General features: G+C 46.7%; 103 protein-coding genes, 2 tRNA genes and 2 rRNA genes (1 of these 107 running past the window's edge). 60 read left to right on the top strand and 47 right to left on the bottom strand.

The genetic code is table 11. The annotated features are described in order from the left end of the window. The 5 genes from Q7V32_RS11475 to tyrS all read right to left on the bottom strand — a co-directional run. Positions 1-2,001, bottom strand: a 23S ribosomal RNA gene (locus Q7V32_RS11475); the annotation flags it as partial. Positions 2,002-2,354: 353 nt separating this feature from the next. Next, positions 2,355-2,430, bottom strand: a tRNA-Ala gene (locus Q7V32_RS11480). Between the two features lie 48 nt (positions 2,431-2,478). Next, positions 2,479-2,555 (bottom strand) — tRNA-Ile (locus Q7V32_RS11485). A 68-nt stretch (positions 2,556-2,623) separates the two neighbouring features. Continuing rightward, positions 2,624-4,158, bottom strand: a 16S ribosomal RNA gene (locus Q7V32_RS11490). Between the two features lie 345 nt (positions 4,159-4,503). Then, on the bottom strand, positions 4,504-5,703 hold the full coding sequence (tyrS, locus tag Q7V32_RS11495; RefSeq protein ID WP_304897120.1) for a tyrosine--tRNA ligase: 1,200 nt from the start codon (positions 5,701-5,703) through the stop codon (positions 4,504-4,506). Positions 5,704-6,065: 362 nt separating this feature from the next. Here tyrS and Q7V32_RS11500 point away from each other — a divergent pair, with 362 nt between their 5' ends. Beyond that, positions 6,066-7,175, top strand: a complete 1,110-nt coding sequence (locus tag Q7V32_RS11500; protein ID WP_304897121.1) for an anhydro-N-acetylmuramic acid kinase — start codon at positions 6,066-6,068, stop codon at positions 7,173-7,175. A gap of 41 nt (positions 7,176-7,216) precedes the next feature. On the opposite strand, the gene erpA is transcribed toward Q7V32_RS11500, so the two are convergent. Then, on the bottom strand, positions 7,217-7,549 hold the full coding sequence (gene erpA / locus Q7V32_RS11505) for an iron-sulfur cluster insertion protein ErpA (protein ID WP_159654773.1): 333 nt from the start codon (positions 7,547-7,549) through the stop codon (positions 7,217-7,219). A 65-nt stretch (positions 7,550-7,614) separates the two neighbouring features. Beyond that, positions 7,615-8,646, bottom strand: a complete 1,032-nt coding sequence (gene argC, locus Q7V32_RS11510; RefSeq protein ID WP_304897122.1) for an N-acetyl-gamma-glutamyl-phosphate reductase — start codon at positions 8,644-8,646, stop codon at positions 7,615-7,617. A 107-nt stretch (positions 8,647-8,753) separates the two neighbouring features. Here argC and Q7V32_RS11515 point away from each other — a divergent pair, with 107 nt between their 5' ends. The 14 genes from Q7V32_RS11515 to Q7V32_RS11580 all read left to right on the top strand — a co-directional run bounded on the left by Q7V32_RS11515 (position 8,754) and on the right by Q7V32_RS11580 (position 24,053). After that, positions 8,754-9,731 (top strand): NAD(P)H-quinone oxidoreductase, encoded by a 978-nt coding sequence (locus Q7V32_RS11515; protein ID WP_304897123.1) that lies wholly within the window; start codon positions 8,754-8,756, stop codon positions 9,729-9,731. A gap of 4 nt (positions 9,732-9,735) precedes the next feature. Next, positions 9,736-10,587, top strand: coding sequence for a sulfurtransferase (locus Q7V32_RS11520; protein WP_304897124.1), 852 nt, complete (start codon positions 9,736-9,738; stop codon positions 10,585-10,587). A 226-nt stretch (positions 10,588-10,813) separates the two neighbouring features. Then, on the top strand, positions 10,814-11,371 hold the full coding sequence (hslV, locus tag Q7V32_RS11525) for an ATP-dependent protease subunit HslV (protein ID WP_159654781.1): 558 nt from the start codon (positions 10,814-10,816) through the stop codon (positions 11,369-11,371). Next, a complete protein-coding gene (gene hslU, locus Q7V32_RS11530) occupies positions 11,368-12,693 on the top strand; it encodes an ATP-dependent protease ATPase subunit HslU (protein ID WP_304897125.1) in 1,326 nt (441 codons plus the stop codon). The genes hslV and hslU overlap by 4 nt, the downstream gene beginning before the upstream one ends. Positions 12,694-12,697: 4 nt before the next feature. Then, positions 12,698-13,081 (top strand): DUF971 domain-containing protein, encoded by a 384-nt coding sequence (locus tag Q7V32_RS11535; RefSeq protein WP_304897126.1) that lies wholly within the window; start codon positions 12,698-12,700, stop codon positions 13,079-13,081. A 131-nt stretch (positions 13,082-13,212) separates the two neighbouring features. Beyond that, on the top strand, positions 13,213-13,962 hold the full coding sequence (ubiE, locus tag Q7V32_RS11540; protein ID WP_304897127.1) for a bifunctional demethylmenaquinone methyltransferase/2-methoxy-6-polyprenyl-1,4-benzoquinol methylase UbiE: 750 nt from the start codon (positions 13,213-13,215) through the stop codon (positions 13,960-13,962). Positions 13,963-14,086: 124 nt separating this feature from the next. Next, the gene (locus tag Q7V32_RS11545) at positions 14,087-14,710 is read left to right on the top strand and encodes an SCP2 domain-containing protein (RefSeq protein WP_304897128.1); all 624 of its coding nucleotides are present in this window, start codon (positions 14,087-14,089) and stop codon (positions 14,708-14,710) included. A gap of 101 nt (positions 14,711-14,811) precedes the next feature. After that, positions 14,812-16,362, top strand: a complete 1,551-nt coding sequence (ubiB, locus tag Q7V32_RS11550; RefSeq protein ID WP_304897129.1) for a ubiquinone biosynthesis regulatory protein kinase UbiB — start codon at positions 14,812-14,814, stop codon at positions 16,360-16,362. A 340-nt stretch (positions 16,363-16,702) separates the two neighbouring features. Next, positions 16,703-17,875: a phosphoglycerate kinase gene (locus tag Q7V32_RS11555; protein WP_304897130.1), complete on the top strand. Its 1,173-nt coding sequence runs from the start codon at positions 16,703-16,705 to the stop codon at positions 17,873-17,875. 613 nt (positions 17,876-18,488) lie between these two features. After that, the gene (gene rpoZ, locus Q7V32_RS11560) at positions 18,489-18,728 is read left to right on the top strand and encodes a DNA-directed RNA polymerase subunit omega (RefSeq protein ID WP_304897131.1); all 240 of its coding nucleotides are present in this window, start codon (positions 18,489-18,491) and stop codon (positions 18,726-18,728) included. 9 nt (positions 18,729-18,737) lie between these two features. Further along, a complete protein-coding gene (gene spoT / locus Q7V32_RS11565) occupies positions 18,738-20,906 on the top strand; it encodes a bifunctional GTP diphosphokinase/guanosine-3',5'-bis pyrophosphate 3'-pyrophosphohydrolase (RefSeq protein ID WP_304897132.1) in 2,169 nt (722 codons plus the stop codon). A gap of 63 nt (positions 20,907-20,969) precedes the next feature. Beyond that, positions 20,970-21,374, top strand: a complete 405-nt coding sequence (locus Q7V32_RS11570) for a RidA family protein (RefSeq protein ID WP_304897133.1) — start codon at positions 20,970-20,972, stop codon at positions 21,372-21,374. Between the two features lie 21 nt (positions 21,375-21,395). After that, on the top strand, positions 21,396-23,486 hold the full coding sequence (recG, locus tag Q7V32_RS11575) for an ATP-dependent DNA helicase RecG (RefSeq protein ID WP_304897134.1): 2,091 nt from the start codon (positions 21,396-21,398) through the stop codon (positions 23,484-23,486). Between the two features lie 3 nt (positions 23,487-23,489). Continuing rightward, a complete protein-coding gene (locus Q7V32_RS11580) occupies positions 23,490-24,053 on the top strand; it encodes a chorismate lyase (RefSeq protein ID WP_304897135.1) in 564 nt (187 codons plus the stop codon). A gap of 25 nt (positions 24,054-24,078) precedes the next feature. On the opposite strand, the gene Q7V32_RS11585 is transcribed toward Q7V32_RS11580, so the two are convergent. Further along, on the bottom strand, positions 24,079-24,954 hold the full coding sequence (locus Q7V32_RS11585; RefSeq protein WP_304897136.1) for a thermonuclease family protein: 876 nt from the start codon (positions 24,952-24,954) through the stop codon (positions 24,079-24,081). Positions 24,955-24,972: 18 nt separating this feature from the next. Here Q7V32_RS11585 and dtd point away from each other — a divergent pair, with 18 nt between their 5' ends. After that, a complete protein-coding gene (gene dtd, locus Q7V32_RS11590; protein WP_304897137.1) occupies positions 24,973-25,419 on the top strand; it encodes a D-aminoacyl-tRNA deacylase in 447 nt (148 codons plus the stop codon). Here the strand turns inward: dtd and Q7V32_RS11595 are convergent. Beyond that, complete coding sequence (locus Q7V32_RS11595) at positions 25,410-25,553, bottom strand: hypothetical protein (RefSeq protein WP_304897138.1); 144 nt, start codon at positions 25,551-25,553, stop codon at positions 25,410-25,412. The genes dtd and Q7V32_RS11595 overlap by 10 nt on opposite strands. Before the next feature lie 118 nt (positions 25,554-25,671). Here Q7V32_RS11595 and yegQ point away from each other — a divergent pair, with 118 nt between their 5' ends. Next, positions 25,672-27,012 (top strand): tRNA 5-hydroxyuridine modification protein YegQ, encoded by a 1,341-nt coding sequence (yegQ, locus tag Q7V32_RS11600; RefSeq protein WP_304897139.1) that lies wholly within the window; start codon positions 25,672-25,674, stop codon positions 27,010-27,012. Between the two features lie 97 nt (positions 27,013-27,109). On the opposite strand, the gene Q7V32_RS11605 is transcribed toward yegQ, so the two are convergent. Both Q7V32_RS11605 and Q7V32_RS11610 read right to left on the bottom strand, forming a co-directional pair. Next, entirely contained in the window at positions 27,110-28,540 is a 1,431-nt protein-coding gene (locus tag Q7V32_RS11605; RefSeq protein ID WP_304897140.1) for a vanadium-dependent haloperoxidase, read from the bottom strand. Positions 28,541-29,160: 620 nt separating this feature from the next. Continuing rightward, positions 29,161-29,550 carry a hypothetical protein gene (locus Q7V32_RS11610; protein ID WP_304897141.1) on the bottom strand — a complete coding sequence of 130 codons (390 nt, stop codon included), beginning with the start codon at positions 29,548-29,550 and terminating at the stop codon, positions 29,161-29,163. 488 nt (positions 29,551-30,038) lie between these two features. Here Q7V32_RS11610 and rraA point away from each other — a divergent pair, with 488 nt between their 5' ends. Together rraA and ispH are read left to right on the top strand one after the other, a co-directional pair. Beyond that, a complete protein-coding gene (rraA, locus tag Q7V32_RS11615) occupies positions 30,039-30,524 on the top strand; it encodes a ribonuclease E activity regulator RraA (RefSeq protein WP_304897241.1) in 486 nt (161 codons plus the stop codon). Between the two features lie 36 nt (positions 30,525-30,560). Continuing rightward, complete coding sequence (gene ispH, locus Q7V32_RS11620) at positions 30,561-31,526, top strand: 4-hydroxy-3-methylbut-2-enyl diphosphate reductase (RefSeq protein WP_304897142.1); 966 nt, start codon at positions 30,561-30,563, stop codon at positions 31,524-31,526. A gap of 126 nt (positions 31,527-31,652) precedes the next feature. On the opposite strand, the gene Q7V32_RS11625 is transcribed toward ispH, so the two are convergent. After that, positions 31,653-33,101, bottom strand: coding sequence for an HDOD domain-containing protein (locus Q7V32_RS11625; RefSeq protein WP_304897143.1), 1,449 nt, complete (start codon positions 33,099-33,101; stop codon positions 31,653-31,655). A gap of 103 nt (positions 33,102-33,204) precedes the next feature. On the opposite strand from Q7V32_RS11625, the gene Q7V32_RS11630 reads away from it, so the two are divergent. Then, on the top strand, positions 33,205-34,692 hold the full coding sequence (locus Q7V32_RS11630; protein WP_304897144.1) for a lipopolysaccharide biosynthesis protein: 1,488 nt from the start codon (positions 33,205-33,207) through the stop codon (positions 34,690-34,692). Positions 34,693-34,901: 209 nt separating this feature from the next. Here Q7V32_RS11630 and Q7V32_RS11635 read toward each other — a convergent pair whose 3' ends face one another. Beyond that, positions 34,902-35,834: a malate dehydrogenase gene (locus tag Q7V32_RS11635; protein WP_304897145.1), complete on the bottom strand. Its 933-nt coding sequence runs from the start codon at positions 35,832-35,834 to the stop codon at positions 34,902-34,904. A 104-nt stretch (positions 35,835-35,938) separates the two neighbouring features. Beyond that, complete coding sequence (locus Q7V32_RS11640) at positions 35,939-36,349, bottom strand: hypothetical protein (protein WP_304897146.1); 411 nt, start codon at positions 36,347-36,349, stop codon at positions 35,939-35,941. 276 nt (positions 36,350-36,625) lie between these two features. Here Q7V32_RS11640 and Q7V32_RS11645 point away from each other — a divergent pair, with 276 nt between their 5' ends. Genes Q7V32_RS11645 through Q7V32_RS11660 form a run of 4 tightly spaced genes read left to right on the top strand, consistent with a single transcriptional unit; the run spans position 36,626 to position 40,384 of the window. Further along, a complete protein-coding gene (locus Q7V32_RS11645; RefSeq protein WP_304897147.1) occupies positions 36,626-37,642 on the top strand; it encodes a MoxR family ATPase in 1,017 nt (338 codons plus the stop codon). A gap of 9 nt (positions 37,643-37,651) precedes the next feature. Continuing rightward, positions 37,652-38,485: a DUF58 domain-containing protein gene (locus Q7V32_RS11650; protein ID WP_304897148.1), complete on the top strand. Its 834-nt coding sequence runs from the start codon at positions 37,652-37,654 to the stop codon at positions 38,483-38,485. After that, complete coding sequence (locus tag Q7V32_RS11655) at positions 38,475-39,392, top strand: hypothetical protein (protein WP_304897149.1); 918 nt, start codon at positions 38,475-38,477, stop codon at positions 39,390-39,392. The genes Q7V32_RS11650 and Q7V32_RS11655 overlap by 11 nt, the downstream gene beginning before the upstream one ends. Then, positions 39,347-40,384 carry a vWA domain-containing protein gene (locus Q7V32_RS11660; RefSeq protein WP_304897150.1) on the top strand — a complete coding sequence of 346 codons (1,038 nt, stop codon included), beginning with the start codon at positions 39,347-39,349 and terminating at the stop codon, positions 40,382-40,384. The genes Q7V32_RS11655 and Q7V32_RS11660 overlap by 46 nt, the downstream gene beginning before the upstream one ends. Positions 40,385-40,477: 93 nt before the next feature. Here the strand turns inward: Q7V32_RS11660 and Q7V32_RS11665 are convergent, their stop codons facing one another. The 3 genes from Q7V32_RS11665 to crp all read right to left on the bottom strand — a co-directional run bounded on the left by Q7V32_RS11665 (position 40,478) and on the right by crp (position 43,218). Next, positions 40,478-41,857 (bottom strand): GGDEF domain-containing protein, encoded by a 1,380-nt coding sequence (locus Q7V32_RS11665; RefSeq protein WP_304897151.1) that lies wholly within the window; start codon positions 41,855-41,857, stop codon positions 40,478-40,480. Positions 41,858-42,037: 180 nt separating this feature from the next. Continuing rightward, positions 42,038-42,517, bottom strand: a complete 480-nt coding sequence (locus tag Q7V32_RS11670; RefSeq protein ID WP_304897152.1) for a YchJ family protein — start codon at positions 42,515-42,517, stop codon at positions 42,038-42,040. A 47-nt stretch (positions 42,518-42,564) separates the two neighbouring features. Further along, positions 42,565-43,218, bottom strand: a complete 654-nt coding sequence (gene crp / locus Q7V32_RS11675; RefSeq protein WP_159657480.1) for a cAMP-activated global transcriptional regulator CRP — start codon at positions 43,216-43,218, stop codon at positions 42,565-42,567. A gap of 143 nt (positions 43,219-43,361) precedes the next feature. Between crp and Q7V32_RS11680 the strand changes: the two genes are divergently transcribed. Further along, complete coding sequence (locus Q7V32_RS11680) at positions 43,362-43,778, top strand: OsmC family protein (RefSeq protein ID WP_304897153.1); 417 nt, start codon at positions 43,362-43,364, stop codon at positions 43,776-43,778. Positions 43,779-43,782: 4 nt separating this feature from the next. Continuing rightward, positions 43,783-44,568, top strand: a complete 786-nt coding sequence (gene speD, locus Q7V32_RS11685; protein ID WP_304897154.1) for an adenosylmethionine decarboxylase — start codon at positions 43,783-43,785, stop codon at positions 44,566-44,568. 81 nt (positions 44,569-44,649) lie between these two features. Here speD and Q7V32_RS11690 read toward each other — a convergent pair whose 3' ends face one another. Continuing rightward, positions 44,650-45,129 carry a hypothetical protein gene (locus Q7V32_RS11690; RefSeq protein WP_304897155.1) on the bottom strand — a complete coding sequence of 160 codons (480 nt, stop codon included), beginning with the start codon at positions 45,127-45,129 and terminating at the stop codon, positions 44,650-44,652. Positions 45,130-45,170: 41 nt separating this feature from the next. Continuing rightward, positions 45,171-45,758 carry a CPBP family intramembrane glutamic endopeptidase gene (locus Q7V32_RS11695; RefSeq protein ID WP_304897156.1) on the bottom strand — a complete coding sequence of 196 codons (588 nt, stop codon included), beginning with the start codon at positions 45,756-45,758 and terminating at the stop codon, positions 45,171-45,173. Between the two features lie 283 nt (positions 45,759-46,041). Between Q7V32_RS11695 and Q7V32_RS11700 the strand changes: the two genes are divergently transcribed. Continuing rightward, the gene (locus Q7V32_RS11700) at positions 46,042-46,299 is read left to right on the top strand and encodes a YcgL domain-containing protein (protein WP_304897157.1); all 258 of its coding nucleotides are present in this window, start codon (positions 46,042-46,044) and stop codon (positions 46,297-46,299) included. Positions 46,300-46,349: 50 nt separating this feature from the next. On the opposite strand, the gene dcd is transcribed toward Q7V32_RS11700, so the two are convergent. Then, positions 46,350-46,916: a dCTP deaminase gene (dcd, locus tag Q7V32_RS11705; protein WP_159657468.1), complete on the bottom strand. Its 567-nt coding sequence runs from the start codon at positions 46,914-46,916 to the stop codon at positions 46,350-46,352. 177 nt (positions 46,917-47,093) lie between these two features. Between dcd and Q7V32_RS11710 the strand changes: the two genes are divergently transcribed. Then, complete coding sequence (locus Q7V32_RS11710) at positions 47,094-47,228, top strand: hypothetical protein (protein WP_304897158.1); 135 nt, start codon at positions 47,094-47,096, stop codon at positions 47,226-47,228. 25 nt (positions 47,229-47,253) lie between these two features. Here Q7V32_RS11710 and Q7V32_RS11715 read toward each other — a convergent pair whose 3' ends face one another. Continuing rightward, positions 47,254-48,420 carry a PilT/PilU family type 4a pilus ATPase gene (locus Q7V32_RS11715; RefSeq protein WP_304897159.1) on the bottom strand — a complete coding sequence of 389 codons (1,167 nt, stop codon included), beginning with the start codon at positions 48,418-48,420 and terminating at the stop codon, positions 47,254-47,256. 165 nt (positions 48,421-48,585) lie between these two features. On the opposite strand from Q7V32_RS11715, the gene Q7V32_RS11720 reads away from it, so the two are divergent. The 3 genes from Q7V32_RS11720 to Q7V32_RS11730 are packed head-to-tail and all read left to right on the top strand — an operon-like array spanning position 48,586 to position 51,003. Next, positions 48,586-49,635: a tRNA (5-methylaminomethyl-2-thiouridylate)-methyltransferase gene (locus Q7V32_RS11720; RefSeq protein ID WP_304897160.1), complete on the top strand. Its 1,050-nt coding sequence runs from the start codon at positions 48,586-48,588 to the stop codon at positions 49,633-49,635. After that, positions 49,632-49,865, top strand: a complete 234-nt coding sequence (locus tag Q7V32_RS11725; RefSeq protein WP_304897161.1) for a sulfurtransferase TusA family protein — start codon at positions 49,632-49,634, stop codon at positions 49,863-49,865. Before Q7V32_RS11720 ends, Q7V32_RS11725 begins: the two co-directional genes overlap by 4 nt. Beyond that, entirely contained in the window at positions 49,858-51,003 is a 1,146-nt protein-coding gene (locus tag Q7V32_RS11730) for a cation diffusion facilitator family transporter (RefSeq protein WP_304897162.1), read from the top strand. Before Q7V32_RS11725 ends, Q7V32_RS11730 begins: the two co-directional genes overlap by 8 nt. A 208-nt stretch (positions 51,004-51,211) precedes the next feature. On the opposite strand, the gene Q7V32_RS11735 is transcribed toward Q7V32_RS11730, so the two are convergent. The 6 genes from Q7V32_RS11735 to Q7V32_RS11760 form a co-directional block, all read right to left on the bottom strand. Next, a complete protein-coding gene (locus Q7V32_RS11735; protein ID WP_304897163.1) occupies positions 51,212-51,928 on the bottom strand; it encodes a hypothetical protein in 717 nt (238 codons plus the stop codon). A gap of 410 nt (positions 51,929-52,338) precedes the next feature. Beyond that, positions 52,339-52,851, bottom strand: coding sequence for a hypothetical protein (locus Q7V32_RS11740; protein ID WP_304897164.1), 513 nt, complete (start codon positions 52,849-52,851; stop codon positions 52,339-52,341). A 369-nt stretch (positions 52,852-53,220) separates the two neighbouring features. Next, positions 53,221-54,258, bottom strand: coding sequence for an agmatine/peptidylarginine deiminase (locus tag Q7V32_RS11745; protein WP_304897165.1), 1,038 nt, complete (start codon positions 54,256-54,258; stop codon positions 53,221-53,223). A 122-nt stretch (positions 54,259-54,380) separates the two neighbouring features. Beyond that, positions 54,381-54,956 (bottom strand): UbiX family flavin prenyltransferase, encoded by a 576-nt coding sequence (locus Q7V32_RS11750; protein WP_304897166.1) that lies wholly within the window; start codon positions 54,954-54,956, stop codon positions 54,381-54,383. A 316-nt stretch (positions 54,957-55,272) separates the two neighbouring features. Then, complete coding sequence (gene pip / locus Q7V32_RS11755) at positions 55,273-56,223, bottom strand: prolyl aminopeptidase (RefSeq protein ID WP_304897167.1); 951 nt, start codon at positions 56,221-56,223, stop codon at positions 55,273-55,275. 401 nt (positions 56,224-56,624) lie between these two features. After that, positions 56,625-57,488, bottom strand: a complete 864-nt coding sequence (locus Q7V32_RS11760) for a hypothetical protein (RefSeq protein ID WP_304897168.1) — start codon at positions 57,486-57,488, stop codon at positions 56,625-56,627. A gap of 415 nt (positions 57,489-57,903) precedes the next feature. Here Q7V32_RS11760 and thiO point away from each other — a divergent pair, with 415 nt between their 5' ends. Next, positions 57,904-59,121 (top strand): glycine oxidase ThiO, encoded by a 1,218-nt coding sequence (gene thiO / locus Q7V32_RS11765; protein ID WP_370691460.1) that lies wholly within the window; start codon positions 57,904-57,906, stop codon positions 59,119-59,121. Positions 59,122-59,167: 46 nt separating this feature from the next. After that, positions 59,168-60,181 (top strand): quinone-dependent dihydroorotate dehydrogenase, encoded by a 1,014-nt coding sequence (locus tag Q7V32_RS11770; protein ID WP_304897169.1) that lies wholly within the window; start codon positions 59,168-59,170, stop codon positions 60,179-60,181. Positions 60,182-60,366: 185 nt separating this feature from the next. Here Q7V32_RS11770 and Q7V32_RS11775 read toward each other — a convergent pair whose 3' ends face one another. The 9 genes from Q7V32_RS11775 to rlmH form a co-directional block, all read right to left on the bottom strand. After that, on the bottom strand, positions 60,367-60,996 hold the full coding sequence (locus Q7V32_RS11775; RefSeq protein WP_304897170.1) for a Uma2 family endonuclease: 630 nt from the start codon (positions 60,994-60,996) through the stop codon (positions 60,367-60,369). 243 nt (positions 60,997-61,239) lie between these two features. Then, positions 61,240-62,571, bottom strand: a complete 1,332-nt coding sequence (pmbA, locus tag Q7V32_RS11780; protein ID WP_304897171.1) for a metalloprotease PmbA — start codon at positions 62,569-62,571, stop codon at positions 61,240-61,242. A gap of 41 nt (positions 62,572-62,612) precedes the next feature. Then, complete coding sequence (gene tldD, locus Q7V32_RS11785) at positions 62,613-64,052, bottom strand: metalloprotease TldD (RefSeq protein ID WP_304897172.1); 1,440 nt, start codon at positions 64,050-64,052, stop codon at positions 62,613-62,615. Positions 64,053-64,183: 131 nt separating this feature from the next. Next, positions 64,184-64,858 (bottom strand): outer membrane protein assembly factor BamC, encoded by a 675-nt coding sequence (bamC, locus tag Q7V32_RS11790; RefSeq protein WP_304897173.1) that lies wholly within the window; start codon positions 64,856-64,858, stop codon positions 64,184-64,186. 36 nt (positions 64,859-64,894) lie between these two features. Then, entirely contained in the window at positions 64,895-65,707 is an 813-nt protein-coding gene (locus tag Q7V32_RS11795) for a carbon-nitrogen hydrolase family protein (RefSeq protein ID WP_304897174.1), read from the bottom strand. A gap of 479 nt (positions 65,708-66,186) precedes the next feature. After that, positions 66,187-70,005 carry a YhdP family protein gene (locus Q7V32_RS11800; RefSeq protein WP_304897175.1) on the bottom strand — a complete coding sequence of 1,273 codons (3,819 nt, stop codon included), beginning with the start codon at positions 70,003-70,005 and terminating at the stop codon, positions 66,187-66,189. Between the two features lie 227 nt (positions 70,006-70,232). Then, a complete protein-coding gene (rng, locus tag Q7V32_RS11805) occupies positions 70,233-71,687 on the bottom strand; it encodes a ribonuclease G (protein ID WP_304897176.1) in 1,455 nt (484 codons plus the stop codon). Next, positions 71,684-72,259 (bottom strand): nucleoside triphosphate pyrophosphatase, encoded by a 576-nt coding sequence (locus tag Q7V32_RS11810; protein ID WP_304897177.1) that lies wholly within the window; start codon positions 72,257-72,259, stop codon positions 71,684-71,686. The genes rng and Q7V32_RS11810 overlap by 4 nt, the downstream gene beginning before the upstream one ends. Further along, the gene (gene rlmH / locus Q7V32_RS11815) at positions 72,256-72,726 is read right to left on the bottom strand and encodes a 23S rRNA (pseudouridine(1915)-N(3))-methyltransferase RlmH (protein WP_304897243.1); all 471 of its coding nucleotides are present in this window, start codon (positions 72,724-72,726) and stop codon (positions 72,256-72,258) included. Before rlmH ends, Q7V32_RS11810 begins: the two co-directional genes overlap by 4 nt. 208 nt (positions 72,727-72,934) lie before the next feature. Between rlmH and Q7V32_RS11820 the strand changes: the two genes are divergently transcribed. From Q7V32_RS11820 to opgC, 7 genes are all read left to right on the top strand, one after another. Then, the gene (locus tag Q7V32_RS11820; RefSeq protein ID WP_304897178.1) at positions 72,935-73,708 is read left to right on the top strand and encodes a hypothetical protein; all 774 of its coding nucleotides are present in this window, start codon (positions 72,935-72,937) and stop codon (positions 73,706-73,708) included. Between the two features lie 121 nt (positions 73,709-73,829). Further along, complete coding sequence (locus tag Q7V32_RS11825) at positions 73,830-74,549, top strand: PEP-CTERM sorting domain-containing protein (RefSeq protein WP_304897179.1); 720 nt, start codon at positions 73,830-73,832, stop codon at positions 74,547-74,549. A gap of 45 nt (positions 74,550-74,594) precedes the next feature. Further along, positions 74,595-75,266, top strand: a complete 672-nt coding sequence (locus tag Q7V32_RS11830) for a hypothetical protein (RefSeq protein WP_304897180.1) — start codon at positions 74,595-74,597, stop codon at positions 75,264-75,266. A gap of 473 nt (positions 75,267-75,739) precedes the next feature. Next, positions 75,740-77,017, top strand: coding sequence for a hypothetical protein (locus tag Q7V32_RS11835; RefSeq protein ID WP_304897181.1), 1,278 nt, complete (start codon positions 75,740-75,742; stop codon positions 77,015-77,017). Continuing rightward, positions 77,010-78,311, top strand: coding sequence for a hypothetical protein (locus Q7V32_RS11840; RefSeq protein WP_304897182.1), 1,302 nt, complete (start codon positions 77,010-77,012; stop codon positions 78,309-78,311). The genes Q7V32_RS11835 and Q7V32_RS11840 overlap by 8 nt, the downstream gene beginning before the upstream one ends. A gap of 247 nt (positions 78,312-78,558) precedes the next feature. Next, positions 78,559-81,144 (top strand): glycosyltransferase, encoded by a 2,586-nt coding sequence (locus Q7V32_RS11845; RefSeq protein WP_304897183.1) that lies wholly within the window; start codon positions 78,559-78,561, stop codon positions 81,142-81,144. 300 nt (positions 81,145-81,444) lie between these two features. After that, positions 81,445-82,626 (top strand): OpgC domain-containing protein, encoded by a 1,182-nt coding sequence (opgC, locus tag Q7V32_RS11850; RefSeq protein WP_304897184.1) that lies wholly within the window; start codon positions 81,445-81,447, stop codon positions 82,624-82,626. A 58-nt stretch (positions 82,627-82,684) separates the two neighbouring features. Here opgC and Q7V32_RS11855 read toward each other — a convergent pair whose 3' ends face one another. Next, positions 82,685-83,443 (bottom strand): rhomboid family intramembrane serine protease, encoded by a 759-nt coding sequence (locus Q7V32_RS11855; protein WP_304897185.1) that lies wholly within the window; start codon positions 83,441-83,443, stop codon positions 82,685-82,687. A gap of 528 nt (positions 83,444-83,971) precedes the next feature. Between Q7V32_RS11855 and ftsH the strand changes: the two genes are divergently transcribed. Then, the gene (ftsH, locus tag Q7V32_RS11860; protein WP_304897186.1) at positions 83,972-85,939 is read left to right on the top strand and encodes an ATP-dependent zinc metalloprotease FtsH; all 1,968 of its coding nucleotides are present in this window, start codon (positions 83,972-83,974) and stop codon (positions 85,937-85,939) included. Positions 85,940-86,160: 221 nt separating this feature from the next. Here the strand turns inward: ftsH and Q7V32_RS11865 are convergent, their stop codons facing one another. Next, a complete protein-coding gene (locus Q7V32_RS11865) occupies positions 86,161-87,027 on the bottom strand; it encodes a serine hydrolase (RefSeq protein WP_304897187.1) in 867 nt (288 codons plus the stop codon). Positions 87,028-87,767: 740 nt separating this feature from the next. On the opposite strand from Q7V32_RS11865, the gene lpxD reads away from it, so the two are divergent. From lpxD to Q7V32_RS11885, 4 genes are all read left to right on the top strand, one after another. Beyond that, complete coding sequence (lpxD, locus tag Q7V32_RS11870; protein ID WP_304897188.1) at positions 87,768-88,805, top strand: UDP-3-O-(3-hydroxymyristoyl)glucosamine N-acyltransferase; 1,038 nt, start codon at positions 87,768-87,770, stop codon at positions 88,803-88,805. A gap of 27 nt (positions 88,806-88,832) precedes the next feature. After that, positions 88,833-89,270 (top strand): NUDIX hydrolase, encoded by a 438-nt coding sequence (locus Q7V32_RS11875; protein WP_304897189.1) that lies wholly within the window; start codon positions 88,833-88,835, stop codon positions 89,268-89,270. A gap of 278 nt (positions 89,271-89,548) precedes the next feature. Beyond that, entirely contained in the window at positions 89,549-89,962 is a 414-nt protein-coding gene (locus tag Q7V32_RS11880) for an exosortase system-associated protein, TIGR04073 family (RefSeq protein WP_304897190.1), read from the top strand. A gap of 72 nt (positions 89,963-90,034) precedes the next feature. Continuing rightward, positions 90,035-90,730 carry an OmpA family protein gene (locus Q7V32_RS11885; RefSeq protein ID WP_304897191.1) on the top strand — a complete coding sequence of 232 codons (696 nt, stop codon included), beginning with the start codon at positions 90,035-90,037 and terminating at the stop codon, positions 90,728-90,730. Positions 90,731-90,784: 54 nt separating this feature from the next. On the opposite strand, the gene Q7V32_RS11890 is transcribed toward Q7V32_RS11885, so the two are convergent. Then, the gene (locus Q7V32_RS11890) at positions 90,785-91,651 is read right to left on the bottom strand and encodes a DUF1722 domain-containing protein (protein WP_304897192.1); all 867 of its coding nucleotides are present in this window, start codon (positions 91,649-91,651) and stop codon (positions 90,785-90,787) included. A 418-nt stretch (positions 91,652-92,069) separates the two neighbouring features. On the opposite strand from Q7V32_RS11890, the gene Q7V32_RS11895 reads away from it, so the two are divergent. The 7 genes from Q7V32_RS11895 to Q7V32_RS11925 all read left to right on the top strand — a co-directional run bounded on the left by Q7V32_RS11895 (position 92,070) and on the right by Q7V32_RS11925 (position 98,519). Further along, a complete protein-coding gene (locus tag Q7V32_RS11895) occupies positions 92,070-92,684 on the top strand; it encodes a DUF1264 domain-containing protein (protein ID WP_304897193.1) in 615 nt (204 codons plus the stop codon). Positions 92,685-92,781: 97 nt separating this feature from the next. Then, positions 92,782-93,849 (top strand): cytochrome-c peroxidase, encoded by a 1,068-nt coding sequence (locus Q7V32_RS11900; RefSeq protein ID WP_304897194.1) that lies wholly within the window; start codon positions 92,782-92,784, stop codon positions 93,847-93,849. Between the two features lie 28 nt (positions 93,850-93,877). Beyond that, complete coding sequence (locus Q7V32_RS11905) at positions 93,878-94,750, top strand: hypothetical protein (protein ID WP_304897195.1); 873 nt, start codon at positions 93,878-93,880, stop codon at positions 94,748-94,750. Positions 94,751-94,776: 26 nt separating this feature from the next. Next, positions 94,777-95,547, top strand: coding sequence for a carbonic anhydrase family protein (locus Q7V32_RS11910; RefSeq protein ID WP_304897196.1), 771 nt, complete (start codon positions 94,777-94,779; stop codon positions 95,545-95,547). Positions 95,548-95,659: 112 nt separating this feature from the next. Further along, entirely contained in the window at positions 95,660-96,355 is a 696-nt protein-coding gene (locus Q7V32_RS11915) for a DUF2490 domain-containing protein (RefSeq protein WP_304897197.1), read from the top strand. 254 nt (positions 96,356-96,609) lie between these two features. After that, a complete protein-coding gene (locus tag Q7V32_RS11920; protein WP_304897198.1) occupies positions 96,610-98,088 on the top strand; it encodes an ATP-binding protein in 1,479 nt (492 codons plus the stop codon). Beyond that, complete coding sequence (locus tag Q7V32_RS11925) at positions 98,085-98,519, top strand: response regulator (RefSeq protein ID WP_304897199.1); 435 nt, start codon at positions 98,085-98,087, stop codon at positions 98,517-98,519. Before Q7V32_RS11920 ends, Q7V32_RS11925 begins: the two co-directional genes overlap by 4 nt. A 157-nt stretch (positions 98,520-98,676) precedes the next feature. On the opposite strand, the gene Q7V32_RS11930 is transcribed toward Q7V32_RS11925, so the two are convergent. From Q7V32_RS11930 to trpD, 6 genes are all read right to left on the bottom strand, one after another. Further along, positions 98,677-98,922, bottom strand: a complete 246-nt coding sequence (locus Q7V32_RS11930; RefSeq protein WP_304897200.1) for a hypothetical protein — start codon at positions 98,920-98,922, stop codon at positions 98,677-98,679. Positions 98,923-99,034: 112 nt separating this feature from the next. Continuing rightward, on the bottom strand, positions 99,035-99,697 hold the full coding sequence (locus Q7V32_RS11935; protein ID WP_304897201.1) for an ABC transporter ATP-binding protein: 663 nt from the start codon (positions 99,695-99,697) through the stop codon (positions 99,035-99,037). Next, complete coding sequence (locus Q7V32_RS11940) at positions 99,694-100,830, bottom strand: efflux RND transporter periplasmic adaptor subunit (protein ID WP_304897202.1); 1,137 nt, start codon at positions 100,828-100,830, stop codon at positions 99,694-99,696. Before Q7V32_RS11940 ends, Q7V32_RS11935 begins: the two co-directional genes overlap by 4 nt. Beyond that, positions 100,830-102,056: an isocitrate dehydrogenase (NADP(+)) gene (locus Q7V32_RS11945; RefSeq protein ID WP_304897203.1), complete on the bottom strand. Its 1,227-nt coding sequence runs from the start codon at positions 102,054-102,056 to the stop codon at positions 100,830-100,832. The genes Q7V32_RS11940 and Q7V32_RS11945 overlap by 1 nt, the downstream gene beginning before the upstream one ends. Before the next feature lie 125 nt (positions 102,057-102,181). Continuing rightward, positions 102,182-102,982 carry an indole-3-glycerol phosphate synthase TrpC gene (gene trpC / locus Q7V32_RS11950; RefSeq protein WP_304897204.1) on the bottom strand — a complete coding sequence of 267 codons (801 nt, stop codon included), beginning with the start codon at positions 102,980-102,982 and terminating at the stop codon, positions 102,182-102,184. After that, entirely contained in the window at positions 102,979-104,010 is a 1,032-nt protein-coding gene (gene trpD, locus Q7V32_RS11955) for an anthranilate phosphoribosyltransferase (RefSeq protein WP_304897205.1), read from the bottom strand. The genes trpC and trpD overlap by 4 nt, the downstream gene beginning before the upstream one ends. A gap of 605 nt (positions 104,011-104,615) precedes the next feature. On the opposite strand from trpD, the gene Q7V32_RS11960 reads away from it, so the two are divergent. Genes Q7V32_RS11960 through Q7V32_RS11970 form a run of 3 tightly spaced genes read left to right on the top strand, consistent with a single transcriptional unit; the run spans position 104,616 to position 107,988 of the window. Continuing rightward, on the top strand, positions 104,616-105,845 hold the full coding sequence (locus tag Q7V32_RS11960) for a hypothetical protein (RefSeq protein ID WP_304897206.1): 1,230 nt from the start codon (positions 104,616-104,618) through the stop codon (positions 105,843-105,845). Between the two features lie 47 nt (positions 105,846-105,892). Next, the gene (locus tag Q7V32_RS11965) at positions 105,893-106,555 is read left to right on the top strand and encodes a response regulator (RefSeq protein ID WP_304897207.1); all 663 of its coding nucleotides are present in this window, start codon (positions 105,893-105,895) and stop codon (positions 106,553-106,555) included. After that, a complete protein-coding gene (locus Q7V32_RS11970; protein ID WP_304897208.1) occupies positions 106,552-107,988 on the top strand; it encodes an ATP-binding protein in 1,437 nt (478 codons plus the stop codon). The genes Q7V32_RS11965 and Q7V32_RS11970 overlap by 4 nt, the downstream gene beginning before the upstream one ends. Positions 107,989-108,019: 31 nt before the next feature. Here the strand turns inward: Q7V32_RS11970 and Q7V32_RS11975 are convergent, their stop codons facing one another. After that, a complete protein-coding gene (locus Q7V32_RS11975; protein WP_304897209.1) occupies positions 108,020-108,895 on the bottom strand; it encodes a fumarylacetoacetate hydrolase family protein in 876 nt (291 codons plus the stop codon). 224 nt (positions 108,896-109,119) lie between these two features. Between Q7V32_RS11975 and trpE the strand changes: the two genes are divergently transcribed. Further along, positions 109,120-110,607: an anthranilate synthase component I gene (trpE, locus tag Q7V32_RS11980; RefSeq protein WP_304897210.1), complete on the top strand. Its 1,488-nt coding sequence runs from the start codon at positions 109,120-109,122 to the stop codon at positions 110,605-110,607. Continuing rightward, on the top strand, positions 110,604-111,191 hold the full coding sequence (locus tag Q7V32_RS11985; protein WP_304897211.1) for an aminodeoxychorismate/anthranilate synthase component II: 588 nt from the start codon (positions 110,604-110,606) through the stop codon (positions 111,189-111,191). The genes trpE and Q7V32_RS11985 overlap by 4 nt, the downstream gene beginning before the upstream one ends. Before the next feature lie 98 nt (positions 111,192-111,289). Here Q7V32_RS11985 and Q7V32_RS11990 read toward each other — a convergent pair whose 3' ends face one another. Beyond that, entirely contained in the window at positions 111,290-111,988 is a 699-nt protein-coding gene (locus Q7V32_RS11990) for a hypothetical protein (protein ID WP_304897212.1), read from the bottom strand. A 575-nt stretch (positions 111,989-112,563) separates the two neighbouring features. On the opposite strand from Q7V32_RS11990, the gene msrA reads away from it, so the two are divergent. The 3 genes from msrA to Q7V32_RS12005 form a co-directional block, all read left to right on the top strand. After that, positions 112,564-113,202 (top strand): peptide-methionine (S)-S-oxide reductase MsrA, encoded by a 639-nt coding sequence (gene msrA / locus Q7V32_RS11995; protein WP_304897213.1) that lies wholly within the window; start codon positions 112,564-112,566, stop codon positions 113,200-113,202. Between the two features lie 399 nt (positions 113,203-113,601). Beyond that, positions 113,602-115,041, top strand: coding sequence for an ATP-binding protein (locus tag Q7V32_RS12000; protein ID WP_304897214.1), 1,440 nt, complete (start codon positions 113,602-113,604; stop codon positions 115,039-115,041). Beyond that, a protein-coding gene (locus tag Q7V32_RS12005; protein ID WP_304897215.1) for a response regulator transcription factor crosses the window boundary here: on the top strand, positions 115,001-115,343 show its 5' portion. It continues 203 nt past the right edge of the window; 343 of the gene's 546 nt are visible here — the first part of the coding sequence; the start codon lies at positions 115,001-115,003; the stop codon falls past the right edge of the window. Before Q7V32_RS12000 ends, Q7V32_RS12005 begins: the two co-directional genes overlap by 41 nt.

The raw sequence follows: 115,343 nt of genomic DNA on the forward strand, positions 1-115,343 counted from the left end.
TTTCACTGAGTCTCGGGTGGAGACAGTGTGGCCATCGTTACGCCATTCGTGCAGGTCGGAACTTACCCGACAAGGAATTTCGCTACCTTAGGACCGTTATAGTTACGGCCGCCGTTTACCGGGGCTTCGATCAAGAGCTTCTCCGAAGATAACCCCATCAATTAACCTTCCGGCACCGGGCAGGCGTCACACCCTATACGTCCACTTTCGTGTTTGCAGAGTGCTATGTTTTTGCTAAACAGTCGCAGCCACCAGTTTAATGCTACCTCTTTCAGCTCCAACCGCGAGGGCTTTCACTTACTCAAGGCGTACCTTCTCCCGAAGTTACGGTACCATTTTGCCTAGTTCCTTCACCCGAGTTCTCTCAAGCGCCTTAGAATTCTCATCCCACCCACCTGTGTCGGTTTAGGGTACGGCCACTCGTAACCTGAAGCTTAGAGGTTTTTCTTGGAAGCATGGCATCAGTTACTTCGTCTCTAAAGAGACTCGTCATCACGCCTCAGGATTGCCAAACCGGATTTGCCTAGTCTGACTCCCTACACGCTTAAACTACCTATTCCAACAGGTAGCTAACCTAGCCTTCTCCGTCACCCCATCGCAGTTACGACCGGTACAGGAATATTAACCTGTTTGCCATCGACTACGCCTTTCGGCCTCGCCTTAGGTACCGACTAACCCTGCGTCGATTAGCGTTGCGCAGGAAACCTTGGGTTTTCGGCGTGGGGGTTTTTCACCCCCATTATCGTTACTTATGTCAGCATTCGCACTTCTGATACCTCCAGCCACCTTCTCAAGTGACCTTCACAGGCGTACAGAACGCTCCTCTACCGATTACACTTACGTGCAATCCCGTAGCTTCGGTACTATGCTTAGCCCCGGTAAATCTTCCGCGCGAGCCGACTCGACCAGTGAGCTATTACGCTTTCTTTAAAGGATGGCTGCTTCTAAGCCAACCTCCTGGCTGTCTGGGCCTTCTCACATCGTTTCCCACTGAGCATAGATTTGGGGACCTTAGCTGACGGTCTGGGCTGTTTCCCTTTTCACGACGGACCTTATCACCCGCCGTGTGTCTCCCGTGCTGAAACTTGTTGGTATTCGGAGTTTGCATCGGGTTGGTAAGTCGAGATGACCCCCTAGCCGAAACAGTGCTCTACCCCCAACAGTTATACACGAGGCGCTACCTAAATAGCTTTCGAGGAGAACCAGCTATCTCCGAGCTTGATTAGCCTTTCACTCCGATCCACAACTCATCCGAATCTTTTTCAACAGATCCCGGTTCGGCCCTCCAGTAAGTATTACCTCACCTTCAGCCTGGTCATGGATAGATCGCCCGGTTTCGGGTCTAATCCCAGCGACTGAACGCCCTGTTCAGACTCGCTTTCGCTACGCCTCCCCTATTCGGTTAAGCTTGCCACTGAGATTAAGTCGCTGACCCATTATACAAAAGGTACGCAGTCACGGAACAAGTCCGCTCCTACTGCTTGTACGCATACGGTTTCAGGATCTATTTCACTCCCCTCTCCGGGGTTCTTTTCGCCTTTCCCTCACGGTACTGGTTCACTATCGGTCGATAAGGAGTATTTAGCCTTGGAGGATGGTCCCCCCATATTCAGACAAGGTTTCACGTGCCCCGTCCTACTCGTTTTCACAACTGAGGCATTTTCGTGTACGGGGCTATCACCCTGTATCGCCAGACTTTCCAGTCTGTTCCACTAATGCCTTAATTGCTTAAGGGCTGGTCCCCGTTCGCTCGCCACTACTAAGGGAATCTCGGTTGATTTCTTTTCCTCCGGGTACTTAGATGTTTCAGTTCTCCGGGTTTGCTTCCTACACCTATGTATTCAGTGCAGGATAGTCAGGTTATCCTGACTGGGTTTCCCCATTCGGAAATCCGCGGATCAAAGTTTGTTTGCAAACTCCCCGCGGCTTATCGCATGCTACAACGTCCTTCATCGCCTCTTATCGCCTAGGCATCCACCGTATGCGCTTATTCACTTGACCATATAACCCCAATCAGTCTGGCGTTCAGTTGATTTTCCTTTTCAGGGATCGACTGCGCTCCAGGCCGGCTGTGGTTTGATCAGCTGACATGTTCGCTTTTTTTCTGCTTGAGAACTCATTCAGTTCACCTTCGCTTGCGCTTTGGTGTTCTTGAACTCGTTATTGTATCTTCTTTACCTTTATGCTTACGCATATTGGCTCTGAATTTACAGTGTACAGATTTCCAAATTGTTAAAGAGCCTTGATGCTGTTACTTATCAAGTCTATAAAACCTCGTACCACTCAGTCGCCTTCGCGGCTGGGCAGGGTAAAGTCTTATAGAGTTGAGGTGTTTCGACAGCCTGTTTCTTTCTTGGTGGAGCCAAGGAGGATCGAACTCCTGACCTCCTGCGTGCAAGGCAGGCGCTCTCCCAGCTGAGCTATGGCCCCATTAAGTAGGTTCCCTCGCCCGTCTACCGGCCTTGGCGCTTTGCAAGGTGGTGGGCCTGGGAGGACTTGAACCTCCGACCTCACCCTTATCAGGGGTGCGCTCTAACCAACTGAGCTACAGGCCCAGGCTCGTGTCGTGCTTGATCAAAATAATTTGTTGTGAATACTCATGACACGGGTCGGCGCGTCTTTGTAAGGAGGTGATCCAGCCCCAGGTTCCCCTAGGGCTACCTTGTTACGACTTCACCCCAGTCATGAATCACAAAGTGGTAAGCGCCCTCCCGAAGGTTAAACTACCTACTTCTTTTGCAACCCACTCCCATGGTGTGACGGGCGGTGTGTACAAGGCCCGGGAACGTATTCACCGCGACATTCTGATTCGCGATTACTAGCGATTCCGACTTCATGCAGTCGAGTTGCAGACTGCAATCCGGACTAGGACCGGCTTTCTGGGATTTGCTTACTCTCGCGAGTTCGCGGCCCTCTGTACCGGCCATTGTAGCACGTGTGTAGCCCTACCCATAAGGGCCATGATGACTTGACGTCGTCCCCACCTTCCTCCGGTTTATCACCGGCAGTCTCCCTAGAGTTCCCAGCTTGACCTGTTGGCAACTAAGGATAAGGGTTGCGCTCGTTACGGGACTTAACCCAACATCTCACGACACGAGCTGACGACAGCCATGCAGCACCTGTCTCAGAGTTCCCGAAGGCACTCCGCTATCTCTAACAGATTCTCTGGATGTCAAGGGTAGGTAAGGTTCTTCGCGTTGCTTCGTATTAAACCACATGCTCCACCGCTTGTGCGGTCCCCCGTCAATTGTTTTGAGTTTTAACCTTGCGGCCGTACTCCCCAGGCGGTCAACTTAATGCGTTAGCTGCACCACTAAGTCTTTTAAAAGACCCAACGGCTAGTTGACATCGTTTACGGCGTGGACTACCAGGGTATCTAATCCTGTTTGCTACCCACGCTTTCGTACCTCAGCGTCAGTTTTAATCCAGAGAGCCGCCTTCGCCACTGGTGTTCCTTCAGATCTCTACGCATTTCACCGCTACACCTGAAATTCCACTCTCCTCTATTAAACTCTAGTTACCCAGTATCAAATGCAGTTCCCAGGTTAAGCCCAGGGCTTTCACATCTGACTTAAATAACCGCCTACGCACGCTTTACGCCCAGTAATTCCGATTAACGCTTGCACCCTCCGTATTACCGCGGCTGCTGGCACGGAGTTAGCCGGTGCTTCTTCTAAAGGTAATGTCAAGAGCAAGGGTATTGGCCTTACTTTTTTCCTCCCAATTGAAAGTGCTTTACAACCCTCAGGCCTTCTTCACACACGCGGTATTGCTGGATCAGGCTTTCGCCCATTGTCCAATATTCCCCACTGCTGCCTCCCGTAGGAGTCTGGGCCGTGTCTCAGTCCCAGTGTGGCTGATCGTCCTCTCAGACCAGCTATAGATCGTCGCCTTGGTAGGCCTTTACCCCACCAACTAGCTAATCTAACGCAGGCTCATCTGATAGCGCGAGGTCCGAAGAGCCCCCGCTTTCCCCCGTAGGGCGTATGCGGTATTAGCGTGAGTTTCCCCACGTTGTCCCCCACTACCAGGCAGATTCCTACGCGTTACTCACCCGTCCGCCACTCGTCAGCGCCCGAAGGCCTGTTACCGTTCGACTTGCATGTGTTAAGCATACCGCCAGCGTTCAATCTGAGCCATGATCAAACTCTTCAGTTTAATATGGTTTGCCACTCAGTAAGATGAGTGACCAATCTTGGCTCGACTTCAGAATTAAACGTCATTACTTGAATTAACGTGTAATACTTGTGTCGATTATCTTTTTAACTGCCAGACATCGCGCCACAAGCACCCACACAAATTATTTTGATCGACTTGTTAAAGAGCCAGAACTTTCGCCCTGTTTAGCCTGACTATTATACAGACTCGTTTTTCGTTGTCAACACCTTGTTTGGCTTTTCTTCCCTCCCTGACCCCTCACCGTCGTCCTGACCGCTGAAGAGCTGCATATTCTACAATGTTTATTTACTCTGTCAAGCTTTTGTTTGGGTTGTTTGAAGAGAGCTAATCTTGTCTCGTTAGCTTGATTCTCGCGAACTTCCTTTTGCCTACCTGATAAACATGCTCACTCCCTGCGGGAACAGGTATCTTGGTGTCGGAAACTCGTTCTCCATCTATCTTTACCGCGCCCTGCTTAATCATTCGAAGAGACTCAGAAGTGCTATCGGTTAGACCAGCATCCTTGAGCAGATTTGCAATGGCATAACCCTCGTCAGGCGCAATAAACTCTAATTCATCCATTTCATCCGGAATAGCCCCCCGCTGAAACCTCGCTTCGAAATTCTCTTTTGCTTTAATCGCAGCTAATTCATCATGAAATCTCGCTATGATTTCAAGCGCCAGTTTGACTTTATAATCTCTGGGATTTGCGCCTGCATCACACGCACTGCGCCAACTCGCAATTTCATTTTCGGACCGAAAACTCAAGAGCTCGAAATATCGCCACATCAGCTCATCCGAAATAGACATGAGTTTGCCAAACATATCATCGGGCGAATCGGCAATCCCTACATAGTTATTGAGCGATTTGGACATTTTTTGCACGCCATCCAATCCCTCCAATATAGGCATCGTGATGACGACCTGAGGCTTCTGCCCATAAGTTTCCTGTAAGTGACGCCCCATCAATAAATTAAACTTTTGGTCAGTACCCCCTAACTCAACATCAGCCCTCATAACCACAGAATCATATCCTTGAATCAAGGGATATAGAAACTCATGGATAGCAATCGGCTGGCCGCCTTTATAACGCTTATGGAAATCATCTCGTTCCAGCATTCTTGCCACGGTATGCTTGGCCGCTAATTGGATTAATTCAGCCGGACTCATGGCATTCATCCACGTTGAATTAAATACAACCTGGGTTTTAGCAGGATCCAAAATCTTGAAAACCTGTTCCTGGTAAGTTTTTGCATTCTCCAATACTTCTTCTCGGGTCAACGGCTTGCGCGTTACATTTTTTCCAGTTGGATCACCTATCATTCCGGTGAAATCACCTATCAAAAAAAGTACTTCATGCCCAAAATCCTGGAATTGTTTGAGCTTGTTTATTAAAACGGTATGCCCCAAATGGAGATCAGGAGCAGTAGGATCAAATCCGGCCTTAATTCTTAACGGCCTAGCCTCTTCCAGTTTTTTTTGCAGTTCCGCCTGAACAAGCACCTCATCCGCTCCTCTGTTGAGGATTTTTAGTTGATCTTGCAATTTACCCCCTCTAAAGTTATTAATAATCGCCATCTACACGATTAATAGGCGACGAATAATATCATTTATTCAGCTTCATTTTTCCAAAAATCCCTTTTTATCAGCAATTCTCAGTTTTATCTTTTCGGCGTCATTTTGGGCTGGGAAAAGCCTTTCGAGGAACGCCGTAAACCCTTCCATGGAGGCTTGACAGCACCATCCCTGCTGCAGACATCCTCAAAAAGCTTCCCCCAGCCCTTTTTTCCCTTCAAATTGAGAATTATTGCTGCCTTTTTATAACGCTTTTGAAAAATACCGTCATTTGATAACATTGATGCTTAATCATTTAAGCTTCACGCTCTTTTCACCTATATATAAAGCTAATGTCTGAATTTTACATAGGCCTAATGTCTGGAACCAGTCTGGACGGCATTGACGCCGCACTTATCGACTTTAGCGAGCTAAAGCCTAAGTTTGTAGCTTTTGACTATTGCCCTTATGAACCAGCGTTTAAATCCCGACTAGCCAGACTTACCTCGACTCAAGAGCCCATCCGACTGGAAGACTATGGAACAGTTGACACCCAATTAGGTCGGCAATTTGCTCAATCCGTCTTAAAGCTCTTATCTAAAGCGAATATTCCATCACAAACAATAAAAGCCATCGGCAGTCACGGACATACTATTTACCACGCACCCGACCTGAATTCCGCATTTTCGCTACAAATTGGCGACCCCAATATCATCGCCGAAACAACCGGCATTACCACGGTAGCCGATTTTCGACGCAGAGATATCGCTGCTAAAGGACAAGGCGCTCCATTAGTACCTGCATTTCATCATGCTTTTTTCGGAAAGCACCAAGAAAACCGTGTGGTTGTGAATATTGGCGGGATCGCCAATATCACTGTGTTACCAGGAACCTCTATTGATAAAGTGATAGGCTTCGATACCGGCCCGGGCAACGGCCTAATGGACCAATGGATCAAACACCATAAAGATCTGGATTTCGATGCAAATGGCGATTGGGCGAGTTCCGGTCAATTACTGACGAATGTAATGACTCAGCTATTAAGCGATGATTATTTTAATCATCCAGCACCCAAAAGTACCGGCAAGGAATATTTTTCTTTGGACTGGCTACACAAAAAAGTCAAAGGCTTAGCAGATTACAATCCGAACGACATTCAATGCTGCTTATGCCATTTGACCGCCCAAAGCCTTGCCGATGCAATCAATCGCTATGCGCATAAAACAGATTTGATTCTAATTTGCGGTGGAGGCGTCCACAACGCGTTTCTTATGGACTTGTTGAAGCAAAAATCCAGCTGCAAGGTACTATCTACAGAGCACTTTAATTTACATCCGGATCATGTTGAAGCAACCGCTTTTGCTTGGCTTGCCCGCCAAACAATGAACCATCAACCTGGAAATCTGAAATCCGTTACCGGCGCAAATAAAGCTGTTGTATTAGGGGCAATTTACCAAGGATAAATAGGGCTTTTTTCAAAAAAGCCCTATTAAAATTCATTCTCTTACGCGGAGAAGGAAGAACCGCAACCACATGTTGTTTTGGCATTGGGGTTACGAATAACAAATTGAGCACCTGAAATATCTTCCTTATAGTCGATTTCAGCACCATTTAGGTACTGAATGCTCATGGAATCAATCAGGACTGTGACACCACCATTTTCAACCTGGGTATCATCTTCGTTAACCTCCTCATCGAAGGTAAATCCATACTGAAAGCCAGAGCAGCCGCCACCCGATACATAAACCCTAAGCTTAAGATTATCGTTGCCTTCCTCAGCAATCAACTCACCGACTTTTGTTGCGGCACTGTCAGAAAAAATAATTGGATTGGTCATAAGAATTTACTTGAATGATTAGCATTAAATTAAATTATGTCTTTACCTAGTGTTTTAGTCAAGAATTATGGATACAAAGCAATCGTCTGCAATCCTTCACATTCTTCTATACCGAACATCAGATTCATATTCTGAACGGCTTGCCCGGATGCGCCTTTAACTAAATTATCAATCACGGATAACACAACAATTGTATTACCGCCCTGGGGTTGATGGATAGCAATTTGGCACCGGTTACTACCGCGCACATTTCGGGTATCGGGATGCGAACCTTCGGGCAACACATCGACAAATACTTCGTCCTGATAACGTTGCTCATAAAGTGCCTGAACTGACTCAAAATCCCCACTAAACCCGGCATACAAGGTTGCATGGATGCCGCGAATCATTGGCGTTAAATGAGGCACAAAGGTTAAACCAACAGTCTCCCCTGCCACCAGCGAAAGTCCCTGGATGATCTCAGGCAAATGTCTATGCCCGGCAACTGAATATGCTTTAAAACTTTCGCCCGTCTCACTCATCAATGTCGCCAGCTCCGCCTTTCGACCCGCGCCGCTAACACCGGATTTAACATCGGCAATCAGATGACGGTTATCGATTAAACCGTTTTCAATTAGCGGAAGAAAACCCAATTGCACCGAAGTCGGGTAACAACCCGGGCAAGCTACCAAACGGGCATTTTTGATCACATCACGATTAATTTCCGGCAAACCATAAACCGCTTCCTCAACCAAAGCCGGGGCTGTATGGGTCATGCCATACCATTTTTCCCACTCTGCAATTTCTTTTATGCGAAAATCAGCTGATAGATCGATTACTTTAATATCAAGTGCCAGCAAGTCACCGGCCATCAACATTGCCGTGCCATTTGGAGTCGCAAAAAACACCACCTCACACTGAGCCAATGCATCAACCGAAGGCTCACAAAATTCGGCATCACAAAGTCCTCTTAAACTCGGATATACGCTATCAATTCGCTTACCCGCATCGGCTCTCGAAGTTACAGTAACCACATCCACAGCAGGATGCAAGGCCAAAATCCTTAATAACTCAACACCCGTATAACCGGTCCCACCCACGATTCCCGCTTTAATCATTCGCTTGTTACCTTATTACTGTTGTCAAATAGTTGGGCCGCTTATAATCACGCTCACTCCAACCATGCCAATCACTATTGTAAATGCTCGCTTCAATACCACAAAACATGATCGCTATAGGCATAAGTGAATTCGGCTCATTTGATGCCCTAAAGCCGGTCAACAGACCGGTGCCGACGCCTGCCCCAAATGAAGTTTTAATAAAAGTGGCCGCCGCCGGAGTCAACCGGCCGGACATTATGCAGCGTCAAGGCGCCTATCCTCCGCCACCCGGTGCCTCTGACATTCCCGGATTGGAAATTGCAGGCACAGTGGTCCGAATAGGTTCGGCAGTTAACCAACCGGGCATAGGATCAGAAGTTTGTGCTTTAGTGCCCGGCGGGGGTTACGCTGAATACTGCCTTGCCCCGGCCGAATTATGTTTACCCATTCCGGTGGGATTCAACATGATTCAAGCCGCCGCGCTACCGGAGACTTTTTTTACTGTCTGGAGTAATGTGTTTGACAGAGCCCAGCTTAATTCTGGTGAAACTTTGCTGGTTCACGGCGGCACCAGCGGCATCGGCACCACTGCGATTCAATTAGCCAATGCTTTCGGCGCCAAAATCATTGTGACGGCAGGATCCGACGATAAATGCGCATTTTGCGTCGAACTCGGCGCCGATTCAGCCATCAATTACCGCACCCGGGATTTTGTCGAGGATGTTTTATTGCTGACCGACGACCAAGGTGTCGATGTCGTTTTGGATATGATAGGCGGCGATTATTTTGCTCGAAATCTTAAATGTTTAACTGAAGAAGGCCGTTTAGTGCAAATCGCCATTCAAAATGGCGCCAAAGTCGAACTCAATTTGTGGCATCTGATGGCCAAACGGCTCACATTGACTGGCTCAACTTTACGCTCCCGAGATATTCCGTTCAAAGCGGCAATAGCCAGCAAGCTGAAACAACAGGTTTGGTCTTTGCTGGAAACGGGTAAAATCCGCCCTGTTATCCACGCTCATTTTCCGCTCACTAAAGCATATAAAGCCCATGAGCTGATGGAAAGCAGCCAACACATCGGTAAAATAATACTCACGGTATAAAGTCATGAACTACACAACACTCATTTCTCCTGAACAATTAGCCACTTCCATCAACCTGCCGAACTGGATCATTTTCGATTGCCGGTTTTCCTTAGCTGACACTGAAGCCGGCGCCCGTGCGTATCGACGAGGACACCTCCCCAATGCCCGCTATGCGCATTTAGATAAGGATTTATCATCAGCCATCACCGATTTCACCGGTCGCCATCCCTTGCCTCATTTTGGATTGTTGAGCAAAAAACTCGGTCAATGGGGCGTTGATAATCAATCACAAATCGTAGTGTACGATGACGCAGGCGGGGCTTTTGCCGGACGCATGTGGTGGTTATTAAAGACATTGGGGCACGACACTGTCGCAGTTCTCGACGGCGGCATCCCGTTCTGGCAAAAACACCAGCACCCCATCACGACCACCTTGCCAATAATATCGACTAAAGAGTTCAGGCCTTACCTGGACGACACACGCTGGGTGAATGCATTACAGGTTCAAAACGATCTGGCCGGAAAAAAAAGTTGCGTCATCGATGCACGAACTCTTGAACGATTTAAGGGACTTCAAGAACCTTTAGATCCAGTTGCAGGTCATGTGCCTGGCGCTATTAATCGGCCTTTTCAATTAAATCTGAATCCGGATGGATCGTTTAAAACGGCAGATAAATTACGAGAACAATTTTTACAACTCCTGGGCAGGACCCAACCTGAGCAAGTCGTGCATATGTGCGGCTCAGGTGTTACTGCCTGCCATAATTTGCTGGCTATGGAAATAGCCGGTCTAAAAGGCTCAAAACTTTATGCCGGATCCTGGAGTGAATGGATACGCGATAAAAACCGCCCGGTAGTTCAGCAAAAGTGCTGAAGATCACTTTTTCATAATCCAGCGTGGATTCCCCGTCAATTAAACCCAGCTGAGCATTAAGCATTTTGAACATTTTAATGTTTGATTTAAATCATCTCACGTCAAAACCTTTAAACTGAGGCAACCTACCCTTATATTAACCCTTCAATCAATTCAGATTCATTTCCCCATAAGGAACAAGAACAGGTAGAATTGACACCAATAATTATTAACCAAGGAAATAAACGTGAGTTTTAGAGGCACGACAATTCTCTCCGTTCGCAGAGGCGACAAAGTAGTCATCGGTGGCGATGGTCAGGTGACGCTAGGCAACACTGTCATGAAAGGCAATGCCCGCAAGGTCCGCCGTTTATATCATGACAAAGTGATTGCCGGATTTGCAGGCGCCACGGCAGATGCATTTACATTGTTTGAACATTTTGAAGGCAAACTGGAAAAACACCGCGGCAATCTGACCCGGGCAGCCGTGGAAATGGCCAAAGACTGGCGGACGGACCGCGCGTTACGCAAACTGGAAGCCTTGCTGGCGATTGCCGATTCCAAATCGACTTTTATCATTTCGGGCACAGGTGATGTGATTGAACCTGAACACGATTTGATCGCCATCGGTTCCGGCGGCCCATTTGCCCAATCAGCGGCCAGGGCTTTGCTGGAAAACACAGATCTCAGCGCTCGCGAAATCGTCGAACGGTCTTTAAACATCGCTGCCGATATCTGTATTTACACCAACCATAATTTGCGTATTGAAGAGTTGGACGCAGAACCCAAAGAGTTATCCGAATGAGCCAAATGACCCCCAAAGAAATCGTTCACGAACTGGACAAGCATATTATAGGGCAAGCCAATGCCAAACGTGCCGTTGCGATTGCGTTGCGCAACCGTTGGCGCCGCAGCCAGGTGACCGGTTCCATGCGTGAAGAAATTACACCAAAAAACATTCTGATGATTGGCCCCACAGGTGTTGGTAAAACAGAAATTGCCCGCCGTTTAGCCCGCTTGGCGAATGCGCCGTTCATCAAAATTGAAGCGACCAAGTTTACCGAAGTCGGTTATGTCGGACGTGATGTCGAATCCATCATCCGGGATTTGATCGATACCGCCGTTAAACTGGCGAGGAATGAGGAAGTAGAGAAAGTTCAGACCCGGGCTGCCGATGCCGCTGAAGAGAAGGTTCTGAATATCCTGTTGCCCGGCGCTGAATTCGGCGGCTTTTCAGATACTGAAAATTCGACACGCCAAAAAATGCGTAAAAAATTGCGCGAAGGTGATCTGGATGACAAGGAAATTGAGGTCGATGTCCGCGCCACTTCCTTAGGCGTTGAAATAATGGCACCTCCCGGTATGGAAGAGATGACCAGCCAATTGCAGGGCATGTTTCAAAACCTGAACAGCAACCGCAAAAGCACGCGCAAGATGAAAGTCAAAGATGCGCTGAAAGTCTTGCAGGAAGAGGAAGCGGTTAAGCTGGTTAATGAAGAAGATATCAAGATGCGTGCCGTTGATGCCGTGGAACAAAACGGCATTGTATTCTTGGACGAGATTGACAAAATCTGTAAACGATCCGAAATGGGCGGAGGCGGTGGCGAAGTTTCCCGTGAAGGTGTTCAACGCGACTTGTTGCCCCTCGTTGAAGGCAGCACCGTTTCAACCAAATACGGCATGATCAAAACCGATCATATTCTGTTTATAGCTTCTGGTGCATTTCATTTAACCAAACCGTCAGATTTGATCCCCGAGTTACAAGGCCGTTTCCCTATCCGCGTAGAACTCGACGCACTGAGCGCTGACGACTTCGTGCGTATTCTCACCGAACCGGACGCCTCATTAACTGAGCAGTATCAGGCATTACTGACTACCGAAGGCGTCACCTTGCAGTTTACTCAAGATGGCATTAAGCGTATTGCGGAACTCGGTTGGCAAGTCAACGAAACCACCGAAAACATTGGTGCCAGACGCCTGCATACCATTTTGGAAAGACTGCTGGAGGACATCTCGTTCAATGCTCCGGATTTGAATGAGCAAACGGTTATTATTGATGCCAGTTACGTCGATGCCAATCTGAATGAGTTGGCACAAGATGAAGATTTAAGCCGTTATATTCTCTAAAACCATGCGATTAAATACACCATCAATCAGTACCAATCCGACCGAAATCAAGTTGCATCAGGTTTCCAAAATACTTGAGATCAGTTTCGATGACGGGCAGACTTTCAATCTGCCCTACGAATACCTGCGGGTATTCACACCCTCGGCCGAAGCTATTGGACACGGCCCCGGACAGGAAATTCTGCAAACCGGCAAAGAGAATGTCACGATTACGGAATTGAAACCGATAGGCAATTATGCCGTTGCGCCACACTTTAGCGATGGCCATAACAGCGGCATTTACTCCTGGTCTTTACTCTACCAATTGGGTAATGAACAGCCAGTTCTGTGGCCGGCGTATCTTGAAAAACTAAAAGCCGCAGGCTATCAACGCTCCAGCCAAAATTGAACCGGATAACAATAAAAATGGAAAATCTGATGGGCAATCATTCCGAACAGTCCGTTAGAGAAATAGCTCTCTTCCATCAATCGAACAAATGGGCAGCTCGTCAGAGGTCTGCCCGTTAAACGGAAAATAACATGACAAACGAAAACACCACCCATTTTGGCTTCAAACAAGTACCGAAAGAAGAAAAAGTGGCTCTTGTGCGCGACGTATTTGACTCGGTTGCGAACAGTTACGATTTAATGAACGATTTGATGTCGCTGGGCATCCATCGCATCTGGAAGCGTGTTGCGGTGCAACTCAGCAATGTTCGCAGCGGCGAATCCGTGCTTGATCTGGCAGGAGGCACCGGCGACCTTACCCGTTTGTTTGAAAAACGCGTGGGCAAACAAGGCAGCGTAGTCCTTGCCGACATTAACTCGGAGATGCTTAGAACCGGAAGAAACCGGCTGATTGATCATGGATTGATAGGCAATGTTCATTATGCGCAGGTCAATGCTGAATGCCTGCCGTTTAAAGATAACACCTTTGATTGTGTCTGCATCGGTTTTGGATTGCGCAATGTTACCGATAAGGATGCGGCGTTACGTTCCATGTATCGCGTTTTAAAACCGGGCGGACGCGTCATCGTACTTGAATTTTCTCATCCCATCGATCCAGTCACGGAAAAAGTTTATGATTTTTACTCCTTCAATCTGCTGCCGAAAATCGGCGCGATCGTCGCTAAAGATGAGAACAGTTATCGCTATCTGGCCGAATCCATCCGCATGCACCCTAAACAGGACGACTTAAAGCGTATGATGGAAGCCGCCGGTTTGGAGCGTTGCGATTACTATAATATGACCCAAGGTATTGTCGCTGTGCACCGGGGCTACAAACTTTAAACCCGGCTCGCGGGACCGGTTACTCTCACATGTTAATCAGGATAAAGAGAGCGCTCAGCATTTAGGCGTCTTTACCCTATAGGATTGAGCCTAATCAAAGCCCATTATGATTATCGATACGAAGATGATGATGTTAAAACCTTTACTGATCGGGGCTTTTGAAGCTGCACTGAACCGTTATTTGACGCTGGATCCTGATATCAGCTCGCTGTTGTCACCTTTGTCAGGAAAAGTGATCAAGTTGGTCATAACCCCTTTCAATGCATCCGTTTATGCCTGTCCAGGACCATCAATGGTTCAATGGATGGACGATTTTGCAGGTGAACCGGATGCAACACTGACCGGATCAGGTATCGCGATGGGATTGTTGGGGTTTAAGTTTGCCCCATTAAGAAGCTTATATGCCAACCAAATCAATATTAGCGGCGACATTGAAACCGGCCGCCGCTTCAAGGAACTATTCGATAAACTGAACATCAATCTACAAACACCGCTCTCTCACATTGCCGGTGAAAACGTTGCTCATAATGTCAGCAGTTTTATGCAGACAGGTTACCGGTGGCATGAGGACACCCTAGCAACGTTTAAAATGAATATCCGGGAGTTTCTGCAGGAAGAAACACGCGATTTGCCGTCTAAACCGGAAACCGATGTTTTCTTTCGCCGCGTAGAGTCGCTAACTGGCGATTATGATCAGCTGTTAAACAAAATAAAATTTCTAGAAGAAAAACAAAAACAAGCCGGTTAATGCCGCGTTTGTAACTTAGCCAGCTCGACTAACTCCACACTAAAGCCCAGGTTGCCCGCCTCCATTTGCTCACTGGGCCTTTATAAAAATAAAGGTAAAACGTGATTCGCCCCAAAATTCTGCTGCGTTTAATACACATCAACTGGGTACTTGTGTACCACGGTCTGGATGAAATTGTTCTTAAAACCCATTTGTTTCGTCCGATTCGTTATTTGGTTTATTTATCGCCCGCTTACTGGATGGGACGACACAATGAACCGCGAGGCGTCAGAATTCGAAAAACCCTGGAAGAATTGGGCCCCATTTATGTTAAATTTGGTCAGGCGCTGTCCACCCGCAAGGATTTATTGCCGGATGACATAGCCGATGAACTGGTCAAACTACAGGACCGGGTCCCGCCTTTTTCCAGTGCCGTTGCCCGGACCATCATAGAACAAGAGCTGGGCGCCACAATTAGCGAAACCTTTGCCGAGTTTGACGATAAACCATTGGCTTCCGCATCAGTCGCACAAGTCCATACCGCTGTATTGCCCGATGGCAGAAAAGTCATCGTTAAAGTACTGAGACCCGATATCGAAAAACGTATTCTGTCGGATGTAGGTTTATTATCAGAACTGGCCCGATTTGCTGAACGGTTCTGGAAAGACGCCAGACGCTTGAGACCTTTGGAAGTCGTTGCCGAATTTGAAAAAACCACGCTGGATGAACTCGATCTGGTCAGAGAAGCCGCCAATGCCGCTAAGCTGCGCAGGAATTTCGAAAACTCCGAGCTCATTTATGTGCCGGAAGTTTACTGGCCTCTGACCCGACAGAAAGTCATGGTCATGGAACGCATACACGGCATCCCTGTTGGCGATATCGACCAGTTACGGGCCGGCAATGCGGATTTCAAATTACTGGCCGAGCGCGGCGTAGAAATTTTCTTCACCCAAGTCTTCAGAGATAACTTTTTTCACGCGGACATGCATCCGGGCAATATTTTTGTCGAATTACCCGCTAAATATCTGGCTGTGGATTTCGGTATTGTCGGCACATTATCGCCATCCGACCAACGCTATCTGGCTGAAAACTTTTTGGCATTTTTCAACCGCGACTACCACAGAGTCGCGCAAATGCATGTTGAATCGGGCTGGGTACCGGGTTCGACGCGTGTTGAAGAATTTGAATCGGCAATTCGCAGTGTGTGTGAACCCATTTTTGAAAAACCCTTAAAAGATATTTCCTTTGGTCACTTACTGCTACGTCTATTCCAGACTGCACGCCGCTTTGATATGCACGTTCAGCCTCAGTTGGTGCTGTTACAGAAAACCCTACTTAATATTGAAGGCCTGGGAAGGCAGCTTTATCCTGAACTGGACTTATGGCAAACCGCAAAACCTTTTTTGGAAAAATGGTTTCATGAACGCTTGGGTCCGCAAGCCAAAATTAAAAAAGTGCTGCAACAGTTTCCCGAACTGGCCGAAAAATTCCCCGAAATTCCGATGCTGGTTTTTAAAGCACTGGACGATGCGTCCCATGCTCACGAACAAATGACCCGTCAAAATTATGAAATGCACGAGCTACGCAAACAAATCGAAAAAAATCATAATGGGCTGATGACGGCGATTATTATCAGCGCGGCGATGGTGAGTGCGGCGCTATTATTGGCTTAAAAACTGTTGATTGGATTGTGTCGCAGGTTGGGTTGGCGATAAGCCAAGCCAACATTCGCAGCCATACTTACAACAGGGTTACTAATTTAAAACCTTGCAAGCGCCGAGCTTAAATTATAGGAATAATTTTGTGCCGTTTCAGGGATTGGTCACCGCCTATTTATTAAGAACGACCTCTCCTACCTGCTGCCGACATCCCCGCAAAGCTTACGACCCCCCTTCTTGATCATCAAACTGGGAAAAGGTGCGCTGGGTTAGGTTAATACGGAGAATCCAGTATAATTTCCACAGAATTAATTACGATCAATCAACCACTCACACACTCTACGGGAGCATTTATATGTCGATAAAGAAAATGGTCGATCTGGATTTAGCCGGAAAACGCGTACTGATACGCGAAGACCTGAACGTCCCAGTCAAAAATGGCAAAGTGACCAGCGATATTCGTATTCAAGCCAGTTTGCCCACCATCCAGCTCGCCTTGGAAGCGGGTGCAGCGGTCATTTTGATGTCTCACCTGGGCCGCCCTGAAGAAGGCGTTTACAGCGAAGAAGCCTCAATGAAACCGGTTGCAGAACATATTGCCGGATTATTAGGCAAACCTGTTCGTCTGGAAAAAGACTGGATCGACGGCATCAGCATTGAACCAGGTGAAGTTGTTTTGTGTGAAAACGTCAGATTCAACAAAGGCGAAGGCAAAAACAACGAAGAACTGGGTAAAAAAATGGCCGCGCTTTGCGATATTTTTGTCATGGACGCTTTCGGTACGGCGCATCGCGCTCAAGCATCGACCCACAGCGTCGCTCAACACGCTAAAGTGGCTTGCGCCGGCCCCCTGCTCGCCAGCGAACTGGACGCACTGGGCAAAGCCCTGGAAAATCCGGTCAGACCTTTGGTTGCCATCGTTGGCGGTTCCAAAGTCTCCACCAAACTCACCGTGCTTGAATCATTATCCAGCAAAGTTGACCAACTCATCGTCGGCGGCGGCATTGCCAACACATTTATCGCGGCAGCAGGCTACCCGGTAGGTAAATCATTGTATGAAGCTGATCTGGTCGAGGAAGCCAAACGCCTGATGGCGGAAGCCAAAAAGAACGGCGGCGAAATTCCTGTGCCGGTTGACGTAGTTTGTGCCAAAGAGTTTTCAGAATCTGCAGAAGCCACTGTCAAGAAAGTCGCTGATGTTGAAGCCGATGATTTGATTATGGATATTGGACCTGAAACTGCAGCTATCTATGCGAAAATTCTGAAAACCGCGGGGTCTATCGTTTGGAACGGCCCTGTAGGCGTTTTCGAATTTGATCAGTTCGGCAACGGAACTCAGGAAATGGCTAAAGCCATTGCCGAAAGCAGTGCCTTTTCCATTGCGGGCGGCGGCGATACATTAGCCGCCATAGACAAGTACGGCATTGAGTCTCAAGTATCGTATTGCTCTACCGGCGGCGGCGCTTTCCTTGAATTTCTTGAAGGTAAAGAACTTCCGGCCGTTGCGATATTGGCACAACGCGCTTAACCACCCTGCACCCTTAACGATCCTGGCATCGAAAGCCAGGGTCGTTTCTGCAATCCAGCTCTCTGGACAAAAATACCTTGATTTCCCTTACACCTTTAATCCAGCAAGATGCCTGATGCGAGAGTAACGCAAACTATCGCTATGCGACTTTCCCGAACTGCCCATTTCAGGATTATTGAGCACTTTTCCCGGTCTGGCGATATACTGCACTAACAGCAGGTAAATACAATGAGCGAATATCTAAAGCACGTCCCTGTCGAACGGATTGCTCATTATGAAAATACGTAACTACTCGCCCGCTCTGATTTAAGGGTGTAGGCGCTTGATTTCAAAGGACGCATCAATACGTCCCTGTTGCAGAAGCCTTTTCAATCAACCACCTACACCCACTAAAATTGGAGGGGGTGAGCAGATACGAAAATAGAAAATACTTTTATTACCTGTCTTCTAACAATTTGACTTGACTGAATATTCTCATCCTAAGGTAAGAGTTTTGCCTATTCAGTTCTCTCTTATATAATGAAAATATCCTGTCAACCAAATTGATTTCAGGATTTATATTCACACATCCCGATTGCTTCACGCATCGATCAAACCAGTTAAAGGTTATTAAATGGCTAGAGTTACCGTAGAAGATTGTTTAAAACATGTAGAAAACCGTTTCAAGTTAGTTCTTCTCGCCAGTAAGCGTGCGCGCCAGCTTAGCTGGGGAGCTGAAGAATTCATTCCTCGCGGCAAGGACAAAGACACCGTTCTCGCACTCAGAGAAATCGCTGCAGGGCATGTTTCCGATAGCAATATCAATCAGCTTCACCGCGCAGAAGACAGCTCCGATAATTACAACCAATTTTAAGAGCCTATCATGCTGGAAGTAGCCAATCCCATTGAACTAGAACGTCCGCAGGATAAACTGCTGCGGCGTTTGTGCTCAATTTTGGAAAGCTACATGGATCAGGCCCAAATCGATGATATCGTTCGGGCTTATCATTTCGGAGCGGAAGCCCATACCGGACAATTCCGTAAAAGTGGCGAAGCTTATATTTGTCATCCGGTATCAGTGGCGATTTACCTGGCCGAAATGCGCATGGACGCCAAAGGTATAATGGCCGCGCTGTTACATGACGTATTGGAAGATACGTCAGTGACGAAAAAAGATCTGGCCCATTTGTTCAGCACTGAAGTGGCTGAACTGGTTGATGGCGTCACCAAATTAAGCAAGATTGACAGCCATTCAAGAGCAGAAGCACAAGCCGAAAATGTCAGGAAAATGTTTCTGGCGATGACCAAAGACCTCAGAGTCATCATGGTCAAACTGGCGGATCGTTTGCACAACATGCAAACACTTGGTGTAATGCCGCCTGAAAAAAAGCGCCGTATAGCCCGCGAAACACTGGACATCTATGCGCCCCTCGCGAACCGCTTGGGCATGAATCAAATCAAACACCAGCTTGAATCGCTGGGATTTAAAGCGCTCTATCCGGGACGGCAGCTGATACTTAAAAATGCGGTCAGAAAAGCCCGCGGTAATCGCCGGGAAATTGTAGAGACGATAGAAAATTCGATTAAAAACCGGCTGCAGCAAGCCGGCCTGGCCTGCGAAGTCGTCGGCAGGGAAAAAAACCTGTACAGCATTTATCAAAAGATGCTGACCAAAAAGATTTCGTTTAACGATGTCTTCGACGTTTACGCTTTCAGAATTCTGTCGGATCAGGTCGACACCTGCTACCGAGCATTAGGCGTTGTCCATAATCTTTACAAACCGGTGCCCGGCAGATTTAAAGACTATATCGCCCTGTCCAAAGCCAACGGCTACCAATCACTTCATACCATATTAATAGGTCCTTACGGAGTTCCCATCGAAATTCAAATCAGAACGCAGGAAATGCACCGAATGTCCGAGTCAGGCATAGCGGCGCACTGGCTCTACAAGACCGATAACGAAAAGACCGAACACGCACAGATGCGGGCTAATGAATGGCTCAGAGAACTTCTGGAGATTCATAAATCCGCAGGCGACTCAATGGAGTTCATCGATAATCTCAAGATAGATTTATACCCGCAAGAAGTCTTTGTTTTTACCCCGCAAGGCGGCATCATTAAACTGCCCCGGGGCGCTACCATTGTTGACTTTGCCTATGCTGTTCATACCGATATTGGTAACTCATGCGTATCTGCACGTATCGATAAACAATTGGTTCCGCTGCAAACTCAACTGGAAAACGGCGTTACAGTCGAAGTGATCACGGCAAGCTGGGCCAGACCCAATCCATTGTGGCTAAATTATGTCGTTACCGCCAAGGCACGCAGCAGTATTCGCGCGTATCTTAAACACTTTAAACAGCAGGAAGCCATCAGTCTGGGCCGCCGATTGCTCGAAAAAGAATTGCAGGGCATGAATCTGCAATTGGAAACCATTTCTCAAGAACGCATTTTCACGTTATTGGACGTACTCGCCTCCCCTTCATTGGATGCCTTGCTGGAAGACATCGGACTGGGTAATAAAATGCCTTTTCTAGTCGCTAAGCGTCTCAGCCAGGATGATATTTATGCGGCCATCAAACTGGAAGATAACGAAAAAGGCGTTGATACACCGCTGATCATTAAAGGAACCGAAGGTATGGTCGTTACCCTTGCCAAGTGTTGCAGACCGATCCCGGGCGACTCGATCGTCGGTTTTTTTAATCCGGGAAGGGGCATCGTTGTTCATCACCATGAATGTCGAAACAGTAACGATATCCGCAAAAAACAAACCAGCTGGCTGGATGTGGAATGGAGCAAAGAAACCACCGGCGAATTTCCAGCAGAAATCCGTCTGGAACTGTTAAATCAAAGAGGCACACTGGCAAACGTTGCGGCAACCATCTCCGAAATGGATTCCAACATAGAAAATGTGACTGTCGTTGATCAGGATGACCGGGTATCGGTCGATTTAATTACCTTGACGGTCAGGGACAGAGTACATCTGGCCAACATCATGCGCCGCTTAAGAAAACTCATGATCGTTTTGAAGATTACCCGCGTCAAAGCGTAAATCTGAAAATATCCAGACCATCAATGCTCAACTATTTTTTGTTTACCTGAATAACCACTATCCATGAATAAAGAAATAATCCATACCCTTCAAGCACCGCAAGCTATCGGCACTTATTCACAAGCGATAAAAGTCGACAACACCGTTTATCTATCCGGGCAGATTCCACTGGTTCCGGAAACCATGGAAATAATCGAAGGTGATATCAGAGCCCAGATTCATCAGGTTTTCTGTAATCTTCGTGCTGTTGCACAGGCCGCCAGAGGGGAGCTTTCCGACATTGTAAAACTCAACGTTTACTTAACCGATCTTTCCCATTTCCCTATCGTTAATGAAGTGATGGGCGAATATTTTTCCGTGCCCTATCCTGCCCGTGCCGCTATTGGTGTCGCCGCTCTACCCAAAGGTTCCGAAGTGGAAATGGATGCAATCATGCACATGCTGCCGCAAGAATACCCTGCCTGTTAAGCTAAATCTTATTTCCTGCCGATGAGTCACGCGGACTCTGCCCATCGTTCGGTCGTCTCATTGGCGGGCATCGGCGCCAATACGGCCGCCAGACTGGAAAAACTGGGTATTTTTACCCTGCAGGATCTGATCTTCCATTTACCGCTTCGTTATGAAGACCGCACACACATATCCCCTATCGGCTCATTAAAACCCGGTGTTTCTGCGCTGATCAAAGGTACGGTAGCATTAACCGATGTGATCAGCCGGGGCCGTAAAAGCTTGATTGTCAAGATTGGCGATGGCACCGGAATGATCAGTCTGCGCTTCTTTCATTTCAGCGCCGGCCAACTGAAACAACTGACTCCCGGCACCACAATCGGTTGCTTCGGTGAGGCGCGTTACGGCTATGCCGGATTCGAAATGGTTCACCCCGAGTATTCAGTCATCAGTTCGCCTGATGCACTGATCACAGAAAGCCGTTTGACTCCGGTTTACCCGTTGACCGAAGGCGTGAGGCAATCCACACTGAGAAAAGCCATTAAACAGGCGCTGAGCCTGTGCCAGGAAAATCCGTCATGGTTAAATGACTGGTTGCCGCCTTCCCTGCTTAAATCCTTCAATTATCCAGGCTTGATGGAAGCCATTCAAACCTTGCATGCGCCTGATGAATCCGTCACGGTGCAAGCCTTGTACAACGGATCAGTTCCCGCACTAAAACGCCTGGCTTTCGAAGAGCTACTTGCTCACCATTTAAGCCTGAGACTGAGCAGGCATCTGGCGAGAGCTTGGCAAGCCCCCCGCTTCAGCCTGGATACAAGCACCCGGCGCCACTTTTTCAATAGTTTACCGTTCACGCTGACCGCAGCCCAGCAACGGGTAATCACTGAAATCGAAACCGACTGCAAACAAGCGCATCCTATGCTGCGTCTGGTTCAAGGTGATGTGGGCTCGGGAAAGACCATTGTTTCGGCTTTCGCCGCCTTACTGGCTCTGTCATCAGGATTTCAGGTCGCAGTGATGGCACCTACTGAATTACTTGCTGAGCAACACTTTCGCAATTTTACCGGATGGTTCCAAGGCTTCCAGACCGCAATCGTCTATTTAACAGGCCAAATGCGCGGTAGCGCCCGAAAATCAGCGTTACAAATGATCAACGATGGAAGCGCCGGAATTATCATCGGCACCCATGCCTTGTTTCAGGAACAGGTTAATTTTCATAAGCTGGGTCTGGTCATTATCGATGAACAACACCGTTTCGGTGTTGATCAACGCATGGCTCTTCGAGACAAATGCGGCCTGGAAAATCAGCGCCCACATCAGCTAGTCATGACGGCAACCCCGATTCCAAGAACACTGGCCATGCTCAATTACTCCGATTTGGATATTTCCATCATCGACGAGCTTCCACCCGGCCGCCAACCGGTAACAACCAGCGTTATCCCTGCCGAACGCAGACCTGATGTCATTGCCAGAATCAGCAGTTGGGTTGCTCATGAGCGCCAAGCTTACTGGGTTTGCACCTTAATTGAAGAATCCGAACTGTTACAATGCGAAGCGGCTGAAAAAACCTACCTGCAATTAAGTGAGGCTCTGCCCGAGATAAAAGTCTCGCTGGTTCATGGCAGAATGAAGTCAGCGGATAAAGATGCGGTGATGAAGGCGTTTAAAAACGGCGAATACGATTTACTGGTAGCCACAACTGTGATTGAAGTGGGCGTGGATGTGCCTAATGCCAGCCTGATGATTATTGAAAACCCCGAACGTTTGGGCCTGTCCCAACTGCATCAACTCCGGGGGCGCGTGGGCAGGGGGCAAGATGCCAGCTACTGCGTACTGATGTACCAATCACCCCTCTCAGATACGGCAAAACACCGTTTAGGCGTCTTGCGTGACAGTAACGACGGCTTTGTCATTGCCGAAAAAGATCTTGAATTACGAGGCCCAGGCGAAGTCATGGGCACACGGCAAACCGGGCAAATGCAATTTAAAGTGGCCGATCTGGCAAGAGACACCGATCTGCTGGATAATGTGCAACAAATTGCCGATTCATTGATAACTGAAACACCTGAGGCGGTAAGTCCCTTGATCAACCGCTGGATGGGAAAATCCACACATTACGCAGAGGTATAATCGTTGCCTACAAAAAGCTTTTTACTTGCCCATGAACCGCACTGGATAGCGGCCCGGCAAGGCGTACATCAAAATCTGCCGGACTCAGCGCAATCCTGGATTTATGAACCCGGCTCAATCACCCAGCGTTTGCGCAGTTATTATGGTGATGGCGTTAAAGTCGAGATTCTTTTCCTAGAATGGCAAGCGCCTTTTCTCAGTGAAAGCCGCATGCTCAAAGCGCCTGCTCAGCGTTATGCGCTAACCCGCGAAGTTTTGCTGCACTGCAACGGCAAGCCGCTGATTCTGGCTCGAACCCTTATTCCGGAACGAACACTGCGAGCTGCCCGAAGGAATCTGGCACATTTAGGCAACCGCCCACTGGGGGAAGTTATTTTTTCTTATCCCAAACTGCAGCGGCTGGAAATGGATTTCACTGAAGCGGAATCGTCTGTATGGACCGAGGCCGCCAGAGAAACCGCTCACATCGACCAATCCGTTTGGGGCAGAAGAACCATCTACAGCATCCGTCACCGGCAAATGCTGATTAATGAATTTTTTATGCCTGACGCGCTGTTATTACCTTGAACATCAATAGCAAAACGTCTTACGTTCACTGCATCTTGATGCTACTGGGGTGTCTGACCAACATTGAATAATGATCTTTGCGCCGGTTAATCCAGCCGCGCGCTTCTATCGTTTTTCCTCGTAAACCGGCTAAATCAGCAAACAATCCCAACTGCTTGCGCTCTATCCTTATGTCCACTTGAGGCGTCAAGTTCACATAAACGTATTTTTTGCTCCATCGGATAGACTCGACCTGACCTTGAACGCGTTGCCAGCCTCGGTAGTTGGCGCGGTTCAAAGTAGCTGCAGGCTTTGCTTCATACTCCGTCAAACTCCAAATGCCCAGACGGCTTTTTTCAGCCTTTTCCTGTGCGGCAAGCAAAGCATCCAGAAACTCCAAATTAGGCGGATGGATCACCACAGCAGCAAAGCCCTGCTCAACAAGCTCGGCATTGATATGACGGTGATCCTCGGTAAACACATGCGCCAGCACCCGGTCATAAGCATCATGTGATTCTACATCCATGACCAGGCGAATCCGCTTATTCAGCAATTGCGTTGTTAACCAGCTTTTAGCCGCAACTCCGCCGGCCTCGGCCTCTTGATTTCTATGGGCAACTTCCGGCGTATTAATACCCAACAGCCTGACCTTGCGACCATCGGCCAGCAAGATCGTATCCCCATCAAATACTTTAGCGACATGATAAAAAGCAATGCCGGGGCTTATGTCGACAGGTCTGGCCCGCTCTGTTTTTTTATCGGAAAAATGAGCCTGACCTTGTTCATCACGCCATTCATAAATTTCCGCATGTGCCGGACAAGCGGTCAAGCTTACTAAAATCAGTAAAACCTTCGCGGCCCTATTTGTATAATGTCCTTTGGGCAGCTTTCGAAAGAGGGCAATACATTTTATATTTATCATTCGTTACATTTCCTTTTTATGCTAACCATTATCCAACGCGTCAGTACAGCTAAAGTGACTGTCGACCACAACATTACCGGTCAAATTGACCAAGGCATTTTAGCGCTTATCGCGGTTGAAAAAGACGACACCGAACAGGAAGCCCGGCGCTTGCTTGAAAGAATACTTAATTATCGGATCTTTGCCGATTCAGACGGCAAAATGAATCTGAGTTTACGGGACATCGGGGGCGGCTTATTGTTGGTTCCACAATTCACGCTGGCAGCCGACACCAACAGCGGCAATCGTCCAAGCTTCACACCGGCAGCCGCACCTGAAAAAGGCAGGCAGTTATTTGAATACCTGCAAACCCTGGCATTAAAGACCCATAACCCGGTGGCTTTTGGTGAATTTGGTGCCGATATGCAAGTGTCGCTGATCAACGAAGGACCGGTTACTTTCTCTTTGCGTGTGGTTCACCGCTGATCATCACCCGCTTGGTGTTCGGATTTATCATTTGAGGAAGTAGGTTTTGCAGTCTTGACGGGTCTGAGCAACACAATCAGACTGGCCATGATCAGAACTATCGCGATAAAAATGAAAAACAATGCCGCTATCATACTTGCCCCCGATAAGCCATATCATTGAATATAAACGGTTATTTTCCGTAAAACCACAAAAGTGTTAAGATAGGCGTTTTTTTAACCGATAACCGCATCGGCAAACCATACCACGATCATGAAACACGTTGAATTGCTTTCTCCTGCAGGAACCTTAAAAAACATGCGCTATGCTTTTGCGTACGGCGCGGATGCGGTTTACGCAGGCCAGCCCCGTTACAGCCTGCGAGTTCGTAATAACGATTTTCTGGAGGATAATCTGGCGACAGGCATCGCCGAAGCGCATCAGTTGGGCAAAAAGTTCTTTCTAGCTACCAATGTTATTCCACATAACAGCAAAGTCAAAACCTTTATCAAGGACCTGACGCCTATCATTGCCATGCAACCCGACGCGCTGATCATGGCCGATCCGGGATTGATCATGATGGTTCGCGAAACCTGGCCTGACATGCCGGTTCATTTGTCGGTGCAAGCCAACACCGTCAATTATGCCTCGGTCAAATTCTGGAAAAGCATCGGCATAGAAAGAGTCATCCTTTCCCGTGAGTTATCATTGGATGAAATTGCAGAAATCCGTCAGGAATGCCCGGATATGGAACTGGAAGTCTTCGTTCACGGCGCATTGTGTATCGCCTATTCCGGCCGCTGCCTGCTCTCCGGATATTTCAATCATAGAGACCCGAATCAAGGCACCTGCACGAATTCCTGCCGCTGGAAATACGACACCTTACCCGCCCATGAAAATGCCGAGGGTGATTATGTGCCGGATGGCGGCGCTTTATCGATGGAGGATATCAGCACGGCTAGCTGTGGTGGCGCGGAACGGCATCCTTTGGCCGATAATATTTATTTTCTGGAAGAAGAAGGCAGAAAAGGGGAACTACTCCCCATCATGGAAGATGAAAATGGCACGTATATCATGAATTCCAAAGATCTTCGCGCCATCGAACACATCCAGCGGTTGGTTGAAATCGGTGTCGACAGCCTGAAAATTGAAGGCCGGACCAAATCTCACTATTACGTAGCCCGCACCGCCCAAACCTATCGCCAGGCGATAGACGATGCATTGGCTGATCGCCCTTTCAATCCCCAATTACTGGGGGTTCTGGAAAACCTTGCCAGCAGAGGCTACACGGACGGTTTCTACCAACGCCATCACACCCATGAGCACCAAAACTACATCAACGGCTATTCAAAAAGTCATCAGCAACAATTCTGCGGAGAAATAAGAAATTTCGACCCCAACAGCGGACTGGCTGAAATCGACGTAAAAAACAAATTCTCGGTCGGGGACAGATTAGAACTGATTTTGCCCGAAGGCAATCGCGACATCGTGATAGAAAAAATGGAAGATCTTCATGGCAGACCGATGCTGGAAGCATCGGGCGGGGGTTACGAAGTCAGAATCCCCTTGCCCGGCATCAAGTCGGACAAAGGCTTACTGGCAAGGTATATTTGAAGCGTGAGAAAGAGTTAAATAACCCTTAACAAGAAAGGATAGAAGAAAAAAGTGATCAGCTTTTATCCTCTATCCTGAAACAGTAAGTTAAAGCGTTTTAATGGGAATGATGAGGTTTTTTTCCATCATTAAAGTATTGAACTGATTTATCCCAAGCTTGCTGACCGATCAGCCGTCCAATTTTCCGGCTTATCAGATCGCCATCGATAAAATGTATTCCGCCGTAACGCCTTGAAATACCCGCATCATCAGCCGCATCCGAAAAGGTTGCCCAATAAAGAACGGTATCGTTCGCGGGTACTGAGCCGGGCTCCACCGCTGAAGAGCCTGCTTGCACGGTAGTACTAAAACCAAAATAATCACTTTGGGTAAATAGCTTGAGTGTTTCAGCTCCCGCAGCACTGAAAATACTATGTCCTGAATAGTACTCCGGAAACGGAGGCGTCACGACTGACGCAGCCTGATAGGGCTTCCAATCTGCGCCATCAATGAGACCCTGCCAGGATTCGATTGTTTTTCCGGCATATAGAAAATTGATTGCGGTAACCGGTCTGACATAATCGTAATAGCGTTTGGCATCCCAACTGGCAATACTTGCATCAAAAATGGCGTTGGACAAGGCAAAGAACATCTTAACGTCTTGATCCACCGTATGATGATCGCGCTCAGAAACATAGGCCGCAAATAATGCCCAATGGCCCGGAGGCAACTCAGAATGAGGACCATCCGCCCAATATTCTGCAATCACTTTTTTCTCATCCGTCAAATGCGCGCTGTATTCCAAAACCTGTTGAGCCTGAATCTCATAACGCTCAGGCTCAGTATTGTAATCAGCAGGCGGCGGTGTCATTTTTCGGAACTGTTTACCTGATTTTAACGCGTAGGGTACGACCTTACCCCAATGGGGTGTTATAAATTGCTGTTCAGTTGAGCCGATTTGAAGTGGCTGCCAATGATTGGGATCGACTATGGAATCCGGAGAATTGACCGGCGTATAACCGCTGTAATCGCTATAAGCACCTGCGTGGAGATCGCCGAGCTGATTGGAGCCATCATGGTGCCGGAAATTCAATACCGCCTTGGCAGCAATATTGCCAATACCCGAAGGCTGCTTTACATCAAGGGTGTTGTCGTTAGGATCATAACCAAGGTCAGTCATCAATGCATTGAAACTCGTTATTTCTGTTGGAAACAGATCGGACAAGCATTCATGTGCAGCAAAACTGATCGCTTTTTCTTTGTTGGCTTGAGTCCTTTCATTTCCAGGGCGGCGCAAATTTTTACCATAACGAGTACCCTTCGCCTTGGCGTCATAGGCTGCCCAGGCATCGAACATGCAAGTATCGACAATAGCCAGAGCCCTGGCAACAATAGGTGGTCCTGGATGGGTGACACGAATCGCTTCGAGAGCGGCTTCATTCCATTGAGCAACCACAGTGCCTGTCGCAGCAAATCCTGATTGACTAAATGTCATTAGCGCTGAAACTGAAGCAGCAAGAAGCGAACGGTTAAACGTCTGATTTTTCATAAAAAATACCTTATTTATCATAATATTAAATTCCTTTTCAAAAGAGTAAAAGTTTGTTTGCTTTCAAGAAAGTGGGTAATGACACTCTCTTGATTAATATGCTAAGAGGAAAATTCAGTGAATTCTGTTAAATAGTCACACTTGGCGTAAGGCATATTTCATACCAACCATTTTTGAAATGAAGTGGACCTTGTGTTAAGGGATGTGCTGAATTTTTTATGATGGGGGGGATAACACCCTGTTTTTAATGATTTTTCATTATAAACGCCACGCTATTTAAGAATTCTAAGTCATTGATAAGCAGACTTGAGGGTTTGTGTTGAGTAAATCAATACTGCTTTGAGAGAAAAAATAAGCGTTTAAAACTTTGATACTAGCTGACAAAATTGTCTTATGAGAACTGACAGAGCCAAGCCATACTGTCAGGACCGACATTTATTGCTTCTATGGATAATGGATAAACTGTTGTGCAAATTGAAACGAGAGTTACAAACAAATCAGAAGGGGGTAATCGAAAGGGGTCTAATGTTAAAGGGGTTAAACAGGATTGTTGTTTTGATCGGTGACAACGGCAAAATCCTGAATGCCGTCGCCTAAAAAATCAATAGAACATTCGTAATTTATTTTTTGGTCATGAAAAAATAAATGGATTGGCATTTAAGTACCATCTTATCGTTCTCTTTCTCGACAGCAGTGCACGTTTCCATTTTTGAACGGCCCGGCGCTGCTTGTTTGACCAATTTACCGTCCTCAATTGAATAGCTAACCACTGCCCGCATCTTTTCTACACGAGCACTGGCGTCTGCATCGTGAGAATTACCTTCCAGAGTGCCGTCCTTTTTAAATTCCCAGGTGGTACTCAAACCTCTAGCCTTACTACCGTCGCTATTGCGTGATTCTTTGTCTATTTGCCAAACGCCCAGAATATCCGCTTGAGTCAACTGAACTTCCGCGACCGCAGAAAATGATAAGAATGTTAGAGCAAATACAGCTAATTTATTTAATCGCATGGCGAAAACCTTATGGGTTATTTTTTATGAGCCCAAATTGTACCACGGAAGATAAGGGTACATGATTTTGTGCTCAAGGGCAGCAATTCTCAGCTTGATCTTTTCCACATCATTTTGGGCAGGGAAAAGCCTTTAGAGGAAGGCCTTAAACCCTTCCATGGGGCTTTACAGCAGCATCCCTGCTGCCGACACCCTCAAAAAGTTTCCCCCTGCCCTTTTTCCCCTTCAAATTGAGAATTGCTGGCTCAAGGGGGATTGCCCCGATAAGCCCTCATTGGCTGATACCAAATCTCAAAGCCACAATAGAAGTGTAAACCGGAAATTGCAGTTCAAGTGTCTTACACGGTCATATTAATTTGCGTATCTGATATGATAACAAGCATATAGCGCCGGTTGAGTCTTATTATCTGAATGTGGACCCGCCCGCCGCCATGCTGCTGTCTGCTGTTGGCAAGCAGATTCATATTATTCTCATCAAGGTATTGCGTATGACTTTTGCAACCGCCAGACTCTGTGACACATACACAGACAAGGCTCACCTTCAAATAGCTGAACCTATTTTCAAGCTATTTGGAGCCTCGTTGGCATTTTCCGGGCAAATCACCACAATCAAGGTTTTTGAGGATAATGCGCTGGTTAGAACTGCTCTTTCGGCAAAGGTCAATCACAGGGTTTTAGTGATTGACGGCGGCGGATCGCATCGCTGCGCTTTGATCGACGGAGAACTGGCCCTTCTAGCCTTCGAAAATGGCTGGCAAGGTCTTGTCGTTTATGGCTGCATACGTGATTCGGCAGTTATCAATGCCATACCAATCGGGATTCGCGCCTTGCATTCGCATCCGCTAAAAAGCCCCAAGAAAGGCTTGGGTAATCTTGATACTGTGGTGACTTTTGCCGGGGTTCAATTTAAAAAAGATTATTTTTTATACGCTGATAGTGATGGAATTATCGTCTCGGAAACAGAGTTGAGTTAGAATAAAACCACCTTAACCTACTTTTTTAGTCAAGATATGCAAATAGTACTCGCAAATCCCCGTGGCTTCTGTGCCGGCGTTGACCGCGCCATTGAAATTGTTGATCAAGCGCTTGAGACATTCGGCGCTCCTATCTATGTCCGCCATGAAGTCGTACACAACCGAACAGTAGTTGACGGACTAAAAGAAAAAGGCGCGATTTTTATTGAAGATTTAAATGATGTACCTGTCGAATCATACTTGATCTTTAGCGCACACGGCGTTTCCAAAGAGGTACAAAAGAAAGCGGAAGAACGTAATCTGACCGTGTTCGATGCTACCTGTCCGCTGGTCACCAAAGTCCATTTACAAGTCGCCAAACACGCCAAACAAGACCGGGAAGTCATCCTGATCGGCCACGCAGGACATCCTGAGGTTGAAGGCACTATGGGGCAATATGAAAAATGCACCGAAAACGGCGGCATTTATCTGGTAGAAACGCCCGATGACGTCGCCAATCTCAAAGTCAATAATCCGGACAATCTGGCTTATGTGACTCAAACAACGTTATCCATGACCGACACAAAAATCATGGTGGATGCTTTGCGCGCCAGATTCACCTCAATCCAGGAGCAGAAAAAAGACGATATCTGCTATGCAACCCAAAATCGTCAGGATGCCGTCTATGATCTCGCATCAAAAACTGACCTAATCCTGGTTGTCGGATCGCCCAATAGCTCTAACTCTAACCGTTTGCGTGAAATTGCTGAACAATTGGGCAAACCGGCTTATCTGATTGATACAGCCGAAGACATGCAGAAAGACTGGTTTGAGGGAATTGATGCGGTGGGTGTAACTGCCGGGGCATCGGCACCGGAAGTACTGGTTCAGGAGGTGATTAATCAACTGAAGATCTGGGGTGGCGAGACTATTATCGAAAACAAGGGAATTGAGGAAAAAGTAGTCTTTTCCTTACCTAAAGGCCTACAAAAAAAATCCTGTCCGTCTTCTGCCAACGCTTGATTTTAGAAAAATCAATTGCACCTGAAAAGAGTGGGCTTTCGCCTACTCTGTTTCGGCCTGATTGCAGCTTTTTCATGGATTCTATGTTGATTTACAAAGACTGGCTTTCCACTTGATGTAGTTGACTCATTTTTTGCCTTGCATCCGGTACATGGCCAAGCCTATATTGGCTTGTTGTACAAAATGCTTAAAGCCGTTAAAGTCATCGTCAGTGAACGGTTGCTGTGAAAATGACCGGTCCGAATAAATCAAGCCTATCGGTTGTTCGCCTGAACAAACCGGCATCAGAAAGCAATCATGCTGGCCAATGACCCGCTTATCAGCATCGGTAAACAAGACCCCATCGGATGCCCCACTTACCATTAATCCTTGAGGGTTCCGTAGTGCCTGGCTAAAAATATTGAGGGGTGATTGTGAAATACTGAAAATTATTTTCTGATCGTAATACTCTTTGCGCCACCCTAATGAAAGCTTCTCTTTCATTGACTTCTTGTCCTGAGCCAAAAGTGCAAAAAGGGCTCGATCCATTCCCAAGCCCCGCTGAATCCCTTCCATGACCATTTCAAACAGCAAATTAATATCAATTTTGCCGCTCATAATGCCTGTAATTTCCTGAAGTATCTGAATTTGAACCAATTTTTTATCTTCATCCGGCACCTTTGATTCTTCCTCTACCGATTGAAACTCTTCTTTATTGATTAACCTGGAGGCGGTAACTGCGCCAAATTGTTTAGCGATGTTAATTGCAGTATCGGTATTTTGAACCATTAGCGCCTCTGCGGACTGCTTGGATGTACCGGTTAACTTACTGATTTTATCGACGCATTCGACATATTGCTTACTTTGCGGACCTTCCTTAAGAGCATCCGTAATCACATACCCCAAATTAACCAGATTGACTCGAGGATTCGCTTGCCTGCCTTTTTTGACCGATTCTTCAATCAAACCACCCAGCTTCCAGGTTTTACAGAGCGATACGGCAAGATCAGTCAGCTTAAAACCCAACACCTGCTTTTCCGCCTCCTCGATCGTACAATTTTCCTTATTTATCAGGCTCAATAAACGCTCACCCTGCTTGCCGCTGAAACACCAGAACGCAACATTACCAATTTGGTGCAGCAGCGCAGCAATAAAAACCTCCTCCGGCGAAGGATCATTCACCGACAAGGCCAGTGATTTTGCCTGTACCGCGGCATGAACTGCCCTGGCAATTTCTTGATTTGCGCGCTCCCGGTTCGCCGCAGGTAAAATAGCCTCAAAAAAAGAGCACGCCAAGGTCAGTTCTCTGATCAACTCCGAACCCAAGACGATAATAGCCCGTGAGACCGTCACCATTTTTTGGCGGCTGACATTGTAGTAACTGCTGTTGCTCATTTTAAGCAATTTGGCAGTCAGATTAGGATCATGAAGAATGACATTCGCCAAATCCATCGCACCTTTTTTATCATCTCTCAGAATGGCATCGATACTGAATGCGGTACTGGAAAAAATCGGCATGTCTCTATCGCAAAGCACTGAGGTCCATTCGTCAAGAGAAAGGGGTTCAGAAATCTTTTCTACTACGAGTTCACTCATGTTGACCAATGATTCTTCAATTGAATTACAAAACGGATTAACTTTTGGCTTATCCCGGGCAGAGTGCCTACAATAATCGCTAAACACAACTCGGATAAACGCATTGAATCCTTTACGACAACTTATTTCCCAAACCGCAATTTATGGCCTAAGCAGCATCCTGGGCCGATTTCTCAACTATCTGCTGGTACCGCTTTATACCTACACCTTTTCAACCGGTGAATATGGCGTGGTTTCGGAATTTTATGCCTATGCCGGTTTTTTTGCGGTCGTCCTGACCAGCGGACTTGAAACCGGTTATTTTCGATTTCGAAAACAGGAAGGATTGGACGCTAATGAAGTATATACCAACGCGTTATGCTTTTTAGTCACGATCAATATTTTGTTTGTCGCCCTGATGGCTTATATCAAGACACCAGCAGCCGAGTGGCTGCATTATCCCCAGCATCCTGAATATCTGATCTGGTTTTCGCTGATTCTGGCCCTGGATGCCATCACAGCCCTTCCCTTTGCGCGTTTGCGCGCCGAAAACCGCGCCTGGCGTTTTGCCGGCATTAAAATGACTGAAATTTTACTGACTATCGGTTTAAATCTCTTTTTTCTACTGGCTTGCCCAAAAATCCAAACGCTATGGCCAGACTCATTAATCGCCAAATGGTACGACCCGGCCATAGGCGTGGGCTATATTTTTCTGGCCAACCTCGTGGCCAGCGGAATTAAACTCGCACTGCTCTACCCCCAATTCAAGGGGATCCGGTTTTATATGGACAGGCGGTTCATGCGCACGCTGCTGTCCTATTCGCTGCCTATGATCATCATCGGTTTTGCCGGCATGGTCAATGAAATGCTGGATCGCGCCATTTTGAAATACATGCTGCCCTATGATCTTGACACTAATCTGCAGATGCTGGGCATATACGGCGCGTGTTATAAACTGTCCATACTAATGACCTTGTTCGTTCAAGCATTTCGCTATGCCGGTGAACCCTTTTTCTTCAATATGGCAGGACGCGCCGATGCCAAGCGCGCTTATGCGATGGTAATGAACTTCTTCGTCCTGTTTGGCGTTTTTATATTTCTGGTCGTTACCTTGTATATCGGCTTATTCAAATATTTTATCGGCGAACCGTTCAGAGAGGGTCTAAAGGTCGTTCCCATCCTGCTGATTGCCAACCTGTTTCTGGGTATTTACGTCAATCTGTCGATCTGGTACAAACTGACCGACCGGACCGGTCTTGGCGCCTGGGTTTCAATAGCGGGAGCAGGGTTGACTGCCGCATTGAATTTCTGGTGGATACCGCTATGGGGCTACGAAGGATCAGCCTGGGCGACGCTGGCTTGTTATGCATTTATGGTTTTTATTTCATGGCTTTTAGGACGGCATTATTACCCGATCGATTACCCGATCGGCAAAGTAACGGGATATCTGACCATAGGCATACTGCTGTATCTTGGCAAACCTTATATCGTGACGGAATATCAATGGAATGAGTGGCTTGCGGCGACATTGGGGTTGACTGTGTATATTGCTCTGGCCGTACTGATGAATCTAGGACCTTTTTTGCGCCGCCGTAAACTAAGGCAAATGTGAGTCCTGAAGGTAAGTCTTCAGCGAGCCTATTAAATGATGGAGGCTATAGAACTCCCTGTTTGATCTTTTTGTAGCTTTGAGAGACGGCCTAAGCCTTGCGAGAAACGCCGTAAACCCATCCATTGGGGCTTGGCGTCAGCATCCTTGCTGCCGACATCCCCGAAAAAATTAGACCCCTCCCTCTTATCCTCAATCGGGGAATTGTGCTGCTATAGCGAGCCGGAATTTGACGAGGATTCCAGCAGACCGGTAATACTTTGTTTAATAACTCTGGCAACTTCGTTTAAAGACGCCTTTTCCTGTAAATTCATTTCCGGTTGCAAATACCGGATGATACCGGCCCTGCCAACGACGACAGGGATGCTAAAACAATTGTCCTGAATACCCTGCCACTCGTTAAAACAAGTGCTTAACGGCATGGTGCGATGCTCATCGTATACAATTGCCTGAATCACCGTGCAGGCAGCGGTCGCAATTGCATAATTTGTGTAGCCTTTTAGCCCGTAGACCTCGAATCCGGCTTTACTGACTTCTTCATAGATCAGCCTGTGCTCGGAATTATCTTCAATAGGCTCTCCGCCTGCCAAAGCATGACTGAATACCGGAAATTGAGACGGACCGTGCTCGCCGAGTATGTATGCCCGCAAATCATCCGGATGAATTTGTTCGGCTTTTGACAACAGCGTTCTGAATCGCGCCGAGTCAACCAGGGTTCCGACGCCCATGACTTTGGAATGAGGCAATGGCGATAGTTGAGCGGCCAGATAAGTCATCACATCCACAGGATTGGTGATAATCATCAAAATAGCGTTAGGGTTTGCAACCGTTATTGCGGGGATAATCTTCCTGAAAATGGGAATGTTGGCCTCAGCCAGATCCATGCGTGACTTCATCTTGGCCGTCATTACTGCGGAAACAGTGATGACCACAATGTCACAATCAACCACATATTCCAGTGTTGTTCCCTCAATGATCATCGGTCTTTCGCAAAATGCCAGAGTATGTTCCAGATCCAAAGCATCGCCTCGCGCCTTCGATTCATCGCGGCTGACCAAGACCAGATGATTACACAGCCCTTTCAACACCAAAGCATAGGCAAGCGCAGAACCGACGTGACCCATTCCAATAATACCTATTTTCACTTTTTGCCTCCTTAGCTCTTTTAACAAACACTATCATATCGGCTAATTCTGCCGCATACCTTAAAAAACAGGCCTATCAAGCCGATACGCCAGCGCTTAAGAGGCTATAGCACCAATACGGCAACGCATGCGACACCCAGCGTGCATCCTGAAATCATTTTTAATTTTTTTCCTATAGAAAGCGATAACCAATGCACAAGGATCCGCTCTTTTTGTTGAATCCACCAATCAGGAAACTCACGTTTCAAATCGAAATAAAGCCTCTTTGAATAAATCAAAACACGGTACGCAATAAAAATAAACAAGCCCATCATGATGTAAAACACGATGATCTGAGTCGTATGCCGGCTGGTATGAAAAAAATGTTCGATAATTTCATCCAGCGTAAACTCAAGCAATTCGAACAGCCCCACTATGGTTGATTCCACCAGGGAATAAGCCACATCAGGCATCATGACCATGAGAATCCCGAAGACCAATACAAAAGCAAGTTTTAAGTGTGTTGAAATGACCATATCTGCCTTTCCGTTAAATAGTGACCAAAATGCCTATCGTTTTAAAGTTCAACGGCAACCGGATTAACCACGAGCCAAAACCGGTTAAGCCTGCCTATTTTTACGCTTAGTAGTGTATCGACACATTCTTTCAAAAACCTTTCAACTTGCCTTTTTCAAACTTATTTGGCGCTGCGCTTGGTTTCATTGAGCTATCGCGGGGCAAAGACTTAAACAAGGTTGACAAGCGATGCCTTAACAGATTAATTTCGCTCTCTTTATTCTTCGGACAGATCTATGACAGACCAGCACTTAGCCGATTGGCAACAGCGTGCTCAAGTTTTTGAAAAAGCGATCAATTCTGTAGTGGTTGGACTGGAAAGACCGGTGCGATTGATCACCACGGCCGTTTTTTCGCGGGGGCATGTGATGCTGGAAGGTGATGTGGGCGTGGGCAAAACGACGCTGCTGCGGGCGGTTGCAAGAGGCATAGGCGGCGCTTACGAGCGCATCGAAGGTACTATCGACCTGATGCCCAATGATCTGGTCTATCACACCTATATCAACGAACTGGGTAAGCCACAGGTTGATCCTGGCCCGATTCTTAAACACGGCGAACATCTTGCCACGTTCTTTTTTAACGAGGTCAATCGCGCCCGCCCTCAAGTCCATTCATTGTTGCTGCGAGTAATGGCAGAGAAATCGGTCACTGCATTTAACCGGGAATATTATTTTCCGCACTTACAAGTTTTTGCCGACCGCAACCGAGTCGAAAAAGACGAAACATTCGAAATACCCTCGGCAGCACGCGACCGGTTCATGCTGGAATTGCGGATCGAAACACCTCAAAATTCGGATTTGCAAAAAGAGTTGATGTTCAACCCCAAGTTTTACGATGTCGACCATCTGATTGAAACCATCGATGCGGGCATTCTGCCCTACCGAGAACTCAACGGAATTGGGCAAGCGATACAGCATCAGATTCAAGCCAGCGGAACGCTGCAGAATTATGCATTGGAATTATGGCAGGCAACGCGCGATCCAAAAGCCTTTGGCATTTCGATAGACAATGTCGATATGGACAGGCTGATTCTCGCCGGCGCCAGTGCCAGAGGCGCAGCCATGTTAATGCGCGCAGCACGGGTTACGGCCTGGTTAAACAACCGCAATCATGTATTGCCTGAAGATATCAGAGATATTTTTCACGAAGCAATGGCGCACCGAATTTTCTTTAATCCCACCTATGAACTGCGCAGAACGCACATTGCCGAACAGCTCAGCAAAAAAATTCTGCAGCAGATTGCTGCGCCCTGATTGCCCCGCATGATTGAAGAATTTCACTATCAGATTCCCTGGCGGACCAGCAGCGCTCATCCGGGCCGCCATCCCGGCCAGCACAGCGGCGGAGAACATGACTTTCAGGGCCATGCTCCGCTGATTTCAAGACCGGAAGCACATAATATCGATGTGCATGCCAGCCTGCTCGATCCGTTTCAGCAATTTGTGGTCAAAACATTCCGGCAACGCAGCGTGATTAACGTCACTGTCATCGCCGATTTATCCGCGTCCATGGGTTTTCAGAACAAAATGGCAACGCTGGCCAAATTCACCGAGCAGGCCGCTTATTCAGCGTTCCGTAGCGGCGATCATTTTGGCTTTATGGGCTGCGGGGAAGATATTATTCCTGAATTTTATCTGCCGCCTCGCTGGTACAAAGGCGGCACAACGGAACTGACTGAAAGCCTCAGGCATTACCGTCCGGCATCAACCAACGCAAAAGGTCTGCTTGCTGTTCAGGAATACTGTCCTCGCCACCGCTCCCTGATTTTTCTGGTTTCCGATTTTCACTATCCGTTACAGGATATTGCAACGCTTTTCGACTCATTACTGAAACATGATGTTATTCCTGTCGTTATGTGGCATCCCGATGAATATGAGCAATTGCCGGAATGGGGCTTATTCACCCTATCGGACCCTGAAACAGGACGCGAAAAAACACTGCTGATGCGCCCAGGCCTTAAAAAGAAAATCATCCAGGCTTTCAATGCCCAACGTGAACAGCTCAAGCATCTGTTCATTCGTTACGGTCGGCAGCCTTTTTATCTCCATGATGCCTTTGAGGCAGACCAGATGACACGCTATTTTTATGAACAATAATTTGCTGAGCTGGCTGGTTTTCTTCGTTTTACTGATGACTGGCAGCGCTGCCTCCTCCGAATCATCCCGTATTATCGTGGAACTGGAAGCGCCTCGGGCCTATGGCTATTCGCTGGGAGACAAAATCACGTTGAAAACCCATATCAAAACACCCTTGTTTTATCAACTGGAAACGGGATTTCTACCCAATCCCGGACCTTTGAATGACTGGTTGAAACTGGATTCTGTCGAGCTTTTGGATGCGCAATCAGGTTTTGATTATGCCCTGGCGTTGACCTATCAGGTGTTTAAAAGTGTTGATTCGGCAACTGAACTGACCATTCCCGCCTTGCCCATCCGCTTTTCACATACCGGGACATCAGAAACTGAACATATTCCGGCCTGGACGTTCGGTTATAGCCCGCTGCTGCCTAAATCAAAAGCCGATGCCCAGATTCAACCCGAACCGGAATTATCAGCGGTACTTATCAGCCCGGACCAGCATGCGCTGAGACTCACGTTATTGTGGACCTGTGCAGCGATTATCTTGCTATATATCGTTTGGTTTTACGGCAAGATTCCGTTTTTAGAGCGCTATTCCGGTGCCTTCGGCCAAGCCTGCCGGGATCTGAAAAAATTAAAAAAACTACCCCCGTCACAGGAAACCAGTCAAAAAGCCATGCAATGCTTTCACCGGGCACTGAATCAATTAGCCGGTGAAACCGTATTTGCAGCGCAACTGCCCGAATTTTTCAACCGTTTCCCTCAATTCAAACCGCTTCAAGACCGCACCGGCATTTTTTTCCAGGCTTCCGAGCGGCTGTTTTTTTCAAGCCATCCGGATACCAAAACCATGATTGCTGTCGAGAAAATCGAGGAATTATGTCTGCTGTACCGCAAACTGGAGAGGAGCAGGCGTTGGATATAGGCTTAACATACCCATGGGCGCTGCTGCTTTTACCACTGGCCCTCGTACCTTTTTTTGCCAGTCAGGCTAAAGCACTACGTTATTCAAGCCTGAGCATTCTGCCTTTTGATGGCTTATCGTTCCTGTTTTCTAACGGCGTAAAACTGCTGACAGCCCTCGTCATGCTGCTTTTGGTTGTCAGCCTGACCAAGCCCTATCAAAAGGAACAAACGGTCGAGCGTATGGGCAAAGGCGCTCAAATTGTTATTTTGCTGGACCGCAGCGCCAGCATGAACGAGAACTTCGCAGGACGCTATTTCGGCGGCGGAGCCAGCGAAAGCAAAGTCGCGATGGCAAGACAACTGCTCAGCGAGTTTGTCTTGCAGCGCCAAGACGACTTTTTCGGCATGATCTCGTTCAGCACCGCTCCCATTCATGTGTTGCCGCTCACTCAGGATAAAGAAGCCATTCTGGCGGCAATCAGGGCGACTAAAACCAGAGGGCGAGGCGTTACCAACATCGCCCCAGGGCTTTATATGGCTTTGAGCTATTTTACCGGCATACCGGTGACCGGTTCCCGCGTCATCCTGCTGGTGTCTGACGGTGCGGCAAAAATTGACATCGACACCCAAACCACGCTGACCCAGCTGTTTCATCAAAATCGGGTCATGTTGTACTGGGTGTACCTGCGTAACAAGGACAGCGCAGGCCTGGATGCCAAACCCGCCAATGTCAACGAGTCGACAACGCCGGAATATTTTTTGCACCAGTATTTTCAGTCCATGGGGATTCCTTACCGGTCATTTGAAGCCGAAAATCCTCAGGCGCTACAAGAGGCCATTAAAGCGATAGGGGAACTGGAGAACAAGCCCATTCGTTATTCAGAGAAAATCCCGCGCAAAGATTTGGCTGAAACCTGCTATCTGTGGTCGATTGCCGGTTTATTCGCATTATTACTGATTAAGTATTACGAACTAAAAACCGAACAGAAACTGATCAAGCGCTATTCTTAGACGCAAGAGTTATAATTCAGTTGATTACCCAAAAACACCGTTCACACTCAATTCCGTCAAAGGGTGAACGGTTTTGTCATCGCCTGGACACCACTAATCGGTCTTTGCAAGTACACACTGATTGCGCCCGTTTTTCTTAGCATGGTACATGGCATCGTCCGCCGCATTGATCAGCCGTTCATAATCAGGGTGTCCCTCGTGCAATGCGATACCCACACTTACTGTCAGATTGGTTATATTGTTGCCGTTAACACTAAAATCAAACGCCTCAAATTTAGTGCGTAAGTTCTCTGCCACGTTCATGGCGATTTCTTGATTGACCTCTACCAATACGACCATAATCTCCTCCCCACCATAACGAAACACAAAATCACCAATCCTCAGTGAATTTCGGATAATATCAGCCGCCTTTTTTAGAACAGTATCGCCTATGCTATGACCCCAGGTATCGTTGACCCGTTTAAAATGGTCCAGATCAATCAGCATGATAGCGAAACGATTGCCCGTTTTAATGCTCATCGAAATCTCACGGCTCAACACGGAAGGTAAAAACCGGCGGTTGAGCAAATGGGTCAAATCATCACGCCCATTTTCCACTTCCAAAAAACGGTCAAACATGGAGCTGAACATAAACATGATGCCGGCAACCGTTTCGTCTATTTCATTGACCAGTTTTGATACGTCACCTGATCGTTGTTGCACTTTCAGTAATAAGTCGTCGTCAATTTTTGAAATCAACAGAGTGATTTCCTGAATTTCCGTAGCGTCCTTAAACAGCGTCATGGCTTTGTGCCGAAACCACAAGCCAAATTCAGAAGCGCCAATCTTTTGCATTTCGCAGCAATTTTCCGGTTGATTCGCGTGTAACAAAAAACCACGCTCCCAGCCCAGCAGACAAGCCCTAAGGCGTTCACGCTCAGCCACAATGTTCTGGCCCACCGCAAACCGGCGATAAGACTCATCATTTCGTGTCTGGGATTCGAAATTTTCGATATAAGCCTCATTCATAATATCAATCGCATGGTCGAACAGTTCATAGACAAGGCATATCACCTTAGCCAGCTCGTTTCTCTGAAGATCCGAACCTTGAAGATCCCTGGCAATAACCTGTTTCATTTTGCCAGCGCTTTTAGCCACCACAGAAACGGGCACCTGCAATCGTGCGTGAACCTTACCGACATGCAATTGCCGCTCGACCTTGCCTCTGACTTCATCCGGTTTTGAAACTACAAAAACCCCTTTTAGCCACTCCACCATCGAGGCATGCAAGCGTTGCTGAACCTCTACCTGTGTCAGAAACTTTGCCGTCTGGTTATCCTGCAAAATCATGTCATAAAAAAGTTCAGCGAAATTTTCCGCCCTGGCGCAAATCATGGAGTACAACTGATCCTGAAGAGGAATAGCAGCCTCATTGCAGATGGCTATCCAAGTATTTACCGCTTCGTCAAATTTGTCCCCGGAAACCCCTGCCATTTACTATCCCCCTCGGATTCAAAGCAGTTACGCCGGTTTGTACGATTACAAACCCGCTAAAACCGGCTATTGTATTACTGTTTGCTTATATGTTGTGTACAAAGTTCCAGGAAAATTTATGATGCCTTAACTGAGGGAATGGTTTGATATGAAGGAAAGTGGGTGGCTATTGATAGAGGATTAACGGCCGCAGCACCGTTTAAACTTTTTGCCGCTACCGCAGGTACATGGCGCGTTTTTACCGGGTTTTTCAGAAGGGGCCTGTTTTAAAAACCGAACATCGCCATCGACATAATACCAACCGCCTGATGTATATTGAAAATAGCTGCGCTCATGCATTAGATGGGGCGAACTATCAAGCTGGTAATGCGCTTTAAATTCCACCCAGCCTTCGCGGTCGCTCTCTAGCCCCAGCTGGGTACTGATAATTTCAAGTTTCTGCCAAACAGTCCGGTCGCCGCTAAGATCCAACACGTTAGGCCGGGTTTTGGCGGCCCATGTTAACAACAGATAGCTTTCATTCTTTGTTACAAAAGCGCTATACCGAGCTCTCATCAAGACTTCAGCTCTGGCAGGCTTAGCTTCCCCTGCGTGGTAAATGCCGCAACAAGCTTCATAAACCAAGCCTGAGCCGCAAAAACAAGGGGTCAAAAAATTCAATGTACTCTGCCGAGAACTGATTGTTTAAGATTGCTCAAAGAGCGTGTCTATCGCGTTCCAAATACCACTATCGTTTTGCCATGGGCAGAAATCAGTCCTTTATCTTCTAATTCTTTTAGCACCCGTCCGGCCATTTCGCGAGAACAGCCAACGATACGACCAATTTCCTGGCGGGTAATGTGCAACTGCATGCCGTCCGGATGAGTCATCGCATCGGGTTCTTTGCATAGATCAAGCAAAGTACGAGCGATACGGCCTTCCACATCCATAAAAGCCAGATCGCGAAATTTACGACTGGTAATCAATAAACGCGAAGCCAATTGTTCTCCCAGCATATACAAAATTGCGGGAGCAAATTCCAGCAGCTCTTTTTTTAAGGCCTGCCGCAAACGCTCATAGCCAATCTCGGCGAGACGACAAGGCGTTCGGGTTGTAACAGAAACTTCACGTGCTTCGGTTTGTTTGAAAACACCTATTTCACCAATAAAATCGTGTTTATTCAGATAGGCAAGAATTAATTCCCTGCCATCGTCGTCTTCGACGCCGATGCTTACCGAACCTTCAATGATGAAATAAAGCCTGTCGCCAACGTCACCCGGTCGAATGATAGTAGCTTTTGATGGATAGGATTTCGTGTGGCATAAATGTAAAAAAGGCGCCAAGGCCTCTTTATAAGCGGGTTCGTTCGATATATACGTCATAACAACTCATCATCCCATAACACTGTTGCGAAAAAAGTATCCGTTAACAGTGCCCCATTTTTCAAAAAAAATCAACTACGGTTATCTTTCAATTAAGAATTAGTATGTTAATCTATGCGCATTTTTTCGGTGGAGGAGACCTGATGGAAGCAAAAGTCAAATGGGTTGACGGCGTCATGTTTGTCGGCGAAACCGGTAGCGGCCATGCCATTGTTATTGATGGACCGGCCGATCATGGCGGCCGCAATATGGGAGCCCGCCCCATGGAATTACTGCTTTTAGGGGTAGGCGGCTGCTCATCTTTCGATGTGGTGCAAATTTTACAAAAAGGCCGTAACGATATTGTCGACTGTGTCTGCGAAGTTTCGGCTGAACGTGTCGATGCCATTCCCAGTGTATTCAGTAAAATTCATTTACATTTTGTTGTTTCCGGCAAGGATCTCAAAGAGGCCGCCGTTGAACGCGCTGTCAAATTGTCAGCGGAAAAGTATTGTTCTGCATCCATTATGCTGGGCAAAGTGGTTGATATAACCCATGATTTTGAAGTAAAAGAGGTTTAAATAATTGAAAAAATTAAAATTACAGGGCTTTAACAATTTAACGAAGTCGCTCAGCTTTAATATTTACGATGTTTGTTATGCTTCTGCCGATAAACAAAAAGCATACATCGATTATATCGACGAAGCTTATAACGCAGACCGGTTGACACAAATTTTAAAAGACGTTGCAGATATTATTGGTGCGCAAATTTTGAATATCGCCCACCAGGATTACGATCCACAGGGAGCCAGCGTTACGATGCTGATCTCCGAAGGTATGGACCACGACGATTCTGACGAGATGAATGCAGAATCTCCTGGCCCTTTACCTGAGACCGTATTGGCGCATTTAGATAAAAGTCACATCACCGTGCATACTTACCCTGAAAGCCATCCCAATAATGGCATCAGCACCTTTAGAGCGGATATTGATGTCTCGACCTGCGGCAGAATTTCACCGCTTAAAGCGTTGAATTATCTGATCCATAGTTTCGAATCGGATATCGTCATCATGGACTACAAGGTGCGCGGCTTTACCCGTGATGTCTCAGGTAAAAAACACTATATCGATCATAGCATTACCTCGATCCAGAATTACATTTCCGAAGAAACTCGGAATAATTATCAAATGATCGATGTCAACGTGTATCAGGAAAATTTATTCCATACCAAGATGATGCTCAAAGAAACCGAACTGGAAAATTATCTTTTTGAAAAAGAAAGCGAGTTTTCTCACCACCAAAAGCTGGAGATCCAAGACCGGCTTCAGAAAGAAATGGCTGAAATTTTCTACGGCCGAAATTATAACTAACAGCCATACTGGATTCTTGGGTTGCCGCTGTTTGACAACCCAACATCCGACTCGTCCCCATGAAACCAAGCGGATCACAAACTACTTGGTGACCTTATTTTCCCTGAGCGCGTCAATAATAGACTGATACTCGTCAACTTTAGGCCGGTATAAGAACACTGCCAACCCGGACAACACGGCGAAAATTGTCAAGGTATTATCGTCATCACCGATGAGGTACATAACAACGCCAAGAATCGCTATGGTTTCTGCAAAAAGCAGCGACATCATGACCGTTAACAAATAACGTTGTTTAGCCGTTTTTTCGCCGGGCATGGTTTGGTTGAGCCTTAACAGGATATGGCGCAGCAGGTTGTTTAGCGGAAACCCGATAATGACCAGCACGTAAAACAGTGTTCTAATCAATATCCGCTGATCTTCCTGCATGACTTGCCGCCAGGTCTCGCCGTAAAATTCACAGACCGCAAGCATTACGATCAAACTTATTACTGTCGACCACACCAGGATCCAGTGTACTTTGAGATCTGCTTTGAGTGGATTATCTGATTCTGATATGAACATGCTATTTCCTGACGACGGGCTTTCTGAATAAGATCCGAAGGCTATTCTGGTTTTGGTTTATAGGCACGCATGATCATCAGAAACGCCAAAAAATCGTAAAGACCATGAATAATCATCGGACCCAACAGATTTCGTTCATCTCCGTAATCCAGCGACAACCCCAGATAAATTCCGACCAGCATTGCCAATACGGCGTATAAAGGTGTAACGGCATGAACAAGGCCGAAAATGATATTACTGCCCAGTAAACCTATCAAACCGCCCCAGGCATTTTCCATCCAGGGCTGAATCAGACCTCTGAATAATAATTCTTCTGAAAAACCGGCAATGGCTGACAAAAAAAACAAGTCGGTCCAGTGACAAGGGTACAGGTTTGTGCCCAAGGTATCCGATAAAAGCTGACGGATTTTCAGGATGGACTCAAGCTTGACGCGTTCCATACCCACAAAAAACAGAAATAAAGGCACGGTTCCCAACAGACCGACCATGACAGCCTGTTCCGAGAAAAAAAGCTGTTCGAAAGGGTTTATACCGGCAAGCCACCCCAACACGGCTGCAACGATAATCAATGATCCTTCAAAATTACAGGCTGTCTTAAAAAATTGCGTGGAGTTATTCGAATCGGTCATAACGTGTTCTTAAAAAGCCGGTAAAAAGATAGGATTAATGTTTCATGTCCAAATTGACTTAAAATGTCCTGATTGTAAAGATGCTTCAGCTGTAACTCTTTTTCCCCAGCCGACCGCGTCATTTCGGCAGGGATTGCCGAAATCCAGACTACATGGATAGCTCGAAGCTTACCATCCATGGCACTGGATGCCCGTTTCCGGACGGGCATGACGAGCTTTTGGATTTAGCTGAAACAGCTTGCTAATCAGGTAAAATGTTGCAATAGACTAAAAGGACAATTCAATGCGGTGCTTCATCTACAAAAGCTTAAAAAAAGACCAGCTTTATCTTTATCTGACTCAAAAAGATGATTTCTCCACTTTACCGGAAGCCTTGTTTCAAAGTGTCAGCCCCATGCAATTCGTCATGGAACTGGAACTGACGCCAGAGCGCAAACTGGCGCGGGAAAACCCGGAAAAAGTAATTGAAAACCTCAATAACAAAGGTTTCTTCATACAAATGCCGCCATCTTTACTGGCTCCCAGTCAAAAACTTCAATAATCAGCGGAGCAACAAACCAAACCGCTAAAACCACGCAGCCGGAACTGCAGTTAGGCTTTAGGCAGCGTCACGCCTTGCTGGCCTTGATATTTTCCGCCCCTGTCCTTGTAAGAAGTCTCACACACTTCATCGCCGCTAAAAAACAGCATTTGCGCTACCCCTTCATTTGCGTAAATCTTTGCAGGCAATGGCGTCGTATTGGAAAACTCCAGCGTCACATGGCCTTCCCATTCAGGCTCCAAAGGCGTTACATTGACAATGATTCCGCAGCGAGCGTAGGTTGATTTACCCAGGCAAATGGTCAGAACATCACGGGGAATTCGAAAAAATTCAACGGTTCTCGCCAGTGCGAACGAATTGGGCGGAATGATACAAACATCCGCTTTGACATCAACAAAACTGGCTTCGCTGAAGTTTTTGGGGTCAACAATTGCAGAATTGATATTGGTAAATATCTTGAATTCGTCAGAACAACGCACATCGTAACCGTAGCTGGATGTCCCGTAAGAAATCACCTTGCCGCCACTGGCATCTCTGACCTGCCCCGCTTCAAACGGTTCTATCATGCCGTATTGTTCAGCCATACGGCGGATCCATTTATCCGATTTAATGCCCATTGACGTCTTAAAGCCCCGTATCAATCAAAACTAGCATTGTACACAGCCGTTGCTGTTGTTACCACCGCATGACCATGCAGCGGAGCAACAAAACAAGGTGATGCTGCTCCGTTTTAGGTTGCGGTTGGCGATAGCCAACCCAACGCTTTAAGTGCAAGACATTACCTGATTATAAAGATGCTTCAGCAACAACGTCTTTCCGGCAGGGATTGCCGGAATCTAGAGCACAAGGATGTGTTCGCGCTCGCCATCCATGGCATCTGGATCTCGGCAATCCCTGCCGAGATGACGATTTTCGACATAGCTGATTGATGTTTATAATCAGGAGGCATTAAGATTATTCCTTACCCTTGGCCTCTTCATCTTCATCTTTGGCCTGTAAACTCAATCCGTCAAGCCGCCTGGACTCACCACCGGCTTGCCCCGGCTTGGAAGAATTACCCAAACCCTCACTGAGATTGATTTTCAATTTGAGGTTATTTGGCGAATCGGAATTTTGCAGCGCTTCCTCCAATGAAATAACCCCCGTTTTAAACAGTCTCAACAAGTGGCTATCAAAGGTCTGCATCCCTATCGCTTCGGATTTCTCCATCGCTTCTTTGATACTGTGAATTTCGCCTTTGTGTATCAAATCCTTCACGAGCTGAGTACCCAGCAAAATCTCTATCGCCGCAGTACGCTTACCTTCAATGGTGGGTACCAGTCTCTGCGAGACAAAAGCTTTCAAGTTCATGGACAAATCCAGCAACAACTGATTGCGCCTTTCTTCCGGAAAAAAATTAATGATTCTGTCCAATGCCTGATTGGCATTGTTGGCGTGCAGCGTCGACAAACACAAGTGTCCGGTTTCAGCGAATGCAAGCGCATGCTCCATGGTTTCCTGGCTTCTGATTTCGCCAATCAGAATGACATCGGGCGCCTGCCGCAGCGTATTTTTTAAAGCGTCCTCATAACTGAGCGTATCAACGCCCACTTCGCGTTGATTGACCAGACTTTTTTTATGCGGATGAATGTATTCAATCGGATCTTCAATAGTAATGATATGACCGGATGAATTGGCATTTCTATGATCGATCAATGCTGCCAGCGAAGTCGATTTTCCTGATCCGGTTCCGCCGACAAACAGAATCAATCCGCGCTTTTCCATGATGACTTTTTTCAAGATTTCCGGCAGTCCCAGTTGATCGGCGTTGGGAATATCGACTTTGATATTCCGGATCACCAGCGCCAGACTATTGCGCTGCTTGAAAATATTGATTCGGAACCGGCCTATATTCGGTTCAGATATGGCCAGATTCATTTCTGGAACCAGCTCAAACTGCTTTTGTTGCTCCTGATCCATCAAAGCGTAGGCAATTTCCTTGAGCCGCTCTGCATTCATTTTCACGTTCTCTATCGGCCTCAGCACACCCTGAAATTTCGCTGCAGGCGGTGCGCCATTCGTTAGATACAAATCGGAACCGTCGTTACTAACAAGCACTTTTAAATAGTCTTTTATATCCATGATTTCCCCACTTCAACTGTGATCTTGACTTGATAGGTTGCCCGTTCGGCGACCCCTAATTGAATATGACTCAACGGCCTAAAGTCTAGGTGATAACATCAGAAGTTGCAGTGAAAAGCCCCCTCAAGCGTATAATGTTCATTTTTTTAATCATTTCAGAGCGTTATGTCCGAACCCAAAAAAGCGGTAGCATTGATTTCAGGCGGCCTGGATTCAATGCTGGCGGCAAAGACCATCCTTGATCAGGGCATTCATGTCGAGGGCATCAATTTCTTTACCGGATTTTGTGTGGAAGGTCATACGCATGCCATCAGAAAAAAAGATAACGAAAAAGCAAAACCCAAACGCAATAATGCGTTATGGGCGGCCGAACAATTAGGCATCAAACTGCATATTGTCGATGTTATCGAAGAATACAAAGATGTGTTGTTAAATCCAAAACATGGCTACGGCGCAAACTTGAATCCTTGCCTGGATTGCAAAATCTTCATGGTTAACAAAGCCAAACAATGGATTGAGGAAAACGGATTCGACTTCATCATTACCGGCGAAGTAGTAGGACAAAGACCGATGTCACAGCGCCGCTTTGCCATGCCACTGGTTGCCGAAAGATCCGGCGCTGACGACTTGCTGCTCAGACCCTTGTCTGCAAGGAATCTGCCCGAAACCAAACCGGAACGTGAAGGCTGGGTCGATAGAAGCAAATTGCATGATTTTGGCGGCCGCACCCGAAGACCCCAAATTGCCATGGCCGAACAGTACGGTTTTATAGACTATGCACAACCCGCAGGTGGCTGCTGTTTTCTTACCGATAAAAGCTATTCACAAAAACTCGTGGACTTATGGCAAGCCCGAGGCGCGCGCGAGTATGAACTCGACGATGTGATGTTATTGAAAGTCGGGCGCCATATCCGTCCTAAACCGCATTTCAAGCTGATCATTGCCAGAGAAGAAGGCGAAGGACGGTTTATGGAAGGCTACAAAAATGACTTTATCAGTCTACACTGTTCCAGTCACACGGGGCCTTTGGCCTTGATTGACGGAAGTCCGGACGCCGCCGATCTCGAATTGGCCGCAGCGATAATTGCGCGTTACAGCAAAGGCAAAGACGAGGAACAGGTTGAAATGGCCATCCGCACCAAAGACGGCAAGGAAAGTCGCATCAAAACCCGGCCACTGACTGCCGAACAATTACCTAAGGAGTGGTTTATATGAGTCGCCACAGCCTTGACGCCAAACGCTTGCTCTGCCCTTTACCAGTCATCCGGACTCAGGACAAGGTGAAACAGCTAAAATCCGGCGACCAATTGGAAGTGTCGTGCACAGACCCCGGCGTCATGCAGGACATTCCGGCCTGGTGCCGAATTAACGGTCATACGATCATGAGTACCCAGGAAAATCAAGGTGTGTACATCATCGTGCTTGAAGTAGGAAAAAATGAGTAAACCCGCAGATATTGTCAATATGGATCCGTTGAAAGCGCGCGTCACTATCGTAGGCGCCTTCATCAATGTCTTGCTGTCGATTGTTAAAATTGCTTTTGGCCTCATTTGGCAATCCGCCGCCCTGATCGCCGACGGTGTTCATTCGCTTTCTGATCTGGCTAGCGATATTTTGGTGATACTCGCCATCCGCTTCGGGGCCAGAGAAGCAGACCACGATCATCCCTACGGTCATCGGCGTTATGAAACCATGGCGACAGTTGCTCTTGGACTGGGATTGGCGGCCATATCTGCGGGCATTGCCTGGGATGCACTGGACAGAGTACTCAATCCTGAAAAATTACTGATACCGCAACTGGAAACCATAGGCATTGCCGCTTTTTCGGTATTTTCCAAGGAATGGATGTATCACTACACCAAACGCGCCGCTCGTAAGACCCGCTCCAAGTTATTGCTCGCCAATGCCTGGCACCACCGTAGCGATGCCATTTCCTCGGTAGTCGTCATCATCGGCGTTTCCGGAGTTATTTTGGGCTACCCTTTTGCCGATGCGGTTGCAGCCATGATTGTTGCCTTGATGATAGCCAAAATAGGTATCAACCTGATCACACAAAGCATCAAAGAACTGGTAGATACGTCATTACCTGAAAATTATGTCAACGAGATTCGCCGCGTCATCAAGTTAACTCCGGGGGTTCGCGGCATTCATCTGCTGAGAACGCGGCAAATGGGCGAAGATGCTTATATTGATACCCATATCGTTGTAGATTCACGCATCAGTGTCTCCGAAGGCCATATCATAGGCGATGCGGTACGGCGCAATCTGATCGATGAATTTGACGATGTACTCGATGTCCTGGTCCATGTCGACCCTGAAGACGACGAATTTATTGAAGCGCCCGCCGACCTGCTGTCACGCGCTGAAGTGCAAAAGCATTTGCAGTCCGCTCTGGGCGAATTCTTCGAGGACATAGACTCGTTTACGATTCATTATCTGGACGGCTTGGTTGAAGTTGAAGTCGCGCTGCCCCATTTGATGAGCGCTCAGCCGGAAGAAATTGAACTGATCAAAAAGCACTGCGCCGCACTGCAGCAAAGTCTGGACGCCATTGCCAAAGTGGATGTGTATCTGAAGCAGTAAAAATAAAAGAACGCTAGAGGTTATGACTCAGTCATACTTGCTGACTTTTCATTTATGTTTTTACACACACAAGAAAACTTTTATGGGGCCTCCCTTCTTTTCATTACGCCATGTTGATATCAAAAACGTTCTGGGAAAAAAGGGAGAAATAACGAAGTTCAAGTCATCCGATGTGTTGCAAGTGTACACTCTACCTTCGTTTAGATTATTAACCAGTCGTTTTACGCCGACCATAGCTAATCAAGCCAACCAGAGCCGAACCGAAAAACCAAACTGCGGCTGGCACGGGGACATTGCTGGCATAGGCGGAAGCATAAGCATTAAAATGGATAATGTCGCCCTCGTTTACCAGTAAAGCTAAACCCAGCTTTTTGCTCTTGCTGCTCTCATTAGCAGAACCCAACCAATCACCTACTGAAACTGAAGAGTATGAAGAGGAAGATTCCCCTCCATTTTGAGAATCGATATAAGCCCAAAAACTCACAGATGCATCGGCGTAATCGTCTGGATGACCGTCTTTCGCAGCACTGATGACATAGTCTGCTGAAAATAATAACCAGCCGGCACCGACAACTTCAAAAGTCGCGCCACGAGTTGTACTAGCATAAGAGAAACCATCAGAGGAATCAGCTGAGGCAAACAATTGCGACGCATCGGCAACAGCACTCGCCCCTTGTACCGAAGCGCTGATAGGGCTTATCCAGTCATCGGCCCAATTCCAATCTGAATTGGGCCAAGCATCTGCATAAACGTTCGTCCATTCGTCCGAGAAGCTATAGCCATCCAAACCAAGCGTGGCAATTGTAAACGTACTCCAATCTATAGATGCCGATGCAGACGAAGCGCTCAAAGCTGTGCCGGTATTGAACAACAAGGCCAATCCGCCTATCGCGGACAGAACCGATTTTTGTAAAGAAATAGTCATAGTAAACCTCATGAATTAAAATTAACGATAGCGCTTTGATCAGATACATCAAGAGCCACTAAAGCTTACAAATAGTGACGCAATATTTAAGCCATTTTTATATCTATTTGCATTTTAAGTATTTTTATTCATTATCTGCGTAGTATCAATATCGAAATCGCAAAAAATCCTGACACTTTTCTTACCGTTTCGATTGCAGCCCAACTTTATTACACGCCAACAGTAAGATATTGATATATATTAATTTTTTTACGCCTTAAATTAGACCCATCCATATTTGTAAAAACCGGGTAAAGATCGACATACTTATTAATAGTTATAATTCAATGCCTTATACATTAAGTGCCACCTATATTTAGGCTGAGCTAAAGCATAAAAGTTGTAAATTTTTTTGACAGTCGAATGATACTTTAGATATCCATAAACAGCATGGGCATGCCGTAAGTTAAAACAAAATAGCTAAACGCAATAAGCAGGCTCACAGGGATTTTGTACCAAAAAAACTGCCGAAAAATATAGCCCACGATGGAGATATACCATCCGACCAGCAACACACCCAAGGCGATGGAGATTTCTTCGCGGTATTCATAATGGTTCATCACCATTACAAAATCCAGCGCTTCAGCGGCAATTGCCAAGGTCATAATCACGTTTTCACCCACAAAAATAGCGGTGAACAGCTGATTAAAATAATGCCACTTTTTGGTCATCACCAAAAAAAGCGCGATCGACGAAAACGCCATAATGGCCCGCATTAAAACCTCCAGCGTCCCGTCGGCCGGATCGGAAATCAGCCCCTCGACAATAAAACCGGAAATCAGGTAGAACCAAACCACTTTCCACATGAACGATTTGGTCGGCACTAATTCGGCGGGATTATTGATAAAAAAGCACAACGAAAGGTATTTAAGCAGCAAGGTCATGTTAGATTTTTATGTTCTAAAAAAAGAATTTTTGCATTTTGACTGGCTTGCCCCGCTAGAGTCGCATCCTGCCTTAGCTTAAATATTATTAGGATGCTTAAGCTCTAACCTTTCATGAACGCTTGCCATCACCCCGGCAAATGAAAGACCGTTTTAGGGCGGATAAGGCGATAGCCGCATCCACCCTATCTATCCGAGCCACCCAGACTTTCACGGTAACTCTTTATTCGTAGTCGAGCCCGTCATTTCGGCAGGGATTGCCGAAATCCAGAGCTCTCGGATAGCTGGTAGCATACCATCAATAACACTGGGTGCCCGTTTCCGGACGGGCATGACGGGCCTATGGATTGAGCTGAAACAAGTTGCTAATCAAGAATTAATATTCAGCTTTACAAAGGCCGGCACCTGCATGCTGGCACAATGTAGGCTGCCGTATTGATGCACCAAGGGACGGCAAGGGACTGCGATGATTTCCCGGTCAGGGAAGCAAGTTGCCAGACGCTTCAATGCCACAGCATCCATCGCATCGTCATAAACCGGCACCAGAACCGCGCCATTGATAATCAAAAAATTTGAGTAATTGGCCGGCAGACGCTGCCCCTCTTCATCGCTAATGGCTTTAGGCAAGGGCAAGGCAACCAGCTTATAGGGCTCTCCGGCTTCGGTTTTAAACGATTTCAACTGCGCTTCCATGTTTTTCAGACTCTGATAATGCGCATCTTCGCTGTCGTCACAACTGCTGTAAGCGATAGTCCCGGCATCACAAAAGCGCGCCAGCGTATCAATATGAGCATCGGTATCGTCCCCGGCCAGATTATCCTGCTCAACCCACAAAATGCGCGTTGCCCCCAAGTAGTTTTGCACTTGGCTGGCGATTGCATCTTGCGACAAATTGGGATTGCGGTTGGGATTGAACAAACAGTTTTTGGTCGTCATCACGGTGCCTTGCCCGTCCGACTCCACACTGCCGCCTTCCAGCACAAAACTCACGGTAGCCGTAGGATGGCCTTTGAAAAAAGGATGGGCAAACAACGCCAGATTCAAGGCATCATCGGCAGCATGCGGATATTTATTGCCCCAGCCGTTAAAAACAAAATTAACCAACTGCAGCGTAGCCTTGGAATGCTGCCATTCCAAGCTCAAAAAAACCGTATCCCTGACCCAGATATCGTTGTAGTCAGCCTGAATAAAATGAATAGCCTGATTAGCGGCCAATTCAGTCAGAATATTTTCTTGATGTTCGGCATCTTTGCAAATGATGATCAGTGGCTGAAAACGGCTGATGGTGGTCGCAATAAAACGATACGCCGCTTCAACTGAAGACAAATCAGTGAAATCGCCACTGTGATGCGGCCACGCGATAATGACGGCGGATTGCGGTTCCCATTCAGCTGGAAAACGGATCATGGACTACTCCCGGGTTTTATATGATTTATAAACAGATGCGCTATTGTACCAAGGCTGTCGCTCTAGCGCCTTAGCGAGGAAAATTTATCATTGGATTGTTGAACCAGATTCTCCGAGACAATTCACAACCCTTCCCAAGGCGTATAAAGCCCTTCTGCTTCGACACCGAACATCGCCAGCACGCGCCCGACGCCGTCGTTAACCATGGCCTCAATCGAGTTGGCTTTGTTATAAAAAGCCGGCATGGGCGGATAAATGATGCCGCCCATTTCAGTGACACTGCCCATATTTCGGATATGCGCCAAATTGAGCGGCGTCTCTCTGGGCATGATAACCAGGCGGCGGCGTTCTTTTAATACGACATCGGCCGCACGGGAAATCAGGTTATCGCCAAAACCATGCGCAACGGCAGCCAGGGTTTTCATCGAACAAGGGGCAATGATCATGCCTTCGGTTTTAAAACCACCGCTGGCGATTGTCGCCGCCACATCATTCACTTCGTGCGTCACATCCGCCAATTCATAGAGCATCTTGCGGGACATATCCAGTTCATGCTTCAAGTTGATCAAACCGGCTGAAGAAATCACCAAATGGGTTTCCCAGTCCGCTTGCTCTTTAAGAACCTGCAGCATTCTGACGCCATAAACAGCGCCTGTTGCACCGGTCATGCCTATTACCAATCGTTTTATTTTTGTCATTAATGGCGGTTAAATCGGGTTAGTTTAAAGTAGTTAAGTAGCCTGGATGCAGCGCAGCGAAATCCGGGTAATCGAAGTCATAAAAATTTATATGGATCAGATTAAGGATAGGATCCTAAATAATTTCCCGAAATTCGGCTTGTTCCGAATCGCTTGGTGATTACCCCCCCTCTTTGACAAAGACAACTTCATGGATGCAGAAGGCAGAGCAACGCAGGAGCAGTTGCCGAGGGGTTAGGAGAGTTTTTTTTAATAAATCCCCCTCGATCCCCCTTTTTCAAAGGGGGAAGTTGTTTATGTTGTTTATAACGAAATCCTAAGCTAAACGCCCGGCTATTTTATCAGTCGAATTGATTAATGCATCGACCATTTCCTCGCCTTGCGCAATGTGTCCGCCATTGGGCAATATCACCAGCTCCGCCCCGGGCAATGCTTCCTGTAATTGCAAAGCCGCCTCGACCGGACAAACCAGATCATAGCGGCCATGAATAATGACGGTGGGAATATCGCGTAATGCCGCGCAGTTATCAAGAATCTGATTTTCTTCGATAAAGTACCGATTAACCGCGTAATGAATTTCCATCCGGGCTTGTTTGATCAACGTCAGCGTATCGGCTGTTTGTTGAATAGACGGCCGAAAATCGTTCCCCAACGCCACCTGACCGCCCCAGGCCATCCATTCTTTGGCGGCGCGCAAGCGGGTCAGTTCATCATCGCCCCAAAGCGCCTCGTTCAACTGCTGAATTAAATGATCACCCGATGCATTCGGCAAACTGGAAACCAGACGTAGCCATTGCTCGGGATAAATACGGCCGGCACCGTCTTTAGCGAACCACTCCAGATCACGCTGACGCGCAAGAAAGACGCCGCGAATGATCATAGCGCTTACCGCTTCGAGATGCGCCTGAGCATACAGCAAACCCAATGTTCCGCCCCAGGAACCGGCAAACAAAACCCATTGTGGGATGCCCAGCCGCCTGCGAATCAACTCCATGTCATTGATCAAATCCGCCGTGTTGTTGGCTTCCAGCTCGCCAAAAGGCAAGGAGCGGCCACAGCCGCGCTGGTCAAACAAAACGATATGATAAAGCTCAGGATCAAAAAACCGCCGGTGATCCGGCTTACATCCAGAACAGGGCCCACCGTGCAAAAAAACAACCGGTACCCCTTGAGGGTTACCGCATTGCTCCACATAAACAGTGTGCTGGGATTGGGTTTCCAGGTAAAAGGTATGGAACGGTTCAATGGCCGGATATAAAGTCTTCATGTATCAGTTGGGTTTAATGGTTTCAAATCGATCTCTTTTAGGATTCAAGCGCTCTCTAAAATTGACCCGATTATCAAGGCACTGTTTGCGTTAATAGCGGGGCTCGTCCCGGCAGGGATTGCCGAAATCCGGAAGCCATGGATGGCGTTGATTTAGTTTCAACAACTGCCCCGGCTTGGCATCACCCCGGCAAATAAAGACCGTTGTAGGCCGGATAAGGCGACAGCCGCATCCGCCAAAGCCGTTAACGGTGGATGCGCTATCGCTTATCCACCCTACCCATCTGCCAGGCTGACTTTCACGGTAACGCGAACAGTGCCAGGATCAATGCCTGATTTTTACTCATAAAAAAAGGAGGGGTTTGACGCCCTCCTTTTTGGGGTTTCGTTAAGTTTTAAAACTTAGAACTTGAAACCTACAGAACCACCCAATGAGAAGCCGTCGGTATCAACCCCGTCAACATTATCAAACGATTCGTGATAACGCACATCGGCGCCCAGAACGATACCTCTGAATAAATCATAATCCACACCACCACCAAACTGCATGCCGGTATTTAATACGGTAACCGCATCAGATGGCGGGCTGATTATATTGATATCCAAACCGGCTGGAATCAACCACGGTCTGAATTTGCTGCCGTGCATGAATTTGATTTTTGGTGCTGCGCTGATTCTTAACATGTTGACAGTTACATTCTGCAGCAAGTTAACGGGTGCGCCAACAATCACATTTTGAAGTCCGTTATGTTTTCTATCGCCCAATTCAGAATATTCAACGCCTAATTCGATTCCAAATGAGGTGTCGTCCATCAAACCGAACAAGTCATTATTCATGTTGAAATCAATTGCGCCACCAATATAGAAAGCATCTTCATCAGTAGGACTGGTCAGAATATCCTCGCCAATACCTGAATTTGCAAGACCTGCAGAAGAACCACGAGTATTATTAAACCGTTGCCAACCGCCGCGAACCGCGAACAAATGATCTTTCTCTGCAGCAGAAGCCGGATTCGCCTTAACAGAAGCTGCCCATTCATCCAATTCCTGAACTTTCGCGGTATCCGCTGCTGAACGGCTGGCGGCGTCACGGACGCGGCTCAATTCGTTTTGCATTTGTTGCAGCATTTCGGACATTTGATTAACTTGCGCTTCCAGTGCTTCCACTTTTGCATCAGCAACCGCTTGCGGAGAAACTAGGGCGCCCGCCATGGATAATGTCGCTGTGGCCAGACCCAGCGCGATTTGAGTTTTTTTCAATTTCATCGATTCCCCCTCAAGAGATTATTTTTGTTATATGGTTTTTGCCTTAAAACAACAACACCTTTTTCACGAGGGCAATGATAGCAGCTAAAAGCCATCCTTACAAGTTCCTTACAGGTTTTATAATTATTTTTTTCTGCTCGTTTTTTTCTTTAAAATCATGCCAGTACAATACAATCCTAACGTGACTCCTGCTTTGTTTAAAAAAAGCAACAAGCCTTGCGAATTAAATTCCGGCACTATTTCAGGACATCCCTTGCCTGAAAATTAACCCGTTAAAATCTCATTTCCGCCACAACAAACAAGTAGCCTGGATGCAGCGACAGCGAAATCCGGGTAACTTTGGGACAATACCGTTACGTTAAGACCGTCACGATAAATCGATATATATTATTGTAAGAGCGGGTGCAGAGCTTCGATGACCTTGCGCTCCACACCCGCCACAAACGGGCTACGCTTTGATGCACAACAAGGTATAATCGCAGGCCATCACAGCCCGCGCATTGCGCACAGTTCAGATCTTTTTTACGTTGACATGACGCAAACCTCAGACATTACGATTATCGGCGGCGGCATTATAGGTTTACTGACAGCCCGCGAATTCAACAAAGCCGGCGCATCGGTAACCCTCATTGAAAAAAATCAGATAGGACAGGAATCCTCATGGGCGGGTGGCGGTATTTTGCTGCCTTTATATCCCTGGTATCAACCTGACCCTATCAATCGCCTGGTACTGCAAAGCCTGAAGCTTTATCCCAGCCTAGCAGCAGAGCTCAAGGCCGAAACGCCCGTCGACCCTGAATGGAACCCCTGCGGGCTTTTAATTACCAAAAACCCCGACATTACCCTTGCGGATAACTGGTGCAAGGCAAACAACCTGTCTAATAGCCCTGCAAGCGATGCTTTACTGGCGCCTTTTGAGACTCAGCCGCTCAACCCGCTCTGGCTTCCCGGTATTGCCAATGCCCGCAATCCGCGACTGGTCAAGTCGTTAAAAGCCGACCTGATCAACAAGGGCGTGCAATTGATCGAGCAGACAGCGTTAAAATCGGTTGCTATCAACGGACAAACAATCTCTTCGATTGAAACCACAGACGGCAAACGGGCTGTTAATCAATTGATCATTGCGACGGGCGCCTGGACGGGCGATGTGTTTGAGCAATTTTTTAGCGGGCAGAATGCCACGTCGCCCCAAATTTTTCCGGTTAAAGGCCAAATGCTGGTTTTTGACGCGCCGCCGCAATGCTTGCCTTACATTGTCCTGGATGGCGATCAATATCTGATTCCGCGACTCGACGGCAAAATTCTGGCGGGCAGCACCGTCGAGCATGATGATTACAACAAAGCTACGTCACCTGAAGTTAATGCCCAACTGCGTGAATTTGCGATTCGGCTATTCCCTACGCTTAAAAACTGCCCGGTCATTCACCACTGGGCAGGACTAAGACCCGGAACAGAGCATGGTATACCTTATATAGACCGGCATCCTGAGATTACCAACTTAAGCATCAATGCCGGGCATTTCCGTTACGGCCTGGTAATGGGCCCTGCCTCGGCACAACTGATGGTTGACCTGATCCTGGAGCGCACGCCTTCAGTATCGCCTGAACCTTATCGCATGGATGCTGAACATTAAGCCCATCATGACCCAACGCACCTTCATTTTTTCGATCTGCTGACTTATGAACACTTACTCTCTGCTCCGCCCTTTATTGTTTTCACTGGACCCTGAAACCGCTCATGAACTGACGCTTTCACTGATAAAACTGGGCCATACAAGCGGGCTAAACAAGCTTATCAGCCAACCCCCTGTTCAACGGCCGGTTAAGGTTATGGGGCTTGAATTTAAAAATCCGGTGGGACTTGCGGCAGGACTGGATAAAAATGGTGACGCCATTGACGGCTTGGCGGCTCTGGGCTTTGGTTTTATCGAAATTGGGACGGTCACGCCAAGACCGCAGCCCGGCAATCCTAAACCCCGGTTATTCCGGCTAAAAGAGCATCAGGCCATCATCAACCGAATGGGGTTTAATAACAAAGGCATAGACCATCTTTTAGATCAGGTTAAAAGCAGCGCTTACTCCGGCATTATCGGTATCAATATCGGCAAGAATTTTGACACACCGATGGAACAAGCGGCTGATGATTATTTAATCTGCCTTCGCAAAGCCTATGAAGCCGCCAGCTATATTACGATCAACATTTCCTCGCCCAACACCAAAAACCTCAGACAATTGCAGCAAGGAGATGAAATAAAAAATCTGATTTCTGCTTTAAAAGAAGAGCAGTTGAAGCTTAAATCGACATTTGGACAATATACGCCGCTGGTATTAAAAATTGCGCCGGATTTGAGCGATGATGAAATCGGGCATATTGCCGGATTATTACTGTCTTTTGAAATAGACGGAGTCATTGCCACCAATACCACGATTGCACGGGATAGGATTGCCGGCCATCCATTGGCGAATGAAGCAGGGGGATTGAGCGGCGCACCGGTTAAAGATCAATCAACCCATGTGGTTAAAATCCTGGCCGGAGAGCTGGGCGGAAAGATGCCTATTATTGCTGCGGGCGGAATTCTCAGTGCGCAGGATGCCGAGGAAAAATTTAAAGCGGGCGCCAGTCTGGTTCAGATCTACAGCGGTTTAATTTATCAGGGCCCGCAGTTGATTCAGGAAATCTTACACGGAGCGTAATTATTCAATCGCAACCCAACATTAACGCCATGGCCTTGAAATGCCCTCATTAAGCCGGATGTTTCAGTTAAATCAATAAGCCCGTCATGCCCGTCCGGAAAAGGCATCCAGTAAGCTTCGAGTTATCCATGGGGTCTGGATTTCGGCTATCCCTGCCGAAATGACGAGGTCGACCAGAAAACCGGTTATCCTTCCTCAACATTGTGTTGCGCGGCTTCCTGCTCGCGTAACGCACGCTCTTCAAGAAACGAGCGCACATCTTCATTATCGACTCGGGTGTATATTTCTTCTACCGCCAGTGTCAGCCCCAAAGATTCAAAGGTAACCTCGTCCCCCATGAAATAATGGTTCGATATCCAGCCTTGCGATTTTCTGCAGACTTCCACATCGACAAAATCCTGCTCAATCAAAACCAACTCCTTGAGGCTGGGTATCGTCTGATAGGTCGTGCGCTTGACCGTTTCGTCAATGCGCCGCGTCGATTTTGAAACCACTTCAACAATGATCACAGGCGATTCGGTGTAATACTCATTGGGCGTTGCATCGTCGCAAACCACCATGACATCGGGATAAAAAAATCGGCTGCCCGCTTTGATTTTTACATCTGATGCAAAGGGTTCGCAGGGTTTCCCTTTAAGGAAACTTCTTAGCTCACCAAATACATTACCGGCAATTCTTTCATGATTCTTGCTCGCGCCGGCCATGGCATAAACATCACCGTCTATGTACTCATGCTTGATTTCGCTGAGCTTTTCTCCGTCCAGGTATTCCTGCTCCGAAATCGGGTTATCATTGAGTTGAATTTGAGCTGACATAAAACCTCTAATTACCCCTACTTAAGTTTCCTAATAAGTTCAAAATCGGACAGCCATAATGCTTGGGCTGCAGGAATTATCGATAGGGTTTGCGAAATGAATTAATAAAGTACTCTTCCATTACCGTGAAAGCCGATGAGTAGGATGGATAAGCGATAGCGCATCCACCTTTAACAGCATTGGCGGATGCGGCTTTCGCCTTATCCGCCCTACAATGATCTTTCATTTGCCGGGGAATTACTGTTACTCTCCGGCAATCGACATCCGTTCAATCAGTATGGAACCGGTTCTGATGTTGCCGCGATAATCCACATCATTACCCACGGCAACGATGTTTCTGAACATGTGCTTAAGATTGCCTGCGATGGTGATTTCTTCTACCGGATATTGGATAACACCGTTTTCGACCCAAAACCCGGAAGCGCCGCGGGAATAATCGCCGGTTACCATGTTGACGCCCTGACCCATCAGCTCCGTAACCAGTAATCCGGTTCCTAAGCGCGCCAGCATGCCGTTAAAATCGTCATCGCCGGAATCCAAAGTCAGGTTATGCACGCCACCCGCATTGCCGGTACTTTGCATGCCTAATTTACGCGCCGAATAAGTCCCCAGCACATAGCTTTTCAGGATGCCGTCCGCGACGATATCGCGGGTACGCGTCACCACCCCTTCGGCGTCAAAACTGGCGCTACCCAAAGCGCCGGACAAATAAGGCTGCTCATGAATATGGATAAATTCAGGAAAAATAGGCTGATCCAGCATATCCAGCAGGAACGATGATTTGCGGTACAAGTTGCCGCCGCTGATCGCACTGATCAGCGAACCGAGCAAACCCGAAGCCACTTCGGCCGCATATAAAACAGGGCATTGCCGCGTACTCAACTTACGACCTTCCAGACGGCGGATCGTCCGTTCGGCTGCTTTTCTGCCTATCTCGGGACCCGGTTCAAGCTTGCTGGCCTCTCTGGCAACACTGTACCAGTAATCGCGCTGCATGCTATCGCCCCGCTGGCCCAATACCGAACAACTCATGGAATGCCGGGTTGAAGCATAGCCATGTAAAAAGCCCAAGCTATTACCCAAGACGCGAATGCCTTGATGGGTGTTGACAGAAGCACCTTCGGAATTAGTGATATCGGCATGGTAACTGCGGGCTGCGTCTTCGCAGGCAATCGCCATATTAATGGCTTGATCGGCAGTGAGTGTCCAAGGATGATAAAGGTCAAGATCCGGGAACTCGGTCGCTAACCAACTAGGCTCGGGCAATCCGGCATAAGCATCTTCATTGGCATAGCGCGCAAAACTTAACGCGGCGGTGACGGTTTCCTTGATCGAGGTTTCGGACAAATCGTTGGTGCTGGCCGAACCCTTGCGCTGCCCGATGTAAACCGTAACACCCAGACCTTGATCACAATGGTGTTCTATGGTTTCCACATCGCCCATGCGCGCCGTTACGGATAGACCATTTTCAATGCTTAAACCGGCTTCGGCAGCACTGGCGCCCTGTTCTTTCGCTTCGTCCAATAACAATTGAACCAGCGCGGTTAATCGATTGATTTCGTCTTGATTTTGCAAAGTGATTCCCTATTGATTATTTAGGTGAGTGACAATCGTCATCAAATACTGGTTCCGCCTACCGTCAAGCCATCGATTTTGAGCGTAGGCTGACCTACGCCAACCGGCACGCTTTGACCATCTTTTCCGCAGGTGCCCACGCCGCTGTCCAATTGCAGGTCATTACCGACCATCGACACGCGGGTCAGCACGTCCGGACCGTTGCCAATCAGCGTCGCGCCTTTGACGGGTCGGGTCAGCTTGCCATTTTCAATCAAATAGGCTTCGCTGGCCGAGAAGACAAATTTTCCTGACGTGATATCGACCTGACCGCCGCCAAAATTCTTTGCATACAAACCTTTTTCAACCGAGCGAATGATTTCTTCGGCATCATGAGCGCCCGGCAACATATAGGTGTTGGTCATGCGGGGCATCGGCAAATGCGCATAAGACTCACGGCGCCCGTTTCCGGTTGGACTGACGCCCATCAACCGGGCGTTGAGCTTATCCTGCATATAACCTTTGAGGATGCCGTTTTCGATCAAAACGGTATTTTCGGTAGGTGTACCTTCGTCATCAATCGACAATGACCCCCTGCGTCCAGGCAGCGTGCCGTCATCCACAACGGTACATAAACTGGAACCCACCCGCTCACCGACCCTACCGCTGAACGCGGAGGTGCCTTTTCTATTAAAATCACCTTCAAGTCCGTGCCCTATCGCTTCATGCAGCAAGATACCGGGCCAACCGGAACCTAAGACCACGGTCATATTGCCGGCCGGCGCTTCAACGGCTTCAAGATTAACCAAAGCCAATCTGACGGCTTCCTTTCCATAGTCCAGCGCTTTGTCTTCATCGAAAAACATTGTGTAATCACACCGTCCGCCACCGCCCATACTGCCCTGTTCACGTCTTCCGTTCTGTACCACGATCACGGTTACATTCATTCTGACCAGAGGGCGGATATCGGCAGTCAACTGGCCGTCCTGACTGGCCACCAAAATGCTGTCATGCGCGCCGATCAGGCTGATGATAACTTCTTCAATCCGGCTGTCGAGCTTTCGGGTTTCACTGTCCACTTTGCGCAGCAAATCGACTTTCTGTTGATCCGCCAGCGATTTAAGCGGGTTGGATGTACCGTAATAAGGCTGGGAATAACTGGGCTTAAACAGCGCCGAGCGCGCTTCCTGACCTTGTCGGACAATCGCTTTGACATTATTGGCCGCTTCCAGCAGTACCGGCAATTCAATCCTGTCACTGTAGGCAAATCCGGTTTTCTCACCGGCAACCGCCCTGACGCCTGCGCCTTTTTCAATACTATGACTGCCTTCCTTGATAATCCCGCTCTCCATAACCCAGGATTCAAAATGGCTGGACTGAAAATAGATATCGGCGGCATCCACCTGCGCACTGAGCAAGCTATTCATAATTTTTTCGATATCGCTGTCTTGCAAACCTGTGGGCGCGAGTATCGATTGTCTGGCTTGAGTAAGTCTGTCCATATGCTTTAGTTGGTTTGATTATGGGTTGTTTGATTTATTCTGATAAAAATGATGGGAAGTTAGGGCAATAGCCTAAAAGCAAATAACCCATCTCCGCGATAAAAATCAGTCTATCGCTCTATAGTGATCCGTCAATTGAAAAGACCCGGCACGCTGAGCGTTCCGTCTTTTCCGTCAACTTCTTCATAGACGCCATCACGCAACACTTTAAACAAGGTTTCCAATAAACGGTCCGGACCGTCTTTTAATTCGTCATCCCTATCCGGCTTATCATCCGGTTTGCCGAACGTTTTTTCGCTATCCTTATCCTCTACAATTTTCGCGGTAATTTCAGTGAGCTGCCCGGCCTCTCTTAACTGCAGCGAATAAATACGCTCCTCGTAATTATCCGCCGACAAAAATCCTGACAAAAAACCTTTTTGGTTGGGGTTATCCGGGTCATAACTGACGTAGATATAGCCTTCATCACGGTTTTTATCGGTAATCTCGATCTCCTGCTGATTTAAAACCAGACCTAAAATAAACCAGGATTGATCAAAAGATTCATTGATTACCAGCGTTGAGGCAAGGCCGCTGGTTTCCAGCTTGACTTTATCGCCCAGCCCTTTTTTTATTGAGGCGGAAGTGGCAACCGGATCTATCTTCTCGACGGGATGTTCCGGCTTGACTACAGTCAGCTCGGGAGGACGCTCGAGAATTTCGGTGTTTCTGTATTTTGATTCAGGCTCCGCACAAGAGATCAAGGCAGCGGCATGAAATCCTGCGAAAACACAATACACGATTTTTTGAATTGAGCGATTCATCATATCAGTTCGGTTGTTAACAAATTCTTTTAGGCTTTATCAGTCAAAGCGCCGGTGATGCAACACGGGGAAACTTGATCTGACTCTGGCAAGACGTTCATGATCGATATCAGCACAGACAAAGCCGGCCCCGGTTTTGTAACAATCCAAAACCAGCCCCCAGGGATCAATGATCATACTGTGCCCATAGGTTTTCCTGCCGTTAATATGAAATCCGCCCTGATTCGGCGCGATGACATAAGATAAATTTTCTATGGCGCGGGCACGCAAAAGAGTCTCCCAATGCGCTGCACCGGTCTGAGCCGTAAATGCAGAAGGAACCAGCAGTATTTCCGCGCCTAAAGCCACCAGCTTTCGGTAAAACTCAGGAAATCTCAGATCGTAACAAACCGACAATCCCAACTTACCGAACGGGGTATCGATAACGACCAGCGAATCGCCTTGCTCAATCGAATTGGATTCACGGTAGACTTCCTCGGTATCGGGAACTGCTACGTCAAACAAGTGCATTTTGTCGTAACGCCCGGCGCGTTCACCCTTGTCGTTATAAACCAGACTGGAGGCTCTGACTTTATTTTCCTGGTCACCGGCAATGGGAATGGTTCCACCTATCACCCAAATGCCATGCTTCAGAGCCGTTTCAGCAAGAAAATCCTGGATCGGTCCTGTCCCGTCTTGTTCTTTAACTTTCAGTTTATCCAGTTCGTGCTCGCCCATCAGCGCAAAATTCTCCGGCAAAACGACCAGTTTTGCTCCGGCATTGACGGCTTCACCTATCAGTCGGCCTGCTTCTGTTAAATTTGAAGAAACACTGGGGCCTGAAGCCATTTGTATGGCTGCGCATTTGCTCATTTTTATTCCCTTTTTATTATTTTACAATCAAAGTGCTGGATCATAAGAGGGCAATGTATCTCAGTTAAGACCCTCGGATAGACAAAAATGCAGGAGTGGACCGTGCCCGCAACTTATACCCTTCGTAGATCGAAATTCGGCACAGGGGTGCCCGTCAAAGGACGCCGTAAATACATCCTTATAGGCTCTATACCGGCATCCATGCTGGCAAAGCCTTTGCCGAACAACCCGTTGCCTCCTTAGGCACTGCCGAAATTTGAAGTGCGAAAGGTATTAATGGGTTCAATCGCGGGCATGGCCCGCTCCTACAAAATATGCTTAACTTTACGTCACTGCTAAACCGGGAGCTTTCATTTTCGGGGGTGGTGAAAGCATCTTCATGATCGTTGGATTTTATCTATTCTGAAAACCGCTATTGGCTGATGGTAGCAAAGCCGATTCTGTTTGACTCAAAATAGTCGGCTTTTGCACGCTATAAATCACGGCTCCTCTTCATCGGTAACCCAAGGAAATCCGGTAATGCCCTTCCAGGTTTTTTGAAATAAACCATCGTTTTCGTGGGTAGGGATAACCTCAGGATTCTGCCAGGTGCCTTTTAACTGATACTCCGAACGGAAAAAAATACCATCCTGGTAATCGTTCGTCATCGCTCCTGCAATCAGTCCGGTAACCCGGCCAAGGATTGTACCAGCAATAGGCACGGCATCAGAACTTTTAGGTACCACGCTGACCAGTTGATCCAGTGTTTTGTCGATCAAACTGGTTTTTCCCGTGATCGTGATTTTTGCAGGCACGGCATCAACGACCAGATTGTGCGTGTCCGCTATACCCCGGTTCAGATTGATTCGGCCTTTGATGCTGTTGAACATCAAACCTTCTTTGTACACATCGCGAAAATCCAGCTGTAAGCGCTTAACCCATTGGGAAAAGGCCAATATCCCCAATACCCGGCCTAATCCAGGTTCAATGCTCAATAAACGGCCGTCTCGCCATTTAACATCGACATAACCGTTTATACCGGCCAGATTAAATTGGTGCGGCCCTCCTTCCCAATTCAAGGCGAAATCATCAAAGACCTTTCCGCCTCGCATATCTTTATAAAGGCCCAGCTTTCTCAGCAACGGACCAAGCTTTTCGCTTTTTAAAAACCCCTTCACTTGTGTCTGGGTCTGGTTACCCTTAATTTTCCAGCTACCGGTCAGACTCAATTCATGCCGCTGACTCGTCAGCTCAACCTTATTGAAATAAACACCGTCCTCGGTTCGCTTTGATGACAGTGCGAGCTGACCCAGATCAACCGTGTTCCAGAGGATTTTTTTACTGTTGATGTCAAATAATGGCAAAACAGGATTAGCCTGCGATTGCCCTCCGTCCAAGTGGAACTGATTGACGCCGTGAAGATCGATAAAATCCATATCCAGAGTAATTTTGTCATTGCCCGACCAATCCAACGGCATTTTAAAATCGCCTTTAGCAATAGCTGCGGTAATGGAGCCTACCCAATAAGATTCTGTTCTCTTTAACTTCAGATACACTGCACCCAGATCGTTCTGATTACTGATCAAGTGCTGCGTATGCACTTCGAATTCATCAATAAAATCGGGACTGACACCCCCTTTTACCGGACCGCTATTCAACCAGCCTTTAACATCCAGCCGTTCACTATTGACTTCAAAACGGACCCGTTGCTCTTCCGGAGCAACTGCTTTCCCCTCTCCAATTAAAAAATGTCCGGCATACAGCTGTTTTTGCGGTACATCAATTTTGAGTGCGGCTTTAAGAGTATTGCCGTAGGTCAAGCCGATTGGAAGAAATTGTTCATCACCCAGATCAAAATTCAATACCAGATTTTTTTTCTGTTGCTTGGTTTTAGCCATATTTTCAGGCAAATCAATATTCATCCCGATCAGATCGGTAGTGATGATTAATTCAGGCGGTTGATTTTGAGCCGACGGCAAACGCAGTTGCAGGCGGTAATCTGAACTGCCTTCGGCTACCGCCCAGAAAGGCATGTCAAATTGTTTCCTGAGCGCATCAATACCGGCATGACCATTGACGTATATATCGGTCTGTTCCGGTTTGGTGTCGATATCCAGCTTAATGGGATTACCCAATGTCGAGGCCGTAATACCCTTGCCGTAAACTCCCATCTGATCGAAGCGAAGAGCGCCTTTAATCTGCGTGACCGGAAGATCAAAAGCATGCACTCTAAGTGAGGCATTCTCCAGACTTGCATCGCCGTTGACAGACAACGGAGCCACATCATCCAGAGGAATTTTGAGATCAAGATTGACCTGACTGCTTCCTTTTGGCGTAATCGCCGACAGCAAGGAATTGGCGGTTGACTTGAGCGGCGTCGCTTTTAAATAGGCCATGATACCGGCCATTTCACCTTGGGCTTTTCCTTTGATAAGCACGTGCTGACTGGTTTCTAACGAGGGGATGGTGACCAGGGCTTCATTGATTTTACAAGCCAATGACTGGGCAGAATGAATATCGACCGTCAAACCCTCACCCAAAAACTCGACCTGAGCATCGAGTTTTGTCAGATGAGGCCAATCAGCGCTGTATTCCAGCTCACCGTCTGCAACATCGAAAAGCACCTGAAATACACCTTGCCCTTTATTAAAAGGGTAATCATCCAGCCTTCCGTGAATCGATAGCCCGCCACGAGGAACGTTACCTGCAACAAACGCATGGTCCAACCATGCCAAAGCACCCGGATTCATGATGCCGACCGGATAATATTGACTGGCAGTTCGGGCATCGGCAATAGAAAAATCGCCATGTAAATCAAGAAATGGTGAATCCCCGTTTTTGGGAATGGTCAGCTTCACGCGGCTTAGGGTCTTGATGGACGGAGAATCCAGAACAAGATCAGCGGTGCTTATTTTCCAGTCGTCTTTTGTTTGACGCCAAAAAACCCGACCTTTAAAGCGCTGCAAAGCCAAATGGTTACGAAACAGTTCCGATGCTGAAACATCGAGATTTTCCGCATCCACTGTCAGTTGGCCTTGATCGGCATTACCTTTTACATAACCGGACAAGCCCTGCAACCCAGGCAATGGCGCCTTTTCGGCCAGCCCCAAGTTTCTGAACTTACCCTCGACGGTAAAAGCCTGAGTGTCGATATCGGCGGCCAGCTTAAAATCCAGCAACTGGCCGGTCATACTCGGCAGGCCCGCATCCCCTGCTTTGGCTTCCGGCATCAACTTGAGCAACATTGAAAGAGGTTCCAGATCCATTTTTTTTACCGCCAATGAAACCCGTTGAGCAGATCCTTGCGAATCATTCTGCACGGCCAGGCTGAATTGTCCGGGAGACCAAATCGACTCTCTGGTCTCAATGAGTAAATCATTGACATCCAGCTGCCAACGTTCAGGACTTTGCTGCCTCCAGCGAAACCGGGTCTCTAATTTTTCCAAAGCCAGCGGCGCCTTTGAGGATTGCGTCTTGACGGACAGTTTTTTGACGACCCCTTCGCCTTGAACTTGCTGTAATTGCGACTGTTGCCAGTTCATCCAAACCCTGAAGTCGGCAAGGCCCGAGTTAATCAACAATTTAGAAGGCATCTCTCCTGTCAAAAATTGCGCCAGCTGCACATCATTACCTTCCAGAAAAACCTGTCCGGTCATCTGGCCGGGTTCAAAGAAATTCCCCTCAAAAACCATTGAGAGCCGCAATGAACGCCCCAATTTGTCGGGAAGATCCAGCAACATGTGCATGCTATGCCGGCCATCAACCGTATCGTTTTTAATGACCAAATCGACCTGATCAAACTGCACAGGCTTAGCTTTAAGCTGCTCATTCTGCCAAGTAATACGGCTATGTAATAATTCAAATTTACTGCCTTGCAGTAACCAAAGTGGCTTTTCATCCCCGGCCCCGGCTTTGAGCCCGGCAATCGCAAAACTGCCATCGGCCTTGCGCTTTGCAGTCAGCTCGGCGCCCACCAGTGTCAACCAGGAAGATGACCACAATTGCCGGGTCAGAGCCAAATCCCAGAGATTGATACTCAGCCTTATTTCATCCAGTTTTATTGCAGCTTTTGGCGAGTTGTTATCACTGGGTATGTCAATCTCTTGCAACTTAACTACGGCGGTAAAGCGATGCATTCCGGCGCTGAGCTTGCCGATTCTGACCGGTGTATCAATTAACGCGCTGACTTCCTTTTCCAATACCGCTTTATAACGCTCGACACCGGTCATCAAGATTCGAATTCCCGTCAAACCTAATGCTGCTGTCAATAGAGACCAGAAAATGAGGTGCCGTGTCGCACGCGTAATATGATGAATCACTGATTTAAATCCACTGGGTGCCGCTCATATAGTCGATGGCACGAGGAATCTCCAATGCTTTGGCATGATCGTTAAAAAATATGCATTCGTATGTCGTAATGGTTGAACCGGAAAGCAGGCAAGCGGGATTGAGTTAGAGGCCGCTGCTCATTTTTGGATAATCCGCTCGCTGGCACTGGCCATGCGATCAGTCCATAGGGCAAAGCTGGCCAAACAAAGCCATGTTACTAAAGCAGCACCACATCATATTGTTCCTGATTGTATTGCGCTTCCGCCCTGAATTTAATACGAACGCCTAGAAACATTTCCAGTTCGGCAAGCATGTCAGCTTCTTCATCCAACAGCATCTCTACCACTTCGTTAGAAGCCAGAACCATTAATTTCTGGACATTATATTGCCTGACTTCACGAATAATCTCCCGGAAAATTTCCAGACAGACCGATTCCGCCGTTTTAAGAACTCCCCGTCCACCGCAGGCCGAACAAGGTTCGCATAATATATGCTCCAGGCTTTCCCGGGTTCTTTTACGGGTCATTTCGACAAGACCCAAAGCGGATACTTCCGTGATTTTGGTTTTGGCATGGTCTTTTTCCAAATGCCGCTCCAATGCCTGTAAGACCTGTTCCTTGTGATCTTTACTCTGCATATCGATAAAATCGATAATGATGATACCGCCCAGGTTACGTAACCTCAACTGACGGCAAATCGCCTGAGCCGCCTCAAGATTGGTCTTGAATATCGTTTCTTCCAGATTGCGCCCACCGACATAGCTGCCGGTATTGACATCCACCGTGGTCATTGCTTCGGTTTGATCGAAGACCAGATGCCCGCCGGATTTTAATTTTACTTTACGATCCAGCGCGCGCTGTATCTCGTCTTCAACATTGTAGATATCAAAAACCGGGCATTCTCCGGTGTAATGCTCTATGACACCAACAATATCAGGCACAAAGACTTCTGCAAATTCGATGAGCTTATGATAAGTTTCTCTAGAATCTACCCGGACGCGTTCAATACCTTCCTTGTAAAGATCACGCAGCGTTCTGACACTGAGCGGCAAATCTTTATGAATAAACTGCCTGGGAGTGGCCTGCTCAATTTTTGCGGATATTGATTCCCATAACTTCAAAAGAAAAGTCATATCGGACATCAGAATAGGTTCATCTACACATTCGGCAGCCGTTCTGGCAATAAATCCGCCACACTGATTCTTCTCTCGAAAAGCCTCAAGACACGTCCTAAGCCTTGCTCTTTCTTTTTCGCATTCTATCCGCTGAGACACACCGCTATTATGCGTATAGGGCATATAGACCTGATAGCGGGAAGGGATGGATATTTCTGTCGTTAGCCGGGCACCTTTGCTGCCAATCGGGTCTTTTGTCACCTGGACAACGACATGCTGACCCTCATGCAGATAGTGCTCGATATTGGCTGAACCTTTTTTTTCCAGGTCCTTGGTGCATAAATCGGAAAGATGGAGAAATGCTGCTCTCGGTAAACCAATATCAATAAAAGCCGCTTGCATGCCGGGCAGCACCCGGCAAACCTCTCCCTTATAGATATTGCCTACCAATCCTCGCTGCTTGGTCCTTTCAATGACCAGCTCCTGCAGGACGCCATTTTCAATAACGGCCACTCGTGTTTCAGGCGGCGTCACGTTAATCAGAATTTCTTCACTCATCTTAAAATTTCAATTCCTTGTTTCGCCAGTAACTCGGCTGTTTCATAGAGAGGCAAACCCACTACGCCGGAAAAACTGCCGTTGATTGTCTTGACAAAAATACTGGCTAATCCCTGAATGGCATAAGCACCGGCCTTATCATCAGGCTCACCGGTTTCCCAGTATGCCACTATTTCAGCCTCACTGAGTTGTCGAAAAGTGACTTCGGTAATACTGACAGCTTCTTCATGCTGCCTGCCCCTCAACGAAATTGCAGAGAAAACATGATGAGTTGTCCCGGACAACTGCCGCAACATTGACAAGCCCTGATCCCGATTAAGCGGCTTACCCAGAATGCTGCCGTTCAGAATCACCGCCGTATCGGCCGCCAGAACAGGTTTAGAAACACCGGTAATGGCAGCGCACGCGGCCGACTTTTCAGCCGCAACACGCTGAACATAAACAAGAGGCGGCTCGGCCATTTTGGGCGTCTCGTCAATATCCACAGGACATACCTCGTAACGGACACCAATCTGGTCCAATAATTCCCGGCGTCTAGGTGAGGCTGATGCCAATATGATGTGAGCCGTCATTCGCGGTGATAGGGGTGGTTATTAAGAAGGGTCCAGGCCCTGTAAAGCTGTTCGGCAATCATGACCCGCACCAGCGGATGAGGAAAAGTCAGTCGTGACAAACTCCAGGATTCACTGGCCAAGCCTTTAGCTTCATCCGATAAGCCTTCAGGTCCGCCGACCAGCAAGGCTACATTTCGTCCCTGCCCTAACCACCGCTGCATTGCCTGGGATAATTCGGGCGTAGACCAACTTTTTCCAGTAACATCCAAAGTGACCACATGCGTATCTTTTGCAATCGCAGACTGCATTCTTTCGCCTTCTTCTCTGACGATACGCGCGACATCGCTGTTTTTAGTTCGTTTCCCGGCGGCAATCTCCTTTAACACCAATTCGCACTCCCTTGGCATCCGCTTTGCGTATTCATCAAACCCCTGCTGAACCCACGCGGGCATTTTTTGGCCTATTGAAACGAGTTGTATCTGCATGCGCGGCAGAATACACAGAACCCCAACACCTTGCAATGAGGTTTTAAAATCTTTGGTTCGTTCAATTTTACAAGCCATAACATAGAAACTGGCTGACAAACCAATTTTGTAGGCAACGACTTTAAATCTTAAGCTTGCCCAATTTGCGAATATCAATACTCGGTCTAATCTTAAATCGAACTCAGGCAATTTTTAAACGGGGTTGAACATGCCGGTCAGTTTGATTCTGGAACGTATATTCAAGTGGCTTTTCTGGATAAGCCTCATGACAGCGGCCATCAGCGCCTTTTACAAAGACCGGCTTCCTGAGCCTGAATTTTACGCTGCAAACGAATTGCCTGAACCTGTTCAATCCGAACTGGGCGAAGAAACCCTGCCGTTTATGCTGGATGTCAATCATCAGACTTATTTGATTAAACCGCGATACAGCTATGAATTGAACGGCATCGTGGTCAGTTACAGTAATGCCGGCAGTTTTGGCAATATTTGGCACCATAAGCGCTGGAAAGATTTTATCAATCTTCGTGATTTATGCGTTATTTGGGGTGATAACGTCGCAACCGGCGTTTACAAGCAAATGAAATTTAAAAATGACAGCTGGACTTGCTGGGCATCATGGCTGGATCCGGCAACAGGTGCTCTGTTTAAAAATGAAGCTTTATCAAACAATCATCTGCTGAGTGATCAGACCTTAATCAAAAAAGCCTTACTCGCTGCCGAACCCGGCGACCATATCAGACTGAAAGGTTTTTTATCTGAATATGAAAATAAAGGCAACGGCTTTAAACGCGGAACCAGTATTTCACGTTTCGATACCGGCAATGGCGCCTGCGAAACAATTTATCTTACCGATTTTGAGATCGTCAAAAAAGCCAATACCAGCCTCAGAAAACTATTCAGCTTCGCAAAATGGCTATGTATCATTTCACTGTCAGGCTTTCTGATCGCCTTTATCGTGGCGCCGTTTCGAATAAATAATTAATCATCGATAAAAAATCGGTGCCAGATCATTTGAAAAACCTTCTTTTTAAGATCCTGAAATAAACGGCATAAAAAATGCTGGATAGGGATTAACTCCCTACCCACTAAAAGAAGGTTGACGAATGAAATACGCGCACTACTTTAAAATACTGGTACCGGTCATCGCCTTGGCGGTAATACAAACAAGCACTGCCGAGGCCGCGCTCATCATCGATAATTTTACTGATCGCCAACAGGTCAAAGACGATTTAACCACGGCCGGAACCACCAGCAACTCAATGCTTTTGAGTGGATCGGCATCCAGCCTGAGCGGAGCCCAAAGAACCTTCAGCGCCACATCAAATGGAATACCCAATTCTGAAAACGAGGGAGCAAAGCGCTCTATCAATACTCACATCAGCGCTGAAGATGGATTCCTATCTTTTTCCAACGCTGAAAAATCAAACGGTACCGCATCAATTCTTTACGACAACTTCGGAATCGTTGACTTTACTGCCTATGCTGATGCCTTTCTGATTGAAATTCTTACGATTGATCTAAATGCTGAATTAGAGTTGATCATTAACAATAACTCATTTTCGGGTCCACAATTATTTAATGCTATTGGCAGTTTTTATATTGACTTCAGCAGCTTCAGTAACCCTTCGGAGCTGGCATCTGTACAAAATTTTGCCTTAACTGTTAAAGGCGTCCAGGCACTGGATCTCGACTTCAAATTTTCTGCCTTGAACAGAGCCGGTTCAGCATCAACTGCCGCAGTACCTGAACCCTCTTTGTATGCCTTACTAGCGATAGGCTTACTGGTATTTGGGGCACTTAATCGCAAACAGATCCAATTTTAATTGCCATTCATCATCAGCCTAAATTTATACCCGAGATTTAATCTTATGAACTCACTAAAAATTAGCAAAATCGCGACCTTACTGTCATTTTCCTTTGGCTTGGCATTTTCTTCATTCAGCCAGGCAAACTCTCTGGTTATCGACAATTTCTCGGATTACCAATATGTCTATGACCTGGGGGGCGACAATATCGCTACAACAGAGGGCCCGCTTGCTATTGCTGGAACCGGTTTGACCGGAGCAACCCGAACCCTGATCGCACACGCCACAGGCAGCAATTTTCATGAAACGGCTATCGAAACCGATAACTCCTTATCCATTTCCAACACCTCACAATCAGCCGGGAATGCATCGGTAATCTGGAACTTCAACCTGACTGACTTTACGCTGCATGGAAACGCCATCATGCTTCAAGTCTTGGCAATCGATATTCAGTCAGGCGTCTTTGTACAAATGATTGCCAACGGCTCATCTTCATCCAATCAAATAGCGATTAACGGGGCGGGCGATCTCTATGTCAACTTCAGCGACTTTGATAATGCCTCTGTTTTCCAAGGACTCAACCAATTCCAGCTGAATTTTAAAGGGCCGCAAAGCTGGGACGCCGAATTTAAAGTATTGACTGCAACCACGCCAGTTCCTTTGCCTCCTGCTTTTGCGTTGATGAGCCTTGCCCTGTTTGGCATCGGTTCATTTCGTAAATATCAACATAGCTAAGCAAACCGGATTAACACCACTGACACTTTTGGCATTTAGATGCCATAAGTGTCAGTGCCCTTGTCATTTTTGACAGCTCCCCCAGCAACTCTCAATTTGAAGAGAAAAAAGGGATGGGGGAAGCTTTTTGAGGATGTCGGCAGCAAGGGATGCTGCTGTCAAGCCCCCATGGAAGGGTTTACGGCGTTCCTCAAAAGGCTTTTACCAGCCCAAAATGATGCCGAAAAGATTAAACTGAGAATTGCTGCAGCTCCCCCGCCTCACTGAATTACCTTTCGATTGATATAATAATGCTCTGATTCACCAACCCTCGCTGACCAAAAGCTACTGACAATTTTTCATTGATCTTCTGGGTAAATTCAATAATTATTATTCAATTTCAATGTGATACTATGTCCCGCACAATTACGGCGCGGCATTTTTCTCCAATTAAAACGCTGTTTACGTTCACAATAACAATAATAAATTGAACGATGGATAATCGAATACTCATAAAAATGAAAAATGGCGGGTTGGGCCGTCTCATTAATATTATTCAGACGCTTTTTGTCAGTTTGTTGCGTATCTGGTCCATACCTATCGTACTCATGCTCAGTGTGGCTTCAGGATTTACGACCTACTACGGCATGTCTTTTTTTATTACTCCCTGGATTGCGCTGATCATTACCATTGCAATTCAGTCCATCATGGTGATCTGCTCAGTCGAAATTGCCGGCATTCACTGGACCGCCAACCGGACGCGTTACCTAAGCGTTTTGCTGTCTCTTTTGATTGCAGTAACGGCCTCGGTTTCCTTTTCTTATTTTAAGTTTTATCAAATCTCCGAACGCGACAGCATCAGGATTAACAGGCTTAACCAGGTCAGAACAGATGTTGGGCAATATCTCCAGAAAATCATGGCGATCAAAGGTGAAGTTCTTGTCGAACAAAGATCTGAGCTGGATAAACTCGGCAAAGAAGTTGCGCAAGCTTATTTCGGAACCCATCCTGAAATTGTTGAAAGTTATAAGCGCCAGGTTGGCGAGGGCCCTTTTTATAAGCACTACAAACAACAGCTAGAGGAGAAAAAGGAGCAGTTTAAGACGTTTGAATCGGAGCTTTTAAAACTGGACACATTGATCAATCAAACATCCATAAACCTGGAGTTACTCGACAAAGATCCGCAAGAAGCCCATGAAGGCTATCAAAACCTGCTGCTCGGTTTGCAAGCCATTCAGATACAGTTCAATCAACAGGTAGCAAAATTTCATGACAGTTTGCCCGCAGCGCCCAGACTTATGCCGTATTCGGAGTATATTCAAGGTATTAAGCCGTCATTTGCGATGTGGTCCGGTTTTTCCCTGTTTGCGCTTACTTGTGCAGCCATGGTCGATTTCTTTACCGTATTGCTTTCTTACCGATTGGAATTTACGGCGCCCGGCCCATTGACCGAGCAGGAAGAAGAACTCGTTTTTGAATGCCTTCGGCAATTTACCGAATTTCGTATTAATGAAAATGATGCGCTGGAAATGGTTATTGAAAAAACTGAAATTGAACGTGCCAGAAAATACGTGGACTGGCCTCGTATGTTTGCGGTAGGTTTACTACTTAGCCGTGGCTTCATGCGTAAAATTGACAACAGAACCGTTGAATTTGCCCCGACACTTTATCCGCTGATTGCCGAGAAAATGAGCGACAAGCTTCAACAAATAAAAATGCGCTCGAAATCAGCCACAGAAACAACTGGTGCCGGAGATCATCAAAATGATTAATTCGCCTTTGGACATCTGGCTTGCTGAAATCAATCCCCAAGCCGAAAATCAGAGCGAAGAGTGGGACCCCGGATTTGATGCAGGCCGTCAGATTGTTATAGCTCATTTAGGCCCCTGGCAAACCATTTTTGAGCGGCCCGAGGCTTTTAAGCCTCGTTTTTACCACCGACTCTATCCTATCCCGATTAAGGACTGGCAAGTTCTTGTTGAAACCACCTTATATGATGGCTATTGCCGTTTCGAAACGACGTTGTCTATGAGACTGCAGGCGACATTGAAATATGTGATAAAAAACAGTGAGCACGTAGAAACCATCAACCAATATGCTCAAAGCAATTGCGAAAGTCTGATCCGGCTGATTGTCGACCAGGAACTACGTCGGTTGACTGAAAACGACTGGGTTGAAGACGGCTTGGAATTGACTGAGAAAGCGATTCAAAGCCGCATCAATGAGACGCTGATTACACAGCATCTTCAATGCACCACCCAATGTTTTATCAGGCCTCATTTCAGCGAAATAGAAGGCGATAACCAGGGCGTCGATCACTTTGCAAGAGAAAGCCTCTACCTGAAAGTACTTAAAAAAAACTTTGAGTTTCAAGAGCGCTTGAATAAAGAACGTTTCGAACACGAGCAAATTGCCGAGCAATCCCTGCTGGAAAAACGCCTTAAAATGATAGAACAGCGCAATAAAGAAGATGACTTAAAGCGAATAGAACAGGCGTTGATTGCCGATAACACCAAACGCCAACTGGAAGAGAAGCAGCAACAGCAACTTGATCAATTTCAAATGGAAGAGCGTTTGCATCTCCAGGAAATTCGGCATCGAGCTCACCTCAAAGAAGTGGAGCAAAAACATCAGCTGGAACTTGAAAAAAAACTGCTTGACGAAAAACTGATGCATCAGAAGTTATTAAAGGAAAAAGAAAGAGAACTGCAAATACAGGAGTTCAAGCAAGAACAGGCTCAGTGGAACGAAACAAAAGAACATTTGGAACTTGAAAAGATCAATCAGGAAAAACGGCTTAAACAATTGGAAGCTGAAGCCGCTATTTCGCTACAAGAGTTGAAATTAGGCGAAGAACTCAAGCTCGAAGAAAAATTACATGCTGAAAAGCTGAGGCATCAAAGCCGGTTAAAAGACATAGAACTGGATCTGCAAATAGACGAACAAAGAAAGCGCTATGAAGCAACTCTGCACAGCGAAGAATTTCTTCGACGGGATATTGAATTATTGATTTTGGAAAAGCAACGTTCCGATTTGCTGAATGAAATCAAGAACACCGAATCCTGAAAAGAGTGATCAAAGAGCCCAAGTCACTGCCAAGCATAATCCAAAGCAAGTGAATGATAAATCTTGTCTCAATCTATCTTGTAATAAAAATGCAACAGTTGAAGTGCAATAGCTATAATTAAGCCGCTTAATGCCACCTGTTTTTACCCATAAGGAATAATCAAATCATCCAGGTCCTACTCTAAAAATCATTCATATTGACCCACTGATCTGTCATCTCAACTACCCAAGAGCCCAAAGCTACTGAATGAAAGCCAAAACACTGACCTTATTTATTATCTCGATACTGCTTATTATCAATCTGAGTATCTGGAGCTATGTCAATAACCCGTTAAAAATACCGTCGTGGAATAAAACGATGATGGGGGTGACATTCAGCCCGATGCGCCGGGACTCTGATCCCATGAACAATCGTTACCCTTCCTTGGAACAAATTGAGGAAGATGTCAGCTTACTCGCCAACAAAGTCTATGCGATAAGAACATACAGCTCCCTCGACGGCATGGAACATGTGCCTGAATTCGCTTTAAAAAATAAGCTGAATGTCACTATGGGCGCCTGGATCGATACTAATCTCGAAAAAAACCGCCGGGAAATTGAGAGCCTGATTAACCTCAGCAATGAAAATTCCCCGACCATTGTCCGTTTGCTGGTGGGCAATGAGGTTCTTCTAAGAAACGATATCCCTGTCGAACAGTTAATAGACTATATTCGCGAAGTCAAGAAACGCACCTGGCGCCCGGTCAGTACCTCAGAAACCTGGGACCGTTGGATAGCCCATCCGGAACTGGCAAACGAAGTCGACTATATCGCGGTGCATATTCTGCCTTACTGGGAAGGCATTTCTGTTGAGGCAGCAGTGGATTATATTTTCTTCCGCTACAACGCGATGAAAGAGGCTTTCCCGAACAAACCGATAGTAATCACGGAAGTGGGTTGGCCTTCAGATGGTCAAGCGTTCAAACACGCCACACCCTCCTTGACCAATCAGGCCAAATTTCTGAGACAGTTCCTGAATAGGGCCTCAAAAGAAAAAGTCAATTATTACGTGATCGAAGCATTCGACCAGCCCTGGAAAATTGCACGAGAAGGCTCTTCCGGCGCTTATTGGGGCATCTACAATGCCGATAGAAAGCCCAAGTTCCCGATGGTCGGTGATGTACTGGCAATGCCTCAATGGCAGGACTGGGCTACTGGTGCGGCCATATTCAGCTTCATCCTGATGGGACTGTTTTTATTCAGCCGCCGCCAGCTTAAATTACCGGGGCTGTTATTTTTCGGCATCATCGCCAATATCGCCGCTTCTGTTCTGATTTGGTCGGCATCGATTGCAGCCCAGCAATATCAAACGACCTTCTCTATCGTATTCTGGTTGATCCTTCTACTGATGCAGGCGTTAGCTATTTTGATCCTGCTGACTGAAAGCCTTGAAATAGCCGAGGTTATCTGGCATAGAAAAGGTTCAAGAACATTTCAGCCGCTAAAACCGGAAAGTAATTTCGTCTTTCCGAAAGTATCGATACATTTACCTATCCACAACGAACCGCCAGAAATGGTCAGAGAGACGCTGGAAGCGCTCGCAAAGATTGATTATCCCGAATACGAAGTACTGGTTCTGGACAATAACACCCGAGATCCGGCAGTTTGGCAGCCTGTGCGAGACGATTGTGAACGGCTGGGGGCAAAGTTCCGGTTTTTTCACCTTGAAAACTGGCCCGGGTATAAAGCCGGCGCTATCAACTATGGGTTGGATCAGACCGCTGATGACGCAGAAATCATTGCGGTTATCGATAGCGATTACATCATTTCACCCGATTGGCTGAAATCGATGGTGCCTTATTTTGAAAACGACACTGTCGGCTTTGTTCAATCGCCGCAGGATTACCGCGACCTACACGAAAACCTGTTTAAGCAGGTTTGTTACTGGGAATATGCCGGCTTTTTCAATATCGGCATGGTACAGCGTAATGAGTACAACGCTATCATTCAACACGGCACGATGACATTGATTCGAAAATCGGCTCTGGTTGAGACCGGGCGCTGGAGTGAATGGTGTATCTGCGAAGACAGCGAACTGGGCTTGCGTCTTTATGAGGCCGGTTATGACTCCGTCTACTGCAAAGAATCGTTTGGCCGCGGTGTCATGCCGGATACCTTTTCCGGCTATATGACACAACGTTTCCGCTGGGTATATGGCGCCATGATGATCATCAAACATCATTGGCGGGAATTTCTGCCCAGTAAAAAATCATCCTTAACAACCGCCCAACGATACTACTTTATTGCCGGTTGGTTGCCGTGGTTTTCGGATGCATTGGCGCTTTTGTTGACTATCGCCAGTCTGGTGATGACCGCCTTGCTGGTATCCGACCCGTTACACAGCGAATTACCGGTCAATGCGCTGCTGCTACCGACGATTGGCTTGTTCGGATTTAAAATCATCCGAACGCTTTGGTTGTATAAAGCCCGGGTTAACTGTTCAATCTTGCAATCATTCGGCGCGGCACTTTCCGGATTATCGCTGACCCACACCGTGGCAAAAGGCACGATACAGGGCTTGTTTACTTCCGGGAAGCCGTTTATGCGCACGCCCAAACTTGAAAAGCAAGGCCCATTTATTGCCGGTTTGGCCACGATCTGGCAAGAATTACTGCTGCTGTCCTTACTGATTACCGCCATTCTGTCGATGCACTCATTGGAGCATTTCGACAATTTGAGCGGAAAACTCTGGATTGCAGTGCTGTCGGTCCAATCGGTACCTTACATCGCATCACTGCTAATCTTGCTCATGAGTATTGCGCCTAATTACTTGCCTTCGAGAAAAAAATCGTAAACAACGGTTAACTATTTTCACTATCGACACTGGGTAACGCATAGCCTGACAAAGATGAAGCCATGCTCCAACCCGGAAAATAAAACGGTCGTGACGCCTTCGTCACGGCCGAGACTTGCAACAATAAAATACGCCAGCCAGGATTTCATGAACTTTAACGAAAAAAGCAAGCATGAATCCTGACTAGCGTTTATTACCTAACGATTAAAAACAGGCTTGCCAAACCTTAAAAATAATAAGAGTGCTTTTAAGCACCTCTATCTTTCAATAACCCTGCTCAAACGCTACCAGGCAATTCCCATGAACATTGACTGCCCTGCTGATTCCTCAGCTTTTATTCAATCCGGTCGCGACTTGCGGCTTGATTTTTTGCGCGGCTTAATCATGCTGTTGGTCGTGTTAATTCACTTATCTTATTTATCTTTACTAAGTATGTTTGCCTGGGAGCGTATTGGTTTTGTCTCCAGCGCGGAAGGATTTGTCTTTTTATCAGGCACCGTCTTGGGATTGGTGAGCAAAAAAAGGATGACCACAGAAGCCTGGTTTACGACGGCAAGACGCTTATGGCGGCGATCGGTTCAGCTCTATATTGCCTATTTGGTCATTATTTTCAGTATTGTTCTATTCAGAATGATTCCCGGCATTGAAACATTCGATGTAACACATTGGATAGATTTCAACACTGGCTTGGTCTACCCTGTATTTCCTGATCCGGATTTACCTTGGTCAACTTTTCTGGAGCGCGCTCTACTCTTACGTATGGGGCCTCATCAGTTCCAAATCATAGGGCTCTATATTCTGTTAATCGCTTTTTCGCCCATCATTTTATTTTTGATTCGCCAGGGTAAAACGCTTTGGGTTTTGGTGTGGATTTGGACCATCTTTACTTTGGACGATTTTTACCATTTCAATGTCACCCATGCGCAATTTGAATATGCGTTCCCTTTGTTGTCCTGGCAAGCATTGTTCTTTACCGGCATCGCGATAGGCTATCACCGTAAAACCATGTTCAGCTATATCACAGCTCCGAAGCAACAATGGCTAAATAACCTGGCTTGGCTTGTTGCATTGGGACTTTTCTTTCTGGCGATGAACAATACCAATGCCCTTTTTTGGCCAGGTCCTACGTTTTCTTTAATTGACCCGGAAGCCTATACCGAAATGTACGTTCGTTGGTTTGACAAGACATGGCTTGGTGTTGGCCGAGTGATTAACAATGCGGCATTGTTTATTATTTTGTTTAACGCATTGACTTATCATTGGCCCAAATTCAATAAGCTTTTGGGCTGGTTTTTAATTCCTATCGGACAAGCTTCTTTGTACGTTTTTATCCTGCATATCTACTTTATTGTTCTGATCAGCAGCACCCCCTTACCAGGCTATGAAAATATTTTAATCAACACCGGTATTCACCTGTTTACACTGATAATGATATGGTGGATGGTAAAAAATCAGTTTCTATTTAAAATTATTCCTCGTTAAACGCGTATCTGATGACAGACAAGCAAACGGCTGGATTTTCAATTTTTTTTATTTCTGGTTAAAACCTGAAATTTGAACGCTGATTTCGTGACAGTGCGCTCTGCGCGGCAAGATAATCCGGCCTGTGCAATGGGCCAATTAAAACCAGACCGGTTACAAAACCACCCACATGCGCCCAAAAAGCAACACCACCGGTAGAGCCTCCTAAAGCCGGTAAACCGCTGAGCACCTGAAGCAAAAACCAATAACCCAGCATAAATGCGGCCGGCACTGATGCTGAGGTAATATAAAATCCGATAGGTATAACAGTCTGTATTTCGGCTTTTGGATAAAGCCTAGCATAAGCGCCCATGACGCCGCCGATAGCTCCAGATGCCCCCACCATAGGTGTAACCGCACCCGGAGCAGTAAGAATTTGAGCCATTGCCGCAGCAAATGCACACATCAGATAAAAAAACACAAAATGCCATTTATCCATCACATCCTCCACGTTATCGCCAAATATCCATAGAAACCACATATTGGCGATTAAATGAAACCAGCTCCCATGCAGAAACGCATGAGATACCAGCGTAGTTATGCTGCCCCCATCTCCCAACAGACACGCATAGTTTCCGGTGATTTGTATCTTGGTGTCACTGGTGACTGAACCCAGCAATTCTCCAGGAATAAGTCCGTAGTGGCATAAAGACTGGGCAAGCCCCAACTCACTGCCTGCACCTTGAACAAAAAACCAGATAAAGATGTTGGCGGCAATAATGACTATCGTAACAACAGGCTGATGTAACGTAGGGTTTTCATCGCGGATGGGTATCATTGACCGTGCTCCATAGTGTTTAGATGCTGAAAAATACTTGAAAAATAGTAAACCGGTGCCATGTTAATTCTGTAATAGTAACTACTCGGTCGCTTGGAATAGAGGGTGTAGTTGATTGATTGAAATCAAGCAACTACACCCAATAAAACAGGAGGGAGCGAGCAGATACCCATAAACTTTCCTGATTATAAAGCTGTTTCAACTCTAACCCTGTGTCCGTAGTCGACCGTAGCAATTCCCAGTTTGAAATTTTCAGCATCACTTTGGGCTGGGATTGCCGAAATTCAGACCCCAGGGACAGCTCGAAGCTTACCCTCCATGGCACTGGATACCCGTTTCCGGAAGGGCATGACGGGCTTATGGAGTTAGCTGAAACAGCATGATAATCAGGTAAACTTTTGATGTAGGTAGTCAACACCGTTCTATTGTAAACCGCCATTAATTTGATTAGCTTATGATGTTTATTGACGATCACCTGGTATTTTGTGAGCCGTCACCACTGATAGCCATTCATTCGAGGATATAAAAATGGACGAACCCAAAGATTCGAAGCTAGTACAGACCCTCTTTGCTTTTATAAACGGGGCATTCACTTTTGTAAAAAAGTTTTTGAAATGGGCTTACGAAGCTCTCTCAGGAAAACCTTCGCCTCAAAAACAAAAGGCACCCTCTACAGAAGATACGAACGCATCTCAACCTTTTAGAACTTTCCTCATTGTACTCGGCGTTTTGGTGGTTTTATCTATTTTTAACCGTGTAGAAGACATTCAAAAAGACGAACTCCCTTATAACAAATTTCTGCAGCTCGTCAGCGAAAATAAAATTGAACGCGCTGTCATCACTGAAAAAGCTATCACTGGATTGATCAAATCGGAAGACAGCTCGAAACCGCCAGAGCATTTTGTTACTTTCCCTTTAAATAATGACTCGCTGGCCCAAAAGCTGGCCGAGCACAATGTCGAATTTATCGTCAGAAGCGGCGAAAACTGGTTAACCAACCTGCTGTTTAACTGGGTCATTCCTATGTTGATTCTAGCGGCGATCTGGCTCTGGTTTTTTAAACGGATGGCAGGAGGTTCTCCTGGTGCCGGACGCGGATTTCTGAATATGGGCAATAAAGTTCGTATTCAACCGGAATCTACGCAAAAACTTACCTTTGACGATGTCGCCGGCTCCGAAAGCGCCAAACAGGAGCTTAAAGAATCCATCGATTTTCTTAAAGCGCCGGAAAGAATTCAGAGGCTTGGCGGACGCATGCCTAAAGGCCTTTTACTGGTAGGCCCCCCCGGCACCGGCAAAACCCTGTTGGCAAGAGCGGTATCCGGTGAAGCGGGGGTTCCGTTTTTCAATATCAGCGGCTCGGAATTCATTGAATTATTTGTCGGTGTGGGTGCTGCGCGCGTGCGCGATTTATTCGAACAAGCCCGCCAAAAAGCCCCCTGTATTGTTTTTATTGACGAACTGGACGCTATCGGCCGTTCCCGAAGCGGACCTGTGATGATTGGCGGACATGATGAACGCGAACAAACACTCAATCAATTACTGACCGAAATGGATGGCTTTGATCCCTCCTCCGGTGTCGTAGTCATGGCCGCGACCAATCGCCCTGAAATTCTTGATAAAGCCCTGCTCAGAGCGGGCCGTTTTGACCGGCAAATTGTGGTCGACAAACCGGATCTGGAAGACCGGATCAAAATTCTGAAACTGCACACTCAAGCCATACAACTGGCCAATGATGTTGATTTAACAGTAGTTGGCCGGAGAACCCCAGGCCTTGTCGGAGCAGACTTGGCCAACATCGCGAATGAGGCCGCCATCATTGCTGTTCGCGTTGATCATTCTCAAGTCAGAATGGAGGATTTCGAAGCGGCCATTGAGCGCATTCTTACCGGACCCGAGAAGAAAAGCCGCTTACTGGGGCCTGATGAAAAACGCCGCGTTGCTTTCCACGAAGCAGGCCATGCCTTGGTTGCCGAATCAGTGCCAACCGGTCAGCCGGTACATAAAATATCGATTATTCCTCGCGGTGTTTCAGCTTTAGGCTACACCTTGCAGTTACCGGTTGAAGAAAAGTTTTTATCAACCGAAAGCGAATTGAAAGATCAAATCGCTATTTTACTGGGCGGAAGGATGGCGGAGTCGATTGCATTAGGCAACATATCAACAGGCGCTCAGAATGATCTTGAAAAAGCCAGTGAAATTGCCAGAGCCATGGTGTGCTCATTGGGTATGAGCGAAAAACTGGGCGCTGTTACTTATGGAAAACGGCAACAATTGCAGTTTCTTGAATCTGAAGTGTCGGAACAGCGCAACTTCAGTGATGACACCGCACGCTTAATCGATACCGAAATCAAAGCATTGATTGATGAAGGTATTGCGCGTGCGACCGAAATACTGATCAAAAAACGCCCGGTGTTAGACCGGATTGCCGAGGTTTTGCTTGAAAAAGAAGTCATTCTGCATGATGAGATGAAGTCTTTAATGGAAACCGGTTAGACTTGTATCTTCGGGCATCATAAGTGATGCTGATGAAATGAAGCCCAATAAGTGTAAGCTATATATCGTACATGTTGGGCTTTGTTAACGCTCAATCAAACTAAGATAGATTGTTGCTAACGATAAACGCAGAGTGTTGGAACAAATGGGAAGCCGACAAATTATTTGCCGACAACCTTAGTGATTTATCCGGACCAATGATCGAAATGAAATGTTCCGAATTAATTAACGCCTGATTCTGACTGCAAAGCTAAAATCGATTTTGAATTATGCGCCAGCCATTCTTTGATGCGCTGAGAATCACCCACCGGAGTTAATTTACCCGAGGCATTCAGCAAAACAATAATGGTTGGTCTTTCCTCGAACCATGATTGCATGACCAGGCATTTTCCGGCTTCATTGATATATCCTGTTTTGGAGACACCGATCTTCCATTTAGGATTTTTGACCAAAGGATTAGTATTGTTGAACACCAAACTGCGCTTACCGACTGGCTGATAATGTTGTTGTGTCGTCGTAAACTCTCTGATCAGCGGGTATCTGGCTGCTGCAGCGACCATCTTGGCCAAATCGCGCGCACTGGAAGAATTTTCGGCATACAACCCGGTAGGATCCCGAAAACGAGTATGATTAAGACCTAAAATTAAAGCCTTACGATTCATTGCATTGATAAAGGCCCGCTTACCACCTGGATAGTTTCTGGAAAGTGCTGATGCCGCCCTATTTTCTGAAGACATCAGCGCCAACCTTAACATTTCATAGACCGTCATCGAGGTACCGACCGTCAAGCGTGAACGGCTATGTTTGAAATTGTCGACATCTTCAGAAGCAATAGTCAGTATTTTGTCCAGACGGGGGCTTGAATCCAAAAGCACCATTGCCGTCATCAATTTTGTAACCGATGCAATCGGGACTATTTTCTGAGAATTTTTTTCGTAAAGAATATTGCCTGTGAGCTGATCAATCACAATCGCAGAGGCCGACTGCAAAGACAAGCGATTACCTGCCGTGGCAGCTGATGTAAACAATAATAGTGATAACAGGACGAATTGAATCGTCTGAACAGGAGGGGATTGTGACAGTCTCATAAACTCTTTAATTTGCAGCAAAAAATAAAATATTCTAACGGGTTGCGCGCTCAGCCTTAATGGAAGATAAAACTGATTATTTTCTTAAAGACAAAAAACCATCATTAAATCTTCTCGCCACCCTATTAATTTAGGATCATTTTTTTATAGGTTAGAACAATAACCCAGGAATTCAAACAAAACAATAAAAGCGCAGCCGTATATGGCTCATTTGTTTTAAGATCTTAAAGTTAGACTAACACTTTAAACTAAATTGTCGGTTATGATAGCCTACCCCTCGAATTTAACAACCTTGATTTTAAGACTTTGCGCGACAATACGCGCCAAAGCTGACCGATTTGTTTTTTATTGGGCAATCCTCAATCAGCCAATCTCAATTTGAAGGGAAAAAAGGGCTGGGGGGAAGTTTTTTGAGGATGTCGGCAGCAGGGATGCTGTTGCCAAGCCCCATGGAAGGATTTACGGCGTTCCTCAAAAGACTTTCCCCAGCCCAAAATGAGGCCGAAAAGATCAAACTGAGAATTACTGACCCTCAATACAGCTTATTTTTAATAAGTGATCTTTTGTTATACTTTTGCTCAAAAACCTAAGTCTTCATTCCGAATTATGATCTCTGTATTCTCGAATTTATCGAATGAACCAGGAACTCCGTCGTATGATTTTAGACCATGAAGACAGATCCATTGGAATTCTAACCCTACATGCTGCTCATCCCTCCAGCCCCTAGAGAATAATCACTTATGACTATCACAATAGAAGCCCTTGCGAAACTGTGTGACGCCGAAATAATCGGCGGCAATGCCGGAAACCCAATTACTTCTGCCGCCGATATCAAATCAGCCGGTACTCATCAAGTAACCGTTTTAAATGATCCCAAGTATGCTAAATATCTGATCGACAGCAAGGCTTCGGCTTGCTTTATGAGCGCGCAATCCGCGCAACAGGAATTTCCTGAAGGCATGGCAAAGCTTGTATCTAAAAATCCGGATATCAGCTTCATCACGGCGGTCAATGCCCTTCATCCCCAAACAGACTATGCAAGGGATATATCCAAACATGCAGCTATTGCAGACTCCGTCCAACTGGGTCCCAATATTTATGCCGGTGCTTTTGTTTCAATTGAAGCTGATTCATCTATTGGAGAAGGCACAGAAATTCATAGCGGCGCCAGAATCGGTCGTCATGTCCATATCGGAAAAAACTGCCGGATCTATGCGAATGTGGTTATTTACGATAACAGTCAGATCGGTGATGACGTCATTATTCATGCAGGAAGCATCATTGGCGCAGATGGTTTCGGCTATAAACAACAAAATGACAAACATATTAAAGTGCCGCACATCGGCAATATCATTATTGAAAACAAAGTGGAAATCGGTGCAAATAGCTGTATTGACAGGGGCACTTTCGGCTCAACTGTCATCGGAGCAGGGACAAAAATCGATAACCTGGTTCAAATCGGGCACAATAATGCCATAGGCGAAAACGTTATTATCTGCGGTCAATCCGGCATATCAGGCTCATGCATCATTGAAAACAACGCCATTCTCGCAGGCAGCACAGGCGTTGCAGATCATGTGCGTATCGGTCATCATGCTGTCGTCATGGCTCGCTCCGGCATCTCCGGCAATGTTGAACCGGCTACGCAAGTGTGGGGGAGCCCCGCAAAAGACAAAAAAGTCGCCTGGCGGGAATTGGCCGCACTGGCAAAACTTCCTGAATTACTAAAGAAAGTTAAGGCGCTGGAAGAAAAGATCTCGCTACTCGCCAAAGAATAAAAATCCCGGACTTAAGGACCAATGATCATGGCCAAACCGATTACACCCTTGCTGGCAGCCGACGCTATCATTGAACTGGTGGACCGACCTGATAAGCCTATTGTTTTGATAGAACGCGCCTTCCCGCCCCTGGGGTGGGCCATACCTGGAGGATTTGTCGATATCGGCGAGACGCTGGAACACGCGGCAATACGAGAGGCAAAAGAAGAAACGGGACTGGACATAGTACTGACGGCCTTATTAGGTCTGTATTCAAATCCAGTGCGTGACCCTAGAAATCATACCGTTACTGCCGTTTATGTCGCTCAAGCGACCGGAACACCGCTTGCCGCTGATGATGCAAGGAATTTCGGGCTATTCAGCCCGGATTCACTGCCCAATGAACTGGCCTTTGATCATGCATTGGTTCTTGCTGATTATCTGAACTTCAGAACATCGAGCAGAACGGCACCACTGAGAACTTAAGCAAAAATTGAGTTGACTGATATTGATGTGAGGGTTTCGAATGCCATAGCATTCGGCTGACGCTAACAAAAAATATGTGTAGTAAAAAATAGCCTATTCATTATTGCCATCTATACTTTCCCGGATGCATCGTTGACTTCCAAACGGTGTTAAGTTACTTTCAAAAAGGGAATAACCATGACAGACGCGGATTAAAGACAGTACCGTCTATGCCATAAAAACAACTGTTTAAGATTTCACAGGAAGCGTTAATCTTGAATTTTATGAGGAGAATAACAATGAATAAAAAGCAAATCCTAACCGCCTGCATGATGACCGGGGCTTTACTGACCGGTCCGTCAGCTTTTGCAGACGAACATAAACACGGCTATTTCTCATGTCTAAGCGATAAAATCAGTCAAGGTTTTTTCAACACTACCACTGGCTTTATTGAATTACCCAAAAACATTATCAATATCAGTCACGATCAAAACATATTTGTTGGCCTGACCTGGGGAACGGTTCGCGGCGTTGCTCATGCTGTTGGCCGGACTGTCGTAGGTGCAGCGGAACTGGTTACCTCGCCGATTCCGACTGATGATTATATCTCGCCACCTTATGTCTGGGATCGTTTCAGTGAAGACACGCGCTATTTCGGCCTAAATTTTCCTGGCTTTTGGACCACCTATGGTCCATTGGATGACGGCGATTAAGCATCAAACCCATTGGATAAACGTTTGAATCATTGTCCCAAGGCCAATGATGCGTATCAAGAGGATAAAATTATGAATAAACACTTTATTTATTTGCCATTTGCCGTACTCGTCGCTTCGCTGACGGCTTGTACCCCTCCAACCAAAGATATTCCAGGCCTTACATCAGAAATTGATGCAGCAATGGCCGGCCACTACGGCCAATCGATTTACCACGAAGAACTTGCAGAGGAAAGTCTGGAAGATGCCAATAAAATTCTTGATCACTGGAAAAATGATCACTACTGGAACATTGATCTTCGTCAAAAAGCCATGACCGCTGCTGAAGAAGCGGCTCATCATCGTAAGGAGTCAGAAAAGGAATTGTGCAAATGGTTAACATCCGTCCATAGTCACAACCATCATCAGGGAGAAGTTGCGCAGCACGCAGCCGCCTATTTCAAGACCGGAAGCGCTGTGCCTTACCAGACTAACCACCATGAAATTGCCTCGTTGGGCAAATATCTTGAGACTCACCCAGATGCTACAGCCCAGGTAACTGCTTACACGGATACCGTAGGAAGCGTTCAAAGCAATCAAATATTGTCCGAAAAGCGTGCTTCAACAGTCGCCAATATGTTGATCGCTCAAGGCGCCAGAGCCTCGCAACTCAACACCAAAGCGCTAGGCGAAGCCGAAGGTCCTGACCGTACCGCCAATCAAAAACACCGGGTTGTCATGATCAGTACTGCTCATCCAAATTATATAGACTGTCCTGACCTTAAATAACTCAACGAGCTCCGCAGCAACTTATCTCACTGCGGAGCTCCAATCAGGACTCACTTAAGGATTGACTTCGCCTAATGCACTTGGATAAGGGGAGAAATAGTAAGACGATTGAATATAAGGATCGGGACACTTACGAAAATGATGCTTCAACAACGTGATAGGCGCTATCAAAGGCACCTCACAGTTACGATAAGACTCAATTAACTCGCATAACTCGGCTTTATCATCCCTGCCTAATTCTTTTTTCAAATAACCTTGGATATGTTGCAAAACGTTCACATGATTGGCTCGCGAAGGGACCGTCAGCAAGGTGTTCATCAATTGCAAAATATATTGATTGGCAACTTCCGCCAGATTTTCTTTAGTTAAACCCGCCAGCAACTGTCCCAAATCCCGGTAATCGGCATGACTCATAATAATTAACTTATGCCGAGCATGAAATTCGATCAGACCATGCGCCGTCAAGCCTTCTTTTTTCAGCATTTGCCAACGGTAAACAACGTGAATGCGTTTAAAAAAATTATCGCGAAAACAAGCATTTTCCAGTCGAACATCTTCTTCTACCGGCAGCAGCGGAAAATTACGCATAATTTTTAGCGCCTCAAGCCCTATGCTATCTTTGCCATTAGAGGGATTGCCAAAATTCTTCGCCACCTCAGACGCTGAAGCCAGGTTTTTCTTTTTGATGATGTACCCGCAGAGCTGAGTGCCTTCTCCTAAATCCGAACCAGGCCGTATTAAAGCTTCAGAATGGGTTGTTGGAAAAACGGTTAACTCTGCTTCTTCACTGACCGCAAACGGGAAAAATTCAAAAAAATGACAGGCCGCCTCATTGATAACCGCATCTTTTTTTGGAATTGCTCCACTATTTGCCAACTGATCAAACAAACAACTACTGACACCTATGGGAATTTTTTTCATAGCGTTTTCGAAGTCCCGGATTACTGAAGTGCGCTGATTGTATGTCTGATGCTCGCGAAATACAAAAAATTCTGAACTGCCGCCAGATGTGGGCGATTTTGCCAGCCTAATTAACCTGCGTTACTCTTCGTTAAAGCCGTGCCCTAAATCCAGGTCGAATTCTGGAAATCTTAACTTACAAGCCGGCCTTATGTTTCAATGCAACATATTCGAAACACTTATTAGTTTCAAACAAACTGTTATAGAAACGTTGAGTGAAACATATCCAATTACACAGAAAGTATAATCTCACCAACATCACCTTAATAAACAACTACTTATTCTTAATATTATTCCTTGGCATAGTTTTAGCAATACAGATATTGCACAGGTCTTAAATTAGACTTATATAAAAATAACATGCTTTAAGGGAATCAAAATGAAACAAAAACTATTACTCATCGGCAGCATACTGTTGTTGATGTCCGGATGCGCAACAACAACGACCCTATCACAAGCAGAAAACCATGAACACCACGGCCAGGCAAAACTGACAGCACCTGATCAGCCCAAGCTTTATAACGAAGCTCTAAATCCTCGCCAAATTGAACATCCTGATCACTTGGGCTTTAATGATTTACATATTCAGGCAATCAGACATCTGGTGCCGGATACTCATAGCGTCCACGATCCCAAACTGCAAGTTATCGTTCATCATCACTGCAAAGCTTACGATGACGGCACTTTCGTCTGCATGATGTTCCCTACCGGCATGAAAGACCAGGACAAACCGATTGGTTTCGAATACATCATTACCACCGAGCAATTCAACACCTTGCCTGAAGCAGAGAAAAAATACTGGCATTACCATAAAGTAGAAGTCGCCAAAGCGCACGCGACATTTCCTGACTTGACACAAGAAGAAGCTGCTAAAATTCTACCTGCAGTTCATGAAACTTACGGCAAGGTCATTTATTTTCAAAAACCTGATGATAAATATCCATTAGGCGAACCCTATATCGTTATCGTGCAGCACATGCCTGAACAAGATTAAAAGTTCAACCCCCCTTAGTGTGTAGCGATACACACCTTTATAGCCAGCGGAATCAGGTCTTCACAGCCTCCGCTGGTGTTTTTTTTGGGAGGCTTAGATGCGATTACTGATAAAAATTCTGCTGGGATTACTGGTTACCACTGCGTCTTTTGCAGACAAAAACCTGGGCTTACCCCCTTTATCGATCCCTACCGATAATCCTCAAACGACTGAAAAAGTTAAGCTGGGTCAACTGCTGTTTAATGATAAACGTTTAAGCGCTGATGGCTCGATCAGTTGCGCCAGCTGCCATCGTGCTGACACGGCCTTCACGGATGGACTGCCTGTTTCCAAAGGCATAAAGCAGCAATTGGGAACACGTAATGCACCTACCGTAATCAATTCGGCTTATTACGAAACACAATTTCTGGACGGCAGAGAAAGCAGCCTGGAAGCTCAAGCGAAAGGTCCATTGGTCAACCCGGTCGAGCATGGCTTCACTCATCTTCAACAGGTTGTTGATGTGGTCAAACAAGATGCCGCCTATAGAGAACAGTTCCAACAGGTTTTTAATGTTCTGCCTGATAGCATTACTATCGAGCATATCGCCAAAGCCATTGCCAGCTTCGAACGGACATTAATTACGGGTGATTCAGCTTTTGATCGTTACTATTTTGGCAAGGATCAATCGGCGCTATCAGACAGTGCAGCACGCGGATCGCGTATTTTCCGACGCAAAGGAAACTGCATGACGTGCCATGAAATATCTTGGAACAACGCCTTGTTTACGGACAATCGTTTTTACAATGTCGGCATCGGTTTCGAGCGGTTGAAACCGGTTTTAACTGAATTGACTTCGGCAATCAATCAACAAACAGAAGTAGACATTACCGGGCTGACTGATGCCCAGCGCTCTGAACTGGGTCGGTTTGCTGTCACCAGGATTCCTGCAGATCTCGGCCGATTCAAAACCCCTACTCTCCGCAACATTGCAGAGACTGCACCTTATATGCACGACGGCAGCCTCAAAACACTGGAGGAAGTGATAGAGCATTATGATAAGGGCGGCATCAGCAATGCCTATATCGATCCCAAGATTTTCCCTTTACATTTGACCGCGCAGGAAAAGGCCGATTTGGTGGCCTTTTTAAAATCCCTGACCAGCCCTGAAAATGAGCTGAATTAATTACGCATAACTTATTAAGAGCCCAGTCATGAATAAATCAAGTTTAGCTTTAGTCTTATGGCTATCGGCAACTACCCTATCCTTTGCAGCTGAAAGTGATAATCGTCAGGCATTAAAACTGACTGAGGCCCAGCGTCATCATGTTTTGAGTGAAATGCGTACTTTATTGGATGGCACTCAAAAAATTCTCTCTGCCTTAGCTGACGAGGATATGACTCGGGTTGCAGAGTCTGCAGAGGCTTTAGGGTTAAAAATGGAGCACAAAGCGGAAGACCACCTGCATCACCTGCTGCCCAAAGAATTTATGCAACTGGGCATGTCATTGCATCAGAACTTCGATCAAATCGCCGCTGATGCCAAAAATGGGGCCAATCAAAAACAAATCTTGCACCAATTAAGTGCGGCTATGGGCAAATGCGCCGCGTGTCACAACGCCTATCAGATTCGCACCGAAAATCCCGATCACACACGGCTTGATGAAGTGGCGCAACGCGGTGCGCACGTCATGCCGTTTGATCTGGAGCAAACTTTGCATGTTTTTACAAAAACTGAGCAGGGTGGAGTGCAGCAAGTGATTGTCAAAGATAAAACCAATACCGGACAAATCGAACTGATTCGGGCGCATCTGGCCAAGATTGCAGACGAGTTCAAGCATGGTGATTATTCCAATCCGTCTAAAATTCACGGCGATACCATGCCGGGACTGGCCGAGTTGCGCAAGGCTCAGCCCGAACAGATTCAAATTAACTACAATGAATTAACCGATGGCGCCCAAATTACCTATACCAGTGATCAACCCGCACTCATCCATGCGCTTCATCAATGGTTTGATGCACAACTGAGCGATCACGCCCGTCATGCGGTTCCGAACCATCAGCATCACTTAATGCATGGCAAGTAGAGAGGGCAATGCAAAAAACGCCCAAAATGAATAAACTTTTAATACTTCTGTTGTTGCTCTGTTTGCAGGCCTGCGCCTATAAGACCAACAAAGCAATCGCTGAATCCGGCAACCAATCAGATCCTCAGAGTCGCGCGCCCGAAAAATACAGCTTGCCCAGCATTGACCCCGGACTTCATCAATCACCCATCAATATTTTTACCAACCGCACAAAAAAGGAAATGAACCATGACCATTTTGTGGTCCATTTTCAAGACAAAGTAACGGCTGTTGAAAACCTGGGGCATACGATTCAGCTTGATTTCAACGCCGGCAGCACCATCACAATCAAAGACAAAACCTATACCTTCAAACAAATGCACTTTCATACACCTTCGGAGCATTTGATTGATGGCATGACTTTTCCCATGGAATTGCATATCGTCAGTGCAACGGAAAACTCAGTCACGCCTGATTATCTGGTCATCGCCGTTTTATTCAAAATGGGCGAAGAAAATCAATTCATCAACGAATTTATCAACCTGACCCCCTCGCTTCCTTACAGCAAAACTTTCGTAAAGGACAATTCAATCAAATTAAACGACCTCTTATCGTTAAGCCCGACAGGCGATCTGGGTCATCACTATCATTACACTGGCTCCCTGACAACCGCGCCTTACACTGAGACAGTAGACTGGTTTGTTTTAAAAAAGATTTATCAGGCTTCTCCTGAACAAATAAAGAAAATCAACACCATTGAAGGCAATAATGCGCGTCATATCGAACCCAAAAACGATAGACTCGTTGATGATGAGTGATTTTTAACTCATCATCAACGAGTCTATAAAAATTCCGGCTATCGCCCAGCTAAATCCCTTAAATTAGTTACAATAATTCCCATTATAAATTACCTTTGAAGGCTTGGGCTCGATGAAAAAAATCTCGGCGTTAGTTTTATCTCTTCTCTTTTCGTCGGCAGTTTGCGCTGATTCCAATGATGACTCCAGCATTTGGCTCAGTAACACCTATCAAACCGATTTTGGAGGCAGTCATTATCTGGCGTTTCTGGAACTGGCCCCTCGCTCTAAAAACGATAATAACGACTTCAGTCAATTACTGATCCGCCCGATAGTAGGCTATAAATTGACCGAAGAGCTCCAGCTTTGGCTGGGATACACGTGGCATGGTGAATACAATGATTCATCTTCGATTAAATTCGATAACGCCACCCATGATGTCATGCAGCAATTACAATGGATTCATAACCTCACTCCGGAACTTAATTTTCAGTACCGGTTACGCTTTGAAGAGCGATTTTTTGTCGATGCCGATGTGGCGTACCGTGTGCGTCACCGCTTCCGTTTTGTCTATTCCATTCCCGACACCAAGGCCTACCTGATTGCCCTGGATGAATTGTTTGTTTATTTTAATTCGTTAAATTACAGTGCTCGCGAGACCTCAGTCCAGCCAGGAATCAATCAAAACCGGTCTTACGCGGGAGTTGGTTATAAATTAACGCCGCAAATCAATATTGATACCGGCTATCAGTTGCAATATGTGAATAATTTTGGAGCGCCGGATGTTTATAACCATGTCTGGTTTACCAATCTGAACTTCACCTTCTAACGGCGCTACGGACGGCATTAGCGCTAACAAGGCTTTGCTGCAAAATGCAGCCTGTTTATCACCGATATCCTTGCTATACTGGAATCCATTTCCTTATTTATTAAAAGGTTTTAAATTAGCTTCCCCATGCAGGACAGGGTGTAACGCGCCGGCCAATTCCGATCGGAAGCCAATGAATTGCGCACCAAGCCTGGGAAAGCCTTTCCAGAATGCCAATCCCGGCACAGTTAACGATTAAGTAGAGAATAGATAAAATGCTGAGTGTTGTGAGTCAGTGGTTTGACACCTCAAATCTGATGCCGCACGGTTATTGCCTGCTATGGAACCCCTTGCTGTTATGGGTATTTGTCACCTCTGACCTGATTATTGCGGCCTCTTACTATTCCATCCCTTTCGCCCTCTGGTTTTTTGCCAAACGCCGCCCTGATATTCAAAACCGCTGGCTAATTATTTTATTTGGCCTGTTTGTGATGGCATGTGGAACGACCCATTTTTTCGATGTGCTTAATATTTGGTATCCCAATTATTGGACAGATGCACTGGTACGCATCATTACCGCCATTCTGTCACTGACAACCGCGATTGTTCTGTGGATAATTATGCCTTCTGCTTTAAAAGCGCCATCTGTTCAGCAACTTGAAACAGCGAATAACAAATATAAAGGATCGGCTCAATATGCCCGCAGCCTGATTGAGGCAAGCCTGGACCCATTGGTCACTATCAGTACCGAAGGAAAAATCATGGACGTCAATGTTGCAACAGAAAAAATAACCGGTGTCGAACGTCAGAAATTGATCGGCAGTGATTTTTCCGAATATTTCACGGAACCGGATAAAGCGCGCCAGGTTTACGAGGAAGTCTATGCCAAGGGTTTTGTCATGGATTATCCATTGGCTATTTACCATACCTCGGGTTACGTGACCGATGTGCTTTATAACGCAACGGCTTACCAAGATGAATCGGGCCATGTAGCCGGCGTCTTTGCCGCAGCCCGTAATATAACCGAACGTAAAACTTACGAAGAACAGCTGAAAATCGCAAACCGGGAGCTGGAAGCCTTCGCCTACTCCGTGTCGCATGACCTGCGAGCCCCGTTACGCGGCATTGACGGCTGGAGTCTGGCATTACTGGAAGACTATGGACACACTCTGGATGAACAGGCTCAGGGCTATCTGGAGACGGTTCGATCAGAAACGCAACGCATGGGACAGTTGATTGACGACCTGTTGCTGTTGTCGCGCGTGAGCCGCGGCGAATTAAACAATGAACAGGTTGATTTAAGCGCTATTGCTCAAACTGTCTCAGAACGCTTGCAACGGGCGGAACCGGAGCGCAAGATTGAGTTTGTTATTCAATCAAACCTCTCAACACGAGGCGATGCCCGCTTATTGGAAGTCGTTTTGACCAACCTGCTCAGCAATGCCTGCAAGTTCACGGCACTGCGTTCCGAAGCTAAAATTGAGTTTTTCCATATCATTGAGCGAGATAAGAAAAGCAATACTCCTTACCAATTATTCGTGATACGCGACAATGGCGTTGGTTTTGACATGGCTCACGCGCAAAATCTGTTTGGCGCCTTTCAGCGCCTGCATAAAGCCAGCGAATACCCGGGAACCGGTATCGGTCTCGCAACAGTTCAGCGCATCGTGCACCGCCACCATGGCAGGATTTGGGCCGAAGCTCACCTGGACCAGGGTGCCACGTTCTTCTTCACTCTTGGAGACTCAGCTTGAATACCAAGACAATTTTACTCGTTGAAGATAACCCCAGCGATGTCAGCTTGACCCGCCGGGCACTGGTGAAAAACTCTATCAGCAACCCCCTGGTCGTTGCTGAGGATGGACAGGACGCATTAGATTATATTTTCTGTAACGGTGAATACAGTACCCGAAATTTCAGTGATCTACCGGTACTCATACTGCTTGACCTAAAACTGCCCAAAATCGGTGGCTTGGAAGTGCTGCGCAGGCTTCGCGCCGATCCGCGCACCCGGCGAATTCCGGTAGTGATTCTAACCTCGTCAGGCCAGGAGGAAGACATTACCGCCGGTTATGACTGTGGTACCAACAGTTACATTCGCAAGCCGGTTAATTTCACAGATTTTGCAGAAACCATCAAGCAATTAGGCCTTTATTGGCTGGTTATCAACGAACCACCGCCTTAGACTTAAGATTGCAGGATCTATCTACCCTACTCAGCTTCGCGGCTTGATGGAGCAGATTCTGCCAGCGATTCAGTCCAGCCTATTACAAGGCAGGACGAGTCACTACGCCTAAATAAATTTGTTTGCTGCTATCTGAGTTTTGCAGCGCTTGTTCCATTCATCCGTCTTGTCGATGCTTGATTTCAGTCATAATCCGGTCAACTTCCAGGGTGGGCAGATAATCCAAATCCCAATGGCTGGTATAGTTTTCCTTTAATCGCCTCTTGCCGGGATGAATCGATTCGGCTTCGTCTCCGTGAGGTACGGCGGCTGTCGTAATTAAGTGATCTTCAGGCTCAATAGTAACGGTTTCCTGTTGATCCGTTTTAAACAGACTTTGTATTTTTTCACACAGCTGACTCATAGCGACTCCTTTTACCTGATCGTGATAAAACTGACTTGTGCTACCAAGCTACCCCCGCTTTTGATTTAATCAAGGCAACCTGGATGAAACAAAGCGGAATCCGGAAAATAAGCTAATTTTGGATTTGTCCGTCGACCAGACGTATCTTGCGTCCCGCACGACTGCCTAAAGTGGGGTCGTGGGTAATTATCACTAATGTCACGCCTTGTTGATTAAGCTTTTCCAGCAATTCGATAATGTCCTTGCCTGATTGGCTGTCAAGATTTCCGGTGGGTTCATCCGCCAGCAAAAGTTGAGGCTTCATGCTCATGGCACGGGCAATGGCAACGCGTTGCAACTGTCCTCCGGATAACTGGTCGGGCTTGTGCTCTGCCCTATCCAGCAAATTGACGGCAGCAAGCCCTTCTTTAACCCGCACTTTTCGCTCTTTAGGCGAGATGCCTGCCAAAATCATCGGCATTTCAATATTTTGGGCAGCGGATAGACGAGGAATCAAGTGGAAAAATTGAAACACAAAACCGATATTTTCCCTCCGAACTTTGGCCTGCTCATCATCGCTTAGCAGGGTCACGTCGCGGCCATTAAAAAAGTAGCGTCCGGATGAAGGTTGATCCAGCAGTGCGATGGTATTCAACAGCGTCGACTTTCCTGAACCTGAAGGCCCCATGATGGAAAGATACTCACCCTGAGTAATCGTCAGATTGATAGCGCTTAAGGCATGGACGATTTGTTCACCGACCTGAAAGCGTCTGTGGATGTTTTCCAGTTGAATCATGGCGCAAGACGAACTTTAACACCCGCGGCAACGCCCTCTTTACCCATCGACGTAACGACTCTGTCACCTTCCTGCAGGCCGGATGCAATTTCGGTAAAACTCCAATTACTCAGTCCCGGCACAAAAGTCCGCTCTTCGAGTACGTCATGCTGAGCAATCAGTAAAACTGTGTTATTTTCCATGATGGCCTCGGCAGGCAAGCGCAGAGCGTTCTGCTTTTCAGCCAGCACCACTTCAATATCCGCGCTGTACCCCGGCAGCCAGACCATTAAATCATCGGCATCGGTTACCTTGACTTCAACTTCAACGGTTCGGGCTTGCTTCTCTTTTTCCTGGACATAAGGCGCGATCCTTGACACTTTGCCGGTACAGCGTTTTTCCGGAAAAGCATCCAGCGAAACGCAGGCCTGCATCCCGAGTCTGATTCGTCCGGCATCCACTTCATCAATCGGAGCGGAGATATAAAGGCAGCTCAAATCGAGCAAATCAATGGCGGGTAAGGTCGGAATGCCTGGAGGAGAAGGCGTGACAAATTCACCTAATTCGGCATTGATTTCGGCAACGGTACCGTCAAACGGCGCGGTGATAAACGTGCGTTCGACAGCGGCTTGAGCAACCGTAAGCTGTGCCTTGCTGACTTCAATGGCCTGTTCGGCACCCAGGCACTGAGCCCTTTGTGCTTTGGCCTCAGTAACCGATTTATCAAGCTGATCTTCGGAAATAAACTGATTACGCGAGCGCAGCTTGGAGTATCGTGCGGCTTCACGTTCCGCCCCCGCGGCTCGTTGACACACCTGTTCGGCATCGGTATAGCTGGTTTTGATCTTAGCCTTGTTAAGTTCAACCTGAGCCTTGAGGTCGGCATTCCACACTTCCAGCAACAGCTGGTTTTTTTTGACCGCCTCGCCTTTTTCTACATGCAGACCAGCCACTTGCCCCCCGGTTGCCGGGGCAAGATAGGCGCGCCGACAGGCTTTGACCGTTCCCACGCGGGTATTGGATACGGTGGCCGACACCTCTCCTGCTTTAACCGTGTAGAACTCAACTTCAATCCGTTCAGGAGCTTTGTTGAAATAATACAAAACAGCAGCCGAAGCCAACACGCCAGCTGCTGCTAACAGTTTTTTAAGCATTACCCTAAACGGTTTTCCAGATTGACCCTGAGCACTTCAAGAAAATCTTCTGTCGTCAGATAATGGGTGTCATTCAGATCATCCCCATAAATGCACAATGCCAAATCCTTGGTCATCTGCCCTGCCTCGACAGTATCGACACAGACCTTTTCCAGGGTTTCACAAAAATGGGATAAAGCCTCGTTATTGTCCAGCTTCGCTCTAAAAGCTAACCCGCGTGTCCAGGCAAAAATTGAAGCAATAGGATTGGTAGAGGTTTTTTTACCTTGCTGATGCATGCGATAGTGCCGGGTCACGGTGCCGTGGGCTGCTTCCGCTTCCATGGTTTTTCCATCCGGAGTCACCAGCGTCGAGGTCATCAAGCCCAACGAACCAAAGCCCTGAGCCACGGTATCGGACTGCACGTCGCCATCGTAGTTTTTACAGGCCCAAACAAAGGCGCCGTTCCATTTCAGAGCGGAAGCAACCATGTCGTCGATCAACTTATGTTCATAGACAATACCCTTGGCTTCATAGCGCTCACGATATTCGGCTTGATAAATGGCTTCGAAAATATCTTTGAAACGGCCGTCATATTTTTTGAGAATGGTATTTTTAGTGGACAAATAAAGCGGCCATTCTCTGTCCAGGGCAACGTTAAAACAGCTGCGTGCAAAACCGGCAATCGATTCGTCGGTGTTGTACATCGCCATGGCCACGCCATCGCCTTCAAAATGATAGACCTCAAAGCTTTGTTCTTCACTGCCATCATCCGGAGTAAAGGTAATCTGCAACTTGCCTTTACCTTTTGTAACAAAATCAGTGGCGCGGTATTGATCACCAAAGGCATGACGGCCGATACAAATCGGTTTTGTCCAATTAGGCACCAGACGGGGAACATTTTCGCAAATGATGGGCTCGCGAAACACGGTACCATCCAGAATATTCCGGATGGTACCGTTTGGCGATTTCCACATTTTTTTCAGATTGAACTCTTCAACCCGTGCTTCATCCGGCGTTATTGTCGCGCATTTGATTCCGACACCGTATTTTTGGATCGCATGTGCTGCGTCAATTGTGACTTGATCCTCGGTTTCATCACGATGCTCAATACCTAAATCGTAATACTCGATAGGCACATCCACATAAGGCAGAATTAACTTCTGTTTAATGAAATGCCAGATAATCCGGGTCATTTCATCACCATCCATTTCGACAACGGGCGAATTGACAACGATTTTTTTCATGATGGACTCCAAGGGTATTGAGGGTGAGTGTATTCCGAAAATCAGGCGTGGCGGAGCCAGGGTAAAGAGTCACTTTTTATAGCAAACTGTTGCCGGGAAAGGGCAGCCTTTCCCGGTAAAAGTGTCTATAAAGAAAACAACTCGCGCATTTTCCGGCCGGGACTGTCGGCGCGCATAAACGCTTCACCAACCAGAAAAGTGTATATCCCGTTATCCAGCATTAATTTGACATCGTCAGGTGTATGAATACCGCTTTCAGTAATGATCAAACGGTCATCGGGCACCTGCGCTTTTAAATCCAGGGTCGTCTGCAAACGGGTCTCGAAGGTCCGCAGGTTACGATTATTGATACCGATCAAAGGCGTGTCCAGCGTTAAGGCGCGGGTCATTTCATCGGCATCATGCACTTCAACCAGCACATCCATGCCCAGTTCGCTCGCGGTGTCCGCCAGCGCATGCAGGGCGGGGTCATCCAATGCCGCAACGATCAGCAAGATACAGTCTGCCCCCAAGGCTCGAGCTTCAAACACCTGATAAGCATCGATCATAAAGTCTTTACGCAACACCGGCAGCGGACAGCGCTCTCTGACCATTTGCAAATACACTTCCGAACCTTGAAAGTATTCCTTATCGGTTAAAACAGAGAGGCAGGTAGCGCCATTCATCGCATAATCCTGACCGATCAAAATCGGCTGAAAATCTTCGCGAATGACGCCTTGACTGGGCGAGGCTTTTTTTATTTCGGCAATAATGGCTGGTTTTCGGGTAGCCGCCTGATACTGTAAAGCCTTATAAAAACCTCTCGGCTTTTCAACACCGCTGGCCAGGTCCTTGAGCATCTCTATCGAGGCGCTCAGTTTGCGTTTTGCCACTTCTTCAACTTTGGTGTCGAGAATTTTTTTCAGAATATCCGGAGTATCGCTCATGATGACTTGTTAGTTATGTTATTGGAAAATTCAACCAGGGCATCCAACTTGGCTTTTGCTGCGCCACTGGCAATGACCTGCAAGGCTTTTTGCACGCCGAACTGTAAATTATCACTCAGATTGGCGGCATAAATGGCGGCTCCGGCATTTAATGCAACAATATCCCGGGCTGCACCCGGCTGATTATCCAGGACTTGTTTCATCATTTTTAAACTGGATGCCGCATTATCAACGATCAAATCACTGAGCTGACCGCGCTTTAAACCAAACTGAACGGGGGTGATCGAATAGCAGTTGATATTGCCGTTTTTAAGTTCCGCCACATGAGTGGAACAGGCAATACTGATTTCATCCAAGCCATCTTCGGCATTGACCACCAGCACATGACGGCTACCCAATTTTTTTAACACTTCCGCCATGGGTCGAAGCCATTCCTTACCAAATACACCGATCAGCTGATTGGGGGCAGATGCGGGGTTGGATAAGGGACCCAGCAAGTTGAATAAAGTTCTGACCCCCATTTCCCTGCGGGGTCCGATGGTATGCTTCATGGCGCCATGATGTTTGGGGGCAAATAAAAAGCCGATTCCTATTGTATTGATGCACTGACTGACTTGTTCGGTGCCAAGATCAAGATTTACGCCTGCCGCCTCCAAAACATCCGCACTTCCGGAGCTGCTGGAAACCGAGCGGTTACCGTGTTTGGCAACCTGAGCACCTGCCGCCGCTGCTACAAATGCGGCTGTGGTTGATATATTAAAGGTATGAGCCCCATCGCCACCTGTTCCACAGGTATCGATCACATGCTCGCCGGTCACGCTGACATGATCGGCCAAATCTCGCATGACCTGGGCTGCGGCCGCAATTTCTTCCACCGTTTCACCTTTGCAGCGTAGCGCAACCAAAATGGCGGCAATTTGTGCATCAGATGCCTGACCGGTCATGATTAAATGCATCATGTCGCGCATTTGCTCTCCGGATAATGAACGTTTTTCCAGGAGTGTCTGCAGTGCTTGTTTGATTTCCATGGTGTAATTGAGTAATAAAATACTGAGTGTTTAGTTATTGGTTAAGCAAGGAATTAACAAATATCGTCCATAAGAGGATGTTCGTAGATTTACGCGGGGATTGAATGCTTATTGAAGTATGATCTTTGTCCCAAGTAGAATGCATGCCTGCATCCTGCCACAAAAACGATCGATTGACCATCCTTGCCCGTTGAACTTTTTAATGATCTCGAACAAGTCCGTAATCTTTTTTTACCCTGTCAGCTTACCGCTTAACAAAGCGGTTTAACTCCCATACGGCAATTACCTAAATCCCTGCAGGTAACATTTCGCGAACTATCTGCTGTTTTTAGAATTATCCTTGATATTGCAAGTGTTTCGGAAGATCGCAGCAATTCTCAATTTGAAGGGAAAAAAGGGCTGGGAGAAGCTTTTTGAGGATGTCGGCAGCAGGGATGCTGCTGTCAAGCCCCCATGGAAGGGTTTACGGCGTTCCTCAAAAGGCTTTTCCCAGCCAAAAATGACGCCGAAACGATCAAACTGAGAATTGCTGGGAAGATGGATAAAAAAAGACTGATGAGTTGCAGACGTTATAAAATTGGATCTCCGCAAGTACAGGTGCCGTTATGAAATTTCCAGTGTTTTTAGTGATGGTTTTAGGGGCTTGGCTCAACGTCGGCTATAGCGCTGAAAAATCCTCAGAATCCGTTATTGAACTTAATTTTTTCTGGTCTCATCGATGTTCTCACTGCCTTGAGGCGAAACCGTTTATCGAGGAACTGGACGCGCGATATGACTGGCTAAGCGTAAAAAGCTACGATTTGATGAATAATCAGGAAAATGTGCAGCGTTATATCACGATGGCTAAAGCTCTCAATGATCCGGCCAACGCGATACCCGGGTTTATTTTTTGTGACCGTATCCGGGTGGGTTTTGACAGTCCGGCCCGAATGGGTAAAGAACTGGAACGCGAGCTGATCGAATGCCATGAGTCCAACGCGGGCCAGGCAGCATCCACACAATTGGCTTTGCCTTTGCTGGGCACGATTGATTATCAGGCTTATTCACTGCCGTTCATGACGGTGTTTATTGCGGCGCTGGACGCCTTCAACCCTTGCGCCTTTTTTGTCTTATTGTTCCTGCTAAGTCTTATCGCGCATGGCCACAGCAGGCAGCGAATTGCAATCATAGGCGGAATATTCGTGGTATTTTCCGGCGGCATGTATTTTATATTCATGGCCGCCTGGCTCAACCTTTTTTTAATGACGCAACAACTGGAACTAATTACCGCGCTGGCCGGCATTATCGCGGTTTTAATTGCAGGGATTAATATCAAGGATTATTTTTTCTTCAAACAAGGGCTATCCTTGAGCATTCCCGAATCGGCCAAGCCCATGCTTTTTCAACGTATGCGCTCAATCCTGCAGGCCGGAAACTGGCCCGCCATGGTCGGGGCGACGGTGGTATTGGCCATAGCAGCAAACAGCTACGAACTTTTATGCACAGCGGGCCTGCCCATGATTTACACCCGCATTTTGACCTTACACGCCTTATCGACCCCCTCTTATTATGCTTATCTGGCACTTTATAATATGGTTTACGTCATACCGCTACTCGTCATCGTGGTGATCTATACCCTGACCTTGGGCAGTAGAAAATTGACAGAGCAACAAGGGCGCCTGTTGAAATTATTATCCGGCTTAATGATGTTGAACCTGGGCATAATGTTGTTAGTTGCCCCGGAATGGCTGAATAATATGCTGGCGTCATTGACCGTGCTGGGATCGGCACTATTAATAACCTGTTTGGCTTATCTACTCGAAAGGATGAAAACAGGAAAATTGAATACGGACTGATTTTGGTTTCGTATTCTGATAAAAATTTATAAACTCTGAGTATACCTATGCGACTTTTGTTAGTAGAAGATGATGAAATTTTAGGCGATGGCATCAAGGCCGGCCTGACTATGGAAGGCTATGCAGTGGATTGGGTCATGGATGGCAATCTCGCTAATGAGGCGTTGAAAACGAATTCTTATGAACTGGTGGTATTGGATCTTAACCTGCCGGGAATGGAAGGAATGGATGTGTTAAAAGAATTGCGCAAACGCAAGGATGAAACGCCTGTTCTGGTTTTGACAGCGAAAGATACGGTGGATGACCGCATTCAAGGACTGGATAGCGGCGCTGATGATTTTGTGGCCAAACCCTTTGAATTATCGGAAGTCTGCGCACGACTCAGGGCGCTGGCAAGAAGACAGTCAGGACGCAGCGTCCCGCAAATCGAACATCAGGGCGTGGTGCTGGACCCGGCTTCGCATGTCGTAACTGTCAAAAACAAACGTATTGATTTGTCCCAAAAAGAATTTGGCATTTTGAATTTTCTAATGAGCAATATCGGCCGGGTGATTTCTCGCGCGCGAATTGAAGAAGCCCTTTATTCCTGGGGATCTGAAATTGAAAGCAATTCGGTAGAAGTCCATATCCATCACTTACGAAAAAAACTGGGCGCCAAATTCATCCGGACAGTTCGCGGCGTAGGTTACATCATTGATGAAGCTGAATGAAATATTCGCTACGGAATATTTTACTGTTTACACTGCTCTCGGCATCCGCGCTGATCTGGGGTGTTACGGCCTATGTCAGTTACCGGCTCACCCGGGACGAAGTCGTTAAGCTTTTCGACGCGGAATTAGCTCAATCGGCCCATGCTCTTTATTCTTTCGTCGGCCACTTGCTGTACGAAGGTTCTTTAAATGAACTGTGGGATTTGGACAGTCCCGAGAAAATTTTGACCCACAGTACTTTTAATTCCAAATACACGCAAAAAATTGCTTTTCAGCTGATTTCCAAGACGGAAGGATTGATCTTGCGCTCGCGAACCGCGCCGGTCAAACCCATGACGGATTCGCTCAACGGCTTTACCAAAATGGAAATTGACGGCTATTTATGGCATGTCTTCAGTATTTCGGATGATAAGGATGAATACATCATCCATGTGGGCCAACGGGACGATGTGCGCCGCGAGTTAAAAGATGAAATAGTCAGCCATCTGATCAAACCGTTGTTATTCAGCTTACCTTTTCTGGGCGTTGTCATCGGCCTGATCGTCAGGCGTGCGTTAAAACCGGTCAATCGTCTGACCCAGCAACTTGCCAGGCGTGAGGCGAATTATCTGAAACCTTTGTCAACGCGGCACTTACCGACTGAAATTGTCCCTGTCGTTGAAGAGATCAATACACTTTTTCTGCAATTGGAAAAAGCGTTTGAAAACGAACGGCGCTTTACTGCGGATGCCTCACATGAATTAAAAACACCGCTGGCGGGACTGCTGACCCAAGCGCAGGTAGCCATGAAAACGTCTGATGAAGGCATGCGGCAGCAAGCATTGGGACGCATTGAACAAGCCGTCAAAAGAATGACCAACATGGTGCAGCAACTATTGACGTTTTCCCGGATAGAGTCAGACCCTACTTACCTGAACAAACAATATGTTGAATTAAGCCGCGAAGTGATACAAATTATTGCCGAACTGGAGCCTGAAGCACATAAAAAGCAAATCAGCATGAGTTTTGAGCACAACAGCGTGGCTTACGTGAAAGTCAATGTTCCGTTGATCGGCATTCTGATCCGAAACATCCTGGACAACGCCGTTAAATATACGCCAAGAGGCGGCAAGATTGTGATCAGTCTGACGCAAAGAAAAGCGCTGGAATTATGTGTTGAAGACTCGGGGCCCGGCATAGCCATTGAGCAATATGACGATGCCTATAAACGATTTTACCGGTGCATAGAAACCGCAAACAAGGTTCAGGGCACGGGTTTGGGTCTATCGATGGTTCAACGTATCTCTTTGTTGCACGATGCCGAGTTACACATGGATAAATCAAGGTTTGGCGGTTTGAAATTGGCCGTGCTGTTTCCTTTATTGCCGGAAGCCAATCCTGTCAAAAACATCAAGAACGTTAAAAAACAGCTTTTTGGTAATGTTATTGACTGATTAAACTTTCAAGAAAAGCGGGCCTGCCTATTTATTCTACCGGAAAGATGCTGTCCGGCTCTGCGATTACCGGATTTATCAGCGTACCTATTTTCTCAATGCTGACACGCACCGTTTGCCCGGGCTTCATATAGCCTCGCGGTTTCATTTTTACACCGACTCCGGCTGGCGTGCCTGTTGTAATGACATCGCCGGGTTCCAGCATCATGGCCTGGGTTAAGTAAGCGATCATCTCAAAACAGTTGAAAATCATATGCCGCGTATTGGATGACTGACGCTTTTCATCATCCAGCCAGGTTTCCAGAGCCAATTGATGCGGATCGCCTATTTCATCGGACGTAACCAGCCAAGGTCCCAATGGCCCATGGGTATCAAACGACTTTCCCAACGTCCAGGTGGCGGAACGAAACTGCCAGTCGCGCACCGACACATCATTTGCAATCGTATAGCCTGCGATCACTTCATGGGCCTTATCAACGGCTACGTGACGGCACCGTTTGCCAATGACAAAAGCCAGCTCCCCTTCATAATCCAGTTTTTCGGACACTTTGGGCCGGTGAATCGCAGCACCCTGTCCTATGACACAGGAACTTTGCTTGGTAAAAAATGTAGGGTATTCGGGTTTTTCCAGTTCAGTCTCATCAATATGATCTGCGTAATTAAGACCCACACCCAGAAACTTGCGGGGCCGTGGCACCGGCGCTTGCAAGATTACGTCCGCTAAGGCGATGCGCTGCGTGTTTTTCGCTACCAATTGCTGCATGGCATCGATAGAGGAAGCCCCCCCCTCAAGAAATCCAATCATGTCTTCAGGTATGGTCTTTACACCCAAACTATCCACAATCCAATCGCCCACAACCGCCCCGACCCGGGTCTTGCCCTTAAAAGTAAATGTTGCCAGTTTCATTGCTTTTAAATACCCGGATGATTTTGTTGATTGGCATTGTATAACGAAGAGCGAAAGACCAAAAAAAAGTTATAATGCTGAAACTAAAAGCAAGTGACCCGTAAGTACAAGGGAAATTGACCTCGCGTTATGCTGAAAGCCGGCCGGACCGGTTAAATTTTATTCGTACGGACAAGAAACGTCACTGTTACAACAAGACTGAACATAAACCAACGATATCTGCAATGACACGCGAAGAGTTCAATCAATACGCCCGACAGGGCTTCAATCGTATCCCTGTCAGCCGGGAAATTCTTGCTGATTTGGACACGCCGCTCAGCGCTTATCTTAAACTGGCTGACGGACCTTATTCCTATCTGTTTGAATCCGTGCATGGCGGAGAACAGTGGGGCCGCTATTCCATTATCGGATTGCCTTGCCGCACCCTCGTCAAAATCAACGGCCATAAGATCGAAGTTGAGCATAACGGACAAATTGAGGAATCGGCTACGCACACTAATCCTTTGGAATGGATTGAATCCTTCAAAGAACGTTACCGTGTCCCGGATATCAAATCCCTGCCTCGATTCAATGGCGGGCTGGTGGGTTATTTCGGCTACGAAACTATCGGTTATATAGAGCCGCGGCTGGAATCATCGAATAAGCCGGATCCTTTGGGCACGCCCGATATCCTGTTAATGGTTTCGGAAGAAATGCTGGTTTTCGATAATTTGTCCGGAAAAATGCTGCTGCTGACTCACGCCAATCCGGAAGAGGACAACGCGTATGACAATGCATTGACCCGGCTTCGTGAATTGGCCTCCAAGTTGCGGGAATTAAAAGCCAGACCGCAATCAAACAAGCCCCCCAAACACGTTGAAGAATCGCATTTTGTTTCCGGATTCACGCAACAGGGTTTTGAAGATGCAGTGCTCAAGGCCAAGGACTATATTTTTGATGGCGACATTATGCAGGTTGTATTGTCGCAACGCTTATCCATCCCCTATACCGCTTCACCTCTGGATCTATACCGCGCCCTGCGCTGCCTTAATCCTTCCCCGTACATGTACTTTTTAAATCTGGACGATTTTCATATCGTCGGTTCCTCGCCTGAGATCCTGGTGCGACTGGAAGAAGGAACTGTTACGGTCAGGCCCATAGCAGGCACCCGTCCTCGCGGTGCGACGTACGAGCTGGATCTGGCTTTGGAACAGGAGCTGCTGGCTGATCCAAAAGAATTGGCCGAACATTTGATGCTGATCGATTTGGGTCGCAATGATACAGGACGCGTTGCGGAGATAGGCTCAGTGCAACTCACTGATAAAATGATCGTGGAACGGTATTCGCATGTCATGCATATCGTCTCCAACGTCACAGGACAACTGAAAAAAGGCAAAAACGCCTTTGATGTATTGGCTGCTACATTTCCGGCAGGCACGGTCAGCGGCGCGCCAAAAATACGAGCCATGGAAATCATTGATGAACTGGAACCCGTCAAACGAGGAGTTTATTCAGGCGCTGTGGGTTATATCGCCTGGTCCGGCAATCTGGATACCGCCATTGCAATACGAACAGCAGTGATCAAGGATCAAACTTTACATATTCAAGCCGGTGCAGGAATTGTTTACGATTCGGTGCCAAGAAACGAATGGGATGAGACGATGAATAAAGGCCGGGCTATTTTTCGAGCGGTCAGTATGGCAGAGGCTGGGCTGGAAGGAGATCCGTCATGAGTGTAAAAGTAGTGATGATCGACAATTACGACTCCTTCACTTACAACCTGGTGCAGTATTTGGGTGAACTGGATGCCGAGGTCATCGTGGTCCGCAATGACGAAGCGAGTATCGCCGATATCGAAGGCATTGCGCCCGATAAAATCGTCATATCTCCAGGACCTTGCACGCCCAAGGAGGCCGGCATTTCGGTGGAAGCCATCCTTAAATTCGCTGGACGCCTGCCGATTCTGGGCGTCTGCCTGGGCCATCAAAGTATCGGCTATGCTTTTGGCGGCCATATTATCCATGCCAAAAGTATTATGCACGGCAAAACGTCTTTGGTTTATCACAAGAATCAGGGCGTATTTAAAAGTTTGAATAACCCGTTTACCGCAACGCGTTACCATTCTTTAGTGATTGATCAGGCGAGTTTACCCGATTGTCTTGAAGTCACAGCCTGGACAGAGGACGAACAGGGCAATCTTGATGAAATAATGGGCGTCAGGCATAAAACGATGCCGATTGAGGGTGTACAATTTCACCCGGAATCGATTTTGACCGAGCATGGCCACGATATGCTCAGAAATTTTTTGCAGGGATGATGTCCGGGATTTCCGCAAGGCTTCGGATTGCCAAGCTAAACATCAACCTATGCTTGCCGGTTTTTTAAAGCGCGGGCTTCGGCGATGACTTTTTGTATTCAACGAAAATATAAAGTCTTGATCTTCAGCATTGCATCATCCAAAACATCAATAGCATCTTCGCAGCTTATCAAGGACTTTTCGTTTTCAAGAATATGATCAGCCAGCTGACTAATCGCATACCAGTGATAGGGATGATCTACAAACCTAAACGCCTCTAAAAACAGGCTATTGAGCTTTTCTAGGCGTTTATCCTTATCTCCGATAAACCCATCCAAATACTCTGCTACTCGCTCAAGATCTGATGATCCCCCGTAATACTTAAGGGCTTCCACATTGATCAGTCTTGCATTAAAGCATTCATCATCCAATTGAGCGACATACTTGGCTTCAGCCAAAGGTCCCGCCAATATATTGATAATATCCGCCTCATAAGCGACTTGATAAGCGTGCAATTGATGATCGGAAAAATAACGGCTACTTTCTATAACCGATACCGGCAAACTGCCGATTAAATGCCCACCTTCAACCGTTGCCAGCCAATTCGATTTTGACCGTTCCAATGCGTCATGATTTGCCCCTTCCTCTGAACATAAATTGCCAATAGTGATTTGAAAAAATACCGGTGGTAGATTTTTTAGACGGTTACTCAAATGAATGGCCGCCGCATGCCCTGCCTCATGGTAGGCGGTGCGGGCAATCAATTCTTCCTGGACTAAAGGTATTGAATTATCAATCTGTTGGTAATTTCTTTTCATGGGTACCCTCTGTCTTGAAAAAGAATGCGGTTAAATAAATCAACCGCATGTAATGAGGAAGGTTATCAACCCTTGAATACTCAACAAAGTTACGTCAATCAAGAGTTTTAAATAGTGTAGTATCAGCGAGTGGTTATGCAAATGTGGCATATTGACGCGTGACGATATGCCACAGCCATTGGCACAATTATTGAAGGTATATTATCATTTTGCCTTGATCACTATCGGACAAAGCTAGATAAACCAAGGGGTTGACAACGAAAACCCGAGATTTGCACCATTTTTTCAGCTTAAGAATGAGGCAAATAACACAGCAGAATGAGTCTATTCACGCTAATCCCTTCAGGCTAACGCCTAATCCCGGCAGACTACAGCATTGACTTTTTATAAAAAAATGATATGCGTTTAAACATTTGAATCAAAATGCATACAGTTATAAAAAGTGATCCCGGATTCTTACCTTAATTTAGCGCCACCATGACAAGCATGAACGATAAACGAGAATATGTGTCTCAAAGTGGCGGATAACCAGCCTAAATCAACACCTTTGATCCCTGTTCAGCGAGGAAATAACCATGTTCTCATTTTTAAACCAGAAGCTGTCAAAACCATTATCTTCTGAATCATTGCCGGGCCGCGACCAACCGCTGCCCATTATCAACAAGCACTGCGTTAATGGGCATCCCATTGCGCCGCCTTTTCCACAAGACATGCAAACGATACTGTTTGGCATGGGCTGTTTCTGGGGAGCAGAAAGAAAATTCTGGCAAACCCCTGGCGTATTCAGCACCGCAGTGGGTTATTCCGGCGGCAATACCAAAAACCCGACTTACGAAGAAGTATGCAGCGGTCTAACGGGGCATAGTGAGGTAGTTCTTGTGGTCTATTCTGCTGACGACATCAGTTTCGAAAGCTTGCTTAAAATCTTCTGGGAATCTCATAATCCTACTCAGGGAATGCGGCAGGGAAATGACACCGGCACTCAGTATAGATCCTGTATTTATACTTATTCGGATACTCAGCTTAATACTGCATTGGCGTCAAAAGAACATTATCAAACCCGATTAACTCAAAGCGGATTACCCCTTATTACCACTGAAATAGAACCTGTTGATATATTTTATTATGCTGAAACATATCACCAGCAATACCTTCACAAAAACCCGGACGGATATTGTGGTTTAAAAGGCATAGGCGTTTGTTTTGAATCATAGAAAGATAATCAATTGCCAAATTTCAGGCAAAAAAAAGCGGTTCAAAAAAACCGCTTATAAAGATATTAGGAAGGATATAACGCAACTTTTAGCTGAGGGGTCAAATTGGTTCCCTTAAAAGTTAGGTTAATAATAGCAACACTATTTGCAAGAAAAAATGTGACATATTGTCGCACTCACAATAACAAGGAAGTATCCTGGCTATTTAAGCCCCCAAACTGCGCCGACTTACCGGGCATAAGGGATTCAACATCGCTTAAATCCTGTTCTCTAAACTACCCAGAACCAGTATATATGCCGAGATAATATTCAAACACCATAAAATTCATTACTGATTTACCGAGTTGAAGTACGATAGCTATAAAATATTTAATCCGTTTATGCATCAGGCCAACAAACATGTTTTCTCAAGTATTGCCTAAATCAGAAATATCAGCTCGCCAAAACCTGAAATGGCTATTCATTCTCAGAAACCTGATGATGGCCGGTGAAGCCTTACTTATCATCATTTCAGTTCAGGGGTTAAACATAAGATTGCCGCATGAGCAGCTTTGGCTTGTAATTTTATCCATTGGAGCAGTCAATTTATATACCTGGATGCGCCTCAGGACAGATGATCCTGTCACCGAACTCGAAATATTTTCACAACTCGTCATTGATGTTTTAGGTATCGCTTCCCTGCTTTATCTGACAGGCGGGGCATCTAACCCTATTATTTGGGTCTTTTTGATGCCGTTAATCATCACAGCGATCATGTTGCCACATAACTATGCCTGGTATATGGTCATTTTAACGACATCCATGTATACCATCCTGATTGCTTACAACATACCACTACCCTCTATCGAACCTCATATGCCGTCGATAGAGCCGGATATAGCCGCACTGGAAATTTACCAGGCCGATATGCAGCATTCGGCTAAAGAGCATTATCAAATACTTCGCAAAGCTCATGAACTGAAGGACCATCATTATTTTAATCTGCATATATTTGGCATGTGGTTCGGCTTTGTATTTAGTGCGGGTCTGGTGGCTTTTTTTGTTGTTGAACTGGCAAGAACACTGAGAGCTCAAGAACGAACGCTCGCTGAAGCCAGGGAAAATGCATTACGAGATGAGCGCGTAGTATCATTGGGAACGCTGGCAGCCAGTGCCGCGCATGACATCAGTACACCACTGGGAACCATTGCAATAGTCGCGCATGAGTTAGAAAAAGAATATCCTATACACCGCTTTCCTGACCTTCACCAAAAGACACTGATCATGCAGCAACAGGTTAACCGGTGTAAAGAAGCACTGTCAGTAATGTCGGCAAGCGCAGGCGAAATGCGAGCCGAGTCCGGACAAATAATGCTGGTTGAAGAATACATTGACGAAGTCATTCGACAATGGCGCGCACATAAACCGGAAATCAAACTTAGATTATTCGTCAATCCCTGCGTACCCACGAATGCTAGAATTATCGCAGAACGCACGCTGACCCACTCGCTGATCAATATTCTCAATAATGCTGCCGAAGCAACCGAAACGGATCTCGGTATTGAGCTTCATGTTTCCTGGGATCTGGAGCATGTCTACATCAAAATTCGAGACTTTGGAGCGGGTGTTCCTGATAACATCCTGGAACTTGCTCGAAAACAACCGGTCATCAGCAGTAAACACGGAATGGGCGTAGGACTCTTCCTAACCTGCAGCACAATCAGCCGTATCGGCGGCAAGATTGATTTTATAAATTTGGAAACCGGTGGCGCTAGCGTAGAAATAGTGCTGCCATTGCTTGCTATGAGAGATGATCACTATGAATCAGGAATTGGAGAAACCACGTCTTTTATTGGTTGATGATGATGAGACGTTTTGTAATGTGCTTAAAAACGCATTGGAAAAGCGTAATTACGAGGTCATTGTTGCTAATGACGTAGAAAGTGGCATAAAGATGGCCGAAATCAGTGAGCCTGAATATGCTGTTATTGACCTGCGTATCGGTTATCAATCAGGCTTAGAATTGGTGAAGAAACTGATTTCGTTAGACGGCAACACGCAAATAGTCATGTTGACAGGCTTTGCCAGCATAGCCACGGCTGTAGAAGCGATCAAGCTGGGCGCCATACACTATTTGACCAAACCCGCTAATGCCGATGAAA

The sequence above is a fragment of the Methylicorpusculum sp. genome, from assembly GCF_030651835.1.
GTDB lineage: Bacteria > Pseudomonadota > Gammaproteobacteria > Methylococcales > Methylomonadaceae > Methylicorpusculum.

What these genes read in the sequence shown, in the direction of transcription:
- Q7V32_RS11500 (WP_304897121.1), top strand. Translation starts at nt 6,066, where the DNA reads ATGTCTGAATTTTACATAGGCCTAATGTCTGGAACCAGTCTGGACGGC.
- erpA (WP_159654773.1), bottom strand. Translation starts at nt 7,549, where the DNA reads ATGACCAATCCAATTATTTTTTCTGACAGTGCCGCAACAAAAGTCGGT.
- argC (WP_304897122.1), bottom strand. Translation starts at nt 8,646, where the DNA reads ATGATTAAAGCGGGAATCGTGGGTGGGACCGGTTATACGGGTGTTGAG.
- Q7V32_RS11515 (WP_304897123.1), top strand. Translation starts at nt 8,754, where the DNA reads ATGATCGCTATAGGCATAAGTGAATTCGGCTCATTTGATGCCCTAAAG.
- Q7V32_RS11520 (WP_304897124.1), top strand. Translation starts at nt 9,736, where the DNA reads ATGAACTACACAACACTCATTTCTCCTGAACAATTAGCCACTTCCATC.
- hslU (WP_304897125.1), top strand. Translation starts at nt 11,368, where the DNA reads ATGAGCCAAATGACCCCCAAAGAAATCGTTCACGAACTGGACAAGCAT.
- Q7V32_RS11535 (WP_304897126.1), top strand. Translation starts at nt 12,698, where the DNA reads ATGCGATTAAATACACCATCAATCAGTACCAATCCGACCGAAATCAAG.
- ubiE (WP_304897127.1), top strand. Translation starts at nt 13,213, where the DNA reads ATGACAAACGAAAACACCACCCATTTTGGCTTCAAACAAGTACCGAAA.
- Q7V32_RS11545 (WP_304897128.1), top strand. Translation starts at nt 14,087, where the DNA reads ATGATGATGTTAAAACCTTTACTGATCGGGGCTTTTGAAGCTGCACTG.
- Q7V32_RS11555 (WP_304897130.1), top strand. Translation starts at nt 16,703, where the DNA reads ATGTCGATAAAGAAAATGGTCGATCTGGATTTAGCCGGAAAACGCGTA.
- rpoZ (WP_304897131.1), top strand. Translation starts at nt 18,489, where the DNA reads ATGGCTAGAGTTACCGTAGAAGATTGTTTAAAACATGTAGAAAACCGT.
- spoT (WP_304897132.1), top strand. Translation starts at nt 18,738, where the DNA reads ATGCTGGAAGTAGCCAATCCCATTGAACTAGAACGTCCGCAGGATAAA.
- Q7V32_RS11570 (WP_304897133.1), top strand. Translation starts at nt 20,970, where the DNA reads ATGAATAAAGAAATAATCCATACCCTTCAAGCACCGCAAGCTATCGGC.
- recG (WP_304897134.1), top strand. Translation starts at nt 21,396, where the DNA reads ATGAGTCACGCGGACTCTGCCCATCGTTCGGTCGTCTCATTGGCGGGC.
- Q7V32_RS11585 (WP_304897136.1), bottom strand. Translation starts at nt 24,954, where the DNA reads ATGATAAATATAAAATGTATTGCCCTCTTTCGAAAGCTGCCCAAAGGA.
- dtd (WP_304897137.1), top strand. Translation starts at nt 24,973, where the DNA reads ATGCTAACCATTATCCAACGCGTCAGTACAGCTAAAGTGACTGTCGAC.
- Q7V32_RS11595 (WP_304897138.1), bottom strand. Translation starts at nt 25,553, where the DNA reads ATGATAGCGGCATTGTTTTTCATTTTTATCGCGATAGTTCTGATCATG.
- yegQ (WP_304897139.1), top strand. Translation starts at nt 25,672, where the DNA reads ATGAAACACGTTGAATTGCTTTCTCCTGCAGGAACCTTAAAAAACATG.
- Q7V32_RS11605 (WP_304897140.1), bottom strand. Translation starts at nt 28,540, where the DNA reads ATGAAAAATCAGACGTTTAACCGTTCGCTTCTTGCTGCTTCAGTTTCA.
- Q7V32_RS11610 (WP_304897141.1), bottom strand. Translation starts at nt 29,550, where the DNA reads ATGCGATTAAATAAATTAGCTGTATTTGCTCTAACATTCTTATCATTT.
- rraA (WP_304897241.1), top strand. Translation starts at nt 30,039, where the DNA reads ATGACTTTTGCAACCGCCAGACTCTGTGACACATACACAGACAAGGCT.
- ispH (WP_304897142.1), top strand. Translation starts at nt 30,561, where the DNA reads ATGCAAATAGTACTCGCAAATCCCCGTGGCTTCTGTGCCGGCGTTGAC.
- Q7V32_RS11625 (WP_304897143.1), bottom strand. Translation starts at nt 33,101, where the DNA reads ATGAGTGAACTCGTAGTAGAAAAGATTTCTGAACCCCTTTCTCTTGAC.
- Q7V32_RS11640 (WP_304897146.1), bottom strand. Translation starts at nt 36,349, where the DNA reads ATGGTCATTTCAACACACTTAAAACTTGCTTTTGTATTGGTCTTCGGG.
- Q7V32_RS11645 (WP_304897147.1), top strand. Translation starts at nt 36,626, where the DNA reads ATGACAGACCAGCACTTAGCCGATTGGCAACAGCGTGCTCAAGTTTTT.
- Q7V32_RS11650 (WP_304897148.1), top strand. Translation starts at nt 37,652, where the DNA reads ATGATTGAAGAATTTCACTATCAGATTCCCTGGCGGACCAGCAGCGCT.
- Q7V32_RS11655 (WP_304897149.1), top strand. Translation starts at nt 38,475, where the DNA reads ATGAACAATAATTTGCTGAGCTGGCTGGTTTTCTTCGTTTTACTGATG.
- Q7V32_RS11660 (WP_304897150.1), top strand. Translation starts at nt 39,347, where the DNA reads ATGTCTGCTGTACCGCAAACTGGAGAGGAGCAGGCGTTGGATATAGGC.
- Q7V32_RS11665 (WP_304897151.1), bottom strand. Translation starts at nt 41,857, where the DNA reads ATGGCAGGGGTTTCCGGGGACAAATTTGACGAAGCGGTAAATACTTGG.
- crp (WP_159657480.1), bottom strand. Translation starts at nt 43,218, where the DNA reads ATGACGTATATATCGAACGAACCCGCTTATAAAGAGGCCTTGGCGCCT.
- Q7V32_RS11680 (WP_304897153.1), top strand. Translation starts at nt 43,362, where the DNA reads ATGGAAGCAAAAGTCAAATGGGTTGACGGCGTCATGTTTGTCGGCGAA.
- Q7V32_RS11690 (WP_304897155.1), bottom strand. Translation starts at nt 45,129, where the DNA reads ATGTTCATATCAGAATCAGATAATCCACTCAAAGCAGATCTCAAAGTA.
- Q7V32_RS11695 (WP_304897156.1), bottom strand. Translation starts at nt 45,758, where the DNA reads ATGACCGATTCGAATAACTCCACGCAATTTTTTAAGACAGCCTGTAAT.
- Q7V32_RS11700 (WP_304897157.1), top strand. Translation starts at nt 46,042, where the DNA reads ATGCGGTGCTTCATCTACAAAAGCTTAAAAAAAGACCAGCTTTATCTT.
- dcd (WP_159657468.1), bottom strand. Translation starts at nt 46,916, where the DNA reads ATGGGCATTAAATCGGATAAATGGATCCGCCGTATGGCTGAACAATAC.
- Q7V32_RS11710 (WP_304897158.1), top strand. Translation starts at nt 47,094, where the DNA reads ATGCTTCAGCAACAACGTCTTTCCGGCAGGGATTGCCGGAATCTAGAG.
- Q7V32_RS11715 (WP_304897159.1), bottom strand. Translation starts at nt 48,420, where the DNA reads ATGGATATAAAAGACTATTTAAAAGTGCTTGTTAGTAACGACGGTTCC.
- Q7V32_RS11720 (WP_304897160.1), top strand. Translation starts at nt 48,586, where the DNA reads ATGTCCGAACCCAAAAAAGCGGTAGCATTGATTTCAGGCGGCCTGGAT.
- Q7V32_RS11725 (WP_304897161.1), top strand. Translation starts at nt 49,632, where the DNA reads ATGAGTCGCCACAGCCTTGACGCCAAACGCTTGCTCTGCCCTTTACCA.
- Q7V32_RS11730 (WP_304897162.1), top strand. Translation starts at nt 49,858, where the DNA reads ATGAGTAAACCCGCAGATATTGTCAATATGGATCCGTTGAAAGCGCGC.
- Q7V32_RS11735 (WP_304897163.1), bottom strand. Translation starts at nt 51,928, where the DNA reads ATGACTATTTCTTTACAAAAATCGGTTCTGTCCGCGATAGGCGGATTG.
- Q7V32_RS11740 (WP_304897164.1), bottom strand. Translation starts at nt 52,851, where the DNA reads ATGACCTTGCTGCTTAAATACCTTTCGTTGTGCTTTTTTATCAATAAT.
- Q7V32_RS11745 (WP_304897165.1), bottom strand. Translation starts at nt 54,258, where the DNA reads ATGATCCGTTTTCCAGCTGAATGGGAACCGCAATCCGCCGTCATTATC.
- Q7V32_RS11750 (WP_304897166.1), bottom strand. Translation starts at nt 54,956, where the DNA reads ATGACAAAAATAAAACGATTGGTAATAGGCATGACCGGTGCAACAGGC.
- pip (WP_304897167.1), bottom strand. Translation starts at nt 56,223, where the DNA reads ATGAAGACTTTATATCCGGCCATTGAACCGTTCCATACCTTTTACCTG.
- Q7V32_RS11760 (WP_304897168.1), bottom strand. Translation starts at nt 57,488, where the DNA reads ATGAAATTGAAAAAAACTCAAATCGCGCTGGGTCTGGCCACAGCGACA.
- thiO (WP_370691460.1), top strand. Translation starts at nt 57,904, where the DNA reads ATGACCTTGCGCTCCACACCCGCCACAAACGGGCTACGCTTTGATGCA.
- Q7V32_RS11770 (WP_304897169.1), top strand. Translation starts at nt 59,168, where the DNA reads ATGAACACTTACTCTCTGCTCCGCCCTTTATTGTTTTCACTGGACCCT.
- Q7V32_RS11775 (WP_304897170.1), bottom strand. Translation starts at nt 60,996, where the DNA reads ATGTCAGCTCAAATTCAACTCAATGATAACCCGATTTCGGAGCAGGAA.
- tldD (WP_304897172.1), bottom strand. Translation starts at nt 64,052, where the DNA reads ATGGACAGACTTACTCAAGCCAGACAATCGATACTCGCGCCCACAGGT.
- bamC (WP_304897173.1), bottom strand. Translation starts at nt 64,858, where the DNA reads ATGATGAATCGCTCAATTCAAAAAATCGTGTATTGTGTTTTCGCAGGA.
- Q7V32_RS11795 (WP_304897174.1), bottom strand. Translation starts at nt 65,707, where the DNA reads ATGAGCAAATGCGCAGCCATACAAATGGCTTCAGGCCCCAGTGTTTCT.
- rng (WP_304897176.1), bottom strand. Translation starts at nt 71,687, where the DNA reads ATGAGTGAAGAAATTCTGATTAACGTGACGCCGCCTGAAACACGAGTG.
- Q7V32_RS11810 (WP_304897177.1), bottom strand. Translation starts at nt 72,259, where the DNA reads ATGACGGCTCACATCATATTGGCATCAGCCTCACCTAGACGCCGGGAA.
- rlmH (WP_304897243.1), bottom strand. Translation starts at nt 72,726, where the DNA reads ATGCAGATACAACTCGTTTCAATAGGCCAAAAAATGCCCGCGTGGGTT.
- Q7V32_RS11820 (WP_304897178.1), top strand. Translation starts at nt 72,935, where the DNA reads ATGCCGGTCAGTTTGATTCTGGAACGTATATTCAAGTGGCTTTTCTGG.
- Q7V32_RS11825 (WP_304897179.1), top strand. Translation starts at nt 73,830, where the DNA reads ATGAAATACGCGCACTACTTTAAAATACTGGTACCGGTCATCGCCTTG.
- Q7V32_RS11830 (WP_304897180.1), top strand. Translation starts at nt 74,595, where the DNA reads ATGAACTCACTAAAAATTAGCAAAATCGCGACCTTACTGTCATTTTCC.
- Q7V32_RS11835 (WP_304897181.1), top strand. Translation starts at nt 75,740, where the DNA reads ATGGATAATCGAATACTCATAAAAATGAAAAATGGCGGGTTGGGCCGT.
- Q7V32_RS11840 (WP_304897182.1), top strand. Translation starts at nt 77,010, where the DNA reads ATGATTAATTCGCCTTTGGACATCTGGCTTGCTGAAATCAATCCCCAA.
- Q7V32_RS11845 (WP_304897183.1), top strand. Translation starts at nt 78,559, where the DNA reads ATGAAAGCCAAAACACTGACCTTATTTATTATCTCGATACTGCTTATT.
- opgC (WP_304897184.1), top strand. Translation starts at nt 81,445, where the DNA reads ATGAACATTGACTGCCCTGCTGATTCCTCAGCTTTTATTCAATCCGGT.
- Q7V32_RS11855 (WP_304897185.1), bottom strand. Translation starts at nt 83,443, where the DNA reads ATGATACCCATCCGCGATGAAAACCCTACGTTACATCAGCCTGTTGTT.
- ftsH (WP_304897186.1), top strand. Translation starts at nt 83,972, where the DNA reads ATGGACGAACCCAAAGATTCGAAGCTAGTACAGACCCTCTTTGCTTTT.
- Q7V32_RS11865 (WP_304897187.1), bottom strand. Translation starts at nt 87,027, where the DNA reads ATGAGACTGTCACAATCCCCTCCTGTTCAGACGATTCAATTCGTCCTG.
- lpxD (WP_304897188.1), top strand. Translation starts at nt 87,768, where the DNA reads ATGACTATCACAATAGAAGCCCTTGCGAAACTGTGTGACGCCGAAATA.
- Q7V32_RS11875 (WP_304897189.1), top strand. Translation starts at nt 88,833, where the DNA reads ATGGCCAAACCGATTACACCCTTGCTGGCAGCCGACGCTATCATTGAA.
- Q7V32_RS11880 (WP_304897190.1), top strand. Translation starts at nt 89,549, where the DNA reads ATGAATAAAAAGCAAATCCTAACCGCCTGCATGATGACCGGGGCTTTA.
- Q7V32_RS11885 (WP_304897191.1), top strand. Translation starts at nt 90,035, where the DNA reads ATGAATAAACACTTTATTTATTTGCCATTTGCCGTACTCGTCGCTTCG.
- Q7V32_RS11890 (WP_304897192.1), bottom strand. Translation starts at nt 91,651, where the DNA reads ATGAAAAAAATTCCCATAGGTGTCAGTAGTTGTTTGTTTGATCAGTTG.
- Q7V32_RS11895 (WP_304897193.1), top strand. Translation starts at nt 92,070, where the DNA reads ATGAAACAAAAACTATTACTCATCGGCAGCATACTGTTGTTGATGTCC.
- Q7V32_RS11900 (WP_304897194.1), top strand. Translation starts at nt 92,782, where the DNA reads ATGCGATTACTGATAAAAATTCTGCTGGGATTACTGGTTACCACTGCG.
- Q7V32_RS11905 (WP_304897195.1), top strand. Translation starts at nt 93,878, where the DNA reads ATGAATAAATCAAGTTTAGCTTTAGTCTTATGGCTATCGGCAACTACC.
- Q7V32_RS11910 (WP_304897196.1), top strand. Translation starts at nt 94,777, where the DNA reads ATGAATAAACTTTTAATACTTCTGTTGTTGCTCTGTTTGCAGGCCTGC.
- Q7V32_RS11915 (WP_304897197.1), top strand. Translation starts at nt 95,660, where the DNA reads ATGAAAAAAATCTCGGCGTTAGTTTTATCTCTTCTCTTTTCGTCGGCA.
- Q7V32_RS11920 (WP_304897198.1), top strand. Translation starts at nt 96,610, where the DNA reads ATGCTGAGTGTTGTGAGTCAGTGGTTTGACACCTCAAATCTGATGCCG.
- Q7V32_RS11930 (WP_304897200.1), bottom strand. Translation starts at nt 98,922, where the DNA reads ATGAGTCAGCTGTGTGAAAAAATACAAAGTCTGTTTAAAACGGATCAA.
- Q7V32_RS11935 (WP_304897201.1), bottom strand. Translation starts at nt 99,697, where the DNA reads ATGATTCAACTGGAAAACATCCACAGACGCTTTCAGGTCGGTGAACAA.
- Q7V32_RS11940 (WP_304897202.1), bottom strand. Translation starts at nt 100,830, where the DNA reads ATGCTTAAAAAACTGTTAGCAGCAGCTGGCGTGTTGGCTTCGGCTGCT.
- Q7V32_RS11945 (WP_304897203.1), bottom strand. Translation starts at nt 102,056, where the DNA reads ATGAAAAAAATCGTTGTCAATTCGCCCGTTGTCGAAATGGATGGTGAT.
- trpC (WP_304897204.1), bottom strand. Translation starts at nt 102,982, where the DNA reads ATGAGCGATACTCCGGATATTCTGAAAAAAATTCTCGACACCAAAGTT.
- trpD (WP_304897205.1), bottom strand. Translation starts at nt 104,010, where the DNA reads ATGGAAATCAAACAAGCACTGCAGACACTCCTGGAAAAACGTTCATTA.
- Q7V32_RS11960 (WP_304897206.1), top strand. Translation starts at nt 104,616, where the DNA reads ATGAAATTTCCAGTGTTTTTAGTGATGGTTTTAGGGGCTTGGCTCAAC.
- Q7V32_RS11965 (WP_304897207.1), top strand. Translation starts at nt 105,893, where the DNA reads ATGCGACTTTTGTTAGTAGAAGATGATGAAATTTTAGGCGATGGCATC.
- Q7V32_RS11970 (WP_304897208.1), top strand. Translation starts at nt 106,552, where the DNA reads ATGAAATATTCGCTACGGAATATTTTACTGTTTACACTGCTCTCGGCA.
- Q7V32_RS11975 (WP_304897209.1), bottom strand. Translation starts at nt 108,895, where the DNA reads ATGAAACTGGCAACATTTACTTTTAAGGGCAAGACCCGGGTCGGGGCG.
- trpE (WP_304897210.1), top strand. Translation starts at nt 109,120, where the DNA reads ATGACACGCGAAGAGTTCAATCAATACGCCCGACAGGGCTTCAATCGT.
- Q7V32_RS11985 (WP_304897211.1), top strand. Translation starts at nt 110,604, where the DNA reads ATGAGTGTAAAAGTAGTGATGATCGACAATTACGACTCCTTCACTTAC.
- Q7V32_RS11990 (WP_304897212.1), bottom strand. Translation starts at nt 111,988, where the DNA reads ATGAAAAGAAATTACCAACAGATTGATAATTCAATACCTTTAGTCCAG.
- msrA (WP_304897213.1), top strand. Translation starts at nt 112,564, where the DNA reads ATGTTCTCATTTTTAAACCAGAAGCTGTCAAAACCATTATCTTCTGAA.
- Q7V32_RS12000 (WP_304897214.1), top strand. Translation starts at nt 113,602, where the DNA reads ATGTTTTCTCAAGTATTGCCTAAATCAGAAATATCAGCTCGCCAAAAC.